Below are 115,343 nucleotides of genomic sequence, written 5' to 3'. Positions count from 1 at the left end.
ATCCCGTTCTCTAAAATTGAAATGGCGACCGATACATGTGTAAAATTGACGGCACTTATCTCAAACGCTGAACTCTCGTCCGGCTATTATGTGAACGAGATCGGCCTTTATGCGGTTGATGAATTACACCCGGCCGCCGCTCCGATCCTCTACTCGATCGCGGTCGCAATCGTGGCAGACTACTTACCGCCGTACAACGGGTTGACGCCTTCAACCATTACGCAGGAATACTTTGCGACCGTTGACAATGCTCTGGAAGTTACAATTCAGGCCAAGACCGGAGCCGTCGCTCTGGCCGAGGATCTCGAAGCTACAAACGAGGAGCTCGCGAGAGCCATGTCCGACAACGATCGCCTCTATGCCGGCAGAGACCTGACCGCTGTCTTTGCGCTGGAGATTGCGAAGTATTCAGACGCATGGGCGTGGATCAAGGCAAGGATCAAAGCTCACAATTTTACCGGTATTCATGTAGCTGACTATATTCCTATCACGATGAACGGCCAGACGGTGAAAATGCAGGTTGCCGGTATTGACACATATTACAGAACCACCGATCAGCAGCTCAGCCACCACGTTGATTTTATTAGTAAAGACTGCTTTAATCAGACGGTCAAATGGAATGAAGCCAATAACAACAACGGAAACGCTGCAAATAACTCACCGTACATGGTAAGCAACCTGCACACGTTCCTCACTACTACCCTTTACGGCTACCTTCCGGCAGCAGTCAAGGCCGTAATCAGCAACAAGCGCACCCTCATGGAATACAGATACAGCGCAAGCGGCGCACTCACTGACGGCACGAGCTGGGGCTGGCAGGATCTCGGTCCTCTCTGGGTGCCCCTCGAGTATGAAATCTTCGGCTCAACTATCTGGGGGACAAAAGGTTGGAGTCAGGGGCAGGGCGTACAGTACCCGATCTTTGCTAACAGCTTTTTGAACCGTATCAAGGGCGCCGGAAATGGCGGCGGCCGCTGCGACTGGTGGACCGCTTCTGTCAGGAGTGGCTACTCTGCTCGTTGCGTGGGCGTCGGCATCTACGGGGGCTCCGGCAACTGGGGCGCCAGCAACGAGCTTGGCGTCCCGGTCTGCTTCCGAATTGACGAGGCGTAAGCGCGGCATAATTTCAAAATCCGGCTACCTCGTGTAGCCGGGTAACTGGAGGCATAGAATGAGTAACGTATACACCAGAAACCGTAAAAAGACGCCGTTCGACGTCCTTGCGAACGCCGAGAAACTCCAAGATCTTGTAACGCTCTATGTTATGAATGAGAGGTATGTGCCTAAAAAGTGGCGCTTTATGATCGGTCAGGATCTTATCAAGAAAATTGACGAGCTGAACGACAACATAATCGCCGCGAACAGTATCTACGCCATGAGCGAGCAGGATCTCGCGAGCCGTAAGGCATACGCCCAAAAAGCGATCGCGAACGGCTACCAATTACAGAGAAAACTCTCCCGCCTTATCAGGTGCGTGCCTTCGGCCACGGCCGCAAGCCTCGAAGAAATCACGGGCTTATTGAACCAAGAGATCGACGATCTGAAAGGCTGGAGGAAAAACGACAAAATAAGAGCCAGATAATAAACTCGGGTTATTTGCTGAAAAGTGTCACGCGGCCGCTGCAACTGGTGGACCGCTTCTGTCAGGAGTGGCAACTCTACTAATTGCGTGAACGTCAACAACAACGGGAACTCCAACAACTGGAACGCCAGCAACGAGCTTTACGTCCCGGTCTGATTCCACCTATATGCCAGACAGAGTAGAAAAATCGAAATCAGTGCCAGAGTGGAAGGAAGGAGCAAATAACCCTCGCCGTCAAGGCGTAAATAAGAGCCCAGACGCTACCGGGTGGACGCTGCTTGCATGGCGCGGAGTTTGTGCGAGTCCTCCGCGTTTCATACCCGTTGTACTATGCGGCTAATTAAACGCATGACAGCCGTGCTGGGTAATAACAAAGGAATGAGCTAAATTGTGACAAGCGAAGAAAGACGAGAACAACGATACCAGAGACGGAAAGCTGCAAGGCTGAAAAAGAGGCAGGAAACAATCGGGAAATATGATGATTTTGAGCGCGTGGCCTCTCTGAACTCTCTGTATGAAGCAGCAAGGGAAGCCTCAAAGGGCGTCGACTGGAAAGCCAGCGTCCAGAGGTACAACTCTTTGCTGCTTTTTAATATATCCAAAACACGCGCCGAGCTGCTTACTGGGAAAGATATACGCCGCGGTTTTATCTGCTTTGATATATGCGAACGCGGCAAGCTGAGGCACATCAAAAGCGTGCATTTTTCCGAGAGAGTTGTGCAAAAATCATTTTGCACTAACATCATATACCCAACTTTCACCCGCTCCCTGATTTACGACAACGGGGCGAGTCAGCAAGGAAAAGGCACCCAGTTCGCGGCCAACAGACTGACAACTCACTTGCGGAGGCATTTCAGGAAATACGGACGCGAAGGCGGCATACTTCTGATTGACTTCTCGGACTACTTCGGGAATGTGGCGCATGAGCCGCTTTTTAAGATATACCGGCAGATCTTCACGGATCCACGCGTCATAGCGCTGGGAATGAGCTTTATTTCTGCCTTCGGCGATAAGGGCCTCGGGCTGGGAAGTGAAACGAGTCAGATCAATGCCGTAATGCTTCCGAACCGCGCGGACCATTACGCGAAGGAAATGCTCAGGATCCGAGGCTATGGCAGATACATGGACGACACCTATCTGCTACACCATAGCATTGCATACCTCGAGGAATGTCTCGAAAAGCTCCGGGCAATATACTCGGAATATGGCATAGTTATCAACGAGAAGAAAACAAAAATTGTAGACCTCAAACACGGCTTTACATTTTTGAAAACTCATTTTTATATCACAGAAACCGGCCGGATCATCAAAAAGCCGTGCCGCGACAGTATCACCAGAGAACGCCGAAAGCTGAAAAGGCAGGCGGCTCTCGTAGCTTCTGGCGTCCTGACTTTTGACGAGGTTCGACGTTCCTACGCCTCATGGCGTGGCAGCATGTCGCACCGGGACGCATACAGAACCGTGCAAAGCATGGACCGCCTATTTAATGGGCTGTTTATAGATCAATGGAAAGGAGGACCACAACCATGAGAACCAGAGAAGAAATGGAGGCAGAAATCAGGGGCTTACAGCAGTTACTCGCTGCGACAGATTATAAGGCCCTGAAACATGCCGACGGCGCCCTCACAGATGAGGAGTACGAGCCGACACGCACCCAGCGAGCTGAATATCGCAAGCAGATCAACGACCTGCAGGCAGCGATTGAGACGCTCGAGACCACCGAAGGGCAGGTGGTAGACAATGAGTAACCTCGAAATTATTGAAACGCAAAACGCAATAATTTCCAACATGGCCCAGATCAATGCCGAGCTGCACTCCAGACTCGAGCAATATGAGGCCGTGGCTCAGAACGAAAAAACCGCGCAACTGGAGGAAGCGACCGGCAACATGATCGGACGCCTGAAGGCCGCCGGCATTTTTGAGGAAGGAGGGATCCTATGACAGATCTGAGCATTTTCATCACGGTGGCCGGGCTCTGCCTCTCTGTCGCTACTTTCTATTTTGGGCGCCAGTCAGTAACCAAAGCAGACGGAAAAGCCGCCGGAGCTCTGGAAACGGACCTGCGCTACATCAAGGAAAGCGTCGGCCGTATTGAGGGCCAACTCAACAGAGACGTGCAACGACTGGAGGGCCGGATCGACGAGATCAGCAACCAGCTCGCCGGAATTAGCAACACCGCCGGCCGAGCCCATGAGTCAGCCAAAAGCGCGCACAACCGCATTGACGAGCACCTCGAACGCGAGCACAACATACAGACGGATCGGAGGCGATCAAATGCGGAAACCTAGAAAAGAATTTTCTAAGACCATATTACGAGCGGTAGCTGCTGCCACCGTCGTGATCGTGGTCTTTTCTTTTGCCCTCATGTGGAGAACCGGCGACACCTCGCCGCTCGCCTACATCATACCGGGAATATTTACCGAGCTTTCTGCTGCTACCGGTTTTTATTTTTGGAAGGCTAAGGCTGAGAATGAGATCAAGCTCGACACTATCAGGCGTCAAAAGGAGTTAGAACAATCTAAAAAGCAGAACACTGAGCCCGGAGAATATGATCCGGGCTCTAACTATGAAGGAGGTACACCATAATGACAGAAAAAGAATTAAGACAGAGCTACGTCAATGCAGCCGTTTCCTATCTGGGCTGCAAGGAAAGCAACGGCAGCCACAAGAAAATTATTGATCTTTACAATAGCCACAAGCCCCTCGCCAGAAACTACGCCGTAAAATATACGGACTCATGGTGCGCGACTTTTGTCTCAGCTATGGCTATTAAAACGGGACTTACTGACATTATCCCGACCGAGTGCGGCTGCGGCCAGATGATCCAGCTTTTCCAGAAGCTCGACGCATGGGAAGAAAATGACGCATACAGACCGAGCACCGGCGACGTTATTTTTTACGACTGGGACGACAACGGAGTCGGCGACGATACCGGCTGGCCTGAGCATGTCGGCATTGTAGTGAGCGTATCAGGCAACACGATCAAGATTATCGAGGGCAACAAGAGTGACTCGGTAAGCTATCGCGAACTCGCTGTAAACGGCCGCTATATTAGAGGCTACGGCGTGCCTAAGTACAGCAGCAAGGCAACCGGCGCCGGATCTGGATCTGGCAACGGCGGCGGCCTGAAATACTCAAAGGGCGATATTGTAAACTTTACCGGTTCCAAGCACTACACAAGCGCGAACGCCATCAGCGGTCCTTCCTGCAAGGCTGGAAAAGCAAAGGTAACAGACACCGCAGAGGGTACGAAGCACCCTTATCACCTGATTGCAGTCAATGGATCGGGATCGACCGTTTACGGCTGGGTAAATGCCTCAGACATTGCGGGAGCCTCTACTGCTGCCGCCTCTGGCTCTATTGCGGAGGGCAAAACAGTCAAGGTAAAGAGCTCGGCCGCAAAGTACGCAACCGGCCAGACGATCCCGAGCTGGGTGAAGTCCAGAAAATACACGGTACAGAAAATCGACGGAGATCGCGCCCTCTTGAAAGAGATCACAAGCTGGGTGAAAATCTCCGATCTTGAATTAGCATAAGGAGGGCAACGGAATGGATCAGGAAACTCTCAACACACTCATGTCAATGGTTATTTTGCCTCTGCTGCTGGCTCTCTCAGGCTTCGCGGTTGCATGGCTGAGAAAAAAGACGCAGGAAATCACGGCAAACATTAACGACGCAACTGTCCGCAAGTATGTGGATCTCGCAAGCGACGCCGTAACGAAAGCCGTACAGACAACCTTCCAGACCTACGTCGACGCATTAAAGGCGCAGGGTAAGTTCGACAAAGAGGCCCAGCTCACGGCATTGCAGAAAGCAAAAGACACCGCTACTGCTCTTATCACCGACGAAGCCAAGCGAGTGATCGCTGAGGCTTACGGAGATTTTGACAAGTGGCTCGCCTCTACGATCGAAACCCTCGTCAGGGAGGATAAGAGAACGGCGCCTGCTGCCGCTGAGGAAAAGCAGACACAGATCGCCACTACTGCTGCCACCGCTGCCGCTTCGGTAGCTGCCACGGTAGCCCAGACGGCAGTCGCTCAGGCTACTGCTGAGGTAAAGGCTGCCAAAGCCACGGAAACGGCCACAGAATAAGCCACAGGCGGCCAGAATTAACACAAAGACGCTCACCCGGTAATTTTATCGAGTGGGCGCCTTTTTTTGCGTTCTGGGGCATTTTAGACGCTGCTCCCTATTATTTTAATATCTTGTGCAAGATAGACAAAAGCTCCGGCAGAGGTTTGGTGAGTGTGTGTATTGTTATCTTGTGCACGATATAGTATTATAATATCAGAAACAAGGAAAACCGCAGAAAACAAGGAGGCAGCTCATGAAAGTCACAACGTACACAATCAACAAAGGAACCGCTTCTCAGTATTACGGACTGAAAAGCGTAAACGATAACCACGTTTTATACCATGCACCGAATAACTGGAAAACAAAGCGCGGAGCTATAAACTGGGCCAAGAAAAACGGCTACGAGGTAGAAGAATAGGAGGCAGGCTATGAGAGGAACCAGAAAAGCAAAAGAAACAGAGTACCGAATTTTTAAGGAGTTCAACACCAAAACAGATCGCGACCGCGTATATCTGACAGCCGGGCACAAGATCCGCGTCGATATATTCAAGGGCTACCTCTGGCAGGTTCCTGAGCTCCTTCGGTGTAAAAACTGGAGGATCGGCGACTCATGCGACAAAGGCGTCTGCAAAACGTACTACATCGACATATTGCCAGCGTAGCGGGTTGTTGTCGTGTGCATGATATGATAAAATTACTCTGAAGGAGGCGATACAGTGGCAAGAAAAGCGACAAAGACACCGGAGGAACTGGCAGCAGCCCACACCAAGTACAAGAACGCATGGCAGCGGGAAAACAAGGACCGGATCCCGATCACGGTGCCGATCGGAGACAAGGACCGGATCGCAGCATGGGCCAAGTCAAAAGGCTACCAGAGTACAAACTCATACATAACCGACCTCATATACAAAGATATGGGGGAAAGATAACACCCGCAGAAATGCGGGGCACTAATGAAGCCGAGGACGGTCCCAAGCCCGTGAAAATTCAGAGGGGTGCGCATAATGAACAGATCAAGCCCGGTCTGAGTGATAGCTGACAAGTTTTGCTGGTTTTTAATGTGAAAACCTTAAAACGAGACAAGAAGCAGCAGGCGCCGCAGCCAGTCCCGTGCAACCCGTAAACAATAGCCACGCGGCCGAGGAGGCCAGAGAGGAACGGTGATAGCTGCCGAGCTGAGCAGGCTCTATTTCTCGAGCCTTATCGAGAGACGACCGGGCATAACAAAAGCGCCAGAGCCTAAGCCCTGACGCTTTTATTTTTCACTATTTCCGCGTGAAGTTTACCACCACGGCGAACACTTTCTTGAAAAAGTACACCGGGTTCGGCTTCGCGCCATTGAGTGCCGGCAGCGGGACTTGAACCCGCACGTGGTTGCCCACAACAGATTTTGAGTCTGCCTCGTCTGCCATTCCGACACGCCGGCATTTATTCGGTTCCGTCGAACCGAACAAATGAAAGTTTATCATATTTTCTAATAGATTGCAAGTTTATTTTTCCGGGTCTTTCATATTTTTCAAAATGTCAAAGCAGTCAAATGTTGCAAAATAATCCTTCGGTGTCTCTGCACGACGGATAAGCTGTACGGAACCATCTTCCTTCAGAAGTAACTCAGCGGATTTTAATTTACCATTGTAGTTATAACCCATGGAATAACCATGTGCTCCGGTATCATGAATTACCAGATAATCGCCCATGTCAATCTTCGGCAGCATACGGTCCACGGCAAATTTATCATTGTTCTCACAAAGAGAACCGGTTACATCATATTTGTGGTCGCATACGCTGTTGTCCTTGCCCAGCACGGTAATGTGATGATATGCACCATACATTGCAGGGCGCATCAGGTTTACTGCACAGGCATCTACACCAATGTATTCCTTGTGTGTATGTTTCTCATGAATTGCCTGCGTCACAAGGCATCCATAAGGTGCTAACATAAAACGGCCCATCTCAGTATAGATAGCTACATCGCCCATACCTGCCGGAACTAAAATTTCATCATAAACCTTGTGTACGCCTTCGCCGATAACACGGATGTCGTTTGGTTCCTGGTCTGGTGTATAGTTCACACCAACTCCACCGGAAAGGTTGATAAAGCTGATATGGCAGCCTACTTCTTCTTTTAATTTAACAGCTACTTCAAAAAGCTGTTTTGCAAGCATCGGATAATACTCGTTGGTTACCGTATTACTTGCCAAAAATGCGTGGATACCAAAATTCTTTGCACCTTTTTCTTTTAAAATCTTAAAGCCTTCAAATAACTGCTCCGTTGTAAATCCGTATTTTGCATCTCCAGGATTATCCATGATACCGTTGCTCATTTTGAACACTCCGCCCGGATTGTATCTGCAGCTTATGGTCTCCGGAATCTTTCCGATTGTCTTCTCTAAGAAGTCGATATGGGTAAAGTCATCCAGGTTGATGATTGCGCCAATCTTGTCTGCAAATTTATATTCATATGCAGGAGTATCATTGGAAGAAAACATAATATGCTTTCCGTCAAAGCCCTGGGAATCAGCTAACATCAGCTCTGTCTGGGATGCACAGTCGCAGCCGCAGTCATACTCTTTTAAAATATCTAAGATAAATGGGTTCGGGGTTGCCTTTACAGCAAAATACTCACGGAATCCCGGATTCCATGCAAACGCCTCTTTTACTGCCTTTGCATTTTCACGGATGCCTTTTTCATCATAAAGGTGAAACGGTGTCGGATATGTTTTTACAATTTCTTCAATCTGTTCTTTTGTCACAAATGGTTCTTTCTTCATAATAGTTAGTCTCCTTCTCGCCTGCAGGCTTCCCGCCGCAGACCTCTTGCCTCAGCTAAGTAGTATTCTAAAATTCCCATTGTGACTTGTCAACCCGTCATTATCATTTTTATATTGTATCTTAAGACTTTTTCTCAATTATGATTCATTTCCCACATGATGTGGAAATGTCAGCGTCACTTTAAAGAAATCCCCATCGATAAGCAGCCCGAACGTTCCATTCATAAGTTCTGTCAGGCTCCGTGCGATAGATAATCCAAGTCCGCTTCCTTCCGTATTTCTTGAGCTGTCTCCCCGGACAAAGCGTTCCTGTAATTCCTCTCCGCTCATATGCAAAGGATTCTTAGAAACATTACGGAATATGATGGAAACATTTTTCTCATCCTGCTCCAGGTCAAGATATACTCTGGTTCCCGGCTGTGCATATTTATAAATATTGCTCAGCAGATTATCAAAAACTCTCCACAGATGTCTTCCATCTGCCAGAACAACAAGCTCTTCCTGCGGATGATGAATCACCAGTTCCAGATTCTTTTGTTCCAGCCGTTCTTCATATTCGCCTGCTGCCTGTGTCAGCAATACCTCCGGTACACATTTCTCCCAGTTCACCTTCAGCACTCCGGATGAAGCTTTGGATGCCTCAATCAGATCTTCAATCAATTTCTTCAGGCGGGCAGACTGTCGTGTCAGCACTTCTAAGTATTCCTGCACCTTCGGATTTTCCACATCCTCTTTGGTCAGCAAATCCACATAATTAATAATAGAAGTAAGCGGTGTTTTAATGTCATGGGATACATTGGTAATCAGCTCTGTTTTAAAATGCTCGCTCTTCATCCGCTCATCCAGTGCTGTCTGCATTCCGCTTCCAATCTGATTCAGATGCTCTGCATAATTTTTAAATTCTCCACGCATATGGCTGGTGTCCATCTGATAATCATAGTCACCCTCTGCAATCTTCTCACCACCCTGCTTCAACTGATTGAGATTTGCCAGTATGATGCAGAATATCAGGAAAAGTGCTGCCTTTTCTACCAGAAATACCAGGAAAATTCCCTCCCAGTTGTAACTGCCTTCCAGTATCAGAATACCGATAAATTCTATAAATATAATGCCCAGTGCAATCACTACACCTTTATAAATAAACGGCATATGCTTTTTAATATAAGACAATGCCTGTTTCAGCCATTTTACAAACCGGCATAACAGCGTGTTGCTCCACAGCGTCTTTGTCTTATGCCTTACTGAGCAGCTCATGAGCAATGCTAAAAGCAGGGTCGCTGTCAATACTGCCAGTATCACAATGGCAGCAAGGGAGCCTATATTCGTTCCGTAAAATCCCCATATGTTTCCAAAAAATCCTGCCACACCGGCTTCAACAATATAAAGCATCAGTCCATAAAGTTCCAATGGAATCTTATCGATAAAACTTTTCTGTATCCTGCCCTCTTCATCCTTCTTTCCGGCAGTCCGTACCAGCGTAACCAGTAAAATAACTGCTCCAATCGTACTTCCTGCAAGTACCGCAAAGATTGCATAGCGGACCTTATATGCAAAATCAATATATTTCATTTTAAAATACAAATCATCATGATAAGTCAAATCCCCCAGCGGGAAGAATGCCACTGCATAAATATCTCCTCTTGAAAGATTTGCATCCTGTTCTTCTACTTCCGTAAATATCTGCTCCGGACTGTTTAAAACATCTATGGAAATTCCCGGATAGCAATAACTGTCATAATTTCCCACGATTGCCATGTATTCCGGAATGACGCTTGCCAGATTTCCGTTTTCTATGGTACAGATTCGTTCCACGGAAGTATCTACACTCTTTTTAAATACATAAAAATTAAAGTTCGTCTCATCAGCCAGGCTGTATGCAAAAGACCGCGCATCCTCTATATCATAATTTACAAAGTCTGAAAAAATTTCTGCTGCCAGATAGGAGCCAATATGCTCCTGAAAGTCTGCCGCTGTTTCCTCCTGGCTGTTTCGATAGATCTGGCTGTCTATCGTTTCCAGCGTAAATACTGCAGATAAAAATGCAATTGAAGTCAGTAGAATAAATGCAATGACTGCAATTGCTCTTCTGATGCCTCTTTTTTTCTTTTTCATGGCGTGTTTCCTCTTTCCATCTTATAGCCCTGTCCCCACACCACTTTTAAATACCGTGGATTTGCAGGGTCATACTCTAATTTTTCCCGAAGATGGCGAATATGCACTGCCACTGTACTTTCTGAGCCAAACGGCGCATCTTTCCATACTTTGCGATAGATATCCTTTGGAGAAAATACAACTCCGGGCTGTTCCATAAACAGTTTCAAAATATCATACTCTGTAGGGGTAAGACTCACCGCATCTCCATCCAGCGTCACAACCTTGGCACTATCATCTAATTCAATGCCACCGATGGCAAGATTCTTCTTTGTCATGTTTCCACCTCCCAGCTGCATATAACGGCGCAGCTGGGATTTTACTCTTGCCTGAACCTCCACCGGATTAAATGGCTTGGTAATATAATCATCTGCTCCCACCATAAGTCCTAAAACCTTATCGTTGTCTTCACTTTTTGCAGTCAGGAAAATCACAGGGACATTGCTGTTCTCACGAATCTTCACCATGGTCTGGATGCCGTCCATTTCCGGCATCATAATATCCATGAGCACAAGATGTATCTCTGTTTTCTGCATCATTTCAATTGCTTCCCGACCGTTATAAGCCTCGTAAATTCCATAGCCATCCGATGCAAGATAGATTTTTAACGCGGACACGATATCCGGTTCATCATCACATATCAATATGTTATACATTTTCTTTTCCCCTTTCCAAGTACACCATTATTGTATCGAATGAACCTTTAAGAACCAAGGCACCAAGTCTTTAAGATTTCTTTAACATCACGCAAATACTGTCTGTATCAACACCATATAAAGCACGGTTCCCACACCGATGCTCAGTAAATTATTTCTTTTCCACACATGTAAAACGATAACTACGAAAACTGCAATAAATTCCGGCAGACCAAAGGGAAACTTCACTACATTTACTGCCTTTAAGCAATAAATAACAAGCATTCCCACAACTGCAGGCGGCAGCACTTTTCCAAGATATTTTACGATTTCCGGGATTTCTTTTTTCCCGCTGAATAATACAAACGGAATTGCCCTTGTTGTAAATACAACCAATCCACAAACCACAATAATTAATAATGACCGTTCCACACTAATCGGCATTTTCCGCTACCTCCTTTTCTTCCATCACCTTACGACCGGATAACAGAATTATCATAATACAAATCATGGATGGCAGAATGAAATTATCACTGCCAAAGATAAGCAGGCAGATAAGAGATGCTGCAATTCCGGTCAGCGCCGGCAAATGATTCCTGCTGGTCAGCCACTGCTCCACAAAAATTACGACAAACAATGCTGTCATGGCAAAATCAATACCCGTTGTGTCAAACGGAATCAGCGTTCCGGCAATGGCTCCGATGGCAGAACCAATAATCCAGTAAAGCTGGTCTAACAACGCAATGGAAAATAGGAATTTGTGCTCATCCACGCCCTCCGGCACTTTTGTAATAAAGAATAAGGAATAGGTCTCATCTGTCAGGGAAAAAATCATATATAATTTCTTTTTTCCCATATCACGGAATTTTTCTATTAAAGACAGTCCATAAAAGACATGCCGGATATTTACCATAAATTCTAAGAATATAATCTGCAGGAAACTGACTCCCGGTGCAAAGAAATTAACCGCCAGATACTGTCCGCTTCCGGCGTACACCAAGATACTCATCAGGATTGCCCAAAGAAAATTGTAGCCTTTTTCCTGATACATCACGCCAAATGCAATTCCTATAAAAAGATAACCTGTCAATACCGGTATCGTATACGGAAATGCTGCTTTCACTGCTTTGACATAGCCATTTTGTTTCATTCTGTAATCCTTCTTTCTAATTCGCCCTTTCTACATCAAACACAATAACTCTACAATATGAGACTTCAAAAAACAAGTTTTTTATGCTATACTAGAATAAATTGTAATTTTAATACACAGCCTGGAATTCGCATCTTAATGAGAAAGAAGAATTTCAGATTATGAAAGGAGTTCTATCCATGCAGATTGATCCGATTACCGCTGCGCTTGGAAGTACCGCTGCTTCCACAACCTCTGTAAACGGTGTAAATAATTTTGAATCCTATTTAAATAATGCAGGCAACAATTCCCTTGCATCTATCTTTCAAAAAGCCTCCGATACCTATGGTGTCTCTGTTTCTCTTCTGACCGCCATGGCAAAGCAGGAATCCAATTTTCAGGCAAATGCCACTTCCAAATCAGGAGCCATGGGCATCATGCAGCTAATGCCTTCCACTGCTTCTTATTTTGGCTGTACCGACCCTTATGACCCGGAACAGAATATTATGGCAGGTGCCAAATATATCAGCGAGCTTTTAAATAAATACAACGGAGATACCTCCCTTGCTCTTGCCGCCTACAATGCAGGCAGCGGCAACGTAGCAAAATACGGTGGAATTCCTCCATTTAAAGAAACCCAGAATTATGTAGCCAAGATTACCGGCTATATGCAGGAAGGTGTCACTCTTCCGGACGGAACAGCCGTTGCTGCAAGTGCAAACAGCAATGCTGCCTACAATGCAGGCACTGCAGATAATTCCCTTTCTGTTGACCAGTGGGATTCCCTTGAGCAGAATGCCCTGCAGGATATTCTTGACCGCTTCTTTAATTATGATGACTATTTACGGTTTTTGAATATGTTTATGAAATTTATGTAAGATGACTGTAAAAATGCAACCCGGATATTTGTTACTTCCTAAAAAGCATAGTTTTAGGGGCATTACAAATATCCGGGTTGTATTTTTTTGCGGATTTCTGGAGGAGCCGGGAATTCTGGCTTCGCTGACTCTCGTCAGGGTAAAAGGCTGGCATTTCTGCGGTTTTTTACCCAATTCAAAGATTCCTACAGCTCCTTCATCATTTCCTGTACTAACTTTGCACAATGCTCTGCTGCTTTCTTTTCAAAAGTTGGATAATCCTCCTGTGCAGAGCCATCTGCTTTATCTGAAATTGCACGAATGACTACATATGGGATGTTATTTAAAGTTGCTGCCTGCGCGATGGAAGCTCCCTCCATTTCCGTGCAGTCCGGATGAAATTCTGCAATCAATGCATCCTTTATCTCTTTGCTGGAAATAAACTGGTCTCCACTTACTACGCGGCCTCTGTTACATGAATATCCGGATTTACTTTTTTACATACCTCTACAGCAGTCTTACACAACTTTTCATCTGCCACAAAAGCAAGCTGCTCTAATCCCGGAATCTGTCCTTTTGCATAGCCTAATGGTGTCACATCCATGTCATGCTGAATAGCATCCTTAGATACTAAAATATCTCCGATATCCAATGCAGGATTCAAAGAGCCTGCTACACCGGTATTGATAATATGTGTTACATCATATAAATCTGCAAGAATCTGCACGCACATTGCTGCATTTACTTTTCCTACACCGCACTGTACCACTACTACCGGCATTCCTTTTAAATTACCCTCATGAAATTCCATGCCGGCTTTCTTTGTAATCTGGTCTGTATCCATATTTTTCTTTAATGTTGCTACTTCTAATTCCATAGCACCGATAATTCCGATTTTACTCATGTTTTCTTTCCTCTTTCTGCTAATTTCCTACTTATGCATTACGCAATACATTTTTCATATCTGCTTTAAAGCAAATTTTCCAAGTATCCTCTACGCCGGATAATTCAGGTGTGCATCATCAATATGATAGAGCACATTATTTAAATAGCGGTCTGCCAGATAGTTTGCCATACCAAGGTTCATATCAAGATAGTTGCCGCAGTCTTTTGGACTTGCGCCCGGTACCTCACCTTTAAAGTCACGGATGAACTCAAACATGCGAATCATCAGTGGCACGATATCTTTGGATGTATAGTCTCCCGCCAGCAATAAATAAAAGCCTGTCCGGCAGCCCATTGGTCCAAAATACACGGTCTTTCTGGCATACTCTGCGTCATTTCTTAAAAAGGTTGCACCAAGATGTTCTATGGTATGCACCTCTGCGGTATTCATAACCGGTTCATCATTTGGTGATGTCATTCTTAAATCAAAGGTTGTTACTGTACTGTCTCCTACTGCATCCTTTCTTGATACATAGACACCCGGCTGCAGTTTTATATGGTCGATTGTAAAGCTTGCTATTTTCTCCATGTGTTTCTTCCTTCTTTCTCTTTTTTCAGAGTAAATTTATCATGCATTTTCTTTTGTGTCAAATATTACAGCTGCAGTGTGCATCCCCGCGGAGCGTTTTTTACTTTACAGGAAAGCAATTTCCTGTAAAGTAAAAAAGTAAGATGCATACCCGATACCTGCTGTACGCATCTTACTCTTTATCTCCGCCATCCTTTATGCGGTAATATTTTTTCCGTTTTCCTGAATGCACTTTGCATACCAGTAATAGCTGTCTTTTGGGATTCGCTTAAAATCTCCGCTGCCATCATCATGTCTGTCCACATAAATGAGTCCGTAACGCTTCTTCATTTCGCCGGTTCCGGCACTGACAAGATCCATGGCTGACCAGATGGTATAGCCGAACAGGTCTACACCGTCCTCGATTGCCTCGCCCATTGCTGCGATATGGTCATTGAGATAGGAAATACGGTAATCATCGTGAATGCTTCCATCTGCATCGACTTCATCCGGTGCACCAAATCCATTTTCCACCACCATCATTGGAAGATGATAGCGGTCCCACAGCTCATTTAATGTATAGCGCAGTCCCTTCGGGTCTATCTGCCAGCCCCATTCACTAGCGGTCAGATACGGATTCTTGGCTCCCTCTAAAAGATTTCCATCGGTCTGCTCTGCTGCATCATCTATCGTGGCACAGTTTGTCATATAATAGCTGAAGGTATAGAAGTCCACACAGCCTGCTTTTAAAATTCCATCATCCTCCGGCTCCTTCTGAATCGTAATTTGATGTTCTTTAAAATAACGGTTCATATAGGACGGATAACTGCCGAACACGGCTACATCTCCGGCAAATTTATTTAATAGCCGGTCTTTGTGCTGGCACTCTAACATATCTTCCGGCCGGCAGGTCAGCGGATACTGCGTAATGTGTCCAATCATACAGCCCACTTTTATTTCCGGACTGATTTTCCTTGCTTCTATCACCGTTTTCGCTCCGGCAACAAACTGGTGATGTAATGCCTGGAATCTTACTTTTTCGTCTACGGTCATGGATTTAAGAGAAATGAATGCTTCCCCGCCGAGATATTTCCCATCAATCAGCCCCAGCGACTTATAAGCACCCATTGGCATTACGCCAAAGTTAATCTCGTTAAATAAAAGCCAGTAATGTACCTCTTCTTTAAAATAATTCATTACACAACAGGCATAACGAACAAAATCATCAATTACTTCCCGGTTTGCAAAACCGCCCCTTTCTTTTGCCAGATACCACGGCATTTCAAAGTGGCTTAATGTCACCACCGGCTCTATGCCAAAGGATTTGCACAGAGTAAAAATATTCTTATAAAAGGAAAGTCCTTCCTGATTTGGCTCCTCTTCGCATCCGGTTGGAAAAATTCTTGCCCAACTGATACTCATGCGATAACATTTGCAGCCCATCTCCGCCAAAAGGCGGATATCTTCCTCATAATGATGATAATGGTCTACCGCATCATGGCTCGGATAGAATGCTCCTTCTTCCATGGTACTGCGAAACATCCGTGGTCTTCCGATTCCGCCACCTTTTATATTGTCCTGTATGGTAAGTCCTTTTCCTCCTTCTAAATATCCTCCTTCGCACTGGTTCGCAGCAGTGGCCACGCCCCATAAGAAATTTTCTTTAAATTCCACTTACACTCCCCCTATCGCTCTATTTTCCTTCCGAGGAATTCACCCAGCCGCTCATCAGAATATATAAGATTTACAGTCTGATAAAAATGCTGATAGCCGTCTCCTGCAAAGGAATGGAATGGTGCATCCTTTTTATAATTCTCCTGCAGTTCCCATTCGAAACAGTCTATCAAATCTGTCAGATAATTTTTCTGAATCGGAATAATGTCATGTGCCGGATAAATTTTATAATCCTCTGTTACTTTTAATGCCAGCTCCTTCAAGCTGTGAAGTGTACTCCGGAAGGGAGCCTGCACATCATTTCCCTGAAAATGCCAGATGTTGTGTGCAGATATCTGGTCTCCGGAAAAGAGCCATTTTTTCTCCTCTTCCAGAAGCATAATATGTCCATAGCTATGTCCCGGCGTATGTAATACCGTAAATTCAATATCTCCCAGCGAAATCTTGTCTCCATGACAGAGAAAATGAGGTTTCGTCTTACTGCTGATTCTCCACTCTGGGAACTCTTCCGGTATCAGTTCTTTTGTCCAGGGCATTTTATTTACCCTGTAATCCATTGCTTTTTTACGCATCTCTGTAGTGTCATTCCAAAGAAGCTTTCCCCAGTCCAGCGGATGTATCCACACTTCATCAAACCATTTGCTTCCAAGACCATGATCCGGGTCACCGTGGCTTAACACCAGCATAACCGGCAAATCTGTAATTGTACGAACCAGTGGCATGATATTTTCATAGCCATAACCAATGTCAAAGAGCATTGCCTTATCACTTCCTATAACAAGATAACAATGCACACTCTCTGTCTCCGTAATCACATAAAGCTGATCCGATATTTTTTCCACTACATTCAGACTTTTTTCCATTAAGCTGCTTCCTCTCCATAAATGCTGTCATCAAATCCTAACACCCAGGTTGATACAAAGCTTACTACAATGGTAATTGCTGCTGCAGCAATTGCAAAATAGAAGTTACTCATCGTTCCATCCGGATTTAAGAAAATCGGCATTGTAAAGAAGGATGGAGCGCCGAAGCTGTATACTCTTACGCTGAAGATTGCGCAGAAGATTGCGTTTACGATACATGCAATCCAGGTAGCAATCAAAGGTTTCTTCATTCGTACACAGATTCCATAAAGGGTAGGCTCTGTAACTCCTGCCAGGAATGCTGTAATTGCACAGGAAGATGCCAGTGTACGAAGGTTTTTATTTTTAGTTTTTAACATACAAGCTAATGCTACACCGAACTGTGAGAAGTTCATTCCGATAAATGCAACGAATAACATATTATCATATCCAGCTGTTGCAAACATGGACATTACAAGCGGAATCAATGCAAGATGCATTCCGGTTAATACTAAAAGTGGTGCAAGACAGCCAACAATTAATACAGAAGACCAAGGTGCTACATTATTGATTGCGGTCAGTGCTTTGCATAAAAGGTCTCCACAATAGCTTCCGATTGGTCCGGTAATACATAACATAACTGGAATCATGATAATAACAGACAGTAACGGTTTAAATACAAATTTAACTGCTGCTGGAACAATTTTAACTACCAGCTTCTCTACATAGCTGAAGATCCAGATAGTTAAAATAATCGGAATTACGGTAGAGCTGTAATTTACTGTTTTCACCGGCAGTCCGAAAAGTGATACAAAGCTTCCCTGCTCCGTTAATCCAATCAATGTCGGACTAATCATAATTGCACCAAGGAAAACACTGGTCATAATATCACAGCCGAATTTCTTGGCAGAAGTATATGCCAGTAATACCGGCAGGAAATATAATGCTGCATTTCCAACCATGCTGATGATGGTATAGGTTGTGCCTTCTGTACTCAGTCCGCACTTGGTTAAAATAATCAGTAATGCTGAAATCAATCCACTACACATAATCAGTGGAATTGCCGGTCCTAAAATGGCAGAAAGCACATTGAGAATTTTTGATACAATTCCATTTTTCTCCGGTACTGCATCTGCTTTTTCAACCTTCTTGCCATCACCGCTGTTTTCAATCTTATGCTTTGCTACAATTGCAGCATAAGCGGATGCTACATCATTTCCAATGATAACCTGAACACCGCCAACACTTTCTACTACGCCCATGACATCCGGCAGCTTCTTGATTCCTTCCAGGTCTGCCTTAGACATATCTGCAAGCTGAAAACGAAGTCTTGTAGCACAGTGAAACAGCTTGGTAATATTTTGTTCTCCTCCCAGCCGGGTAATAATTTCATCTCCCAGCTTCTCATAATTTTTTCCCATAAAGATTCTCCTTTCATAAATGACCCGCATTTATTTTGTTAAGCTTATTATACCATGCTTTTATGTTTCAGGAAATTTATACTTTTGCGTCATTAATAGCGAAATCCTCTGCCTAGCTCTGTCCACCTAACAGCTCTTTTACATAGTCAAAGAATTCTATCATATCCCCTTCTCCGCCATAATGTGCTGCAATAACTTCTGTAATCTGCTTACCGCCATAAGCAAATGGCTTTTTAAGATAAATACGATAAATCTTATTTCTTCCATCCTGCTCATGGTCAATCATAGAAAGACGGCTGCTTCCGATGGTCTCCTCCGACACCTTCCGTTCCGGATATCCATAGCCGATTCTTTTCTTTAAATCTTCAAAGTCTGCCACTTCTTCTATCAGATACAGACTGTCCTTTGTGCCATATTTTTTCCGGAGCTTTTCTTCCGTTTCCTTCCAGTAGTTATTTTCAAGCTTATCAACATTTCTCCCCAGCCGCATAATCTGCTCATTGTCTGCAAAGAGGTCGAGATAAGTAAAGGAAGCATCCTTTAATACCAGCTCCTTTTCCGATGTAATCCGAAGCTGGTAATTCCGGCAATACCGCTCCTTTCTCTGTTCAAATAAATATTCCGGGATAACTGTTATCTCACTGATTCGCTCCCCTAAGAAGCCTTTTAATTTATTCTGTACATTATAAATGCTGCTGGCACTCTGGTCACTGATAAATAAAATATCCGGCTTTCTTCTGTTCCGTTCAATTGCAGATGCAAAATAAAGCACCAGATAGCCCATTTCCGCATCCGGAATCTCTGTATTTAAAACAGGACTTAAACAGGTTCTTAAAAGATGCATTTCCAGCGGATACCGCTTCGCCATTTCTTTGGTATGATTTCCGATATTATTACGACCGTTCTGAATCCGGAGTTCCATTCTTGACACATGGTCTGATAAAACCTCTAAAAGATCCCGCTCCACCTGCAATTTAAGTCCGGTTTCCTCCTGCACCCGCTGGATAAATACTTCTAATTTCTGCAGCATATCCAGTTGAATGTCCGTCTCCTTACAGACCATATTCAATTCCTTTAACCGTGCCTCTACATTCTGCATTTCCATTTCCTGAAAATGATATCCGCAGACTTTCTCTATCTCTTCCACCAGCTCCATTGCCAGTCTGCCCGGACGGTTGATGCCATCCTCTTCCTCTGTTACCGAAAATCCCATCTGGCTTCGCATCATGCATACTGCCAGATAACGTGCAAAATCATGATAGGCTTCTCCCGATACGATAAACTGGTTTCTGGTAAATACTTCTGCCAGAACAGCCTGTAACTTTTTCTGATTTTCTGCAAACTGCTCCATCTCTTCTTCCGAAAACAACATATGATAATCCTGTCTGCTCTGCATGGTCTTCATGCACATGATTCTCTTTACATTCTCCGATGCCTGAATCTTAAGTCCATATTGTCCGGATACCAAAAGATCTGCCCCCGGCGTGCGGCTTATAATCCGCTTTACCTGCGGCAGGTCAGAAGTTACAGATGACCGGGAAAGGAATAATCGCTCAGAAATCGTTCCAATACTGGTATACTCCTTTTCAAACAGCAGCAAAGTAATAATCTGCTTGGAATGCACATAGTTCTCCTGTCCGTAACTTTTCTGTTCCTGCTCTAATGCAATCTTATTTTTCAAAAGATACCCCAGCCGGTTATTAGACTGTATCAGAGGCTCTCCTGACTGTTTCTCATTGATTGCCTTAATATCCATCTGCAGTGTCCTGCTGCTCACCCCGATATTTTCCCGCAGAAGGGAACCACTCATCCAGCCATCTGCACTTTTTAAGACCGCTATAATCTTTAACTGTCTGTCTGTATACATTTCATCCTATCTCCTGATTTTCTTCCATTCTTCTATCAGCCGCTCCAGACTCCATGCAGCATTGGCAGGACTGGTGGACGGCAGCTTGCAGATTTCTGCCTTATCCTTACAGGAACAGTATTTCATAAATAATTCGTAGGCTTTTGCGCCATTTAGGAAAACAGCCTCGATGGGAGCCTCCGTTAACAGCCGTTCAATATCATTCGCCACAACATTTGTTATGCTGCTGTCTGAAGATCCTGCTATGTCGCAGGATGCAATAACATCCCAGATAGCAATATGATTTTCAAGAAGAAATGCCTTCTTTTCTTCTATCGTCTCTGGGACCTCACAGCCGCATACTGCCGCCGTTACTTTCCAGAAGCGGTTTCTCGGATGGCCGTAGTAAAACCGGTTCTCTCTCGACTTGACCGACGGGAACGTGCCTAAGATTAATACTCTGGATTTTTTATCGTATACCGGGGCAAAAGTATGCATAACATGTTCTGTCTCCATCTTGTTTTCTCCTTTATAAAATGCTACACTAAAAAAGTTGAATTACCTTTACTATAAAATAGAATGACAAAATAATCAATTTTAAAGGACGATAATCATTATGTATATTCAATTAAATGGTCAGATTCTCTATTATGAAAAATATGGCGAAGGGCAGCCTTTCCTGCTAGTGCATGGAAATGGCGAAACCCACGAAATTTTTGATGTACTGATTCCGGAGCTTGCCGAACATTATACCGTTTATGCCATCGATTCCAGAGGTCACGGTCTTTCTGCTTCTCCAAAAGAACTTCATTACATGGATATGGCAGACGACATGGCAGCTTTTATTGATGCCTTAGAATTAAAGGCCCCTCTCTTTTATGGCTTCAGTGACGGCGGTATCGTCGGACTTCTCTTAGCTTCGAAATACCCGGATAAGCTCTCCAAGCTTATGATCAGCGGTGCAAACCTGACGCCAAAGGACATCAAAGGAAGAGACTACCGCCGCATCCGCAGGGAATACAAAAAGAATCCGAATCCTTTTTCCACAATGATGCTCAATGAGCCAGATATCCAGCCGGTGGACTTACATAAAATCAAGATTCCAACCCTTGTCTTAGCCGGCGAAAAAGATTTAATCAAGAAAAAGGTTACAAAAAAGATTGCAGAAAATATTGAGCATGCCACTCTGGTTATTGTTCCGGGAGAAGGTCATGGAAGTTATATTGAACACAGTGATAAATTATATCCGCTTCTGTACTCTTTTTTAAACAAATAATCCATTGCAAACTCGAATTGCTGTGCTATAATAATTGCAGACTAAAATGAAAAAGGAGCTATTATGGAACATCTGATTATACCAAAAAATTATCAGTCTCAACTTAACCTGCATGATACACAGATTGCGATTAAAACAGTGAAAGATTTCTTCCAGAATCTGCTTTCCCTGCGTTTAAACCTTTCCCGTGTTTCAGCACCACTTTTCGTTGACCCTGATTCCGGATTAAATGATAACTTAAATGGTGTGGAGCGTCCGGTTACGTTCACCATCAAAGAACAGAATGAGCGTAAAGCAGAAGTTGTTCACTCTCTTGCTAAATGGAAACGTTATGCCTTAAAGCATTATGATTTCAAAGAGGGCGAAGGTCTTTACACCGATATGAATGCTATCCGCCGCGATGAAATCGCAGATAATATCCACTCTATCTTCGTAGACCAGTGGGACTGGGAAAAAGTCATTGCAAAGAAAGACCGCAGCATGGAAACTTTAAAAGATACTGTCCGTACTGTATACAAATGTCTTCGTAAAACAGAAAAATATATGGCTATCCAGTACGATTATATTGAAGAGATTCTTCCGCATGATATCTTCTTCATTACCACTCAGGAATTAGAGGATATGTTCCCTGAAAACACTCCAAAGGAGCGTGAATATTACATAACCAAGGCAAAGGGTGCTGTCTGCATCTTACAGATTGGTGATGTCTTAGAATCCGGCGAGCGTCATGACGGACGTGCCCCGGACTACGATGACTGGTCTTTAAATGCCGACATCTTAGTATACTATCCTGTCCTTGATATTGCACTGGAATTATCTTCCATGGGAATCCGTGTAGACAAGGTTGCACTGCTCTCACAGCTTGATAAAGCAGGCTGCCCGGAACGTGCTAAGCTTCCTTTCCAGAAAGCAATCATTGATGGCAAACTTCCATATACCATCGGTGGAGGAATCGGACAGTCCCGTATCTGTATGTTCTTCCTTCGTAAGGCCCATATCGGAGAAGTCCAGTCTTCTCTCTGGCCGGAAGACATGTGCAAGGCTGCAGCAGATGCAGGTATCCAGTTATTGTAAAACGAACTATGCGTAAATATTAAATCCCCGGTATCATATCTTTTTCGGATATGATACCGGGGATTTCTTATTTTGTAATTATATGCGTGCCCAACTCTACTCTGCACGGATTACATCATGCATATCATACATTCCGGCAGGTTTTCCCTTTAAGAACTTTGCTGCTTCTACAGCTCCTTTCCCAAAGATTGCCTTAGAATATGCCGTATGCTTAAATTCAATCACTTCATCAGTTCCTGCAAAGATTACTTCATGTTCACCAACAATGCTTCCTCCACGGACTGCCTGAATACCGATTTCTTTTGCATCTCTCTTCTTCCGCTCACTGCTCCTGTCTAATTTATAGGAATAGGTATTGTCCATAGCTTCGTTCATGGCATCTGCTAATGCAAGAGCAGTTCCACTCGGCGCATCCAGCTTCTGGTTATGATGTTTCTCTACGATTTCCACATCAAAGCCGGCAGGTGCAAGCTTCTTTATAGCAGTCTGCAATAAATCCATTAAGGTATTGATTCCAAGTGACATATTGGCAGATTTTAAAATTGCAGTCTCTTTGCTGGTCTCAGTAACTTTCGCCAGCTGGTCTTCGGATAAACCGGTGGTGCAAAGTACCAGCGGAAGCTTCTTCTCGCCACAGTAATTTAACAGTTCATCTACTGCCTTCGCATTTGAAAAATCAATCACAACATCTGCTGCAATCTGGCATTCCCGGATGGTCTTATATACCGGATAATCATTTTTCTTTTCATCATAGGTATCAATTCCGGCTACAATTTTCACATCTTCGTCCTGCGCAATCAGGCCGGTTATTACCTGACCCATTTTTCCATTACAGCCATGCATGATTACTTTTGTCATCTCTATCATCTCCAGTTTCTTATACTAATTTTAATCCATATGTACGCATTGCCTGAATCAGTCTCTCCTTATTGGCTGGCTCCATCTCGCAAAGCGGGGAACGAAGCGGTCCGACGTTCTTGCCCATAAGATTTAATGCTTCTTTTATCGGAATCGGGTTTACTTCACAGAATAATGCATCAATCAATGGAAGGGCTTCTCTCTGTAACTGATTTGCTGTTGCAAGGTCGCCTTTGAAGAAGCTTTCACACATATTATGCACTTTTGCCGGAGCAAGGTTTGCCCATACGGAAATTACTCCGATTCCGCCAATGGACATAAGTGGTACAACCAGTCCGTCTTCTCCGGAATATAAATCAAGCTTTCCATCGGTTAAGTACATGGTCTTAGATGCCTGTGCAAGGTTACCGGTTGCTTCTTTTAATCCAACAATATTTTCCTGGGTGCGGAATAATTCTGCAACTGTCTCCGGCAGAAGGTTACATCCGGTTCTTCCCGGTACATTATACATAATAATCGGAAGTCTTGTTTCCTGTGCAATCTTAGAATAATGTCCGATTAAACCTTTCTGTGTTGCCTTATTATAATATGGAGTTACGATAAGTGCTCCGTCTGCTCCTGCTTCTTCTGCTTCTTGGGTCAACTGGATTGCTGTCTCCGTTGAGTTAGAACCGGTTCCTGCTACTACTGGAACTCTGTGTTTTGCAAATTCTACTGCTGCACAGATTACTTTGTGATGTTCTTCCATGGATAAGGTAGAACTCTCTCCTGTTGTTCCTGCAATTACGATACAGTCTGTACCTTCAGAAATCTGTTCTTCAATTAATTCTGCTAATTTGTCATAGTTAACTTCTTCATTTGCTTTCATCGGGGTTACAATTGCAACTCCGGAACCTTTGTAAATAGACATGTTCTTTTTCCTCCACTTTATAAGTATCTTATTTATTGTATGAAGATATCGTTTGTTTTGCTTTTATTACCAGCATAAAAAGAATGTGCCTTGGCACATTCCCGCGCCTGCGGCGGTCGCTTGCGGCATCTACCTTATACGCCGCAGTACGCATCCTCGCGGAGCGTTTTTTACTTTACAGGAAAGCAATTTCCTGTAAAGTAAAAAACCGGCTCACAGGGAGCCGGTTGATATTCCACTTAAATTATTATGGATCATACCGATAGCGCCCCATCTTATTACAAGATGACAGTCATGAACTTCTTCAATCCATACCCAAGATTATTCTTTGCAGGAAAAATAACCTTTCGGCGTGTTCCCCTTTCCTTATGTCTTCTTCTATGTCTGCCATATCCGACCAAGTACTCTTGTCTCACGCAACCTCTACCTTCATATATTAAATTTCTTACCTCAATATAGCACCGCTGATACTATCTGTCAACGTCCTGTGCGGACATTTTACATTTTCTTCCTTATTTTTCCGCAGTAATCTTATAAATCTCGTCAGCATAGCTGCGAATGGATTCTTCTAATACCCTTCCGGTCATAATAATCTCTGTTTCATCCATCTTTGCTTTTAAAACAGCTTCTAATTCTTCCGAAGATATTACTCCTGCATCAATAAGGCCCAGAACTTCATCCAGAATCAGTACATTGCATTCACCGGTAACCAGCACTTTCTTGGCAAAATTCAGTCCGTTTTTCATATTGAGTTTCTCTTCTGCCTGTCTTTCTTCCGGCAGTTCATCATAATTCTCTTCTGATTTTTCAAAACGGAATACCTTGATTTCCGGCTCTAACTGCTTCATATAAGCAATCTGATCATCTGTTTTTCCTTTTAAAAACTGGATAATAATTACACTCTTATTCTCTCCGGCTGCCCGCAACGCATTGCCCAGTGCAGCATTGGTCTTTCCACGACCTGCACCATAATAAATCTGTACGAAACCCTTTTCCATGACAAACCTCCATGCCAATTCTTACAGGGACTCTTAATCCCAGATTTACTTACGATACCACAATTTCCAATAAAAAGCAATGTCTGTATGTTTCATGTTTTCTCAATTATTTTTTATTCCATATATTCAATTTTGCTCACGGATACTTCATAGGCGGTACGCTTCTCTACCTCATCCTCATTTAAGCGTTTGACATACTCCCTGCTCTGGATTCTGCCCCAGATCTGCACATGTACACCCACCTCAAATCTTGCGGCAAATCTTGCATTTCTTCCCCAGCAGATGCATGGGATATAGTCCGATTTCCCATAGGAACGGTTTACCGCCACCAGCAAGTCTGCAATCTCTCTTCCAAGAGGAGTCTTACGGTAAATCGGGTCTTTACAGATATAGCCATCAAGAAGAATCTGGTTGCTCTTCATCTCCTCTGTCTCTTCTTCAATAAACTCAATCTCCCGAACGAATACGGAGAGAACCAGCCGGTTCTTAAGTTCCTCATGTCTGTTATAGGAACGGAACTGTCCGGTCACATATACCTTCTGTCCTATGTAACTCTGCGAAGTGTCAATCAGACGCTCTGAAATCATCAATGGAATGTAGTCGGAAAAATTACTTAATCTGCTGACCGCTACCTCTACCATATAAAAGCCTTCCCCATACACTTCATGACTGTATTGGAAATCGGAAATAATCTCCCCTACAATGGATACCTGGTTGTTTTCTAAAATCTTATCTGCCATGAATTTTTTCTCCTTTATTTAGTGTGTTTTCGAACGGTTTTACAGTACCATTCCAACGGGATGAAACTCATCAAAATCTGTCGATAACCTTTTGGATATATTATGCATAAAGCCGCTTTTCCCTGCATATGCGCTGTGTCCTTAAACAAAGAATGTGCCTTGGCACATTCTCGCGCCTGCGGCGGTCGCTTGCGACATCTACCTTATACGCCGCAGTGCGCATCCTCGCGGAGCGTTTTACTTTACAGGAAAGCAATTTCCTGTAAAGTGAAGAAGAGGAAGTGGCTTACGCCTCTTCCTCTTCTTCTGTATCTTTTGCCCATCCGAAGGCATATTTTACTGCCTTCTTCCAGCCTTTTAATTTCTTCTGTCTCTCTTCTTCTTCCATCTGTGGATGGAATACCCGCTCTATCTGCTGGTTCTTTATCACATCTTCTTTGGTCTTCCAGTAGCCTACTGCAAGTCCTGCCAGATACGCCGCACCTTTTGCTGTTGTCTCTACACATGCCGGACGATTGACCGGCGCCTGTATCATGTCTGACTGGAACTGCATCAGGAAATTATTGGCACTGGCTCCGCCATCTACATTTAAGGAACGGATTTCAATTCCAGCATCCGCTTCCATGGCAGAGATAACTCCTTCCACCTGATAAGCAATAGATTCCAGAGTTGCCCGGATGATATGATTCTTGTTGGTTCCTCTGGTAATTCCTACAATTGTTCCTCTTGCATACTGATCCCAGTACGGAGCACCCAGTCCGGTAAATGCCGGAACCACATAACAGCCATGTGTTCCTTTTACTTTGGTCGCCATATACTCTGAATCCGATGCGGAGTCAATGAGACGCATACCATCACGCAGCCACTGGATTGCCGCACCTGCCACAAAGATAGAGCCTTCCAGTGCATAATTTACTTTGCCATCCAGCCCCCAGGCAATGGTGGTGACCAGTCCGTTTTCTGAAAATACCGGACGTTCTCCTGTATTCATCAACAGGAAACAGCCTGTACCATATGTATTCTTCGCTTCTCCTTCGGAAAAGCAGGTCTGTCCGAATAAAGCTGCCTGCTGGTCTCCTGCTGCACCGGCAATCGGTATCGCACTTCCAAAATATGCCGGGTCTGTATAACCATATACACAGCTTGACGGCATCGGCTTTGGCAGCATGCTCTCCGGAATATCAAGCTCTGCCAGAATATCTTTATCCCAGGTTAATGTGTTTATATTAAAAAGCATGGTTCTTGACGCATTGGAATAATCGGTTACATGTGCTTCCCCTTTCGTCAGTTTCCAGATCAGCCAGGTCTCTACCGTTCCAAAGAGCAGCTTTCCTTCTTCCGCTAATTTTCTTGCACCCTTCACATTATCTAAAATCCACTTAATTTTCGTTGCCGAAAAATAGGCATCAATAATCAATCCTGTTTTCTTACGATAGGAATCTTCCAACCCCTTTTTCTTTAACGCATCTGCAATATCAGCGGTCCGGCGGCACTGCCAGACTATCGCATTATAAATCGGTTCTCCGGTCTCTTTGTTCCATACAATTGCCGTCTCTCTCTGGTTGGTGATTCCAATGGCTGCAATATCTGCTGCCGTAGCACCAATCTTAGACATTGCCTCTACTGCTACCCCAAGCTGCGTCGACCATATCTCATTGGCATCATGTTCTACCCATCCTGGATTCGGAAACATCTGACGGAATTCTTTTTGTGCCATACTGCAGATTTCACCGGCTTCATTAAAGAGAATACACCGGTTGCTGGTGGTTCCGGCGTCTAACGCCATAATAAATTTTGACATAAAAATACCCTCCTGAAATTATATTTATACCCTTAGTACAATTATAATTTCCAGAAGGGTTTTTCGCAACTATTTTACACGAATCATCTGAAGAATATCAGCAAGTTTTGCTGCTTTCTCTTCATATGCTGCTTCTGTCATTTCTTCTGTTACAAATCCAAGTTCTCCGTTTACGCCTTCTGCTGCAACGAACTCAACTGCTCCGAATGCATTCTTTACTGCTGCTTCGTCTGCTTTGGTACGGACAAAGAAACGGTTGGTTACCATCTTATAATCTGCAAGCTCTAATTTCTCCGGTCTCCATTCCATTGGAAGGTTGGTGTCTTTGAATTTTGCAATTTCAACCATATCAGCCACAACAGCACTGGCGGTTGGAAGTTTTCCTGCTCCACTTCCGTAGAACATTGCATCTCCTAATACATTACCATGTACAAAAATTGCATTAAATACATCATTCACCGGATACAGTGGATGCTCCTGTGGAAGCATACATGGAGATACCATTGCACAATAGCTTTCTCCTACTTTACGGCTGGTTGCCAGTAATTTAATGGCTTTACCCATTGCTTTTGCATATTTGATATCTGTTGCACTGATTTTGGTAATTCCTTCCGTATGAATGTCATTGAAGTCTACCTGTTGTCCGCATACTAAAGAAGTTAAGATTGCAATCTTACGGCATGCATCAAAGCCTTCTACATCGGCAGTCGGATCTTTCTCTGCATATCCTTTATCCTGTGCATCCTTTAATACATCTGCAAATTCAGAACCCTCTACGCTCATCTTGGTAAGCATATAGTTGGTCGTTCCATTTAAAATACCGGTAATCTCTTCAATTACATCGGCAGTCAGGCAGGAATTTAACGGGCGGATAATCGGGATACCGCCTCCTACGCTGGCTTCAAACAGGAAATTCACATTTTTCTCTTTGGCAAGTGCAATCAGTTCTGCACCTTTCTCTGCTACTAATGCCTTATTTGAAGTTGTTACATGCTTTCCTGCCTCTAACATGGCACGGACAAAAGTATATGCTGGTTCTACACCGCCCATTGTCTCAACTACCATGCCAATTTCAGGGTCTTCTGCAATTACTTTGTAATCATGCACGATTTTATCCTGAATCGGGTCTCCCGGGAAATCCCGTAAATCCAAAACATATTTTACTTCGATTGCTTCGCCTGCACGTTTTGCAATGCTGTCATGATTAATGTTTAATACTTCTACTACTCCGGAACCAATTGTTCCATATCCCATTACTGCTGCTTTCATTGTTGTTTCACTCCCTGGCTAATATTTTCAGATAATGTATTCCATCCTGTCCTTCAATCTTATCTACCATCTGTGACAAATCTCCTGTCTCCGGCAGAATATCAATACTCAGTGTCAGGGATGCAATCCCGTTTACCGGTATAGACTGGTGGATAGTTAATATGTTGGCATGAAACTCTGCCACAATATTCAAAACGGTTGATAATAATCCCGGCGTATCATCCAGCTGGATTACCATCGTAATTGTTCTCCCCTTCGCATTGTCGTGAAATGGAAAAATATCATCTTTATACTTATAAAATGAACTCCGGCTGATATCTACCTGCTCGGCTGCTTCCTGTACAGATGTTACGCGTCCGGATTCTAAAAGACGTTTCGCTTCCACTACTTTCAGCAATACCTCCGGTACAGCCTTCTCTTTCAACACAAAATACTTCGTATTCTCTGCCATATTCCCCTCCGACTGTTTGTGGTACAAATACAACTGTTCTCACCAGAAAGATGATAGCACATATACACAGCCATTACAAGTAAATTTCTCTTTTTTATACAAAAGTACCCATATGGAACCTTTTTCGGATTCCATATGGGTAAATTGACGATTTTTATATTTGCTTTCCTTATCCGAAAGCTCTTAGAATTTACGGCTTCCGCCTCCGGTGCTTCGTCCTCCTGCTCCGGTATGTACTGTTGTTCTGCCTGAACTGCTTCCGCCTCCACCAGAAGATTCCCTCTGGATATGACGATGGGTTACTACCTGATTTACAAAGCGGTCAGTACGGTTTGTAAGATTTACATGGCTGTTCTTGTGGTAATCATATTTGTACTTATCAAAATGCAGGCGATATTTACCAATTGTGATTCCACAGAATGCACCACCGATACCTAATGCCACCAGTAAGGTAATCAGAATTTCAAACCAGGTCAGCGTATTTTTCTCGTAGTAATCATACTCCCCGGTTTCTTCATCGTAATTATACTGACCGGTTGGCACGCCCTGTCCATAATAATATTCTGCCTCATCAATCATTGCCTCCATGGCATCTGCATACTCTGCATCTCCCATATAATTGAAGCCTTCATCCAGAATACTTTCTACTCTTTCATCCGTATAATAACGGTTTGCTTCTCCAAAATGAACCACTGCGATTTCACGGTTATCCATGTCAATGACAAAAGCAACGCCATCCATGCCGGTGGCATACTGGTCAAAGGTATTCTCTCCATACTCCTGGGAAGTATACCCCTGCGCATCCTCTGTGGTAAATGCATAGATTTCCCAGCCGGTCTCACTGGAAAAATCGCCGATTTTTTCACTGATGGAATCTGCTTCACTCTGGGTAAAAAGCTCTGCGTCATCATAGACGAAGTCTGCCTTTGGCTCTGATGCCATAACAGGAACAACAAATAACATACTGCATAAAAGCAGTAACGGTACAATTATCTTTTTCTTTACCATATCAGCAGCCCTCCTAACAATCCAAGTACCAGCACTGCTGCTGATATGATTCCACTAACCAGAGTCAGCTTCTTATAATCTACCGGAAGTTCTCCACATACTTTTCCAGTCTGACCATTCATGGAATAGTAATACATCTTGCCATTATTGGCGCGATAGGTGATGGTCCAGATTGGAAGAAGCACATAATTCCAGTTCTCACTGCCATTAGAAAATCCGCAGTTATGTACCTTCACACCGTCATAGCCGGATACACTTTCCCGCAAGAGCCTGGTTGCATAATCCTTTGTCTCTCGTCTAGCTTCCTCTGCTACGCCTTCTTTTTCAATATCACGCTTCTCTGCCTGGAAGCCGGAAAGATACCCCATGGAGAAATCCTTCATCTTGTCAAACTGATATGGCAGTACACCCTCTACCAGCTCTTTGTTGGCTTTCTGTAACGCATTCAGCTCCAGATTGGAAAGAGATACATCTCCGCCACGTTCTACTTCATAGAATTTAGTCTCGGTATATTCTTCATCCCCGGAACGCCATACCCGGACACGGGTTGCCTCTGCCGAAAGATTACCATTCATCCTGGTATCATAAATCCAGAATGGGAAGTATACACCAGATAATTTATCAATTTGTTTCTTATTGAAAAATGCCTTTGGAACAAACTTTTTCCTGCCTACATATTCCATAAAACGTTTTTCTGCTTCTTTACGGTCAATTGCAAACGGAATTACCTTATTCGGCATATAGTTTCCAGATAATCTTCCGGAAAGCACTACCGGATTGTGGCAATAATAGCAGAAGGTTGCCGCCGTGGTTGCATCTGTTACAATCTGTGCGCCACAGCTTGGGCAGGTATAAATGACTGCTTCTTCCTCTGTCTTCTTCTCTTCCTGTGTTCCGTCTGTATTCTCAGAAGCCTGACTTCCATCCATGCTGCCGGCAGGCTTTTCCTTTTCCTCCGCCGGCTTCATGGCATCCAGTTCTTCCTGTGTAAATTTTGAACCACAATATTCGCATTTATATGCTCCGGAAGCAGGGTCAAAAATCAGTTCGCCATCACAATTCGGGCACTTAAAACTAATTACTGACATGCAATGCTCCTTCCTCCCTTATGGTCTCTGTTTTCCACAATTGCTGCAGAATTTTCCGGTATTTACTGTTCCACATTCGCAGGTCCAGTCTGCTGCCGGAGCCGGTTTTCCGCAGTTAGTACAGAATTTTCCGGTATTTACTGCTCCACACTCACAGGTCCAGTCTGACTTTACTGCCGGTGCAGGAGCCGGTTTTCCACAGTTACAGCAGAATTTTCCGGTATTTGTTGTTCCGCATTCACAGGTCCACTCATTGCCTGCCGGTGCTGCTGCCTGCTGTGCCGGAGCTGCCTGTTGAGCCGGTGCTGCCTGCTGCACGCCTGCTACTCCGCCTGCCATCTGTGCTCCATTATTCATCTGCTGGTTCTGCTGCATGCCTGCTGTCATCTGATTTAAGCTGTCCATGCTGCTGTTGAATGCATTCATTCCCATTCCAACACCCATAAATCCGGTCATTGCACCTGCTGCATTAGAACCTGCATCACGGATACCTTCCGTAATATTTCCAACAGCAATACCACGCATTACATTCGGGTCACTACCCATCATTGCACCTTTGTTGCGCAGATTGATAAGGTTAGTGGATTCCTCGTCGTAAGAGATACTTGCAATACCTACTGCCTGAATCTCCATACCACGCATCTGGTTCCATTCCTCATCAAGAGTTTCTGACATGTATTTGCTCAGCTCGCGTCCCTTGGATGATACATAGGAAATGCGGACACCATCTGCAGATAACTGGTTGATGGATGTCTGTAATGCTTCTAAGAATTCAGAGATATACTGTTCATTGATATCTGTGATTTCTACCCTGTCTTTGTTTCTTGGAATTGCTTCTGCATAGAAACGAATCGGGTCTACAATCTTAATGGAATAAGTTCCGTGTGCACGCAGGAACAATTCTGCATTGTAGAAATTATCAAAATAGTTAATCGGATTTCTTGTTCCGAATTTGATTCCCTTGATTTCCTGAAGGTTTATGAAGAATACCTTCTGTTTATCCGGTGTCTGACCACCAAACTTGATACGTGCGAAGGAATCTTTTAAAGTATCCTTTAACTGCCCGTTAAACAGGGATGGCAAAGAAGAATTATCTACTTTGTAATATCCCGGTTCTGCAGTATAGTCTACGATTTTTCCACCATCTACTAACATCATAAACTGATTATCATATACATGGATGATGGAACCATTAGATACGGTATCATCCGTTCCCTTTGTATTCTGTCCACGGCGAATCAACACACCTCTGGTAAAGACGGTCTGATCTCCCATATCATCCGGCTCGATTACCTCTAACCACTGATCTGCAAAACTTCCTCCAACTGCCTGTGCTACTGCTTTAATTAAACCCATAACAAACCTCCTGTTTTCTTATGTTATATATTTTCATTACACCTTTTGGTATGTAACTTCGTAAAAATGCTGCAGAGACCAAACCTGCATATTGATTGGTATTACTTCACTGCCACAGAACTCACAGTATTTCGCTCCAAGGGATGTAACTGGAGCACCGCAGTGCGGGCAGGTAAGTCCTACCCCTTTATCAGCACTGACTTTGCTCTCATCCTGGATATACATCAGTTCCATGTTGTACTTGGTCTGTTCTAACAAATCTTTTTTGCCGGAAATCAGTTTTCCGTCTTTTTCTTTATAGTGAATATGCTCCACTGCACTCTGTAGTGTAATAATGCATTTTCCCTTTTGTTTTTCATATCTGGCAATCTCAGTCTGATGAACACGGATACGTTCATATACCTCATTTACACCTGCTGTCTGATTCTGCTCAATTCTTGCTGCCACTTCTTCTTTAAGTGCTTCCGACAGGCTCTCTGCCCTTCCTATACTATGTGCGGAAATTGCCATCAATGACAATTTCAATGCATCTTCTGCCTTATTTTTAAACTGCACCCAGTTAAATTCCGGGAAATCCCGCTGTATCTGTGGTTCTAATAATCTTGTCATTCCGGATACGGAACATGGTGTGACAGACAGTTCCTCTTCCTGTTTCTTCCAGCCTTCCACTAAAGAATCTGTTCCAAAGAGATCCTGTGAGAATTTTCTTACTTTATTTTTCACATAGAAAACCACGCCTGCTATCACTCCCACAATGACAAGAATAATGACCAGTGGTATGATTACTTTTTCCATCTTACTCTCCCATCTTCTCCGGACAGCCCAGTGACAGCCACTTTAAATATCCATTAATGAAAATATCGATATCTCCATCTAATACTGCATCTGTATTTCCCGTCTCTACGCCGGTTCTGGTATCTTTTACCATAGTATACGGCTGCAATACGTAGGAGCGTATCTGATTTCCCCAGCCAATTTCTGTGACTTCGCCACGGATATCTGCTGCTTTATCTGCATTTTCCTGCTGTTTCAATAAATACAGCTTGGATTTTAACATCTGCATTGCCTTGTCTTTATTCATGTGCTGGGAACGCTCATTCTGGCAGGTTACTACAATTCCCGTCGGAAAATGGGTAATCCGGATTGCTGAAGATGTCTTATTGATATGCTGTCCACCGGCTCCGCTGGAACGGTAGGTATCAATCCTTATATCTTCATCCTTTACTTCAATATCAATGTCTTCTTCAATATCCGGCATCACATCACATGATACAAAGGAGGTCTGACGCTTTCCTGCCGCATTAAACGGTGAAATCCGCACCAGACGGTGTACGCCTTTTTCTGATTTCAGATAACCGTAAGCATTTTCTCCGTTTACCTGAAAGGTAATGGATTTGATTCCTGCTTCATCTCCATCTAAGGAATCCAGTACTTCAATGGCAAATCCTTTATCGGATGCCCATCTTGTATACATGCGGTATAGCATGGATGCCCAGTCACAGGATTCTGTTCCGCCTGCTCCTGCATGTAAGGATACAATTGCATTGTCTTTATCATATTCTCCGGATAACAGGGTTTTGATCCGAATCTTTTCAAACGCTTCTTCGTATTCCTTTATCTCTTCTTCGATTTCCGGAATCAGGGAAACATCATTCTCTTCATCTCCCATCGCAATCAGTGTTTCAATGTCGGAAAGTTTCTCTTCCAGCTGTGCACAGACTGCCACGTCATCCTTATAGCTTTTTAACTCTTTCATCTTCTGCTGGGACACTTCTGCATCATTCCAGAAATCTGGTGCTTCCATCTCCCGTTCCAATTCTTCGATTTTTTTTGACTTATCTGCTAAGTCAAAGTGAATCCCTCACTTCCTGCAGTGGAGCCTTATAGGTTCCCAATTTGTATCGGTATGCGTCCAATTCAACCACAGTATCACCAACTTTCTTATATTCTTATGATTTTCTGTATAACAAAGAATGTGCCTTGGCACATTCTCGCGCCTGCGCGGTCGCTTGCGACATCTACCTTATACGCCGCAGTGCGCATCCCCGCGGAGCGTTTTTTCTTTGCAGGAAAGCAATTTCCTGCAAAGTAAGAAAAACCACTATAAACATTATAGTGGTTTCCCGGCTTCGAATCAATTATATTTTCCTTAATATTGGTTGAAAAGTCTATTTTTCTGCTTTCCGTTTCATTTTTAAGAGCATTTCCTTATCCTCTTTGGTCACGCGATAGGATTCCCTGATTTTCTGTATCGTCTTATTGTAAGTCCAGTCATCCAGATGATTTGTCCTGAGATAGGAAAGTGTTTTATCCCGGAACTTCACAAAACACACGGACAAATTCCAGGCTACTGCCATTTTCACATAATAGGCATCCTGATGAATCTTATCCATCTCTTCTAAGACAAGGTCGATATAGTCTTCCGTAATAAAATGATCTAATAACATCACAACGCCAAACCGGATGAAAAATTCTTCATCACTGCGAAGATAAGGCAGTAAATATTCTAAAACTGCCTCCGGCTCTTTTCTGGCAATTTTTAAACTTGCACAGGTGCTGTCACATACCGACCAGTTCTTAATCTTTGGAAGAAAGGCATCAAGATACGGACGGATTCCTGCGAAATCACTTTTCACATAGCCTAAGGTCATTCCCTGTAACATGGTCTCTTCCATGGAATCATCCGATGCCTGTGAAAGGTAAGTCTGCCAGTCTCCTTTTGCTAATTCTTTTGCATAAGAACGAAGTAATGGCAGCCTTACTCCAAGCACATGTTTTTCCCCCGGAATCAATCCGGCGGAAAAGGTGCCAAAATCCGGTTCTGCCCATTCCATTAACTGCTGGCGAATCTTTTCATTTAATTCACTCATGATTTATCTCTGTTGTAATTTCTGTATTCTGTGCATTGTCATGCTCTTCCGCATCCTGATACATCCCCTTAAGTACGAGAATGGTAACTACCAAAAGAATTACTGCCACCACATAGCGAATGATAAGTTTTTTCTTCTCTTCGTTATTCATCTTCATTATTCTTCTCCGTTCAATACTTCAATGGCTTTTAATATCTGATTATCCTGCATCTCATCATAAGTACCCTCGGTATCTCCGGTGTACTCATATTCAATTTCAACATCCGGTGTAATTCCGGTTCCATGGATGTTATCACCGTTTGGTGTATAATATTTTGCTACCGTAAGCTTAATGGCACTGCCGTCCTTTAACTGCATGATATTCTGCACAATGCCTTTTCCAAAGGTTGTGGTTCCAATCAGTGTTCCATAATCAAAATCCCGGATGGCTCCTGCAAATATCTCGGATGCACTGGCGGAATTGCCATTGACTAATACTGCAATCGGCATATCAAGATAATGCTCTGCATCAGAAGTATAATCCTGACGGTTGCCATATTTATCTTCCGTATAAACAACAGTTCCTTCCGGAAGAATCATATCCAACATCTGCTGACAGGATACTACCATTCCGCCGCCATTATCACGTAAATCAATAACCAGCTTCTCCATACCCTGACCCTGTAAATCTGTAATTGCATCCGAAAACTGGGTTGGTGTATTCTCTGCAAATTCAGATACCTGTATATATCCGATATTGTTTTCTAACATTTTATAAGCTACTGTTGGAATATCTACTTTGGCACGGGACACATCAAATTCCAGATTTTCTGATTCCCCTTCTCTTTCAATTACCAGATGAACGGTGGTTCCCTCTTCGCCACGGATGTTGGTTACCAATTCCGACAAATCCATAGAAGTGGCTTCAATATCATCTACCTTGACTATCTTATCGCCTTCTTTTAATCCTGCTTCCTGTGCCGGAGAATTATCATAAATATGGGTAACGGATACTTCCATGGTATTCTTATCCTGGGTAAGTCCTGCTCCGATTCCATAATAATTTGCATGGGTAGATATCATGATATCTTCATATTCTTCCGGGGTATAATACTCACTATATGGGTCTCCGATCCCCTCAAACAAGCCTTTATACATTCCGTTAATCAAGTCTTCCTGATCCACATCTTCATAATAATCTGCATTAATCTGGTCTGCCAGATTATCAAGCTTATTGATGACATCCTTTGAAAGCAGATCACCATCTGATGCTGCTACCGTCTGGCTGCCTCCTGTTACGCCTTTTCCACCAATTACCACAGTACCACTGTAAATACCAATCAATAATACAATCAGCAATACCGCCATGACCGAAGCAGCACCGGTAATCGCACCACGCCAGTAAGTTCTTTTCTTTTCCTTTATTTCCTGCCTGATTGCTTCTGCTGAATTTGTCTCTTCCCTTATTTCGTCCATCTTTCTTCCTCTTTTACTATTTACTCAGATAATTCCATGGGCTTACATAGCTTCCATTTAAGGATACGCCAAAATGTAAATGATTTCCAGTAGATATACCGGTACTTCCTACCTGGGCTATCGTCTGTCCCGCCGTGACTTTATCACCGGTGGATACCAAAAGTGCCGAAGCATGCCCATATACTGTATATAGCCCGCTGCCGTGGCTGATCATTACATAGTTGCCCATTCCATTATTATAGCCTGCATAGGAAACCGTTCCATCTGCCGCCGCCACAATACTCGCACCATAGCTTGCCCCAATATCCAGTCCCTTATGATTAGAGGATGCTCCCTGGGTCGGAGATAATCGCGTTCCGTAATCACTGGTTACCCTGGTACTGCTCGGACACGGCCATACAAAAGCCCCGCCACTGTATACATCTCCAGGAGTCGTATCCGGAGTAGTTCCATTTTCCTCTGCTTCCTGTCTTCGTTTCTCTTCTTCCGCTTTTTTTCTGGCTTCCTCTGCCTGAATCTGCGCAATAATTTCATTCTGTGCATCAATCTCTGCCTGTACTGCATCTGCATCCGACTGTGCCACCGTAATGTCACTCTTTACCTTATCCAGTTCGTCTTCCTTGGCATCCATCAGAGCCTGCACGGTCTGCTGCTGGGATTCTACCTGTGCCTTTAATTCTTCCAGCTCTGTATATTCCTGTTCTAACTGTTCCTTGGCATCTGCCACGGTCTGTACACTGTCATTGTACTGCTGCAGCATATCTCTATCATATTCTGAAATCTGCCGGATATATTCTGCCTGATTCAAAAATTCTGCCATACTGCCGGATTGAAAAAATGCTTCCAGATATGACATTTTTCCACTATTTTCATACATGAACTGAATCCGTTTGCTCATAGTTTCTGCCTGGCTTGCCACATCCGCCTGTGCATCCTCTAATTCGCTTTGGGTGTCTGTAATCTCGGCACTCTTTTCCTCTAACTGTGCCTGTGTATTGGTAATTTCAAGAGAAATGCTTGTAAGCTGCTGATCTAATTCCTTTACCTTCGTCTGAATATCAGCCTTGGAATCTTTCAGTCCGTCAATGACACTTTGAGCATCCTCTAACTGCTTCTCTAAATTTTCTTTTTCCTTCTGTGCATCAGACAGGCTGCTGGCAGATATCTCCATCACCGGAGAAAGTAACATCACAGCTGTCAGTATTGCGGTTGTTACCTTTCTTCGTATCTTCATCTTATTCTCATCACCTTTTATATATTCAAAACAGGGTATCCCTGTGACTGCCCCAGTACACAGGCGATACCCTTTATCCTTATACTTTCAAATGCTTCTTAATAGTCAGCCGGCTGCCAACAAATCCAATTCCCACTCCCAACAGCAGTGAAATCGGAACCAGACTGTGAAACAGTTCTGCAACCGGAATAAAATTCATAATATTATCTAAAAAGCTGAATTTGTCCGCTACATATACTATAATCTTGCCATACATGAAGTAAAGCAGAATCAGTGGCAATGCAGAACCCAGAAGTCCAATCAGCACACCCTCTACTACAAATGGTGCCCGCACAAAAGAATCCGTAGCTCCAATCAGCTTCATAATCGCAATCTCTTCTCTTCGTACCGAGATGCCAACTGTAACGGTATTACTGATTAAGAAGATAGCAACCGCAAGCAGGATTAAGATAATGCCTCCGGAAACATACGCAATCAGTTTATTAAAATCAGACAATGTATTTGCCACCACTGCAGAATGATGCACTTCCCTTACGCCATCTAAGGACTCTAAATATGTAACCAGTGCATCCTGCATGGAAACATCTTTCATATAAATTTCATAACTGGCAGAATTAGCAAGTGGATTCTCCGCAAATCCCTCTGCTGCTTCTTCTGAGCCACCAAAATATGTCTCTTTACACCTTTCCCACGCTTCATCTGCGGAAATAAATTCATAGCTGGCAACTTCCACACGCTTACTAATTTTATTGCCAATCTCATCTATCTGTTCCTGTGAGATTCCTTCATTAAAGAAAACAGATACTGCAACGCCTTCCTCTGCCTCTTTTACCATTGACTGAAAGTTTTCTACAATTGAATAAAAAAGACCAAACAAAAAGATACAGGCACACATAGTCGCAATAGATGCTATTGAAAACATTTTGTTACGCCAGATATTCTTGATACCCTGTTTTATTGAATAGAAAAACGAACTAATCCTCATCGCTGCAATCACCTTTCTCGTCACTGATAATGACGCCTTTCTTCATTGTGATTACACGTTTCTTCATTGCCTTGACAATCTCAAGATTATGTGTAACAACGACTACTGTCGTTCCCTTCTGGTTAATCTCCTCTAAGAGCTTCATGATTTCCCATGCATTATGGTTATCGAGATTACCGGTCGGCTCATCTGCCAGAAGAATCTTCGGCTGATTTACCAGTGCTCTTGCAATGGCAACCCGCTGCTGTTCTCCACCGGACAACTGTTTTGGATAAGATTTATATTTTGCTGCCAGCCCTACCATAGATAACATGGTCGGTACACTGCTTCTTATGAGCCTTGCCGGAGTACCTATTACCTTCTGGGCAAATGCTACATTCTCATATACATTTCTGTCTTTCAACAGGCGGAAATCCTGAAACACAACACCTACATTACGACGATATTTCGGTATCTGCTTTCTCCGGATTGCATTTAAATTACGGTTGTTAATCGTAATAACCCCTTTGGTCGGCTCTAATTCTTTTAACAATAATTTAATCAGTGTTGACTTTCCGGAGCCGCTGTTTCCAACGATAAAGACAAATTCCCCTTCTTCTATATTAAGACTGATATCATTTAATGCCGGTATTCCTGCCGAATATGACTTGCTTACATGTTCAAGCTTAATCATGTGTTCCTCCTAAAACTACTGCTTAGTAATCCAATGTCTCCATATATTTCATGTATTTTACTACCATTAACGCAATTTTAAATGTAATGGCATCTTCAAATACCCGAAGGTCTAAGCCTGTGCTTTTCTGCAGTTTATCCAGACGGTATACCAGTGTATTTCTGTGTATGTATAACTGTCTGGATGTTTCTGAAACGTTCAGGCTGTTTTCAAAGAATTTATTGATGGTAGTAAGTGTTTCTTCATCAAAATCATCCGGAGATTTTCCATCGAAAATCTCTTTGATAAACATTTTGCAAAGTGGAATCGGGAGCTGATAAATCAGACGTCCAATTCCCAGTGCAGAATACGCAATAATATTCTTCTCTTCAAAGAATATCTTTCCTACATCCAATGCCATTCGGGCTTCTTTATAAGAACGGGATACTTCCTTAATCTCATTTACTACGGTACCATATGCGATATAAGCCTCGCAGTCTTCATCTGCCTTGAACAGATTTAAGATAACTTCTGCCGTTTTCTCCAAATCCTCATAGGTCTCATTTTCTGCAAGTTCTTTTACCACAATGATATTTTTCTCATCTACCGCTGTCACAAAATCCTTGGACTTGCCACCAAAGATACTGCGTACTTTTTCCAGTTCATTTCCGTCCTTTTCCCGGTTGGTTTCTACAACATATACCACGCGGCGTACTTCCGTCTCAATATGAAGCTTCTTCGCACGGTTATAAATATCTACTAAAAGAAGATTATCCAATAAAAGATTCTTAATAAAGTTGTCCTTATCAAACCGTTCCTTATATGCTACCAGAAGATTCTGAATCTGGAAACCGGCAATTTTTCCCACCATATACACATCATCACTGTCACCATTTGCCAGTAAAACATATTCTATCTGATGATCATCAAAAACTTTAAAGAACTGGCATCCCTGAATCACCTGACTGTCTGCCGGAGATTCTACAAATGCCAATGCAGGATTGATATAATTATCTGCATCGGGAAATGTGGTTGCCAATACTTTCCCCTCAGTATCGATAATGCACATATCCACTCTTGTAATCCCTTTCAAACCGTCAATTGTGTTTTGAAGTATCTGATTTGAAATCATACTTTTTTCTCCTTCTCTTATCAATATCGCCCCAGTTACTGGACAACTTTCACAAAAAATTCGCATCCTTTTGTGAAAGATAAAACTCTTTGAATCTTATTTTAATGCAAAACGTCAAAAAAATAAAGAGGAAATGTGAATATTTTTATGCTAATATTCCAAAAAACCTTCTCCCAGCACTTCCCGGGCATCCGTCACAATTACAAAAGCTTTCGCGTCAAGTTCCATTACTATCTCTTTTAACTCTACAATTTCCTTTTTCGGCACTGCACAAAAGAGTATGTCCTTCTCATTTCCGGAATACATTCCCTTTGCATGAATCGCCGTAACACCGCGGTTCATCCGGTGCATCAGTGCATCTGCCACTTCAGCGGCATCTTCCGTAATGATATACGCCGCCTTGGAATATTTGATACCTTCCATAATTGCATCCGATACTTCCGTTGTTATAAAAATTGCCACCACAGCATATAACGCCGGCTTTACTCCAAAGAAAAACATTCCGCTTAACACAATAATACCATCTAACACCAGCATAGTCTGTGCAATGGTATATTGTTTAAGAAAACGCTGTAATAAAGTGGCTACCATATCTGTCCCTCCAGTAGAGGACTTCGTCACCAGAACCAGACCGATTCCCGCTCCGGAGATGCATCCGCCATAAATAGCTGCCAGCATATAATCATCCTGGGCTATATTCCAGTGAGGCAGTACCAGAAGCCAGAAAGACAGCATTACCATTCCATATAATGCCCGCCACAAAAATTTCTTTCCCTTTCTTCTCCATGCGCATAAAAAACCGGAAGATTCAACGCCAGGTTCGTAAACCATAACGGAATTCTCCGGGAATCCATTTTACTGTCAGTTGTCTGATAAGAATTGCAACTCCGGTAAATCCACCAACAACCATTCCTACCGGGTCATAGATGGACTGAATTGCTATACCCATAAGGCAGGTTCCTGCTGTCATACACAAATAATCCACTATGGCCGGTCTTTTATATCCCAGACCCATAACCATCCGTTTCCTTTAATCTTTATTATATTTGTGTAATTTGCTCTGCAGTTTCTTCTTATAAATCAATCTGCCCGCTATCTGGGATATTCTGCTGATACGGGAACGCGGTGCATAATCACTGCTCAACCCATACCATATTTTAGCATCCAGTTTGCTTTTATTTTCTGTCAAAAACTGTTCCTGTAACGGAGACGGCAGAATGGAAAAAATAACATCTGCACTGGCACTGTTAATCTCATTTACCACACTTTCAAAGTCATTGGACTTTTCCTCAATCGCACAATGACCCGCCACCTCAATCTGTTCGTATTTTCCTACAAGGAAATGCTCCAGCTGTTCTTCCTGAGCAATGGTTTCTGCCAACAAAAAAACTCTCTTATGGTTACGGATAATCCGCTTGATGAATTCCCGGAAGAAATCATGATTAATGGTCTCACTGAGCCGCTGGCTGGAATGAACATCTGCCGCAATCAGAATCTCCTTCTCTCCGATTACCGCAAGATCCAGCTGTTCAATGCACGCCCGCACCGTTTCATCCTGTCCTGCCAGTTCTAACATCTTCATATCTATGGTCTCTATGGTATTCATTATCGTGTTATCCAGATAATTTTCCACCTGCATCATTGCTTCACGGACTGTATAATTATCTACTTCTATTCCCAGTATATCGATTTTCTTTAACATCTTACACCTGTCTTATTCTGTGCATTTCCATGCGCTTTTATGCAAGTAGTATAGCAAAAGCTCCAGTTTTTTTCAACCATTGTGCAAATTTTCTGTAATAATTTTCTCAGATTGCCTTTTTACACCTTTGTAAATAAACTGACATTTTCAGACAATTTTATATGATTTTTTCAATATTGCAATGTCAATAGATTTTGTGTATTTTTTTGAAAAGTTATCAACTTTATCATTTGTTCACAAAACATCCGTTCTTATTTTTTGCTATGTAAACCTATATTTTTCTCCTTTTTTCTGTGGATAATGTGTATAACTTGGTGTATAACTCCTTTTTTTCGATATTTCCACATTTTTCGATGTGGATAACTTTTGGGACTTTTTTATGATTTCCAGCACTTTTTTTTCGACGTTCTTTTCTTTTTTGTGCATATTGTATATTTTCAAAAAAGAAGTGCAAAATTGTCTGATTGCAATTTACACTTCTTTTCCGTCAAATGAATTTCTTTTCCACTTTTCAAAATAGTACCTCTTCCCCATATGTATATTTACATAATATCATATTCGTTCACATAACTATTTTGATTAGAAAATTGTATGAACAATTCCTTCTATTCTTTTTTTCAAAACTGCATCTGCGTCCAGGCTTCAGGCTCTGCAGACAGCTTCGATTTCTTCTAACTCTTCCGTGGTAAGTGCCGGTGCATCTACAATCTTTAAATTATCTAATATCTGCTGCGGACGGGATGCGCCAATCAGAACACTTGCTACCGTCTCATCCTTTAATATCCAGCTTAATGCCATCTGTGCCAGTGTCTGTCCACGGCGCTTTGCAATTTCATTCAGGCTCTTAATCTGCTGCATTCTTGTTTCCGTAAGGTCGGATGCATGAAGGAATCTGCCATCTCTTTTAATCCGGCTGTCCTCCGGAATTCCACCGATATACTTATCTGTCAGCATTCCCTGTGCAAGTGGAGAAAATGCGATCACACCTTTCCCCTTCTCTTTTGCAGCTTCTAGCAAGCCATTATTCTCTACCGTACGGTCAAAGATATTATAGCGGTTCTGGTTTATCACAAACGGACACTTTAAATCTTCCAAGATTTCAGCTGCCTGTTTCATATGCACGCCATCATAATTGGATATTCCTACATATAATGCTTTTCCGCTTCTTACAATCTGGTCTAATGCCAGCATGGTTTCTTCCAATGGCGTATCCGGATCCATTCTGTGATGATAAAAAATGTCCACGTATTCAAGTCCCATACGTTTTAAGCTCTGGTCTAAGCTCGCAATCAGATACTTCCTGCTGCCATGGTCCCCATAAGGTCCCGGCCACATATCATAACCTGCTTTCGTTGTAATCAATAATTCATCGCGGTAGGCACGCAATTCTTCCCGCATGATTCTGCCAAGATTACTCTCTGCACTGCCATATTCCGGGCCATAATTATTTGCCAGGTCAAACTGTGTGACTCCATGGTCAAATGCCGTAAAACACATCGCCTTCATGTTCTCATAATTATCATTGGTTCCAAAATTATGCCAGAAACCAAGGGACAACACAGGAAACAACAATCCGCTCTTTCCTACTCTTCTGTATTTCATGGTTTCATATCTTTGTTCTGATGCTGTATATTCCATCTGTGGTAACCTGCCTTTCCTTTCATTCTATAATAATGCGCCTCCGCCACTTTATTGGCTGATTTTATTATAATTGCAGTTTTTCCAGATAAAAATAGAATATCTTTTAATAACGTATCAAATTTTTATATCTGCTTTTTTCCAAATGTCTACCTGCAGTGTGCATCCTCGCGGAACGTTTTTTACTTTACAGGAAAGCAATTTCCTGTAAAGCAAAAAAAGGACTGTTGCAACCGCAACAGTCCCTGTTTATCCTTTTCAATATTATTTCATCCTTAATTTTACCATAAACTACAAGAAACACGCTTTGCGAGTTTCTCGAGTTATCGCGGCGCTCGCCAAATCTGCATGCAAGCATGCGATTTTTCTCGCTACTCGCGTAAATCAAATCCGGACATCCTAGAAAATACGTCTTACAGAAAGAACTGGCTTATAGTCAATCGGTGATGTAAATTTGATTCCTGATGACGGTGTGCTGGCATGTACGATTGTGTTGTTACCAACATAAATTGCAACATGTCCACTGTAGCATACGATATCGCCCGGCTGCATCTGGTCTGTACCAACTTCATATCCGCAGCCTCTCATTGCTCCTGAAGAATGTGGTAATGATACTCCAAACTGTGCATACACACTCATTACAAATCCGGAACAGTCTGCTCCGTTTGTTAAGCTTGTTCCACCTGCTACATATGGATTACCAACGAACTGGCTTGCGAAGTTTGCAACTGCTGCTCCATCAGATCCGGATGGTGCATTGTATGTAGATGTACCACCAGATGTACTGGAGGATGAGCTGCTGCTCTTAGAAGATTTTTCTGCTGCTTTCTTTGCTGCTTCTTCTGCTGCTTTTCTTTCAGCCTCTTCTTTTGCAAGTCTTGCGGCTTCTTCTTCTTTGGATTCTGCCTGAACGAATTCAGTAGATAATGTTACATAATCAGCGGATACATATCCCTCGCCCTCTTCGATGGAAACTTTTACCCATCCATCTACAGACTCATCTGTAACTGTCAAATCATCCAGTCCTGCAACCATTCCAAGTTTCTTAGAATCGGTAGAAGGCTCTGTTCTCACAAATAAAGTAACTGCATCTTCATTTACAGTTGCTACACGACGTCCGACGGAACGGGCCAGCTCTTCATTGCCGACTACTACATATTCACTCTTAACATAACCGGTAACGGTGCCAGAAGTAATCTGATACCATCCATCTACGGTCTGCTGGACGGTTGCTGCTGAATTATTATAAAGCTTACCAAGCACCTCACTGTCTTCTGATGCTTCGCTTCTGATATTTACATAGTTATCAACCTGTGCAATTGCCACATTTGCGAACGGATCTTCTTCTGCCGGCTGTGCCTCTTCTGCTGTATCCTGCTGTGCTGCATCCCCTTCTGTAACAACAGGTGTATCATTATTCTGTGCAGTTGCCACATTCGCCTTTGCTACAAGCTCACTGCTTGCCATATAATTGCTGAATGTCAAAGAAAAACCTGCTACTAATGTGTCATTGGAAGCCCCCACTTCCATTGCTGAAGTAACACCTGCGACTGGTGCTGCATATGTTGTTGCATTGCTTCCAGTGATTAATAATGCGCTTGCGAGTCCGCAGGCTGTTAATCTTAACGCTTTCTTATACATAAAAACCTCCAAACCTAACGATTTGTTACAAATTTATTACATTTATTACAGAGTCATTATAGCGCAGCTAACCTGTCATGTCAACCTAAAATTCCCGCTTTTTTTACAACATTCTTTCCTTTCTTTTACGAAATCATTCCATCACTTTCCATAGAAGCAATGGCATTGGCGCCATCTGCTACTGCCGTTACGACCTGGCGCAGCTGTTTGGTTCTGACATCCCCCACTGCATATATGCCAGGCACACTGCTCCTTCCATCCTCTCCGGCTTTGATATATCCTGTATCATCCAATGCCAGATGCGGTATTACTTTTACGGTATTCGGCACCATTCCCACAGCAACAAAAATGCCATTTACCGGAAGCATTTTTTCTTCCTGTGCCTTCTTATTTAATATTTTGATTTTCTCTACCATTCCTTCACCGCAGATTTCCTCTACTACGGTATCATATAAAATTTCAATTTTTTCATTTGTCTGCACCTGCTCCGCTAACACTTTTGCGCCACGGAAACTGTCTCTCCGGTGAATGAGGTATACTTTTTCACAACCTCTTGCCAAAAAGAGTGCATCCTCTAACGCGACATCACCACCGCCTGCCACCGCAACAGTCCGATTCCGGAAAAATGCTCCATCGCAGGTAGCACAATATGAAACTCCCATACCGGTAAGTCTTTCCTCCCCCGGTACCCCAAGCTTCCGGTAAGATGCTCCTGATGCAATGATTACTGCTTTTGCTTCGTACTGGTTCTGATTGGTTGTTACTAACTTCTTTTCCTGCTTATCCTCTACCGATACGACCTGTTCTTTTACAAAAGTCACGCCGCTCTTTTGGGCATGCTCCCGCATCTTCTGTGCCAGTTCAAATCCACCCACTCCTGGCAGTCCCGGATAGTTGTCCACTTCACTGGTATTGACAATCTGACCTCCGCTCATTGGCTTTTCTTCTATTATAAGTGTATCAAATTTTGCTCTTCCTGCATAAATTGCCGCCGACAGCCCTGCAGGGCCGCTTCCTATTATAATCACATCATACATGTTGTGGCTCCTCCATTTCTTCAGTAGGATAAGTATACCACCTTTTCCAAAATATATGAATGTTTCCTTGCTTTTTCTAATCTGCCATGCCATAATGAAAGTACATATCAAAGCAGAAAGGATGTGACTGATATGGATATTGCAGCATTAAACAATACTGCTTTAAGCGCACTCAACAGTGCCTCTACTCCAACCAGCGAAGCGATTGGAGTTGCAATGCTGAGTAACCAGCTGGATGTCAGTCAGAGTATGAGTGACAGCCTGATTCGTGCCATGGAATTGTCTGTAAATCCTGCTGTTGGCGGGAACTTTGATGTCTCCGTTTAAATCCACTGTATGGTTTTGCAAGACAATACATTGCAACGCAAAAGACCGGAACCTTTTTCTTCCTTCAGGGAGACTTTAAGATTTCCGGTCTTTTTCTATGTTTCCTTGTCCTATTTCATTGCGATTGCTTCGATTTCAAGCATAACGTCCTTTGGAAGACGTGCTACTTCTACACAGCTTCTTGCTGGGAAATCGGTGGTAAAGAATGTCTTATAAACCTCATTAATTGCTGCGAAATCATTCATCTCTTTGATGAACACCGTCGTCTTAACCACTTTGTCCATATTTGTGCCTGCTGCTTCTAAAAGATTGGAAAGATTGGTCAGTGCCTGTTTTGCCTGTGCTACCGAGCCTTCCGGAATCTCGCCGGTTGCCGGTACAACGGGAATAATACCAGAAGTATATACCATTCCATTTACTTCAATTGCCTGTGAATATGGTCCGATTGCTGCCGGTGCTTTTTCTGTTGCGATTACTTTCTTCATGTCTCGTTCCTTCTTTCTTTATTTAAATAATAACTATTCGCGGTGCTCGCCAAATCTGCATGCAAACATGCAGTTTTTCTGGCTGCTCGCGTAAATTAAATGTTTTTACGGATTGCATGCTCGCTGAGGGTTATCTTTCTCTCCTTATAGAGTCTGCCTATAGCGCGCTTGAATGCTGCCTTGCTGAGTCCGGTTTCCCTCATGATTACTTCCGGTGATGCCTTTTCTGTAAATGGCAGTACGCCGGCATAGGAATCTATCACTTCCATTACCTTCTGTGCATCGCTGTCCATCTGAAGGTAAGCTTTTTCCCGAAGGGTAATATCCAGCTTGCCATCCGGTTTTACATTGACTACCCTGGCAGCAATTACATCCCCTATCCGAAGATGGCTGCTGTCCTCATGCTTGGAAATCATTGCAGAATATTTATCATCCACCGCTGCAAAGGTTCCAAAATTATCACTGAATTCATAGATTCTTGCTTCTACTTCATCCCCTGCTTTATATGGAGAATCTTTGCTTAAAAGGTCATAAAGATTCTTCATGCTGGCGCAGAGTCTGCGGCTCTTATCAATGTATAAAGTTACCATGACTTCATCCCCGGCATTTACCTTGCGGGTCATCTCCTTATAGGGAAGGAATAAATCCTTTTCCAGTCCCCAGTCTAAAAATGCTCCTATTTTACCAACTTCCAATACCGGAAGCACTGCAAGCTGTCCCAGTACCAATTTCGGTTCATGGGTGGTTGCAATCAGGCGGTCTTTGGAATCCCGGTATAAAAAGATTTCTACTTTATCTCCGATGCAAAGTCCCTCCGGCACCTGTTTTGCCGGCAAAAGCACTCTGGTCTCATCCTCCGGATTTTCTGCCAGATACATTCCAAATTCAACTTTCTTTACTGCTGTCAGTTCCTGTTTTTCTCCAAGATTCATATTTTCCTGCTTTCTATTGTTCAAATTCTACAATGGCATATGGTTTCTGCTCTTCATCCGCCAGTGATACCAGATACATTTTATCATCTGCATATACAAATGGGAATACCTTGTCTCCTAATACTGCTGCTTTCCGGTATTCTGCCCGCATTTTATGGATATTAAAATTCTCAGGCAGATAATTCTTTGCCATGGCAATATACTGTTCATTATTTACATGATGATTGGTATCAATCTGCTCCGGGCGAATCTGAAAGCTTTCCTGTTCCTGCATTTTCTCCGGAAGTTTTATCTTTCTGTCCGCATAGTCCATTTTGAAAGGCTCTTCCATCTGATATTCTTCTAACATCTTATCAGAAATCCGTGCCGGTCTTTCCCTCTTTAAATCCATAAAAATCCACTGGGAATCCGCATAAGCACAGATTTTCCCCTCAGCATCCTCTATGGTAAAATTACGATAACCATAAAAACCTTTAAAGTTATATGGCCAGGTCTTTACTGTTATTTTTTCTCCAAGAACTGGCAGCCGTTCTACCACAATCTGCCAGGATGCCAAAAACCATGCCTGTGCATGCTCCTTCAAATAGTCCACGCCAATTCCAAGATCCTCTGACTGGAATATACAACAATCCTGCAGATAATTAGTCAATGCCTGAAATGTCATCTTCTGTCCGCTGTCTGTTTCACTATATCTTACTCTGCTTTTCATGGAATACATAGATGTGTCCTCCTTGTAAATGCCTGGCTATTAGAAAGAATGTGCCCTGGCACATTCTCGCGCCTGCGGCGGCCGCTTGCGGCATCTACCTTATACGTCGCAGTGCGCATCCTCGCGGATCGTTTTTACTTTGCGGGAAAGCAATTTCCTGTAAAGTAAAAAAACACCACGCTGCTGTGGTGTTTTCATGAGCAGGGCTACAAGGATTCGAACCTTGAAATGACGGAGTCAGAGTCCGTTGCCTTACCGTTTGGCGATAGCCCTTTGTTGTGTCAACAATGGGTATTCTACATGAAAACATTCCATTCGTCAAGCACTTTTTCGATTTTTTTTCGATTTTTTGCAAAAAGTTTTTACAGGTCATCAAAAAACCTTGATTGTACCGTTCAAATCTGCAAATTCAATGGTCTCTTCCCACATCAGCTTTGCCTTTCCACTGGTGGAATCCGTAAGTTTCTTTTCTAATTCCAGACACTGTTCTAACGGTACTGCTGCATCCAGTTCCACACCTTCTGCATATTCGGTATCCATAATCGTAACGCCCTGTTCTGCCAGAAGATACTGTATCTTGCCAAGTCCTGTATAATCCGTACTTATCTTAAGACGCTTTCCCGGTCTCTTTTCAATGATGGTACAATTCTTTAAACCCTCCTGTACAGCACCCTGATAAGCACGCACCAGTCCACCGGTTCCCAGAAGTGTTCCACCAAAATACCGGGTTACTACTACCACTACATCCCGGATGCCTTCCCGTAAAAGTACGTCTAACATCGGACGGCCTGCTGTGCCGGAAGGTTCTCCGTCATCCGAGCAACGGGTCAGCTCCTGATTTCTTCCTATTATAAATGCGGAGCAGTTATGTCTTGCATCCCAGTATTTTTTCTTCATAGTATTGATATATGCTACCGCTTCCTCTTCTGTGGTAACTGGTGCAATATTTGCAATAAACCGCGATTTTTTCTCTTCAAGCTCACCACTGCCGCCTTCATATATTACTTTTCCGTTTGAAACTTCTGACATATTGCATTGCTCCTGCCTCTTTTTTCGTTTCCTTATTGTAGCATGATTTCCATTTTTCCTGCAAGGAAACCTTAAGAATTTCTTATCAAACCTTGCGTTTTACTTTTTTCTTTATTATATGGTATCTTTTTGCTATAATAAGAAAATAATGTTATTAATCCAAAGGAGGCACATTATGAATTATGGAAAGAAGAGTACCGCCAGGAAGGAAAAAGAGCTCACTTCCAAAGGTACTATGGTCCGTAAGAAGTTTTCCGTAATTTTCTGCAAGACTCTACTGATCTGCTTTTTCTTAGTAGCTGTCGTCGGTATTTGTGCAGGAATCGGAATCTTCAAAGGAATCATTGATTCTGCACCAGATATAGATGATATTGATGCAAGTCCTACCGGACAGCTCTCTACCGTTCTTGACGATGAGGGTAATGAAATTGCCACTCTGGTTACTTCCGGTACAAATCGTGACCCGGTAACCATTGATAAGATGCCGATTAATCTTCAACATGCATTCGTAGCCATCGAAGATGAACGTTTTTACGATCACAACGGAATTGATATCAAAGGAATCATCCGTGCCGGCTTCAAAGGCATTGCATCCGGTTTTCATTTTAATCAGGGAGCCAGCACAATTACACAGCAGCTTCTGAAAAACAACGTTTTCACTGACTGGACAAGCGAAGACAGTATGGCTGACAAGTTTGAGCGTAAAATACAGGAACAGTATCTGGCTGTACAGCTTGAAAAAAGAGAATCCAAGAACTGGATTCTGGAAAATTACTTAAACACCATTAACCTTGGTCAGAATACCCTTGGTGTCCAGGCTGCATCCAAACGATATTTTAACAAAGATGTATCTGACTTAACACTTTCTGAGTGTGCAGTAATTGCAGCAATTACCAAGAGTCCGACAAAGTATAATCCGATTACTAACCCGGACAACAACGCATCCCGTCGTAAAGATGTCTTAGACAATATGTTAGACCAAGGTTATATTTCGCAGGAAGAACACGACGAAGCATTAGCAGATAATGTCTACGACCGTATTCAGATTGTAGATAACAGCACTTCTTCTACTGCAAATGTCAACTCCTACTTTGTGGATACCCTTACCGACCAAGTAATGGATGACTTAATCAATGAATTAGGTTATACCGAGACACAGGCTTTCAATGCACTCTATGGTGGTGGTCTTACCATTTACTCCACCCAGAATGCTAATCTCCAGCAGATTTGTGATGAGGAAGTCAATAACTTAGATAACTACAACGGTCAGGTGGAATATTCTTTCTCCTATCGTCTTTCCATCCAGAAAGCCGATGGTACACTGCAGAATTACAGTGAACAGACCATGCTCACCTACTATCGTGAAAAAACCGGTAATAACAGCTACAACATCAACTTCAGTTCCAAAGAAGATGCCCAGGCTGCCATTGACCAGTATAAAGCAGATATTATGGAAGAGGGAGATACCATCCCGGGCAGCGGCGAATCCGTTACCTTTACGATTCAGCCACAGGCTTCCCTTACGCTGATGGATCAGGCTACCGGTGAAGTGAAAGCATTAGTTGGTGGCCGTGGTGATAAAACCGCAAACAAAACCTTAAACCGGGCTTCTGATACCACCAGACAGCCGGGTTCCACCTTCAAGATTTTAGCTGCTTATGCACCTGCTCTTGACAGTGGTGGAATGACCTTAGCCTCTGTAGAAGATGATGCTCCTTATTCTTATACCAATGGACGTTCTCTTCGTAACTACGATGACCAGTATCGTGGATTTACTACTTTAAGAGAAGCAATCTGCCACTCCATCAATATTGTAACCGTTAAGACCCTCACTGATATCAGTACCGATTTAGGTTACAGTTACTTACAGAGCTTCGGATTTACCACCTTAGATGCTGAACACGATAATAATCAGGCTCTCTGCCTTGGAGGTATCTATAAAGGTGTTACCAACTTAGAATTAACTGCCGCCTATGCGACCGTTGCAAATGGCGGTACTTATACCAAACCAAGATTCTATACCAAGATTTTAGACCATGACGGAAATGTTTTAATTGACAATACTCCGCAGACCCATACTGTATTAAAGGACACCACTGCATGGCTCTTAACCAATGCCATGGAAGATGTTGTTACCTCCGGTACCGGTACAATCGTTAACTTCGGTTCTATGCCGATTGCCGGTAAAACAGGTACTACAACCTCTGACCGCGATGCTCTTTTCGTAGGATACACACCATATTATACCTGTGGTGTATGGGGCGGATATGATGATAACAGCGAACTTTCCAGCACCAGATATCCAAAGTTAATCTGGAAAGCAGTTATGTCCCGTGTCCATGAAAATCTGGAATATAAAGACTTTACTATGCCAAGCGGAATTACTTCTGCTGTCGTATGTAAGAAATCCGGAAAACTTGCCGTAGAAGGTTTATGTGACTGTGATCCGCGTGGCAGCATGGTTGAAACAGAATATTTTGCAACCGGCACAGTTCCAACAGAAGTATGTGACCATCATGTCAGCGCAACAATCTGTACTTCCTCCGGAATGCTTGCAAATGAATATTGTCCGAACGAAACAAGACAGACTGGTATCTATATCGTTGGCGGTTCTGAAGGTACGGATGATTCTCCATATCTTATGACAGATGAATTATCCAACAGCACCTGTAACGTACACACTTCAAGTTCCGTTACACAGCCTTCCACACCATCTACTAATACAACAGATACTTCTAATCCAACCAGTGGAAGTCTTACCGGTGGTGGGGATAATACTACACCAGATCATGGTAATACCGGAACCGGAAGCAGTACAAATACCGGTGGTGATACAGGAACCGGTGGTGGCACAGGAACCGGCGGCAGTACAGGAACCAGTGGTGGTGCAGGAACCGGCAGTGGCACAGGAACCGGCAGTGGCACAGGAACCGGTGGTGGTACAGGAACCGGCGGTGGAAGTTCCGGTATCGGCTCTGATGGAAACACTACGAATTAACCAAATCATTATTCTATAATCAGACACCTATAGAAGCTGCCAAAGGCAGCCTCTATTTTTCTATCTGATACCGGGCACAGACAACAACAAAAGCCCTGACATACGCCAGGACTTTCGTTGTTGATGTATATACTACTAAGGGGATTAGATAATTACTAACCTAATCACAATTAGATTAGTACATGATTAGTGAAGTTCTCTTGTTACAAAATCCGGGTAAGCTGACTCTAAGCCATGCTCAGTAGAATCCAGACCTTCTAACTCTTCTTCTTTTGATACTCTAAGACCAATTGTCTTCTTTAATACGATAAATACTATGCTCATGGTTACAATTACCCAGCCTGCGATACATACGACACCAAGTGCCTGAATTGCCAGATGATGAACTCCGCCACCATAGAAGAGGCCATCTGTATAATCAAAGAGACCTACCATCAATGTTCCAAAAAGACCACAGGCACCGTGTACGGATACAGCACCAACCGGATCATCTACTTTTAATTTGTCTTCTACAAAGTATACTGACATGGTACAAAGGATACCAGCTAAACCACCGATAATGAATGCTCCTACTGCATCAACATTTGCACATCCTGCTGTAATTGCTACCAGACCTGCCAGGGAACCATTTAAGGACATGGACACATCCGGTTTACCATTCTTAATCCAGGTATAAATCATTGCTGTAACAGTTGCTGCTGCCGGTGCAATGGTTGTTGTTGCAAAAATCTGTGAAAGCTGTAAGGTATCAGTTGCTGCTGCACCATTAAATCCATACCAGCCAAACCAGAGAATAAATACTCCCAACGCACCAATTAAAATGTTGTGACCCATAATAGGTCTTGATTTACCATCTTTGTCATATTTACCAATACGAGGTCCTAATAAAGCGGCTCCGATAAATGCGGTAATTCCACCTACCATATGAATACATGCAGAACCTGCGAAATCTGTAAATCCAAGGTCTGTAAGCCATGGAGTTCCGCCCCATACCCAGTGTGCTTCTACCGGATATACAATCAGGCTGATTACAAAACTGTAAATACAATATGTAATGAATTTGGTACGCTCTGCCATTGCTCCAGATACAATTGTTGCAGCTGTTGCACAGAATACCAGGTTAAATACGAAATTGGACCAGTCTGTTGTTCCAAAATTCTTCAATGGATTTAAACCCCATCCTACAAATTTTCCATCACCACAAAGAATATTATATCCTAATAAATAAAATGCAACGGTACCAATACAGAAGTCCATCAGGTTCTTCATTGTAATATTACCTGTATTTTTTGATCTGGTAAAACCAGCCTCTACCATTGCAAATCCACATTGCATAAAAAATACTAACGCTGCTCCCATCAGGAACCAAACACTCATATCCATAATCATTTCCTCCTTTACCAAAATAAATATTAAAGTAAAAAAAATAGAGATATCAAACAAGGCTCTCTCCTTGTCTGCTTATCTCCTTCGATAATATTTATTTGCGATATTCATTTTTCAATATCCACAAGACAGTTTCCTATCTGTGCCTTACTCCTCTTTGCATCTTTTATAATGCTTTGTCACCATGTTCACCGGTACGGATACGAACGGCATCTTCTACATCATACACAAAGATTTTACCATCACCAAAGTTACCGGTATTAATCTCATCTACTACCTTATCAATTAATCCTGGCGCAACTTCATCCGAAACAACAGTCTCTACTTTGATTTTCGGAAGTAATGTTACATTATAAGATGCTCCACGGTAATTCTTGATAATACCCTTCTGATTACCATATCCCATGCTATTTACAATGTTTAAACCATTGACTTCACTGCTTTCTAAGACTGCTTTCAAGTCTTCAAGCTTTTCCGGTTTAATAATAATTTCCAGCTTTTTCATATCATCTCGTCCTCCTTCTTATTATTGTTCACAATTTATTCACCTGGCATTCAAAGATGATTCACTTTATCAACACGCTTTTTTCAAATTAGGCTGATATAGTATAGTCATAAGCAAAAGAAAAACATAACTTTAAATATTCTTTTTCATAATCTGCCAGGTAACTTAAGTTGCCTGGCATCCTCCCTTTTATGCCTCTTTTTCCGTCTGTTCTAAGGAGAATGCCCTGCAATTAAAGTTCTTTTTTATACTTCGAAGATTAAATCTCCATAAGATGGCATTGGCCATATATCTTTGTCAACAAGCATCTCTAACTTGTCAACCGGAGCTCTTAATGCATCCATTGTTGTTTTTACAACATCTCTGTAATATACAGCCTGATCTCTTCCCTCTTCCATTGTTCCACCTTTTTCTGTTACTTCTTCCAGTTTTGCCAAAGCAATCTTGGTCTCAGATAAGAGGTCAGATACTTCTGTCAGTAATTCTGTCTGAACACTGATGTCTGCATCACATACAGATTTTACAGCTGCTGCAGAAGTTGCAAGCTCTGTTGTATATTTGATAACTGCCGGGATAATCTGTTTTCCTGCAATATCAATCATAGCTTTTGCTTCGATGTTAATCTCTTTTGCGTAAGTCTCATATTCGATTTCTACACGGGAATCCAGCTCCGCTTTGGTAAATACACCAAAACGCTCGAATAAAGAAACTGCTTTTTCTGTATTCAGTGCCGGGATTGCATCTACCATGGACTTGATGTTTGGAAGTCCACGACGCTCTGCTTCCTCTACCCATTCATCAGAATATCCGTTTCCGTTGAATACGATTCTCTGATGCTCAGTTGCATATTTCTTAATCAGATCATGTACTGCCATATCAAAATCGTCTGCTTTTTCCAGTTCATCACACGCCTCAGAAAATGCTTCTGCTACAATTGTATTCAATACAACGTTTGGCTGTGCGATGGAATCCTGGGAACCAACCATACGGAACTCGAATTTGTTTCCGGTAAATGCAAACGGTGAAGTTCTGTTACGGTCTGTTGCATCTTTCATGAAGTCAGGCAATGTCTTAACACCAGTCTCTAATTTAGAACCAGCTAAACTGTGTGTAGCTTCTCCGGTGCAGATAAGCTGTGATAATACATCCTGTAACTGTTCTCCAAGATAGATAGAAACGATTGCTGGCGGTGCCTCGTTTGCTCCTAATCTGTGGTCGTTTCCAACGTCTGCTGCAGATTCACGAAGCAGGTCTGCATGTTTATCTACTGCTTTTAAGATACAGGTAAGCACTAATAAGAACTGTACGTTCTCATGAGGTGTTTTGCCCGGCTCTAATAAGTTAATTCCATCATCTGTTGTGATAGACCAGTTGTTATGTTTTCCAGAACCATTGACACCTGCAAATGGCTTCTCATGAAGCAGACACTGTAAGCCATGACGGCCGGCAACCTTCTTTAAGGTTTCCATTACTAACTGGTTGTGGTCTACTGCTACGTTTGCTTCGGAGTAGATTGGAGCTAACTCATGCTGTGCAGGAGCAACTTCGTTATGCTGTGTCTTTGCAGATACACCAAGTTTCCATAATTCTTTATTTACATCTCTCATGTATGCTGCAATTCTCTCACGGATGATTCCGAAGTAATGGTCATCCATTTCCTGTCCTTTTGGAGGCATTGCTCCAAATAAGGTACGTCCGGTAAAGATTAAATCTTTTCTCTTTAAATATTTTTCTCTGTCTACGATGAAATATTCCTGCTCCGGTCCAACGGAAGGAGTTACTTTCTTAGATGTTGTATTTCCAAATAATCTTAAAAGCCGGAGAGACTGGGTATTAATTGCTTCCATGGAACGAAGTAACGGTGTCTTCTGGTCCAATGCTTCTCCTGTGTAGGAGCAGAAAGCGGTAGGAATACAAAGAGTTGCTCCTGCTGCATCCTGTCTTACGAATGCCGGCGAAGTACAATCCCATGCTGTATATCCTCTTGCCTCAAAGGTTGCTCTTAATCCACCGGATGGAAAAGAAGATGCGTCTGGCTCACCTTTGATTAATTCCTTACCGGAAAAGCTCATCAAAACTTTACCGTTTGGCATTGGTGCTGTAATAAAGGAATCATGTTTCTCAGCAGTTACTCCTGTTAATGGCTGGAACCAGTGTGTATAATGGGTAGCTCCTTTTTCGATTGCCCACTCTTTCATCTCATGTGCCACTACGTCTGCTGTCTCAAGGTCTAATTCTTTTCCCTCTTCGATTACTTCTCTTAACTTTTTGTAGGTCTTTTTCGGAAGACGTTCCTGCATTACTGCATCATTGAATACGTTCTCGCCGAAAATATCTGCTACATTGAAATATTCTGTCTCACTCATACTATACATCCTTTCTGCCTCTCACCATAAATCCCCTGAGAAATATGATTTTTATTTTCTGCAATCAATGTATGACTTCTCTCCTCCGGTAATTCCCCAGATATAGAAAAAAGGGCATTCCAATTCCTTTGGAACACCCTTGTTCGTCACGCACATTTCATCTGCTATATTTAAAATACATGAAACTTTCTAAAAAATCAAGTCAAAGTTTATATTTTTTTTATTTTTGATACATTCTACAAATTTGTGCAAAATAATATACATTTTTTGTCGATTTTATCAATCGCCGGTTTCGAAATCAGTTGCTGCCAGGCGGTACTGCATACCCATTCTCATCTGCAACTACTTTTTCCGTGCCCTCTTCTGTACTTTTTAATGTACGCATTCCGTGGTTTCCGGCACTTCAGGCAAGAAAGAATATGAAGAGTCTCTGAACTGAAATTATTCTTATCATAGGCTAAGGAAGAAAACCTCAATGCACAGTACTTCTTATCCTTAGTAAAGAAATATGCTGAATTTACAGAATTAAATGCTGAGATTATACGAGAATTCGATGACAAGATTATTATATTCAACGCAGAGAAAATGAATGGTCGCAGACAGCAGGAAATCCAAATTATCTACAACTGCATTGGTGCAGTTAATCTTCCTGCAAGCAAAAGAAAAAAATGGCATAGCCGGATTTCTCCGAAACTATGCCGATTTTTCAAAGGATAAAAATCCCTTACTTGCACCCTCTAATGGGCGGCCCTTATAAAAATCATTCTTATTCTGCTTTTCCAACAGAACCAAATAATTCCATTTTTTCTTTTACAGTAGCTTTGATTGCTTCTGCACCTGGAGCTAATAATTTACGTGGGTCAAATCCTTTGCCCTCTAAGTCCTTACCAGCTTCAATATATTTACGTGTAGCATCTGCGAAAGATAACTGACACTCTGTATTTACATTAATCTTAGATACGCCAAGAGAGATAGCTTTCTTAATCATATCTGCAGGAATTCCTGTACCACCGTGAAGTACTAATGGCATAGTTCCTGTCTTCTGCTGGATAGCATCCAGAGTTTCGAAAGAAAGTCCTTTCCAGTTTGCCGGATATTTTCCGTGGATATTACCGATACCTGCTGCAAGCATATCTACACCAAGATCAGCGATTGTCTTACACTCGTTAGGATCTGCGCACTCGCCCATTCCAACTACTCCGTCTTCTTCTCCACCGATGGAACCAACCTCACACTCGATAGAAAGTCCAAGCTGATGAGCTACATTTACAAGCTCTGTAGACTTAGCAAGGTTCTCTTCAAATGGATAATGAGAACCATCAAACATGATAGATGTAAATCCAGCTTTGATACATTTATAACATCCTTCATATGTTCCATGATCTAAGTGAAGTGCTACAGGAACTGTGATTCCAAGTTCTTCATCCATAGCTTTTACCATAGCTGCAACGGTCTTAAAACCTGTCATATATTTTCCTGCACCTTCAGATACACCAAGAATTACAGGGGATTTTAATTCTTCTGCAGTTAACAGTATTGATTTTGTCCACTCAAGGTTGTTGATATTGAACTGGCCTACTGCATAATGACCAGCTTTTGCTTTTTTTAACATTTCTGTTGCTGATACTAACATTTTGATTCCTCCATTGTTTTTTTCATTGTACCATGGCTTTTCCCAAAAATAAAGTTAAAAATATAACAATCATTTTACAGATGTTTCTTTATTCTTGACCATAATCTCCAAAGCCTGGTGCATATTTCTTATTTCCACTTCCTTATGGTCTCCCCCAAACTCACCATCTAAAGTCCATGGAATAATTTCTTCCGGATAAAACTTAATATTGCTGCTCTTAAATGAGTATACCAGGTCGGTATCATCCTTGCGGCTGGTTAATGCTGCAATAATCTCATTTAACTCCAGTGGATTCTTCGGTGCTTTAATCAGTGTCACCTCAAAAACACCGTCATCCAGGAGTACATTTTTACCTGTCAGGTTCTTAAATCCCCCCACAGAAATAGAATTGGTAATCATACCATAGATAAATTCGTCCTCTAATACCTCATCATCATATTCTACCCGCATCTTATAGACCGGAATGTCTAAAAGCTGTTTCATTCCTTCTAAAATATAAGCTGCGTGTCCTAATACATTCTTTAACTGCTGGCTGGTCTGATAAGATACTGCAGTAAACAGTCCAAATGCTGCCACATATACGAATGAATCTCCATTAAAATATCCTATATCTACCGGAAACCGTCTTCCCTTTACCGCTACATTTGCTGCCTTTAGCATGCTTTTAGGTATTCTTAAAGAATTGGCAAAGTCGTTGGTACTTCCTGCCGGAATATAGCCAAGCAGTGTCTTTTCTTCACTTTCCATCATTCCGCTGACTGCTTCATCCAAAGTACCGTCTCCACCACTACAGACAATCAGATCATAATTCTTCGCTTCTTCTCTGACATGGTTCTGCGCATCCCCTTTGCTCTGTGTCGGATATATGGTTACTTCATAATCTGCCTTTACCATAATGTCTACAATTTCTAACAGTTTATTCTTAATCAGTCCCTTGCCGGAATGTGGATTAAATATAAAAAGTAATTTCTTTTTCATTTTTTACATAACCTCTCTTTTCCTTCTAGCCCTCAGACAGGAACTGTTCCAATGTATCCAAGGCTTCCTTCTCGTCCTCACCCTCAGTAACAACTGTTACCATATCCTCATAATTCATTGCCAGTGACATCATACCCATAATGCTCTTCACATTTACTTTTTTATCTCCGGATTCAATATAAATACTGCTGGAAAAACGATTTGCAGTCTGAACAAGCAATGCAATGGGACTTGCTTCGACACCATTGACAAATTTAATGGTCACCTCTTTCTTCATCATATGTATTCCTCCTCATCCTTTTCATACTCTCATGTTTTCAGCAATTTCACTTATCTTTCTTAACCTGTGATTCACACCGGATTTTCCCACCGGTGGATTTAAGTATGCCCCCAGTTCCTTAAGAGGCGCTTCCGGGTGCTCCAAACGTACCTGTGCCATCTCGTAAAGATTATCCGGCAATTCCTGCAGTCGTCCCTTTTCCTGGATAAACTTAATATCTTCAATCTGCTTTACTGCAGCATTCACTGTCTTATTAATATTGGCAGTTTCACAATTTACCTGCCGGTTTACACTGTTACGCATCTCTTTCAAAATGCGTACATTTTCAAGGTTCATCAGTGCCACATGTGCTTCCATGATATTTAACATATCCACAATCTGTGCACCTTCTTTTAAGTATACCACATGGTGCTTCTTACGTTCCACCACTTTCGCATCCATGCCAAAGTCACTGATTACCGTCCTGAGCTGTTCTGCCTGTTGTGGCGTTGCACATACAATTTCAAAATGATAGGATTTATGCGGGTCACTCATGGAACCCGAAGCCAGAAATGCTCCTCTTACAAACGTCCTTCTACAGCAGGACTTCTGCAGCAACATTCCATTTACTGCCTGTCGGAACGGATGCAGTGAACCGTCCTCTTCCAAAAATTTAAGTGCCATTAATACCCTGCGCATGGCATCCTGTTCTTCTATATATAACACACCCGGATTCTGTTCAGATAACTCTGCACTGATGTCAAATGCCCGCTTCAAAAGCGTATAGCACTTTTTTGCCAATCCGGCATGTTCTGTTGCAATTTCCAATCTGGGATCTGCTCCCGTCAATATCATTCTTCCAGAAAAACTTATAATTGCTGCAAGTTCTGCTAACTGACAGTGTCTGCTTTTACTTATATGCTTCTCCAGTTCCGCCTTTACTTCTCCTGAAAAAGACATCTCATATCTCCATCTAATGCCGCATCGTATCCTTTTCAATGTCACGATGCTCTATCTTAATTCCAAACTGTTTCTGTTTCTCCAACCGTTTAAACAATTCATTGGCAAGGGTTACGGAACGATGCTTGCCTCCGGTACAGCCAATGGCAATTACCAGCTGGCTCTTTCCCTCTGTTATGTAATTCGGTATCAGGAATTTTATCATATCTTCTAATTTATCCAGAAATACGTGGGCTTCCTTATATTGCATCACAAAATCCTGAATCTCTTTATCATTACCATTCTTTGGGCGTAATCCTTCCACATAATACGGATTTGGCAGAAAACGTACATCAAACACCAGATCTGCATCTGCCGGAATTCCATACTTGAATCCAAAGGATAAAATTGTGATAAATAAATTCTTAAACTCCTGATTCTCTACAAATATTTTATTTAATTCTGTTTTTAATTCTCTGGTCAGAAGATGACTGGTATCTATAATGTAATTTGCCTGTTTCTTTAAGAATTCCAATCTTCTTCTTTCTTCTTCGATGCCTTTATCGACACGATCGCTTCCTGCCAGTGGATGACTTCTTCTGGTTTCTTTATAACGTTTTACCAGCACACCATCCTCTGCATCCAAAAACAGTACATCAAATTCTTTTCCTTCACCTCTCAGGTGGTCAAGAATATCCTGCAAATCTTCCAATGCCTGTCCGCTTCGGATATCCACACCCACCGCAACCTTCTGAAGCTCGGTATTTCTTAAATCTGCCAACTCTATAAACTTTTCAATCAGCGGAATCGGCAGATTATCGACACAATAAAATCCGATATCCTCCATCATCTTAAGTGCTGTACTCTTTCCCGCCCCGGACATTCCTGTCAGAATTACCAGTTTCATGAAAATTCTCCTAACCTTCTTACTTCCGGCTCCAGTCTTACCTGAAACTCCTGTTCTACTTTTTCCTGCACCCTGCGCATCAGCTCTTCCACTTCTGCTGCAGTTGCCTGCCCACGGTTTATAACAAAGCCACAATGTTTCTCGGATACCTGGGCATCTCCCACACGATAGCCTCTTAACCCGGCATCCATAATCAGCTTTCCGGCAAAATAGCCTTCCGGCCGCTTAAAGGTACTTCCTGCACTTGGGAATTCCAACGGCTGCTTCTCCTGCCGTTTCTGGCGGAGTTCCTGCATGACAGCTTCAATTTTCTCTTTTTCTCCGGATACTAATTTTAACGTTACACCCAGCACTACTTCCCCGGTCTCCATAACACGGCTGTGTCTGTAACTTAAGGAAATCTCTTCTACCGGAACTTCTACCACTTCACCATCTTTGGTCAAAAGATCCGCAGATACTAAAATATCCTTCATCTCTCCGCCATAAGCACCGGCGTTCATCACAACTGCGCCTCCGATGCTTCCCGGAATTCCTGCTGCAAATTCCATTCCGCCTAAGGATGCTTCCAGTGCCTTGTGCGCAACCTTCGACAGCAATGCTCCCGCTTCGGCATGAATCATATTTTCCTTTACTTCAATGTAAGAAGCATTTGCGCCAAATTCAATGACCACTCCGGGAATTCCCTTATCGCCCACCAGAAGATTGCTTCCGTTTCCAATAATCGTATACGGAATCTTCTTTGCTCTGCACAATGTGATGACATCCACTGCCTCTTTGATGGTCGGCATCAGAAAAATCTCTGCCATGCCCCCAATCCGGAATGTGGTATGACGGCTCATCGGCTCCTGCAAGCGTATTCTGCTTTCATCTACAATTGTCTTAATGGCTTCTATCCAGTCTTCTCTCACAATTTGCTTCTCCCATTTTTTATTTCTCTATGAAGCCAGAAATGCTACATAACCTTTATATGCTTCATATAAATCTGCTTTACTGATAATCTCCCATGGTGCATGCATATTTAAAACTGCCACACCACTGTCAATTACCTGCATTCCATAATTTGCCAGAATATACGCGATGGTTCCGCCGCCACCCTGGTCTACTTTACCTAATTCTGCAGTCTGATAAAATACATTACCATCGTCCATCACTGCACGCAACTTTCCAACATATTCTGCACTGGCATCATTAGAACCTGACTTTCCTCTGGAACCGGTATATTTATTAAATACCATTCCTTTTCCAAAATATGCTGCATTTTTCTTATCCATAACGGACGGATAATTGGGGTCAAATGCCGCACTGACATCAGAGGATAATACATGGGAATTCTGCAATGCACGACGCAGTGCAAGTTCTGTATACTGTCCTGCTGCTGCCATCACTTCTGCTGTCATATTTTCAAAAAATCTCGACTGCATCCCGGTTGCTCCCACGCTGCCGATTTCTTCTTTATCTACCAGGAGACATACACTGGTATATTCCGGTGTTTCATTTTTTGCCAGCATTGCCTCAAAGGATGGATACGCACAGACTCTGTCATCATGTCCGTACCCCATAATCATGCTCCGGTCAAGTCCATAATCTCTTGCTTCTCCGGCTGGTACCACTTCAATCTCTGCGGACAGGAAATCTTCTTCCTCAATTTCATATTCCTCTTTTAAGATTCCAAGGATATTTTCTTTTACCGTATCCTTGGCATTTTCTTTTTCTTCACCTGCAAGCGGAATACTTCCAATCAGAAGGTCTAAGTTTTCTCCTTCAATAACCTTTGCTGCTTTCTTTTCCATCTGCTCACCGGCAAGATGAATCAGTAAATCACTGACACCAAATACCGGATCTCCCGGCTTATCTCCAATATTTACCTCTACTACACTTCCGTCTTTCTTTGCCACTACACCATGCAATGCCAGCGGAAGTGTTACCCACTGGTATTTCTTCACACCACCATAATAATGGGTATCTAACATAGCAAGCCCGGTATCTTCATAGAATGGATTCTGTTTTAAATCCATTCTCGGAGAATCCACATGTGCGCCGAGAATCCGCATGCCCTCTTCCATTGGTTTCTTTCCTACAATGAACATAGCAAGTGCTTTTCCATTATTATCTGCATACACTCTTGCACCGGATTCCAGTTTTATTCCTTCTGCAATCACTTTCTTTATATCAAGATATCCTGCTGCCTCTGCCCGCTCTACAAAAGTGCGTACACATTCTCTTTCTGTCTTACATGCTGATATAAATTTACGATACTCTTCTGCAAATTCAAAAACTTTCTTCTTCTCTTCTTCACTGTAATGATTCCATGCTACTTCTCGTTCCATATGAATGAATCTCCTTTTACTCTTCTTCCTCGTCGTCCTTCTTGTTCAGATTTGCCTGTACACGACGATACAATTCCTGAGCTGCATTGTAACCCATCTTCTTCTGTCTGTGGTTAACGGCTGCAGCCTCGCAGATAACTGCCAGATTTCGGCCTGGACGGATTGGAAGGGAATGACATACTACTTTATTTCCAAGTAACTCTGTATATTCTTCCTCAAGACCAAGGCGGTCATACTCATTATCCTTCTTCCAGTCTTCCAGTTTAATTACAAGGTCGATATTCTGTTTCTCTTTTACACACTCAACACCGAACAAAGTCTTTACATCAATGATTCCGATACCTCTTAACTCAATGAAGTATCTGGTGATATCCGGTGATGTGCCGGTTAAGGTATGCTCATTAATTTTACGGATTTCTACCACATCATCTGTTACCAGACGATGTCCTCGCTTAATCAGTTCCAGTGCTGCTTCACTCTTACCGATTCCGCTTTCACCGGTAATCAGAAGTCCCTCACCGTAAACGTCTACCAGCACACCATGGATGGTAATACACGGAGCAAGCTCTTCACTCAAAAGATAAATCAGCTCCGCCATGAATTCTGATGTGCTTCTGCCTGTTCCGAATACCGGAACATTATTTTCCTTTGCCCTCTGTAAGAACAGGTCATCCGGCTGTAAATCCCTGCAGAAAATAACACATGGTATATCATATTTTAAGAACCGGCTGTAAATGCTGTCCTTTTCTGAATCATTCAAATGCTGCAGGTATGTATATTCTACCATACCGATAATCTGTACACGGGACTGCTCGAAATGTTCAAAATATCCGCTCAGCTGTAACGCCGGACGGTTTACATCCGCAAGTCTGATGCGGTGTCCCTTTAATTCCATATCCTCAATATATTTCTTTAACTGCAGTTTTTTTACAATTTTCTCAATTCCTACACCTTCCATGGAATGACTCCTTCCTTATCTTCACCCCTGTATTTTTATAATTCTTTACTGTTCTAATAATTTGAAACGTTCTACCAGTTCATCTAAAGAAGTTGCCTCTGCAGACAATTCTTCACTGGTTGCTGATGCTTCCTGGGATGCTGCAGAATTGGTCTGAATAACATCATCAATCTGTTTTACACCATCTTCAATTTCTTTTACTGACACTGCCTGGCGGTCAGATGCAATTCTGATATTAGCAACTTCTGTAATAATAGCATCCAGTTCTGTAATAACCTTATTTAATGATTCCGATGTCTGCTGTGTTACTTCGTTTCCATGTTCTACTTCTACCTGGTTTGTCTCCAGTAAATGCTTGGATGTCTCTGCAGATTCTGCACTGCTTTCAGCCAGCATACGAATCTGCTCCGCAACAACTGCAAATCCCTTTCCTGCTTCTCCGGCTCTTGCAGCCTCAATGGATGCATTCAGGGAAAGAAGGTTGGTCTGGCTTGCAATACCATCAATTTCAGTAATAACTCTTTCCAGCTCTTTGGATGTTGTCGAGATACGTTCCATTGCCTCCATAAGTTCCCGCATCTTGTTCTGGCTGACATTTGCTTCCATTCCTACGCTCTTTGCACGGTCATGTACAATATCTGTTGACTTGCTGTTTGCAACAACCTGTTCTGTAACCTTTGAAACATTCTCCACCAGATTATCTACTGCAATAGACTGGTCTGTTGCACCCTTTGCCAGATCCTGGGAGCTGATTGCAAGCTGTTCAGAACCGGCGGCTACCTGATTAGAAGATTCCTTAATCAGGCATAATGTACTGCTTACGTTCTGGATGGTGCTTACCAGTTCTTCCATCACCGTTTCAAATTCTCCCACATATGCTTCTTTGCATGAAGAACGTACGGTATAATTACCCTGTGCAAATTCTTTTAAAATATTCTGTAAATCGCCAACAATTTTCTGTAAAGTATCTTCCATATTACGGAACCGGTTTGCCAGTTCTCCGATTTCATCTTCAGACTGATAAGTTACTTTCTCATGCAATTCTCCATGGGAAAGATGCTCTGCTACATCTTCTAATTCCCGAATTGGTTTTACAATATAATAAATTAACCACTTGGATTCCCGGCCGGTTAAAGTAACACTTACTACTACGATTGTCAGCATAATCACAATGCAGATAACCAGAACCGGAATACGGAACGCATCCGGCACCACTGCCAGCAGAATCAATCCCAGACTGGCTAGTGCTACTGTTGCAAAATACAGCCTGAATATCATGTTAAATGCATCATTAACTTTTTTCTTGATACTTTTGTTTTTGAATTTTTCTTCTTTGGTCATAGTGATTCTCCTTTTTCTTTTTATTTTTCCTCTCCCCTGTGGAAAAAGCGGAATACTTCTTCCGCTGCTTTTTCGTTCATCGCTTCTGTCCCAGACAATTCTTCTATGGATGCACTGCGAATTGCGTCTAAGGACTGGAACCTTCGCATCAGCGCTTTTCTTCGTGCCGGACCGATTCCCGGAATATCATCCAGCACAGAATGTACCTGTTCCTTACTTCGTAAAGAACGATGATATTCTATGGCAAACCGATGTGCTTCATCCTGTATTCTTGTAATCAAATGAAATCCTTCACCGGAAGTGTCTATCGGTATCTCTATATTCTGATAATATAATCCTCTCGTCCTGTGATGATCATCTTTTACCATTCCACAGACCGGTATGGAAAGATGCAGTTCATCCAGCACCTGAAGAGCAATATTTACCTGACCTCTTCCACCATCCATCATAATCAAATCCGGGAATTTTGTAAATCCCCCATATTGGTCATCCAGCCCTTTTTTTGTAAAATTTTCCTTTCTTCCTGTCCATGGGTAAATCTGCGGGTCAGAACCTCATGCATGGATGCATAATCATCCGGTCCCGTGATAGTTCTTAACTTAAATTTCCGGTAATCACTGCGCTGTGGTTTCCCCTTTTCATAAACCACCATGGAACCTACCGTTTCAAATCCATTGATATTGGAAATATCATAGGCTTCCACGCGTTCTAACTTTTCTAAATCCAGCCAGGATGCAATTTCTTTCATTGCACCGATTGTCCTGCCTTCTTCACGCTTTAGTTTTTCCCTGTCCTGGGACAATACCAGTGCGGCATTTTTCTCTGCCAGCTCCACCAGTTTTTCCTTCATTCCTTTCTGCGGTACCCGGAGTACTACCTTCTGACCACGCTTCTTAGTCAGCCAGTCTTCAATAACTGCTGCATCCTCCACTGCATATTGCAGCATGATTTCCTTCGGGATATATGGTGTTCCGGAATAGAACTGCTTTAAAAATGTCGTCAGGATCTGTTCCTTACTGTCTTCATTGGCAATAGTTACATAAAAATGTTCTCTTCCTATAAGCCTTCCGCTCCGGATAAAGAATACCTGGACTACTGCATCCCGGTCATCGGCTGCAAGAGCTATTATATCTTTATCTTCTCCATCGGAACTGGTGATTTTCTGCTTCTGTGCCACCTGTTTTACACTGTTTAAAAGTTCCCGGTACTCAATTGCCCGCTCAAAATCCATATTTTCCGATGCCTGCATCATACGCTCTTCTAATTCTTTTAAAACCGGCTGATAATTGCCATTTAAGAAATCTACTGCCTGATTGATTTTCTCCCGGTACTCCTCTTTGGAAATATACCCCTGACAGGGTGCCTGACACTGATGAATATGGTAATTAAGGCACGGACGTTCTTTTCCAATATCTCTTGGCAATACCCGGTTGCAGGTTCTTAAATGATAAATTTTTTTCAACAAATCTATCGTATCTTTCACCGCACCGGCACTGGTATATGGACCAAAATATCTGGATTTGTCTTTTTTCAGCTGACGGCAAAAGAGAACCCTGGGGAATTCTTCCCCCAGAGTCACCTTTATATAGGGATAAGTCTTATCATCCCGGAGCATGGTATTATACTTCGGTCTGTACTCTTTTATTAAATTGCATTCCAATACCAGTGCTTCTAATTCCGAATCAGTGATAATATATTCAAACCGGGTAATCTTCTTTACCATCTGGTCTTTCTTGATTCCTTCGTCATGACACGCCTGAAAATACTGACGTACCCGGTTCCGAAGGCTTACTGCCTTACCTACATAGATAATGGCATCACTGGTATCATGCATGATATAGACCCCCGGCTGATCCGGAAGCTTCTTTAATTCTTCTTTAATATTAAACGTCATTCCCGTTCTCTTCTTTTTGGTCTTCTTCTTCCTTCTTTTCCTCATCCGGATCCGGCAGCCCTTTTAACTCACGGAATATCTTCATAAATTCTTTACCCGTAATGGTTTCATGTTCATATAAATAATCCGCAATATGGTCTAATACCTCGCGATTCTCTTCTAAGAGCTGATATGCCTCCTGATAGCAGTTATGAATCATGGTACGGACTTCTTCATCAATCTGTGCCGCTGTCTCATCGCCGCAATTCAAATGTGCTGCACCATCCAGATATGCATTATCTACAGAAGCCAAACTCATCATGCCAAATTTATCTGACATACCAAACTGTGTAATCATTGCCCTTGCAATCTTGGTCGCATTTTCAATATCATTTGCTGCTCCACTGGTTGCAGAATGGAATACCAGTTCCTCTGCTGCACGGCCTGCCATATAAGTCGTTATCTTGGCAATTAATTCATCCTTGGTCTCAAGAAATTTCTCTTCTTCCGGTGTCTGCAAGGTGTATCCCAATGCCCCCATGGTTCTTGGTACGATAGTAATTTTCTGTACCGGTTCTGTATTCTTCTGTAATGCAGTAACCATTGCATGACCTACTTCATGATAAGAAACAATCTTCTTCTCATGATTACTCATGGCACGGTCTTTCTTCTCTTTTCCACCAACTGCCACGATTTCAAAGGCTTCAAACAAATCACTCTGATTTACAAATTTACGGTTATGTTTTACTGCATTAATAGCAGCTTCATTAATCATATTTGCAAGATCGGATCCAACCAGTCCTGCACTTGCCAGAGCAATTGCTTCCAAATCTACGGATTCATCCATATGCACATCTTTGGAGTGTACCTTCAGCGTCTCAAGACGACCCTTCAAATCCGGTTTATCTACAATAATTCTACGGTCAAACCGTCCCGGGCGAAGCAACGCTTTATCCAGCACTTCCGGGCGGTTTGTTGCTGCCAGGACTAAAAGTCCCTTTGAAGTATCAAATCCATCCATCTCTGCCAGCAGCTGGTTTAAGGTCTGCTCGCGCTCGTCATTTCCACCGCCGAATCTGCTGTCACGGCTCTTACCGATGGCATCAATCTCATCAATAAATATGATACATGGTGCCTGTTTCTGGGCATCCTTAAACAAATCTCTTACCCTGGATGCACCGACACCTACAAACATCTCTACAAAGTCAGAACCAGCCAGTGAGAAGAACGGAACATTCGCTTCTCCGGCAACTGCCTTGGCAAGCAGAGTTTTACCGGTTCCAGGAGGTCCTACAAGCAATGCTCCCTTCGGAAGTTTTGCTCCAATTTCACGGTATTTTTTCGGATTATGCAGGAAATCTACCACTTCCTGTAAAGATTCTTTTGCTTCATCCTGTCCGGCAACATCCTTAAAGGTTACACCGGTTGTCTTTTCTACATATACTTTGGCATTGCTCTTGCCGACTCCCATCATTCCGCCGCCGGCCTTCTTCATGACTGCGCCAAAAATAATCCAGATAATAATTAAAGGCAATACAATACTTAAAATATTAAATACCCATGTCGATGTATTATTCGGAATATATCCGTCAATTTCTACATTGTGTTTATTTAAGAGATCTAATAAATTTTCATCTTTAATAAATCCGGTATAATAGGTCATCTTTACCAACGTCTTATCATCTGACTTTGGTGTGATATTATACTGGTTTGCACCTACTTCGACCTTTTCTACCTTGTCATCCTTTACCATCTGGACAAATTCCGTATAGGTAATCCGCTGGGAAGTCATATCTGCACTGCAACGGTTTAAAAGACTCATAAAGAACAGCGTCACAAGAGTAATGATAACAAATGCCAGTATCATCTGACCATTACCGCCCTTTTTATCGCCGTTCTGATTATTATTCCCATTATTCTGGTTATTATTTCCACCATTCTGATTATTATTTCCATTATTAAACAGGTTATCCATTGTATCCTCCGTATATGATTCTCGAAACTCTCCCAAAATATAGTTCTTATTATATGTAATCTGCCCGGATAAATCAATAATAACTCTGTTAAGTTTTCCTTTCTTTTCTAAATATTTTATAAATTTTTGTGGATTTATTTTTACTGTCGTTGTATAATAGACTAAGTTTGAGAAAAAATGAGACCGACGGCGCATTCACTGTCGGTCTATCTAAGTTTTAACCATATACACACATTTAAGGAGGAACTACCATGCCTGTAAAATACGTCTTTGTCACCGGTGGAGTTGTTTCCGGTCTCGGAAAAGGCATTACTGCTGCATCACTTGGCCGTCTGTTAAAAGCCAGAGGCTACAAGGTTACCATGCAGAAATTTGACCCGTATATCAATATTGACCCGGGTACCATGAACCCAATCCAGCACGGTGAAGTTTTCGTTACCGATGATGGAGCAGAAACCGACCTGGATTTAGGCCATTATGAACGTTTCATTGACGAAAGTCTTACCAAGAATTCTAACGTTACTACCGGAAAGGTTTACTGGTCTGTACTTCAGAAAGAACGCCGTGGAGACTTTGGTGGAGGTACTGTTCAGGTAATTCCACATATTACCAATGAAATCAAGAGCCGATTCTACCGTAACTTTACTTCCAATGATACACATATCGCCATCATTGAAGTCGGTGGTACTGTCGGAGATATCGAAAGCCAGCCTTTCTTAGAGTCCATCAGACAGTTCCAGCATGAAGTCGGACATGAAAATGCAATTCTGATTCATGTAACACTGATTCCTTATATCAAGGCATCCGGTGAATTAAAGACCAAACCGACACAGTCCAGCGTAAAGGAATTACAGGGAATGGGTATCCAGCCGGATATTATCGTATGCCGTTCCGAGCATCCTTTAGACCAGGGCTTAAAAGATAAAATTGCTTTGTTCTGTAATGTGCCAAATGACCATGTGCTGCAGAATCTGGACGTAGAATATCTCTACGAAGCGCCACTTGCCATGGAAAAAGAAAATCTGGCAAAGGTTGCCTGCGATTCTCTTCATCTTCCATGTCCGGAGCCGGATTTAAAAGACTGGACCGATATGGTTGAAGCATTACGCAATCCGATTCAGGAAGTAAATATCTCCTTAGTTGGAAAATATACACAGCTTCATGATGCTTATATCTCTGTTGTAGAAGCATTAAACATGGTGGAATTGCCGAGCGTGCAACCGTTAATTTAAACTGGGTAGATTCCGAATTATTAAATGATGAAAATGCAGAAGAAATTCTTGGTAATTCTGACGGAATTATTGTACCGGGTGGTTTCGGTGACCGTGGTGTAGAAGGAATGATTACTGCTGCAAAATATGCAAGAGAACATAAAATTCCATACCTTGGTCTCTGTCTTGGTATGCAGGTTGCTATCATTGAATATGCAAGACACGTCTGCAGACTCAATGACGCGCACAGCATCGAATTGGACCCGAATACCACACATCCTGTTATTGCTCTGATGCCGGATCAGGATGGCATTGAAGACATCGGTGGAACCTTACGTCTCGGTTCTTACCCATGTGTTCTGGATACTGATTCCCTTGCTTATCAGGTTTACGGAGAAGAAACCATTCATGAACGACATCGTCACAGATATGAAGTAAACAATGATTACCGTAATATCCTTACCGAAAACGGCATGAAGCTGTGTGGTCTTTCTCCAGACGGACGTATTGTAGAGATGGTTGAAATTCCTGGACATCCTTGGTTCGTAGCAACCCAGGCACATCCGGAATTAAAATCCAGACCAAACCGTCCACATCCTTTATTCAAAGGCTTTATTAAAGCAGCAACTGAAATCAGAAAGCAGAAATAGACTTTATTTTAAAAACAGCCTGTGATTTTCATGATACATCATGAAAATCACAGGCTGTTTCTGTTTTACAAATATAACCTAAAATCAAAGCAGTACTGCTTACTTTCTTTCTCCGTCTAAGAAACGCATCTCGCCCTCTTCCCCTTCTTCCGGTTTTGAAAAACCAATCATTCTGGCCTTTTCTCCATTTAAAAGACGCAGGCACTGTGGACAAAGTGTTCCAAAGGAAACCGGCTGTCCGCACCGGGAACAATAATTCGACATAATACCTGCTTTATCCTTTTCTTTATATTCAATTCTTCCCTCTTTAATCCACTGCTTTACCATCCGTACCGGAATATCAAAATACTCTGCCACCTGATATTCATTTACATCATTGTTTCGTACAAATTCCCTCACTTTATCAAAAAGAAGCAGTTCCTCACAGGCATAACAGTATTCCCTGTCTGACAAAGGCGGCAATGCCTTTCTGCACATCTTACAATACTTAACTTCTGTCTCCATTCTTCCCATCACCTGCTAACTGTATTTATTCTGTATCCTCTGAAGATATGTCACATATTTTTCTCTCATCTCTGCCGGCTCGATAATCTCAACCTTTTCTCCAAGGCCACAAAGCCAGCCGTAAAACTGTCCGCTGACTGCCACATGAAGTCTTGCTCTAAAATGCATATCATCTGCTTTTCTGACTTTTACTTCCTGCCCAAACCGGTCAATCACCACGCCAATCATATCATTTTCACAAAGCAGTGTCACCGTTTCTTCCTCACCGGCAAACATACCAAAAGTTTTCTTTGAATAAGATGCAATATCAAAGGTTTCAAACTGCTTAAGACCTCCCCGCTTCTTTCTGGTCAGTGAAATCTTAAGCATCTTATCCACGCGGAAATGCTTGATAATCTTATCTTCCTCATCATATGCTATAAGATAATAATTCTCATCATCCCAGGAAAGCACCAGCGGACTCACCTCGTAAAATGCTCCGTCCCGTCGAAGCTCCATTTCTTTTTCGATATTCCACGAAAAATACTGGAAACGGATTTTTACATCTCCGGAAATTCCGTTGTAAATCATATCAATGTTATAATAAATATTCTCATTAATGGTCTTATTCCGGTTGGTTACCACTACCTGACGCTGAAGCTGTTTTGCCTCATAGACGCTGACCAGCTTCTCCAACTTATGTATCAGCTCTCTTGATTTCTTCTGTGTAATGAACTTCGATGACTGCACCGCATCCACCAAAAGTTTCAATTCTGCCAGTTCAAAATCACGGCTTCCGATATAATATCCGCCTCGGTACTCCTGTTCCCTTAAAATATCCACGCCAAAGTCCTGCAGCATCTCCAAATCCCGATAAATACTTTTACGTTCTGCCGAAATACCTTTCTGATTCAGATATGCTATAATATCCCTCATCCTGACAGCATGCTTCTCATCCGTCTGTTCATACAGCAGTTCTAATATATATAATATTTTCAGTTTCTGATGCTCTGTTTTTCCCATAGTTCTAGTATAGCATAGGGCAAAACTTTGTGATACCTGTTTTTCAAATTTTCTGACATTTTCTCGTCACCCGCCTAAATTATGTTTTTCATTTTACTGTAAAAAAGGAATTGTCACCCATTCCAATTCATGTTATAATATGCATAAATAAAGATTGAATTACCAAGAGACGAGAGCAAGGTAAAGAAGAGCGAGAGCATCGCTTTTATTTATCTTGCTTTTTTTGTTGCCAGCAGAAAGGAGTTTTATATGTACGATATTGCAGTTATTGGTGCCGGAGTCACCGGCTGTGCCATTGCCAGAGAGTTATCCCGCTATCAGGCAGGCATCTGTGTCATTGAACGGGAAGAGGATGTCTGCTGTGGAACCTCCAAAGCCAACAGTGCCATTATCCACGCCGGATTTGACGCAAAACCGGGCACACTGAAAGCAAAGCTTAATGTAGAAGGAAATGCCATGATGGATACTCTCTCTAAGGATCTGGACATTCCTTTTGTACGAAACGGTTCTCTGGTGGTCTGCACCGATGAACAGGATGCCCGCGAATTGGAACGTCTTTTGGAACAGGGGAAAGGAAACGGGGTCAAAGACTTACGCATTCTTGACCGCGAAGCCTTACACACCATGGAACCAAATTTAGACGATCATGTCACAAGTGCTCTCTACGCGCCCACAGGTGGTATCGTCTGTCCGTTTCATATGACAATTGCCTTCGCAGAAAATGCCGTTGCAAATGGCGTTGAATTCTTTTTAAATACTGCTGTAACTTCTATCACCAGCCTAGAAGATGGATACCTGATTTCCACTGATAAGCAGGATATCACCGCAAAAACTGTTATCAACGCTGCCGGTGTATATGCAGATGTTTTTCACAATATGGTAAGCAGCAAAAAGCTTCACATTACCGCCCGGAAAGGTGAATACCAGCTTCTTGATAAATCTGCCGGAACTCATGTATCCCATACGATTTTCCAGCTACCGGGTAAAATGGGAAAAGGTGTCCTGGTTACTCCTACGGTTCACGGCAATCTTCTCGTTGGTCCGACCGCGGAGGATACCGATAACAAAGAAGGCAGCAATACCACCAGAGAAGGACTTGCTTCTCTTTCCGAAAAAGCCTCCCACAGCGTTAAGAATCTTCCGATGCGTCAGGTCATTACTTCTTTTGCAGGACTACGTGCCCATGAAGATAATGGCGACTTTATCATCGGCGAAGCAGCTGATGCTCCCGGCTTTTTTGATGCCGCTGGTATCGAATCTCCAGGACTTTCCTCTGCACCAGCCATTGGCGTCATGATGGCCAGGCTGGTGCAGGATAAGATGCATTTAACCGAAAAAGAAAATTTCATTGCCACCCGCAAAGGAATTTTACGACCAGAAGAGCTTTCCTTAGATGAAAGAAATGAACTGATTAAAAAGCAGCCTGCCTATGGAAACATTATCTGCCGCTGTGAAATGATTTCAGAAGGAGAAATTCTCGATGCTATTCACCGCCCGCTGGGTGCCCGCTCTTTAGATGCCATCAAGCGTCGTACCAGAGCAGGCATGGGACGCTGTCAGGCAGGCTTTTGTTCCCCGCGTACCATGGAAATTCTTTCCAGAGAAGTTCCTATGGAAATGACGGACATCAGCAAATGTGGTGGCTCTTCACAGTTTGTCTATGGATATAACAAAGAGATTCAGGAGGAAATGCCATGAAATCATATGATTTAGTAATCGTTGGCGGCGGTCCTGCAGGACTTGCAGCCGCTGTATCCGCAAAAGAAAATGGAATAAATGATATTCTCATTCTTGAACGTGACAAAGAGCTGGGCGGCATCTTAAACCAGTGCATCCACAACGGTTTTGGCCTTCATACCTTTAAGGAAGAGCTGACCGGGCCGGAATATGCTTTCCGCTTTATTGAAAAAGTACTCGCTCTTGGCATCTCTTACAAGTTAAACACTATGGTAATGGATATCTCCCATAAGAAAAAAATAACTGCCATGAACCGGAAAGATGGCATGTTTGAGATTCAGGCAAAAGCAATTATCCTTGCCATGGGCTGCAGGGAACGGAGCCGTGGTGCCCTTAATATTCCGGGCTATCGTCCGGCAGGTATCTACTCCGCCGGAACGGCACAGCGTCTTGTCAATATGGAAGGCTATATGCCGGGCAGAGAAGTCGTTATCTTAGGCTCCGGTGATATCGGTCTGATTATGGCACGCCGCATGACCTTAGAGGGTGCCAAAGTAAAAGTCGTAGCAGAACTGATGCCTTATTCCGGCGGTCTCAAGCGTAATATTGTTCAATGTCTGAATGACTTTGATATTCCGTTGAAATTAAGCCATACCGTTATTGATATTGAAGGAAAAGAACGTGTCACCGGTGTTACCATTGCAGAAGTCGGCTCCGATGGAAGGCCAATTGCCGGTACAGAAGAATATTATTCCTGCGATACGCTCCTCTTATCCTGTGGTCTGATTCCAGAAAATGAATTAAGCCGCAGTGCCGGTGTCACTTTAAATCCGGTCACCTCCGGTCCTGTTGTAAATGACAGCTTAGAAACCAGTATTTCCGGTGTTTTTGCCTGTGGAAATGTCCTGCATGTCCATGACCTGGTGGATTATGTTTCTGAAGAAGCCGGTATCGCCGGAGCGAATGCTGCACATTATATTTTATCCGGCAACACTGCTGATGCATGTAATACCAGCAGCCAGCATTCCGATGCATCCGTTTCCGAATGCAGCCAGCCATCTGTCGAAATTATTCCAACCGGTGGTGTCCGCTATACCGTTCCAAAATACATCCGGCCGGAGGCTATGGCAGACAAAGTTACTGTCCGGTTCCGCGTGGGACAAATTTATAAAAACTGCGGAATTGCCACTTACTTCGGCAAAGAACGTATCAGCTTCCGGAAACGTCCGGTTATGGCTCCGGGCGAGATGGAATCCGTTGTCCTTACCAAAGAACAGCTTACCAACTGCCCTGATTTAGAGCAGATTACCATTTGTATAGAGGAGGCGTAAGAGGATGGAAAAACGTGAATTAACCTGTATCGGCTGCCCTTTAGGCTGCTCTATTACCGTAACCATGGAAAATGCAGAAATTCTTGATGTTACCGGCAACACCTGCAAACGCGGCGATGCTTATGCCCGTAAGGAAGTTACCCATCCAACCAGAATCGTAACTTCTACCGTCCGGGTATCCGGTGGCACGATTCCGATGGTGTCCTGCAAAACTAAAGAGGATATCCCAAAAGAAAAGATTTTTGCAATTATCAATGCTCTCTGTGGCATCACTGTTCCTGCACCGGTCTCTATCGGAGATATTCTGGTTCAGGACGTTGCAGGCACCGGCGTGGATATTGTTGCCACAAAAAATGTTCCTGCAAAATTATAATCTCATTGTTATCAAATGATTCACATCATTCTGATAAATATTTATTCCAGGGGAATAACTGTTTTAGTGCGCCAGTATCTGATTGAGGGGTCAGATGCTGGCGTATCTATTTGTTTTTCTTTATGATTTTATAGTTTTCCTTTATCATTCGAATGACGGTATAATATTTATAAATACGAAAGTACAATGCGTAGAAAGGCGGTTTTACTATGCTTTCAAATTGTAAAGATGCTATGGATAATTCTCCGATTATTGCAGCCATCAAGGATATGGCAGGATTAGAAAAATGTCTCACCTGCGACAGCCAGGTTATTTTTATCCTGTTTGGAGACATCTGCAATATTGCAGATATTGTAGATAAGGTCAAAGCTGCAGGGAAAACGGCTATGGTACATATCGATTTAATCAATGGCCTGTCCGGAAAAGAGATTGCTGTGGATTTCATCCGTAAATACACCCACGCCGACGGAATTATCACTACAAAACCAGTCCTTATCAAACGAGCCAGGGAATTAGAGCTTTCCACGATTCTGCGATTCTTCGTCATTGATTCCATGGCTTATGACAGCATTGAAAAGCAGCTTCGTTCTGTAAAACCGGATTATATTGAAATCCTGCCGGCACTGATGCCTAAGGTTGTATCCCGCATATGCCGGCTTTCAAAAGTTCCGGTTATTACCGGCGGACTCATTTCCGATAAAGAAGATGTAGTTTCCATGCTGAATGCCGGAGCAGTCTGCATCTCATCTACGAATCCGGATGTGTGGTTTTTGTAATATGATTTTCAATTAATTTTATACAATTTCTATTTATAACGAATCAGGAGGTTTCCTATGACAGAATCAGAAAAAATGAAGCTGGGACTTTGGTATGATGCCAATTATGACCAGGAATTATCAGAAGAACGTGAGAAAGCCGAAGATTTATATTTCACTTTCAACCATACTGCACCAAAGGAAAAGGAGCTGCGGGAAGATATTCTTAAAAAACTGCTTCCAAAAATGGGGGAACGTGTTACCATTCTCTCCCCATTTTATACCGATTATGGTTATAACTGTAACATTGGCTCTGATTGCTTTATCAATCACAATGCCTATCTGATGGACTGTGCTCCAATCACTCTTGGCAGCCACTGTTTTATCGGTCCAAACTGCGGCATGTATACAGCCGTTCATGCTACCATCGCCGAAGAACGCAATCTTGGGCTGGAAAAGGCGCTTCCGATTACTATTGGCGATAACGTCTGGATGGGCGGTGATGTCACCATTCTTCCAGGTATCACCATTGGTGGAAATACCATTATCGGTGCCGGAAGCGTCGTCACAAAGGACATTCCTTCCAATGTCGTTGCCGCCGGCAATCCATGCCGTGTTCTCCGTCCAATTACAGAGGCCGACCGCATTGCAAAGAAATAATAGGGGGAGTAAAAAATGACACCAACCGATAATGAATTTTATGAAGCATACAAAAAGTCAGCCAGCTTTTGTGATGATCTGTATCAGAAAGAGCGGGAGAAAAACTATAAAAGTGGTATTAAATATTATATTGAAGATATGGAGCATACTCCCTTTTCAGTTGCAAGAATGATTCCCAACTGGAATTCTGATTTAAAAAAGCTGAAATATCTGCTCTATCTCAGAAATCAGCTCAGCCATGATATCAATACATCTCCTGGTTCGCTCGCTACCTCAGATGATACTCTGTGGATTCAGTCCTTTTATCAGCGATTATTAAACCAGAGTGACCCTCTTGCCCTAAAACATCAGTTGCTTTCTCCTAACAGAAATACTAATACTTCTGCTAATAGTGTCTCCACACCAAATCAGTCTATGCAACATAGAACGATGCCATATAACCCACTCTATGCCAATGAAGCTGATAGAGAACCACAAAACATGCATTTTCACTGGACATGGATTGTTATTGGGATTGTTATTGCATTCATTGTTCTATTTTTCATTTACCTTGGAGTTATAATTTAACTCCCTATTTCTGGTTGTATTAATTTCTGTCCAATCATTTCAAATCCCTTTTCATCTTCATTCATTTTACTACACCTACTTTCTTATTCTTCTTATCAACACGCCATTTGACAAAAGTGTGGAATCAATGTAGTGGCGGGCAAGCAGGATTTCTCCCTGCTGTTCCACTTCAACATCTTCTTCACAGCAGTTGATGATTACCTCCACATAACAATCCGGAAAATCCACTTTCCGGAACTGGATAACACGCTTGTACTTGGCATAATCATTTGGGAAATGGAAATTGCGGCTTTTTAAAAGAGGTTCCTGTCTGCGCAGATGAATCAATGTTGCAATAATTTTGCTGCGCTCAGCATATTTTCCAGCCTCAATATCCTTCCAAGGCATACAACGTCTGCAATCCGGATCATAGCTTCCCTCCATTGCAATTTCCGTTCCGTAATAAATGCAAGGACTGCCCGGCATTGCAAATAATACTGCAATCTGCGCAAAATACTCATCCAGATTTTTCACATCCGAGCGGAGCCGCTTTGTATCATGAGAATCCAGAAGATTGAAAAGCACATCATTGGTCTGCTGCATATAGCTTGTATAGCAGCGGTTAATCGTATACTCAAAATCCTCATTGGTCAGACTCTTATCAATCCAGAAATCCTTAATACTTTGTCCCAGTGGATAATTCATAACGGCATCAAATTCATCCCCGCGAAGCCACGGAAGTGCATTGTGCCAGATTTCTCCGAGGATATAAATATCCGGGTTAATTTCCTTCACTCTGGCATGCAGTTCCTTACAGAATCGATGAGATACCTCATTTGCCACATCCAGACGGATTCCGTCAATACCATAATGCTCCACCCAGTTTGCACAGATATCGACAAAATATTTTCTGACCTCCGGATTATTGGTATTGATTTTCGGCATTCCATCATAAAAGGCAAAGGTATAAATCTGTTTTTTCTTTGCAGCTTTTCCTTTCCGGTCAAATGGCCATTCATTTATCATAAACCAGTCATAATATTCTGATTCCGGTCCTTTTTCAAGGACATCCTGCCACAGTGCAAAATAATATCCGCAATGATTAAACACGCCATCTAACATTACACGGATGCCACGTTTATGTGCTTCTTCCACCAGATGAATCAATGTCTCTTCATCTCCGAACCGTGGGTCTATCTTTGTATAATCCGTCGTATCATACTTATGGTTGGATGGTGACTCATTGATTGGTGTCAGGTATAATCCATTGATTCCAAGATTCTGCAGGTAATCCAGCTTACTTGTGATTCCAGCCAGATCTCCGCCAAAGCATTCCTCATTTTTCACTCTGCCATGCTCACGCCACGGCACTACATCCTCCGGGTCAATGGAATGGTCGCCGTTACAGAAACGGTCCGGGAAAATCTGATACCACACGGTATCGTTTACCCATGCAGGTGTACGCGGCACATCGCACGGATTCATCCACGGAAATACAAAACACTGGCGGCTTCTGCCTTCCAGATGCATCTGCTCATCACTGACAAATCCATCCTCAAAATAGAACCAGCTTTCATTTTCTGTCTGTAACTTAAAATAATATTTCAGACGTTTATACTCCGGTCGGACGGTTGTTGTCCACCAAATCTGATTTTTCAGACGCTTCTTATAAATGATTGCCTCTTCCGTTCCATCCCAATGCTCTCCGCCACCTAAGATACCAGCAGCAAATGGGTCTCCTGATATGATGGATACCGATTGCACATCATATCCCGTCTTAATATTAATAATTAACTCATCTTCATTCAACGGATAACAATAATTGTCACTCGCCTGATGATAAACTGCATTAAAATCCATTTGTTTCCTCTTTCTCTTTGCGATGTATTTGTCTTTAAATTATAACATATTTCTTTTCATTTCTCTTTATCATTTTTTTCAAATACAGGTATAATAGTTACAAAGATTCAGAAAGGCGGTTATATTATGCTTTCCAACTGTAGAGACGCTATGAATAATTCACCGATTATTGCGGCAATTAAAGATATGACAGGATTAGAAAAATGTCTGACCTGTGACAGCCAGGTTATTTTTATTCTGTTTGGAGATATCTGCAATATTTCAGATATTGTAGACAAAGTGAAATCTGCCGGAAAAACCGCTATGGTACACATTGATTTAATTAACGGTCTTTCCGGGAAAGAGATTGCCGTGGATTTCATTCAGAAATTTACCCGGGCTGACGGTATTATCACTACCAAACCAGCCCTTATTAAACGAGCCAGGGAATTAGAACTTTCCACGATTCTGCGTTTCTTTGTCATCGATTCCATGGCTTACAGCAGCATCGAAAAGCAGCTTCGCTCTGTTAAACCGGATTACATCGAAATCCTGCCGGCACTGATGCCTAAGGTTGTATCCTGTATATGCCGGAGCTGTCTGCATCTCTTCTACCAATCCGGATGTGTGGTTTCTGTAAACTCCAACTGAAACCGGAGATTTATTCTTTCTATATTGAATTAGTTCGCTTCCAATACTTTTTTATTCTATATATGCGCAAAGATGTTGACTATTCAACTTTTAACTGTTATGCTTTTATATGTTGAGTATGCAACATCTTTTTTTTGCAAATAACGGAAATTTATACCTTTTTCCCGTAGCTTTATGGAGGCAGCTATGATTGAACGATTTGAAACCTTTACCACCAATATTGCATCGCTTTACAAAAACATTGTAAAAATAAAGAAATATGAGATGAACAAAATTGGTCTTAAGGGCACTCATGTTACATGCATGAATTTTCTAAACAATTCTCCGGAAGGTCTTACTGCCGCTGAAATCTGTGTTCTCGCCAAAGAAAACAAGGCTGGTATTTCCAGGGCGCTTGCCGACCTCCTAGAACAGGGGTTGGTAGAATATGTCAACGCAGAAGATACGTCCGACAAGCGGAAATACCGCGCCAAGGTCATCCTGACACCCAAAGGGATTGCTTATGCCCAAAAAGTAAATGCCGCAATCAACAATGCGGTATCTTTTGGCGGCTCAGATCTTTCCGATGAAACCCGGGCTGTCTTTTATTCTGCATTAAAAACAATTTCCGCAAACTTAGAACAATATTGTGATGAATTAGAAAGGAATGATGATCATGAATAAATGTAAAGCTGCATATTGCAGAATTTTTCAGAAATGTTTTAAAATTGCAATCCCTTTTTTGCCTTACAGACATCCGGAAGTTTTTTACAGCACTTCCAAACTGACCGGGCTTTTTGAAGAAAAAGGCATTGATACTATATTAATCATTACAGATGCCGGTATCCGCAAATTTGGTCTTTTAGACCGGATGCTTATGCATTTTGACCACCATAACATCCATTATTTTATCTATGATAAGACGGTCGCTAATCCAACTACAACAAATGTAGAAGAAGCAAGAGTGCTTTATCTTGAAAAACATTGTGATGCTATCATTGGTTTTGGTGGTGGCTCCAGTATCGACTGTGCCAAGGCCGTCGGTGCAAGAATTGCAAAGCCTAAGCAGTCTTTATCCAAAATGAAAGGTATCTTAAAAGTGCATAAAAAACTGCCTTTATTGGTTGCGATTCCGACAACTGCAGGAACCGGAAGCGAAACCACCCTCGCTGCTGTTATCACAGATGCCCAGACAAGACATAAATATGCCATCAATGATTTTCCTTTAATTCCTGCATATGCTGTATTAGACCCGAAAGTAACCATTAGCCTTCCGCCATCTCTTACCGCCACCACCGGTATGGATGCCTTAACCCACGCCGTAGAAGCTTATATTGGCGGTTCTACTACAAGGCATACCAGAAAATATGCTAAAAAAGCAACTAAATTAATTTTTGACAATATCTACAAAGCATATGACGACGGTCAGAATATAGAAGCAAGAAAAGAAATGTTGAAAGCCTCTTTCTTTGCCGGATGTGCTTTTACCAAATCCTATGTCGGCTATGTCCATGCCGTAGCCCACTCCCTTGGCGGCAAATATAATATTCCACACGGACTTGCCAATGCGACAATACTTCCGATGGTATTAGAAGATTATGGTTCTACCATTTGCAAAAAGCTTTACCAACTTGCTGTTTATGCAGGTATTGCTGACGAATCCGATGATTATGAAGTAGCTGCTGATAAATTTATCTCTGCCATCAAAGACATGAAAAAATATTTCCAGATTGGTGATACTTTTTCCGAGATTCAAAAAGAAGATATTCCGGAGCTTTCCAGATATGCCGATAAAGAAGCAAACCCGCTTTATCCGGTTCCAGTTCTGATGAATGCAAAAGAGCTCGAAAAATACTATTATATGCTTATGCCAGAGGAGGAAAAATAATGACTGAAGCTGAAATAACAGAACTTGTTTCTACGCAGCGCAATTATTTTAAAACCGGTGAAACATTATCCGTTGCTTACCGGATTGCCGCTTTAAAAAAGCTGAAAAATACTATTTCAAACCATGAAAATGAAATTTTAGCAGCGCTTAAGGCTGACCTTGGAAAATCAGCCCACGAAAGCTATATGTGCGAAGCCGGACTGGCTTTAAGCGAACTTACCTATATGATAAAGCACACCAGAAAATTTGCCAGTGAAAAAACCGTTCATACGCCCCTTGCACAATTTCATTCCAGAAGCTACAAAAAACCGTCTCCATATGGTGTTGTACTGATTATGAGCCCCTGGAATTATCCTTTCCTGTTAACCATTGACCCATTAATCGATGCAATTGCCGCAGGAAATACTGTCATTTTAAAGCCAAGCGCCTACTCGCCTAACACAAGTGCCATCATCACATCTCTGATAAAAGAATGTTTTGAAGAGAAATATGTAGCAGTTGTAACCGGTGGCCGGGCAGAAAATACGGCTCTTTTGCAGTCGCACTTTGACTATATATTCTTTACCGGAAGTCAGGCGGTCGGCAAAACTGTCTTAGAGCATGCAGCTTCCCACCTTACTCCGGTAACACTTGAGCTTGGTGGAAAAAGTCCCTGCATCGTTGCAGCAGATGCCAACCTGAAATTAGCTGCCAGACGAATCGTATTCGGGAAATATCTCAACTGCGGCCAGACCTGTGTGGCACCGGATTATGTATATTGCGATGAGCAGATCAAAGATGCTTTGCTCTTAGAAATAAAAAAAGAAATCATCCGGCAATATGGGGAATCTCCTCTTGAGAATTCCGATTATGGCAAAATCATCAACGAAAAGCATTTTCATCGCATCAATGGGCTGATTGATTCTTCAAAAGTAATTTATGGCGGTAATTCCAACAAAGAAACATTACAGATTGAGCCAACCGTCATGGATCATGTCACTTTTGAAGATGCCGTCATGTCAGAAGAAATCTTCGGTCCGGTTATGCCTGTATTAACTTTTTCACGCATGAGCGAAGCTACCGACAAAATTAATTCCATGGCTCATCCTCTTGCTCTCTATATCTTTACTTCAAGCAAAAAGACTGCAGATGAAGTCATTTCCCATACTGGTTTCGGTGGTGGCTGTATCAACGATACCATTATCCATCTTGCCACAACAGAAATGGGCTTTGGCGGCTTCGGCGAAAGTGGCATGGGCTCTTATCATGGCAAAACCGGATTTGATACCTTTTCCCATTATAAAAGCATCGTTGATAAAAAAACCTGGATTGATCTGCCTATGAGATACCAGCCATATACTTCTCTTCATGACAGGCTTATCCGGTTTTTTCTGAAATAACAGGAAGATATTCCGGGTATTTTCCAGAGAACTTGTCTAATGGCTGAATGCACTCTCTATTCCCTGAATGCTCGGGCTATCGGCTAAGCGCTGGGCTATTTGCCTGAATGCTCGGGCTATTGGTCTAATGCCCGGGCTATTGGCTGGCAGGGAGCTTTAAAAGCGCCCTGCTTGTTTATATATCTATTGTAAATATCTGTCTATCATCTCTTCTATAATTTTAAAATCCAGCACATTCTGTTGAGTTTCAAATGTAAGTATCAAATTTTCACCCGGATATATTCCGTTCTTTTCATAAGATTCAATCTTTCTTATTGCTGCTCTTGCATATTCAGGGTTATCCATCATGCCCTCATGTTCCCAATAAATTTCTTTTCGCTTTTTTCTGGAAAAGAATGTAAAATCCGGATAAACAATCCCATATCCTTTTAAATATAATGGTTTTTCATATCTATATAAGATTTCTTTTCTATAAAAGAAGTCTGCCAGCATTTTTTCTGTTTTTGATCTCACACGTTCCCCTTTTTCCGTAATAATAACCGGCACTCCCTCCTGAAATTCTTTTCCCTTGTATTCTCTCCTATACCATTCCATTTCCAATTGCTCCTCTGTTGGTTCCACCGGAATCACGAATGCTTTTCGGGCAGGATGCTCCTTCTTATATACTTCTTCAATTTCATTATCATGATATGTCCCAACCAGCGATTTCATTTGTTGCAGCCGTTTTTCTGCTATTCTCAATACTTTTTCATCATATGATTTTTGAGCTAATTTTCTCACTAAATCCATCTCGGATTTTTGAAGAAATTTTTGGCATTTCATATCATTCTCTTTTTTCACATGATAAAACTGAGTATAATTATGAGATTTTGATACCCTGAGCGTTCCCTCTGGCATATCTGCCAATTCTTTTCTCAGCTTTCCAGCAATCTTCTCCAATCTCAAGTATTCCTCTATCAATAATTTTCTTAACCCCTTCATGCATTTCCTCCACTTCTTATTAATTGCAATAAATAACTCTACTTTTCCATTCTATTACAGTTGTTTTTTCTCCCCTCTCATTTTCAGCTGTAACTAAATCACCCCTTCTGCAGCTTTTTCTCCGGCTCTCCCAAATTCAGCTGTAACTTTTCACCCTTTTCTACATCTTTTTTCCAGAAATGTTCATTTTGTGCTGTAACTGTGCCATCTTTTCTACAGCCTTTTTCTCGAATCTCTCATCCTGTGCTGTAACTGTGCCATCTTTTCTACAGCTTTTTCCCTGAATTTCTCATTCTGCGCTGTAACTATGTCTTCTCCTCTACAGCTTTTTTCTCGAATCTCTCATTTTCGGCTGTAACTATATCTTCCCGTCTACAGCTCTTTCCCTGAATCTCTCATCCTGTGCTGTAACTATGTCTTCTCCTCTACAGCTCTTTCCCTGAATCTCTCATCCTGTGCTGTAACTATGCCTTCTTTTCTACAGCACTTTTCTCGAATCTCTCATTTTGTGCTGCAATAGTCGCCAGTAGCAGCTTGTAAATGTAATCATATTCTGATTATGATAATGCTTATCATTAAATTGTAACGATAATCTGAAATTATATAATCTTAATTTCTGTTAAAATAATGCTATTTATAAGACTATTTCTATATATTGGAAAATGTGTACCCGACCTGGTACTTAGATAAAAATCCCGGAAGCCCAAAGCTTCCGGGAATATTGTTTGAATGTTTTGAATATAATTCGGAAACGACTAACGTTTGCTGAACTGTGGAGCACGACGTGCAGCTTTGAGACCGTATTTCTTTCTTTCTTTCATACGTGGGTCTCTTGTTAAGAATCCGTTAGATTTCAGAACTGGTCTGTAATCTGCATCAACGGTAAGTAATGCTCTTGCAATACCATGACGGATTGCTCCAGCCTGTCCTGTATATCCGCCACCTTTTACGTTTACTAATACGTCAAACTTGTCGACTGTCTCAGTAACTGTTAATGGCTGACGAACGATAACTTTTAAAGTCTCTAATCCGAAATATTCATCGATATCTCTTTTATTTACTGTAATCTTACCTGTTCCTGGTACTAAATATACTCTGGCAACAGAGGATTTTCTTCTTCCTGTTCCGTAATACTTTGTATTAGCCAATGTTTTTTACCTCCTATTAAAATGTTAAAGCTTCTGGTTTCTGAGCTTCATGCTTGTGGTCTGGTCCTGCGTATACAAATAATTTAGTATACATTTCTCTTCCTAAAGGTCCCTTTGGAAGCATTCCCTTAACAGCGAACTCAATAACTCTTTCTGGATGCTTTGCTAACATTTCCTTTAATGTAGTCTCTTTCATACCGCCTACATAATCGGAATGATGGTAATAAATCTTCTGGTCTAATTTCTTACCTGTTACTTTAATCTTCTCTGCATTTACAACGATTACATAATCACCTGTATCGATATGTGGTGTAAATGTTGGTTTATTCTTTCCTCTTAATACTTTAGCAACTTCTGATGCTAAACGTCCTAATGTCTTTCCATCAGCGTCTACTACATACCATTTTCTCTCAATGGTTGCTGGACTAGCCATAAAAGTTTTCATTGGTTTACCTCCTTGAAATTATAAGGAACATATACATTCTGCGTAATGTCCGGACGCAGTCCGCTTTGCGTTCCACACTATTGTTTCTATAGTTGAAATGTCGCTCCGGGGCTTTGGATTGACATTCTTGTACTATGTCAGACTTAGATATTATAGTACACGACCCCTCGTGTGTCAAGTAAATTCTATACAAATATTTACCACAACATTCGCCATATACCATTTATCTAATTATCATAAATATTCGATTCCAATCATCGTTAATCCCTGCGCCGGTGCCGTTGGTCCTGCAGTACTTCTTTCCTTTGCCGCAAGAATTGTTTTTATCTCTTCCGGCTCTATCATTCCCATGCCTGCCTGAAGCAGGGTTCCGGCAATAATCCGGACCATATTATAAAGAAATCCATTTCCGGTAACACGGATTGTAATGATATCCTCCTGCCTGCTTACCGTCAGCTCATAAATGGTACGAACCGTTGTTTCAACCACTGCCGCTGTAGCACAGAAGCTTTTAAAATCATGTTCTCCCCTTAAATATTCTGCCGCCTGCTGCATCTTCTCTAAATCCAGCTTGCGGTAACAGAAATATGTGTTATTCCGATACATCGGAAGCGGAAACTCCCGGTTTAAAATCCGGTATTCATAGGTTTTCCGGCTGTCACAGTGTCTCGGATGAAAATCAGCTGGTACTTCCTCTGATTTCTGCACTACGATGTCCTCCGGAAGCCGCTGGTTCAGGGCATAAGAAATCTTTTCCGCCGGAATGCGGCTTTTTGTATCAAATACTGCAACATTCCCCATAGAATGTACGCCTGCATCCGTCCGGGATGCTCCGGTCACAACAATCTTTTCCCCTAAGAGACTGCTTAAAGTGCGGTTTAATACGCCCTCTATCGTCTCTCCGTTGGGCTGCACCTGCCAGCCGTGATAATTTGTGCCATCATAGGCTACAATTAATTTCACCCGTTTCAATCGGTTTGGGGCTGATGGAGCTTTCTGTTCTTCTACCTCTTCTATGTTCACAACCGGATTTGTCTCTGTACTCATAGTGGAAATGCTCCCGGAAGTACTCCGGCTGCCATACCGGACAATACATTCGTCCAGAGGATACGAAGTCCGATAACCGCTGCAAGATATACCAGTAAAGTCAGATATGCCATGCGGTCACGTTTCTGATAATGAAGCGGTTTCATCTTGGTTCTGCCTTCCCCGCCACGATAACAGCGGGCTTCCATTGCCATTGCCAGATCATTAGCACGGCGGAATGCAGATACAAATAATGGCACCAGAAGCGGAACCATGTTTCTGGCTTTCTGAATCAGATTTCCATGTTCAAAATCTGCTCCTCTTGCCATCTGTGCTTTCATGATTTTATCTGTTTCTTCAATCAGAATCGGGATAAATCGAAGTGCAATTGACATCATCATTGCAATTTCATGCACCGGTACTTTTATATATTTCAATGGAGATAACGCTTTTTCCAGACCATCTGTCAACTCGTTTGGTGTTGTGGTAAGTGTCATCAGCGAGGTTCCGATAATTAAGAAAATCAGACGAACCATCATGACAACAGCATTTTTCAATCCCTCATAAGTAATGGTAAAAATCCAGAAGGAAACCAGCTTTGTTCCCGGTGTCAAAAACAAATTAAATACCGCTGCAAATAACATAATCAGTACAATGGTTTTCAATCCTTTAACCATATAGGAAAATGGCACCTTTGACAGCTTAATTAATACTACCAGAAAGATTGCTGCCAGTATAAATGCCGGAAGTCCCTTAAATACAAACAGGGAAATAATATAAATCAGTGTTCCAAATAATTTTACCCTCGGATCCAGCTTATGAATAACGGAATCTGCCGGATAATATTGTCCTAATGTAATATCTCTTAACATACTGTTCCATCCTGTCTCTTTGTTATTATACGCAGGATTTCATCCCGTGCCTCGTCTACTGTAGTTGCATCTGTGCTTACCGGGAAGCCTTCTTCCTTCAATTCATGCATCAGATAAGTTACCTGTGGTGCCGCAAGTCCGATTGCTTCCAGTTCTTTATAGTGGCGGAATACTTTCTTTGGAACATCATCAAACATCACCTGTCCCTGATTCATTACAATAATTCTTCCCACATATTTAGCCACATCTTCCATGCTGTGTGAAACAAGAATGATGGTAATTCCACGTTCTTTATGCATTGCTGCAAGCAAATCTAAGATTTCATCACGACCCTTCGGGTCAAGTCCCGCTGTCGGTTCATCTAAAATCAGCACCTCCGGCCGCATGGCAAGCACCCCTGCGATTGCAACACGTCTTTTTTGTCCACCGGACAAATCAAAGGGTGACTGATAATATAATTCTTCCGGAAGTCCTACGCTCCGTAATGCTTCAAATGCCCGAAGTCCTGCCTCTTCCTTGGTTAGTCCCTGGTTCTTTGGTCCAAAGGATACATCATCAAAAATGGTAGTTTCAAAAAGCTGATGCTCCGGATACTGAAAGACAAGTCCCACTTTACTACGCAGGGCTTTCATATCAAAGTCCTCTTCGTAAATATCCTGTCCATTATAATAAATGCCGCCACTGGTAGCTTTTACCAGTCCGTTCAAATGCTGAATCAGGGTGGATTTACCGGAACCGGTATGCCCGATGATACCGATAAATTCGCCATCTTCTATTTTCAGATTAACATCCTTTAAGGCATGTATCTCATAGGCAGTGCCTGAGCTGTAAACATAATTTAATTCATTTATTAGGATTGACATAGCTTTTCCAACGCCTCCGTCAGTTCTTCTCTGGTCAAGATTCCATCCGGTATATCCAGTCCCGCTTTCTTAAGTTCATATGCCAAAAGCGTAATCTGCGGTACATCCAGACGATATTCCTTCAACCGTTCCACCTGGGAAAAGATGCTGCGCGGTGTTCCCTGCATCACAACTTTTCCTGCATCCATAACATAAACATGGTCAGCATCAACTACTTCTTCCATATAATGTGTAATCAGAATGATGGTAACACCTTTTTTCCGGTTCAGTTCATGGACAGCCTCTAATACTTCTTTTCTTCCAACCGGGTCTAACATAGCTGTCGGCTCGTCCAGAACAATACACTCCGGCTGCATTGCCATAACTCCGGCAATTGCCACACGCTGCTTCTGTCCGCCAGATAATTTATTTGGGGAATGCTCTCTGTATTTTAACATGCCGACCGCTTTTAAACTTTCTTCCACGCGCTGCCAGATTTCATCTGTCGGCACGCCTATATTTTCCGGTCCAAATCCGACATCCTCTTCTACCACGCTTGCAATAATCTGGTTGTCCGGATTCTGGAATACCATTCCGGCACGCTGTCTGATATCCCAGATATTTTTCTCATCTGTGGTATCAAATCCATCTACCCAGAGGCTTCCCTCTGTGGGCTCTAAAATTGCATTGATATGCTTGGCAAGGGTAGATTTTCCAGAACCGTTGTGTCCTAATACTGCGATAAAGTCACCCTTTTTTACATCAAGGCTTACTTTATCAAGGGCAGTCTGGATAGACTCCACATTGCCTTCTTCATCACGTCTTATATATTCATGTACCAAATCTTTTGCTTTGATGATGCCCATAATTTACCTTTCTACCAATGTAATCTGTGCAGTTCACCCGCCAGCCGCATATGGTCAAAATTGTTCTGGCGCAGTGCTTCATATAATACGATTGCTGCTGAATTGGATAAATTTAAGGAACGGGTATCTCCGATCATAGGAATCCGGATACACTCATCCGGATGCTGTATCAGAATTTCTTCCGGAATACCCGCACTTTCCTTTCCAAACATAATATAACAGTCCGGCTCATAATTTACTTCCGTATAAACATGGCGCCCCTTGGTGGTTGCCATATAAATCTTTGCACCCGGATTCTTCTCTAAGAAGTCCTCATAATTGACATATCTTGTCACATCCAGCTGGTCCCAGTAATCCATTCCTGCCCGCTTGATTGCTTTCTCCGTCAGATGGAAGCCCAGCGGCTCAATCAGATGCAGTCTGGTTCCGGTTGCTACACAGGTTCTTCCGATATTTCCGGTATTATAGGGAATCTCCGGCTCATAAAGTACAATATTAAGCTTCGCCATTGTTCCCGCCTCGCAATCCTGTTATGTAACGCTCCATACGGTCTAATGCCTCTTTCAGATTATCCAGGGAATAAGCATAGGAAATACGGATAAATCCTTCTCCGCAGTCACCAAATGCAGTTCCCGGAACAACCGCTACCTTCTCTGTCTTTAAGAGATTGGTGGCAAATTCTTCAGAAGTCATGCCAAATTCTTTGATACATGGAAAACAGTAAAAGGCTCCATATGGTTCAAAACACTCCAAGCCCATTTCTTCAAAACGGTGCATCAGATATCTTCTTCTGCCATTATATTCTTCCCGCATTCTCTGGACATCTTCATCTCCTGCCCGGAGTGCATCTACTGCCGCATACTGGGAAGTTGTCGGTGCACACATGATGGCATACTGATGAATCTTTAACATCTGGTCTAAGATGATTCTCGGTCCGCAGGCATAACCCAGACGCCATCCAGTCATTGCATGGGATTTGGAAAATCCATTAATGACAATGGTTCTCTCTTTCATGCCTGGAAGGGATGCGATAGAAATATGCTTCTCGGTATAAGTCAGTGCAGAATAAATCTCGTCACTGATGACAAAGAGATCATGCTTCTTTACTACCTCTGCCACTGCTTCTAAATCTTTCTTCTCCATGATTGCTCCGGTAGGATTATTCGGGAAAGGCATAACAAGAAGCTTGGTCTTTGGCGTAATTGCCGCTTCTAATTCTTCTGCAGTCAGACGGAAATCGTTTTCTGCCTTAAGATTAATCGGCACCGGCACACCATTGGCAAGCACGGCACATGGCAGATAAGATACATAACTTGGCATCGGGATTAATACTTCATCGCCCGGGTCAAGCATGGCACGCATGGCAATATCAATTGCCTCGCTTCCGCCTACGGTTACTACGATTTCATGCTGATAATCATACTGCAAGTCATAATTACGGAATAAGTATTTTGCAATTTCTATTTTTAATTCTTTTAATCCGGCATTGGAAGTATAGAAGGTACGTCCCTTCTCTAAGGAATAAATTCCCTCATCCCGGATATGCCATGGAGTATCAAAATCCGGCTCGCCTACTCCTAAGGAAATAGCATCTTCCATCTCATTTACAATATCAAAAAATTTCCGGATTCCAGATGGCTGTATCGTTACGATTGTTTTTGATAATGGATTTCTCATGGTATCATCTGTATCCTTTCATCTTTTGATTTTGCTGCCATAATGGTTCCGTGGTCTTTGTATTTCTTTAAGATAAAGTTGGTCTGTGTGCTTAATACAGAATCCAGTGCAGAAAGCTTCTCAGATACGAACTGGGATACTTCACGCAGGCTCTTTCCCTCGATGGTCACCAAAAGGTCAAAGCTTCCTGAAATCAGATATACAGAATTTACTTCCGGATAATTATAAATACGCTCTGCTACTTTATCAAATCCCATACCACGCTGCGGAGTAACCCGTACTTCAATTAATGCGGATACTTTTTCTACGCCGGCTTTATCCCAGTTAATCAAGGTATGATAGCCACAGATGATATTTTCTTTCTCCATTGCTTCTAATTCATTCATAACGGCTGCTTCTTCTACGCCTAATACAACAGCCAGCTCTTTTAAATCGATTCTGCTATTCTTCTCTATAAAGGTTAAAATCTTCTCTCTCATGCTTCAATTCCTCCAATTGATTTCTGATTTACTACTGAATTACTTTATATAATTCATCCGTCTTCGGTGGTTCTAAAAATCTGCGTTCGTCCTCATTCATAAGCACGCGGTCATTTCCCGCAGTTGCTTTTCCGATTACCGTTGCTTCAATACCATTTTCCTTTAATCTTCTGATCAGCTCATTTCCATCAGCTGCTGCCATCAGCATACAGCCGCTGGATATCAGTTCATAGGGATTGATATGGAAAAACTCACAGACTTCTACTGTCTCCTGCCGAAGCGGAATCTTCTTTAAGTCGATTTCCAGTCCGACGCCGGATGCTTCTGCCATCTCCCAGAGTGCTCCAAATATTCCGCCCTCTGTTACATCATGCATTGCTCCCACGCCAGACTTCACGGCGGTGGCGGCCTCCGGCATTACAGATAAATACCGGTCAAGTGCCTGTGCCTGTTCTACAAAATGCCTGGAAAAATGAGTACAGAGTTCTTCTTCCTTTTCATGGGCAATAATAGCTGTTCCCTCTAAGCCAATCCACTTAGTGGCAATGATGTCCATGCCCGGTTTTGCTCCTCCGGTAGAAATGAGTCCGTTCTTCTTTACCTTCCCTACACCGCATACAGTAACCAGTGGCTGATTTACCACCCTGGTAATCTCGGTATGTCCGCCCATAATCTGAACGGACACCGCCGCGGCAGCCTCTTCCAGCTCCTGCATCAGTTGTTTCAAAAGACTTTCTTCCGTGTGCTCCGGCAGCAATATGGTTAACATAACTCCAATTGGTTCTGCTCCGGCACTTGCCAGGTCATTAGTAGTAATGAGAATTGCCAGCTTTCCGATTTCATGGATTGTTCCTGTAATCGGATCCGTAGACATTACAAACATCTCATCCGGGGCAAGGGTAAGGGCAGCACAGTCTTCTCCCACGCCTGCACCTAACACAACTTCCTTTCTCTTCGTATGCAATTGTCTGATTACGGAGCGTTTTAATACGCTTTCCGGCACTTTTCCTATCTTCATAGATTCTTCTTCCCATTTTTACAGCATAAGGCTGTCTCATAGCCGAGGCAGCCTTTCTTGCTTCTTATTTACGCGGATGGCGATAAAAATCGCATGCCTGCATCATCTTTCACCGTTTTACTGGGTGGTTGCAGCTCCATCTCCGGTTCCTGTATCCGGTGTCGTCGGTGTTGTTGGTGTTGTTGGTGTTGTTGGTGTAGTCGGTGTCGTCGGTGTTGTTGGTGCGGCAGGTGCATCAGCCGGTGGCTCTACTCCACCGGAAGCCGCCTGTTGCTGCTGCTGCGCTGCAGCTTCTGCCGCTCTTGCTGCTACCGCATCTGAGCACCAGGTTGCTGCTGCAGAACGGATAACTGCTTCATCCTGCGTTGCAATCGCTGCATTCATTGCTCCAATTGCCTCTTCATTATCAGAGCCCATACCAACAGAAATAATTCTAGGTGTTGCTTTATATTTACTGGTATTAAATACCTCTCTGCTTTCTTCTACGCCATCTACGGTAACAATCTTCCAGAGTTTTGCCGATTTACCGATGTGTGCTTTCTGAACGGTTACAGTTCCAATCGGGTCTTCGGTAGTCTGCACCTGAATAGTCGGCTCTTCTTCACTGACCGTTTCACTGACAAAGCTTACCTGACGGTCAGCCGGTCTTGTCTCCTGACCAAATACGTTGAAATATACAATACCGCCACTGCAGTATCCTTCAATATAAATCGGAGCCTCCTGATTATTCTTAAATTTCAAATCCTTTAAATTGCTGGCAATCGCTGCATCCATAGATGGCTGTACATATGTTACCAGCATGGAATGTGCATAACGCTCGGTAATATCCAGTTCTGCACGGATAACCGCATTATAAAGCGTTGTGGAAACCTGACATACCCCACCACCATAAGATTCTACGGTTGTACCATTCTCATATGCGCCTGCCAGTTCATATCCACCGGAAGCGTCCAGTGGTGCAATAGCTTCATACACAGAAAATTCCTCTCCCGGGTAAAGTACGGTTCCATCGATTTTACTTACTGCATTTTTTACATTTGCCACACGACCGGCAGAAGAATCACTGAAGTCGGTAGAGAAAGAGCCCAGTAAATCCTTTACCTTTGAAAGTTCTTCTGCAGTTCCTTCCGGCTCTACCACATTTGCTACCAGACTGATGGCTGCGTCTCCGCCCTTCCATTCTTCAGTAAAATATTTCTGTAAACTTTCTACAGAAGCATCCTCATCTACTTCGATACCTTCCTGGCCGTCGATGATTTTAAATTCACCATCCTCACGTGTAAGACCATTGTTGACCGCTTCCTGATTCAGCTCTTTGGCATGATTTTCCAGAAAACTTTTTGTGGTGTCTGTATCTACGGTATATATAATATCAAATACTTTATTTTCCTTTTCCAGATCTTTCTTCGCTTTGTAACGCTCCAGAAGATTTCCCGTACGGGTATAATTCATTGCTTCTTTTACGATATCCTTATTGCTCCAGCTCAATCCCAGATCAGAAGGGCTTGCCTTTACACTGTTTTCTGCAGCGGACAGTTCAAAGGTCGCATCCTCATAAGCAGATACTGCTGCTTCTACAGCTGCCTCTGCATCTGATTCACTCATTCCGCCTACAGACACATCCCCGATATATACGTTCTGTGGAATCACTTCTGCATTTTCATCCGCTTTCACAATTGCGGTTGCTGATACACCCGCTGTTACTGCAAGTACCAGTCCCAGAATCGGAAGCACTAATTTTATTTTTTTCATATTCTTCCTCTCAATCTCTTAAACCCTCAAGACATTTTAAAGCTTTTTATTCACCAGATTACACTGTGAAAGTTTTGCTAACACTCATTTTATCATATAACTTTGCATTTTCAAGCGTCATAACTACTAATATATTTGACAGAAATACGCGATTTCTGTATATTATGACATGATGAATGCATAAAAAATTCTATGAAAAAATAGTGATGCAAAGGGATAATACCATTGCTGCAACGAGAATAATTGCGATAAATCCTGCGAAATATTTTTTCCCTTTTGAATTTTTAAAATTAATCATTTCATTCACCTCATATTTATTTTTATACTACTATACTTTCGAAAGGAGCAAACTATGTTTCCTATCATACTCATATGCTTTATCATTTTTGTTGTTTTTCTAAACTCCAGAAAGCGTCAGATTACCAAACAGGAACAGGAAATTACCGAGCAGTTCTGGGCCCGTGAAAATAAAGCCAACGCCACCCGCCGCCGCAGTCTTGACAACCTTCCTTATATTACTATTCCGGAAGAACTGCTGACTCCCCCGGCACAGGCATCTGAAGATGTCCTCACCCTTTATGAAACACTTCGTCAGCTGTCTGCTAAAAAAATCGTTAATCTGAATGGCAAAACCAATACCGATTTAAAATTAGCTTACGGTGCCGCCAGCCTTGCAGCTCTGACCGAGTTTGATGAAAATTATAATACTTTAATCTGTACCATTGCAAAACTTGGCAAACTGCTCTGCGACCAGTCTGAAGAAAAAGCCGCCATCGATATTCTGCTCTTTGGCATCCGCTGCGGCAGCGATATTACAGATAATTATACGTTGTTAGTTCCTCTTTTAAAAGAAACAAACGACTGCAGTTCACTGACCGAAGTATATCAGAAGCTTGCCACACTGCCGGAAGGCTCCAGAAAACGTATCAAAGAAAAACTTTCCTAATCTTTCGGGCATCTTCCATACTGTGAAATCAACTTATCCATAAGACGCGATGCTTCGCTTCTGGTCAGTTGTTCCCAGACAATGTCAAGTTCTATTTTATGATAATCCGCCAGTTCCTTCAAGTGAATTTTTTGAATTTTCGTTGCGGGAGTCTGGCGTTTTGTTTTATAAATCAAATCTTTCGGTTCAAATACTTCTGGATTTGTTTCTCCATATGTCTTTTGTAAATACTGATAAAGTTCATGGGTTGCCAGTGCATCATAGATTGCCCGGTGCTCCCGCTCCCGCTCGATATCAAGGTAATCGCAGAGACATTCCAAAGACTTTTTTTCCGGACGCAGCATACATTTGCGTGCTGCTTTCAACGTATCTACTGCTTTTTTTTCAAACGGCACTTTCTCATTGACTGCCTGCTGCTTTAAGAAGCTATAGTCAAATATGATATTGTGTCCCACCAGAATATCATCTCCGATAAATTCTGCTGTCTTATGAAATGCTGCTGCCGGACTTAAGCCTTCCTTTACCATCTCATCGGTAATTCCGGTAAGTTCTGTTATCTCCTGCGTAATTTTCCTGCCGGGATTCACAAAAATGTCCATGGTATCCGTCACTTCGCTATTTCTTATTTTTGCCGCTCCCACCTCAAGGATGGCATCATTTTTCGGATGAAGTCCCGTCATTTCAAGGTCAATTACTGTATAATCCTGTGGTATCATTTCCGCTTATCCTCTGCTTTGCACAAATCCTGTAAGAAACATTCGCTGCACTTTGGTCCTCTTGCAAAACAGATATTTCTTCCGAATGTTATAATCTGGATGTTATATAAAATCCAGTGATCCTTCGGTAATACTTTCATCAGATCATATTCTACTTTTACCGGATCATCCTCTTTTGTAAATCCAAGGCGTTTGGAAATACGTTTTACATGGGTATCTACTACGATACTTGGGTCATGGTAAATATTTCCCCGGATGACATTTGCAGTCTTTCGTCCAACTCCTGCAAGGGAAGTAAGTTCTTCCAATGTAGACGGAACTTCTCCATGATATTCCTGAACCAGCGTCCTCGCACAGGATATGATATTCTTCGCCTTATTGTGATAAAATCCGGTGGAACGGATGTCCTCCTCTAATTCCGCCAGATCTGCATTGGCAAATTTCTCCAAGGTGTCATATTTTTTAAACAATGTTTCTGTCACAATATTTACCCTGGCATCGGTACACTGCGCACTTAAGATTACTGCTATCAGAAGCTGCCAAGGTGTCTCGTGATTCAGATAACAGATGTATTCGGTACCATAGGTTTCATCTAATCTTTTTAATATTTCTGCCGTCCTTTTTGTCACTTTGTCTCTCCCTCCCACTGAATTATCGTAACTTCCGCCTGATTCGTCAGAGGATTTCTGTTTTCATAATCAAATTTCAGATAGTATGGTTCGCATTTTCTGCCAAATGCATCTTCTTCGAAGCTATAGTCAAAGCACTCGATATGTGCAAGGCTTCCCTTCGGGCAATATGCTCTTGTCACATCTTTCCACTGCGCATAATCCTTTGCCCATTTCGGACGGCTCTTGGCATTTTCCCTACTGTAAATATCATAAGTTGCCGCCTGATAGAACACTTCCATGTCAGCCACCCCAAGGCTTTCTACATATTCTAAGAGAATCTCGCTTCGCCGCATTCTGGTATGGCTCATGGCAAGGTAGCCATGTTCCTCATAGAAATGTCCCAGATTTTCAAACATACGATAAGCACTTTCGTGTATCGTCTCTAGCAGCCGGATGCTCACCGGAAACTGTGTGCTGTTATAATATACCTCAAGCATTTCTTCCGCCAGCTTTATGTTACAGATATCTTCATAGGAAAGCCACTTCGTCCGAAGCACCTCATAAGGTGGTTTTGCCCGGTATACTGCCTCATACTCTTCTGCATGTTCATACATATAAGAGCCTTTTAAAACCTTTAAGAAACCAAGCTGCAGCTGCTCCGGTTTCCATTCATAAATATCATCAAAGGAATGGGTAAATGTTTCATAATCTTCAAAAGGCAGTCCTGCGATTAAATCCAGGTGCTGATGAATGTTTCCTGCCTTCTGGACTTTTTTCATCATCTGGTGCACATCTTTTAAATCCATATGGCGGTGGATTTCCCGGATTGTTTCATCATGGGTGGACTGTACCCCGATTTCCAACTGTATCAGGCCCGGACGCATCTTTGCAATTAAGTCTGCTTCCTCATCCGTCAGCAAATCCGCTGCAATTTCAAAATGAAAATTCGTGATTCCATTATCATGTTCTAAAATATACTGCCAGATTGCCATGGCATGCTTTTTGTCACAATTAAAAGTACGGTCAACAAATTTAACCTGTTTTACCTTCTGGTCTAAGAAAAACTGTAACTCTCTTTTTACGATTTCCACATCCCGGAACCGAAGTATCTTCTCTACCGAGGACAGGCAATAGCTGCAACGGAACGGACAGCCCCTGCTGGATTCATAATAGATAATCCGGTGGGAAAAATCCTCCGACAAATCATAGCAGAAGGGAATCGTATTCATATCAAGAATTTCCTGTGGCACATGAATCTGCACATTTCCAGCTTCATCAAAAAGGGCTATGCCCTTCATCTCCTCCAAACTGCCTTCTTCCTTCACATAATACCTGCAAAGCTCCGAGAAAGTTTTCTCCCCTTCGCCGATTATGACACCGGTAATAAACGGATGCTCTTTTAAGAACGCCTCCACTTCATAGGAAACCTCCGGGCCTCCTACCCAGATTGGAACCTTGGGACAAAGTTTATGAAATTCCTCTGCCACTTCTAAAATAATGGAAATGTTCCAGATATAGCAGGAAAAGCAGATTACATCCGGCTTTTTCAGATAAATCTCCCTTAAAATATATTCTGTCCGGTTATTAATGGTGTATTCTGCCAGTACTATATTTTCTTTTAATTCTCTGGCATATGCCCGCAGGCTGTAAACCGCAAGATTCGAATGAATATACTTTGCATTTACTGCCGTGAGTAATATTTTCTTCATGATTTCTTCCTCTTTTATTTCTATTCTGGGAAATTCATATTGGCAACATATCGTTCCTCAAAGTCCGCCTGTTCTGCAAGATTGATTGATTCACATTTTCTTATCATTTCTTCCGTGCGGCTCCTGTTTTCTTCCGAACTTCCATAGGCGATACAGCCCTGCAGAGATGTATTTCCGACTGCTTTTGTACACTTCTCTAATTCCGCCGGAAGCAGTCCAATGCCTGCTGCTATATGCACATCCAGATATACCCCAAAGCCTCCTGCCAAATATACTTTTTTTATCTCTCCCATGGAAATGCCTGCCTGCTCTAACAGTAATTCGATTCCGCTGTGAATTGCCGCTTTGGCAAGCTGCACCTCTCTGATATCCTGCTGGGTAAAAGTAATCTGTCTTCCATCCTTCATCCGTGCCAGCGGAAACCCTTCTTCCCTGTATTTTTCCTTCATCTGACCGGATGCATCTATGATATGATTTTCATAAAGTCCTGCCACCAGCTCTAACACGCCGGTTCCACAGATTCCCGTTGCCGGTGCGTTTCCAATCGTTCCGATAATTGCCCGCTCTCCAATGACACGCACCTTGCTGATTGCTCCGGTCACACTGGCAACACCGCATGAAATATTGCCACCTTCTAACGCCGGTCCTGCCGGTGCCGAGGTGGCAATCATCTTATCCTCTAATGCCAGCACCATTTCTCCATTCGTTCCCAAATCCAAAAGCAGGGATGGCTTTTCTTCTCCATCCATTCCGCACGCCAGCATGCCAGCTGCAATATCTGCACCCACAAATGCTGAAATTCCAGGCAGTAACGTCACCGGCATATCCGAAAGACTGTCCTTTCGTTCTGCGAGACTGACCGGAGTAAACGGCGCCTTACCAAGTCCCTCACAGGAATCTCCCATATAAAGATGTTCCATAGTGGTATTTCCTGCGATATAAATATGCTCCATTACAATATCTTTCTGTTTCTTCTGTATCTCTTCTGACAGGCTAAAAATATCCTGCCGGATTAATGTCTTTAATTTTTCACCCGCTCCAGCTACAGATGCCTTAATTCTGCTTAATACATCCTGTCCAAATATACGCTGGCTGTTGCCGCAGCCTGCTGTAGCAAGCACCGCTCCCGTCTCCTTATCTACCAGCGCCGCTGCTATGGTAGTCGTTCCAATATCCACTGCAAGAAATGCTTTCCTCGTTTGTCGTTTTGCTTCCCGTGCCCTGTCTTCTGTTATATTTATTTTTTCTACTCCTGCAATCTGGGTTAATTCTTCTCTTCCTTCTTCCCAGCCAAAGGCGGAAATTATAATATCTTCTTCCGGTTTCGGATAGCGTTTACAGGAATTCACCCATGCACCGTCTATCTCTACTTTACATTTCCCACAGGTGCCGTTTCCACCACATGCCATAGGAACCTTATAATCTTTCCGAAGCAGTGCCTGTGCGATGCTTTCTCCCGGCTGCATAATAATGTCCTGATGTAGTTGTCCAATTCGAAGTTTCAGCATTGTGGTCACTGCCTCCTTTCCTTGTGGCTATTATACCCCCCGCCCTTGCTACTTAACAAGGGGAAAATACAAATACCGCCGGCAGCTGTGCTCCCAACGCAGCTGCGGCGGTATTTTCACGCCCTTATATTTATAATATAAACCTTATTATTACATCTACTCCGCCAACCAGAAGAAGAATTCCTCCAATCAGATATACCTTTGTCTTCTGTTCATAGCCGAAATGATATCCAACATAAGCACCACCGACTACACAGACAACAGTAAGTATGATTCCAACCAGTATTAATGACAGTAGCTTGTTCCCAGAAAGCCAAATGCTGCACCGGTCAGGAATGTATAAAATGATGTTACAGCACAAATCCGTACGAATTTATGTACGCCAAGGTTCTCTTCCCGGCGTTCATCAATCCGGTCATTCTTCCAGGCTTTAATCAAAAGCCGGATTCCCAGACACAGGAATACTGCCACTGAGATCACTTCACCTAATATAACCTGTGATTCTTTAATATCATATTTACACAGGAGGTCGGCTCCAAGATTTCCAAGATATAAAACAATTACCTGCCATACGGATACCAGTAATGTCACCAGCACAAGCTGTTTGGTACGAATCCTAGCTAACATTGCTCCCTGACATTCTACTGAAGCAAATACATCCATGGAAAGTCCGCATACAATTATTAATGTTTCTATCCAGTTCATCTTCCGTCCTCCTTTCTCTTAAAATTATTATACTTAATCCTCTGCCTTAATGGAAGCAGTTTCCCAAATAAATTTTACATTTCCTTTGACACCATCTGCTGTCCTGGTAAATGTGTTATATTCATTTCCGGCATCCAGTACTGCATCTACTTTATCCAAGAGTTCTTTCAAATCTCCGTTGTAAGCATCCGCAAGTTTCTCAATTGCCTGCTCATCAAACTGTGCCATTCCATCTGCCAGTGTCTCAGAGCCATCCTCTAACTGGTCTACACCATTTATCAGAAGGTCTGTTGCACTCTTTAAAGAAGTCATTCCTGCATTCAGTTTGTCATTATTTGCAACTAAGGTATTTGCTCCGTCTGCCAGCTGTTTTGCACCATTGGTCAAATCTGTAATTCCCTGTGAAAGTGCGCCATTTACAGAGCTGTCTAATGTATTAACACCTGCTACAATTCCATCGTCACCATTCAGGCCTGCATCTAAGGATGCTGCTCCAGTCTTTAAGGTTGCAAGCTGTGTATCATCAAACTGTGCAAGTCCTGCCTGTACCTGAGCCAGTGCCTGTGCACCACCTGTAGTTCCAAGCTTGGTTGCAACTGCTGAAATATTCTGTAACTGGGCTGCATAAGCTGTGCTTAAGCTATTGAAATCAACCGCACTGCCTGCCTGGGTAGTTACTGCTAAAAGTGTTGCATTGGTTGTATCATCCAGCACATAAATATTAGCATCTGCATTAACCGCCTGTAATCCGCCACCGGTTGCTGCTACTACCTGTGAATAGGCACCGTTTAATGTAGTTCCCGGGGTCTGTAACTGCTGTAATACTGCAAGGTAATTTACTGCTGCCTTAGTATAATCATTCAAAGCGGAAGCAAATGCTGCCTGTGCGTCCGCTGAAGATGCATAAGCATCCATTCCTGCAAGACTGCCATTTACAGTAGATTTCAAGGTTCCGATTCCATCTACCAGCTGGGCAACTCCACCATTAATCTGTGTTGCACCGGCTCCTGCCTGCTGCACACCAGTCTTTAATGCAGATACACCACTTGTCAGTGCCGGAGCACTTTCTGCAAGCTTTGCAATGCCGGAGTTTAAGGTATTTGCACCATCTGCTACTGCAGATGCACCAGAAGTATAATCTTTCACACCAGACTGTGCTGTTCCAACACCAGCTTTAAATTCTCCAAGACTGCTCTGTAATGTTTTCAGTCCGTCGGATAACTCGCTGCTGCCATCTACCAACTGGTCAGATGCGTCAGTCATCTCATCTATTGTATCGGATAATACAGATAAGTCAATATCTCCATTTACATTCATTTCAGAAAGAAGGTTGCTGGATGCCATGGATACTGTCATGTCCAGTGAGAAATCTTCTACATCTGCAGTTACTTCTACATAATCCGGGAACTGGACATCATCACCAAGGTCAGCATCATCAATACCAAGGCTTTCTTTTAAACCTGGCATTGTGATTCCTACCACAATATTGTTTTTTCCATCAGAAATTACTTTTCCATTGGTAACTTCTACATTCGTGAAGTTATCATTTAATACCATTCCGGTTACAACAGAGAACGGAACATAGACATCTGTGGATTTGCCATCGATAGTCTTTGTTGTCTTCTCATTATTGGTAAATTCAAAACGCATGGTAACTTTTCCGCTCTTTCCGGCTAAATCCTTTGGAGCAATTTCTTTTCCATCCAGATAGTAAGTAATTTTCTGGGTAATCGGAGCTTCTTTATCCGTAGTACCCTGATAGAAGATATCATTTCCCTGTGCATCCCAGGTTACTTTATCTCCATCCTGTTTGAAGGTCTCATCGCCTTTTACATTCTTGATATCCTTTAAATCAGATGCGTCCTCCAAAGTATCTGCATTCTCTTTATTCTTTAACCAGTCGCTTACGATGGTTTTATTTACGGTACCATCTGCATCTGCAATCATATATACTGTTTCATCTTTTCCGGTTTCTTCTGTTTCCTTATCAGAATTCAGAAGATTTCCCAGCTGGTCTTTTAATTCAGACTTGGTTTCTTCTGCGTCTGCATCTTCTGTGTCTGTTTCCTCTGTAGAAGTTTCTTTTTCCGTAGTCTCTTCTGATACACTTTCTGTAGATGGCTTTGCTGCATTTACCTGCCATACGCCATAACTGGTTCCAAGCATTGCCACCATCAGCACGCCTGCGATTACACGAATCGCATATTTATTTTTGAATTTATTCTTTAATTCTGAAAATTTCATTGTTATGTCCTCCTTCTTAATCTATACCGTTTTGTTCTTGTTGCGGAAACCAGCACTGGTTACGCAGATTACTTTATCAAATATCATAAACAATGAAGGTAGTACAAAGATTACAACCAACATACTAATCAGTGCACCTCTTGCCATCAATGTACATAAGGAACTAATCATATCGATATCAGAATAAAGTCCTACACCAAAGGTTGCTGCAAAGAAACTTAATGCGGATACGATAATGGACTGGATGGAGCTCTGCAAGGCACTTGTAATTGCTTCCTTCTTCCCGGCTCCCTTATATCTTGCTTTCTTATATTTATTGGTCATCAGGATTGCATAGTCAACCGTTGCACCCAGCTGAATGGTTCCGATTACGATGGATGCGATAAACGGAAGCTGTGTACCGGTGTATGCCGGAATACCCATGTTGATAAAGATTGCAAAGTAAATTGCAGCTACCAGGATAATCGGCAGTGATATAGATTTAAATACAACTGCGATGATTACGAAAATTGCTCCGATAGATACTGCACTTACGACTTTGAAGTCATGGTCTGTCGTGGTAATCAGATCCTGCGTACATGGTGCTTCACCAATTAACATGCCATTTTCATCATAGTTCTTAATAATGCCGCTGATGGCATCACACTGTGCATTTACTTCATCTGATGCTACTTTATACTCGGAAGTAATCAGCAGCAGTTCATAATTTTCATTTTCCAGCTCGCCACGGATAGAATCCGGGATGACATCTCTTGGAATTGCCGGTCCGACGATTGCATCCAGACCAAGTGTTGCCTTTACACCATCCACATCATCGATTTCATCAATCATCTTCGATATGGTCTTTGGCTCTAAGCTGCTGTCTACTAAAACAATGTGGGTAGCACCCATATCAAAATTTTCTTCCAGCTTGTTATTTGCCGCAATACTTTCCAGTGAATCCGGCAATGTACCGGCCAGATCATAATATACGTTCGTATTGTTATAACCCCAGATTGCAGGTCCTAAGATTACCAGGAATAAAATAATAAATATGTAATAATGGCTGGTAATCCAGTTTGCGATATTTCCAAGGTCCGGTAAGATAACACGATGCTTCGTTTTCTCAATCGCCTTATCAAATACCAGAATCAGGGATGGAAGGATGGTTACGCAGGCGATTACACCGAAGATAACGCCCTTAGCCATTACCACACCAAGGTCAAGTCCCAAGGTAAAACTCATGAAGCATAATGCAATAAATCCGGCTACTGTAGTAATGGAACTTCCGACTACAGAAGTAATGGTATTTGAAATTGCATGTGCCATGGCACGATTCTTATCTCCCGGAAACCGTTCCTGATTCTCCTGATAACTGTGCCACAGAAAAATGGAGTAGTCCATGGTAACACCAAGCTGTAAGACTGCCGCCAACGCCTGCGTTACATAGGAAATTTCCCCTTTTATTACGTTACTTCCCAGATTATATACAATTGCCATTCCGATACTTAATAAGAAGAACAGTGGAATAATTGCGGAATCCATGGTCAGGGAAAGTACCAGAACAGATAACAGTACTGCAATCAATACATAAAACGGAACCTCTTTGTTGGTCAGATCCTTAATGTCTGTTACAACTGCTGACATACCACTTAAGTAACACTGTTTTGTTGTGATTCCACGAATCTCTTCAATGGCATCCATTGTCTCATCTGCTGACATGGAAGTATCAAACAAAACCGCCATCAGCGTGCTGTCCGATTCATCATTGTTGAATATGTCATAAATTTCATCCGGCAATACGTCCATTGGTACGGATAAGTCTGCCAGTGAATCATACCATATAACAGATTTAACATGGTCTACATCTGCAATCTGTTCCCGAAGGGTGGAGATATCTTTATCTTCCATACCTTCAATGACACATAGGGAAAATGCTCCTGTACCGAACTCATCTACCAGAATATCCTGTCCTTTCATGGACTCTAATTCATCTGGCAGATAGGAAAGGATATCATAGTTAACCCTTGTGTTAAAGTAACCAAATGCTGCTGGAATCAGTAAAGCAAAACTGATAATAAGTATCAGGACTCTATGCTTTACGACGCCCTTTCCAAATTTAATCATCTCTTTACCATCTCTTTCTTTTTCATGTTTTTCTAGGTAAGAGTATAAAAAAAAGACTGCATCCGAACATATGCAATCTTTTTTGGCTGTATCAATCCAATATACAAATTGTTGAATCTGTAACAGTTGCTATACATATCTGCCAATTTGTATATTAATTATCGCCTATAATATCTGCGATAGAATTGCGGATCATATAATTATAAATATCCGACATCTCTTTTGCAGGCATAGACATTCCACTTTTTATCCAGGTAATTACCAGAAAACATAAGGACTGGGCATGATACCGGGCAATCCGCTCTTTTGTAAGCCATGGCGACGGAATCTTCTTATCCAGATTCTTCTCTTCCAATACTTCTATCAGTGTTCCCGTAATGCATTCCTTTACAATATCTTCAAAAGAGTTCTGTCCCTCTAAGCGGCTTGCTTTGGTATAGAAATCTTTTTCTTTTTCAATACCAGCAAATATAATAATTAACGCCTGATCAATCATTCCATTCTGAATCAACGGCTTTACCGGCTCTAATAATTCAGTCCGGATAATCCACTCTAACAGTTCATACTTATCCTGAAAATGATTATAAAAGGTCGGACGGATAACTCCCGCTTTATCAGTTATCTCCTTGATTGTAATCTTTTCTATAGGTTGCTTGATTGTCAGCTCTTTTAGGCTCTCCGCAAGCAGTGTATCGATTGCGTTCCTTCCCTGATTCGTCATAACTTCCTCTCATCTTCCTATCAAACAGCCGTCTAAACGACCAGTCGCACTATGGTGATACTTCTTGCTTCCTTATCATTCTTAAGGTCTATGATTTCTCCTGTATCACAGACTTTTACAATCGGGCGAAGCACAAATCCCTGATAATTATGCTTTACTACTGCCATTCTGCCATCAGAAAGCTCCACTTCACAGCCTGCCGGATAGACAGCCACCCAGCGTAAAAATACTTCCACCAGCTTCGGATCAAACTCCGAACCGTTCATTGCCATTATATATTCAATGACATCTGCCGGTGGCATCGGATCACGGTATGGCCGTTTTGAAATCATGGCATCATACACATCTGCCAGTTTGATAATTCTTCCATAAATACTGATTTCATCACCGGATTTTCGCATCGGATAACCTTCGCCATTATAGCATTCATGATGTTCTAATACACCAAGATATACTTCCGGTGCGAAATCAAAATTATCCCTCAGGAACTCATATCCTAACTTCGGATGCTGTAATACGATTCTTCTTTCATCCTCGGTCAGTGCACGACGTGCATTTAATATATCTATCTCTAAGAATTTCTTTCCGATATCATGAAGTAATGCAGCGGTAGTAAGAATGCGGAGCTCATACTCATCCATTCCATAATGTGCTCCGATTACTGCGGATAAAATTCCCACATTTACAGAATGAAAATAAGTATAATCATCATAATTCTTAAGGCTCATCATGTTATACATTACTTCTTCATTTTCCAGAAGACTGTCCACCACCTGCATGACAGCTTCCCGGATCTGCCATTCCTGTTCACTGACATCTTCCTCTTCCATGCGGTCAACAAACAGATGATGTACTATTTCCAGGCTCTTTGAGTGAATAGACGGCTTAATTACTTCGGCAATCTCTATTTCTTCGGAAAACTTATCATCAATATAAAGACCCGGATAACCCATCTTATCCAGATTCTCTATCTGTTCCTGATTCAAAATCTGATGTCTGCCTAAAAGCATGACTCCCTGACCGTCTAATATGTCCTGAGCCAGTGCCATTCCGGCTTCCACCTTTTTTATTGGTAGATAACGCATCTAAATTGCTCCTCTTTGTCTTTTGTTACCCCACACGCCTATTCTATAACATTTTATCTGCGATTACAACTTTTTTACTCATCAAATTCTACCGTCACAAAAAAGCCCTTCGGTGTTTCCTTTACGTCCACTACCGTCCCTTCGGTAGACTTCAGACGTTCCCGGAAGGTATAATTTGCTGACATTGCAAATGCATTTCCAAGTGTATAGTAATAGGAAGTCGGCAGCTTACTCTCTGTCACCGGTAACACATCCCCTACTTCCAGTAACCCAGTTCTCTCCATTTTAAACTCCATCTGCCGCATTGATAATACGCCTCCTGATTATGCTTCTAAATTATTCATTTTCTTCTGAATCTTCTTCTACTGCTTCTACATCAATGGCTTCTGCCGCCTGTTTTGCCGCTTTGACAGCACCTGCCACACGATATACTACAAACAAATCACTCAGTCCGTCATAAATCAGTGCAATTCCTACGATTACCATAGCAATCTGTACCATCTCGATGGCTTTCCAGATTAACAATACGCCGAATGCGAAATTAAGAATTGTAATCAAAAGCAGGATTCCCCATGCTGTGTCACCATTCTGCTTTGCTTCGATAGTCATCCGTAAGTCTTCCAGACCATGCATCAGCAATACGACTCCGATTACTACCGGGAATATCTTTGCAAAGTTCAATGGCTGTACCAGAATCCATACCCCCAAAATAACCAGTGCAATTCCGGTTGCCAGTCCCAGCCTGCTTTCCAGTTTATTTCTCATATAAGAAATAATATGTCCGATTCCCATCACGCATAAAATAGCTGCTAAAATATAGCAAAGTACCTTTGTTACCTGTGTCGGCCATATCATAAGAATAACTCCCAGTGTCACACAAAGAATAGCGGATAATATAACATCTGCTTTGATTCTCTTTAATGTTTCCTTCATAATAAATACGCTCCTTCCACTTGTTTTTTTATTTCATTTCTTTCCTTTATTTTGCAGTAATATCTGCATAGCTGCTCCGGTTACTGCTGCCAAGTCTGCCGGAGACAACGCCATGGATGTGCCGATTCTTCCGCCACTGATATAGATTTTATCAAACTGTTCCATACTTTTATCTAAAATGGTCGGGAACTGTTTCTTCATTCCAAGGGGGCTGCAGCCGCCTCTTACATAACCGGTAATCTTTGTAATATCTTTTACATGAATCATTTCTACGGATTTCTCGCCGGCCGCTCTTGCTGCCGCCTTTAAATCCACCTCTTCTGCAATCTGTACCACAAAGACATAATATGCCTTGCTTTTTCCCTGCATGACCAGTGTCTTATACGTCTGCTCCACCGGTGCTCCGGTAAGCTCTGCCGTATGCAGTCCGTCAATAAATTCATCACATTCATAATTTAAGATTTCATATGCCACTTTATGCCGGTCTAAAATCCGCATGGCATTAGTCTTTACTTCTTTCCCCATTGTTTTATGCTCCTTTTGGGTTCTTTACTTTTTTGAAAGTCTCTGTTTTAACAACTACAGCTTCCGTATCGGAAACTTTTTGCATGTTACTCATCCGCTCCATTCACATAGGTTTCTAAAAAAGAATGTTTTACCCCATCTTTCTTATAAGCGATAATGGTACTTAAATTTACATTTTCCACACTGCGGAAGATATTATTTTCCACATATGGATTCACTTCTTTTAATCTGGCAATCAGCTGTTTGATTTCCATCCGTTTTGATACGGTACGTCCATCCGGGTCACAGGTGGTACAGGTATCGGTAAAATGGCAGGCACACTGAATAAAATGCAAATCGTTATAATCTCTCCAGTGCTTAATGTCATCCTCCCGGATCAAATACATTGGACGAATCAGTTCCATTCCTTCAAAATTCGTGCTGTGAAGCTTCGGCATCATGGTCTGTACCTGTGCACCATAGAGCATTCCCATTAAAATAGTCTCAATGACATCATCATAATGATGTCCCAGTGCAATCTTATTACAGCCTAATTCCTTTGCCTTACTATATAAATAACCGCGGCGCATTCTCGCACACAGATAGCACGGAGAATTTTCAATCTCATATACCGCATCAAAAATCTGTGTTTCAAATACCGTAATCGGAATCTGCATCAGCTCTGCATTCCGTTCAATCACTTTACGGTTCATCTCACTGTATCCCGGATCCATCACTAAGAATACCAGTTCAAATTGGAATTTATTATGCCGCTGCAATTCCTGAAAGAGCTTTGCCATCAGCATGGAGTCTTTACCACCGGAAATACATACTGCCACTTTGTCTCCCGGCTGCAACAGTTCGTATTCATTGATTGCTTTTGCGAATTTACTAAAGATTGCTTTATGAAATTTCTTGCGGATGCTCTTCTCAATTTCCTGACAGCGTTCCTCTTTCTCTGATGTTTTCTTCTGGAAACTGTCCAGCAGATATGCGCCATAGCCGCCCTCTAAGCTGACTGCATCAAAACCTTCTTCCCTTAGTCTTTCCGCTGCTCCGATACTGTTGATTCCTTTGGCACAAAATAGTATCAGACGCTTGTCTGCCGATAGTTCCTCTTTTCTCAAAAGAATCTCCTGCTCCGGCAGATTGACTGCTCCCCTGATACTTCCATAGCGGAAGGCATCCTCATTTCTGATATCGATTAACTGGTATTCCCCAGTCTTATATTCTTTTAATTGTGCCAGATTAATCTCAGTATCTGCCATGCTTCCGCTCCTTACTTTCAATTTTTCTCTTATTTTATACTAGGCGTTTTCTTTTATCAATACCTTCTGTTTCCATTTTCCGCTCCGCCACCGTAAAATCATTCCCACTGCCCGGACACATTCATCCATTGCCATACCGATATATGCTCCACAAACCAGCAATCCAAGATGAATTCCGAAGAAATAAGTTCCCCCCACCGCACACAGGTACATGAATATCGCAGCAATTACTGTAGTAAATGCTGCATCGCCGCTGGTCTTTAAAGCATTTCCGTATACCAGATTAGTCACCCGTCCAATTTCAAGGACAATATCGATTGCCAGCAGCTTTCCAACCAGAGATACCATCTGTGGGTCATCCGTAAACATCCGTATCAGCCAGTGGGACGATAATGCAAAGATGCTCTCCAGTATCGTCGCAACAATTACGCCTACAACTGCTGCTTTTCTGGTTCCTTTATCACAGGCTTCATAATCCTGTGCACCTATCCGCCAGCCGACCATAATTGCATTTGCCTGGGCTAACGCTGCACCTACGCAGTAAGAAAAATTTGTAATCTGCATGGCATAGGAACGGGCTGTTACGTTCATTCCATTGGCATCCATCTGATTTAAGAAACGGATAATCAAAGTCATTGCCACATTATATAGTGCTGTTTCCAAGGCAGAAGGCAGTCCGATCTTGACAATCTGTCCGAATACCACACGGTTCTTAAGCCTCTCCTTCTTCTCCTTCGCATGAATATAATAATGTCCGAAGCAGATTACCAGGCCAAGATTCAATACCCTTGAAATTACTGTTGCTGCAGCAACTCCTGCTACTCCATAGTGGAACCCAAAAAGGAATACTGCATTTAAGATAAAATTTAAAATGTTGGCAGATACCGTTGCCACAAGAGGCTGTCTGGTATATCCAAACGCTCTTAAGTAGCTGGAGAAAATCGGAATCAGTGCGTTTAAAATGCATCCGCCTCCCACAATCCTAAGATATGTTTTTGCATACTCCATCAGAGAATCTGCCACACCAACCGCTGATAATATCATTCCTGACTGGAAGAACAAAAATACCGCAAGAATTGCTCCTACAATGGCGTTAAATAACATGCCAAGCTGTCTTGCCTGATATGCAATCCCCTCTTTTCCGGCACCGATATACTGCGTCATAACCGCAATCATTCCGGCTGAAATAACAGAAAACATAATGATAAAAATACCTATATAGGTATTGGCTGTTCCAACAGCACCGACTGCTGCATCTCCCACAGATGAAAGCATCAGTGTATCCACCATGCCGGAAAGCATATAACATAATGTTTCCAGGCAGATTGGTACAAACAATTGTCCAAGAGTTTTCTTTTGTTCCACGTTTTGTCCTCTTTCTTTTCTTTCAATAGTTCTTTACATTTTATAATTTATCTTTTTGAATGGCGTCTGTGTAGTCTGCCAAGACGGGATACTACTAACAGCCCCGATAAGCATCCCTGCTTTGGCAGACTACACAAACGTTTATCTAAATAGCAAATACTAAATAGCAAGCTGCAAATAATAATAAAATCAATAGCTATGCGCAATTACAAGAAAATCCTGCGGACGCAAATGTAACAAACTTACATTTATTTTTGGTCTGCAGGATTTTATTTTACTGCGCTATCTGACTTTTATGCTACCGGCTGTTCAGACTGTTTATCATTCATTACCAGCTTCAGCAGAATCGGGGTAATCAATGTTGTCACGATTACTACCAGTACGATTGGTGCGAAGAATCTATCATCTAACATGCCGCACTGATATCCCTTCTGGGCAACAATTAACGCAACCTCACCACGGGAAATCATTCCGACACCAATCTGTAATGCTTCTTTATTTGTATAGCGGCAGAACTTTGCGCCCAGTCCGCATCCAACCACCTTGGTCAGTAAAGCAATAACTAAAAGGATAATGGTAAATCCTATCATAGAACCTGTCATTCCGTCTAAAGAGGTCTTAATACCGATACTTGCGAAGAATACCGGTGAGAAGAATAAGTAAGACGGGAAGTTGATTCTGTCTTTTACATATTCACCATTCTTCATGCTGCAAAGCATCAGTCCTGCAAAATATGCCCCTGTAATATCTGCAATGCCGAAGAATTTTTCCGATACATAGGATAACAGGAAGCAGAATGCCAGTGCAAATACAGTAACACGTCTTTTCTGACCTTCGCTTTCAATTAATGGTTTGCATTTTGATACCAGGAAGAATAAGATTCCGATTACAATAAAGTAAAGAACGATCTTAACCATAACAGTAACCGGATTTACGCTGGTATCCTTTAAGCTCGTTACAATGGTAAGTACAATAATTCCAAGAATATCGTCAATAACAGCTGCGCCAAGAATGGTTGTTCCGACTCTTCCCTTTAAACGTCCCAGTTCACGCAATGTTTCTACTGTAATACTCACAGATGTTGCTGTCAGCACAACCCCGATAAAGACAGATTTCAATACCTCCTGATAATCTGCAAAATCTGTATGGAAATATAATGCATACCCTAAAAATCCACCAATCAGTGGAACAATAACTCCGATTAAAGCAACGATAAAGGATGCCAATGCATTTGCCTTGATTTCTTTCAGATCAGTCTCCAGTCCTGCGGAGAACATCAGGAAAATAACTCCGATTTCAGCTGTAATTTCAAGGTATACTCCGTTGGTTCCATCCAGTGTGATAAGTTTTAATACAGATGGTCCTAAAATAATACCGGCTGCCAGTGCTCCTACTACTGCCGGCATATGCACTTTTCGTGAGAAAAGTCCTAATACTTTTGTTGAAATTAAAATAATTGCTAAAAAAAGCAGAAATTCATAAGATTCCATAATATGACCTCTTTCCTTTCTTCTCTTGTTTTTTCTTTTTACATTCTCCTAAACCCGGAACTATGTTAACTCTTTTTGTTGGTAATAGCAATATATTTTTTCTTTTTTTTGTTACTTAATATTTATATATTTTCCAGATTTTTTTGTTACTTTTTCACAATTAAAAAATCAGTCCTTCTTTTTAGCATGAAAAAAACAGCCCTTCCGGACTGTTTTTTCGAGGAGTTTAGTTATGTTTTTTCTTTTTTTTGTTACTTAATATTTATATATTTTCCAGATTTTTTTGTTACTTTTTCACAATTAAAAAATCAGTCCTTCTTTTTAGCATGAAAAAAACAGCCCTT

General features: G+C 42.3%; 111 protein-coding genes, 2 tRNA genes, 4 pseudogenes and 1 riboswitch (1 of these 118 running past the window's edge). Of the genes and pseudogenes, 30 read left to right on the top strand and 87 right to left on the bottom strand.

Annotation, left to right across the window (positions count from 1 at the left end; translation table 11 throughout):
* From DW059_RS00570 to DW059_RS00520, 12 genes are all read left to right on the top strand, one after another.
* On the top strand, window positions 1-1,113 hold the 3' portion of the coding sequence (locus DW059_RS00570) for a DUF6273 domain-containing protein (protein ID WP_117696788.1). 183 nt of this gene lie to the left of the window's left edge; only the last 1,113 of its 1,296 coding nucleotides appear in the window; the start codon falls outside the window, past its left edge; the stop codon is at window positions 1,111-1,113.
* Window positions 1,114-1,171: 58 nt separating this feature from the next.
* A complete protein-coding gene (locus DW059_RS00565) occupies window positions 1,172-1,582 on the top strand; it encodes a hypothetical protein (RefSeq protein ID WP_024725535.1) in 411 nt (136 codons plus the stop codon).
* A 390-nt stretch (window positions 1,583-1,972) separates the two neighbouring features.
* Complete coding sequence (locus tag DW059_RS00560; RefSeq protein ID WP_117696786.1) at window positions 1,973-3,112, top strand: RNA-directed DNA polymerase; 1,140 nt, start codon at window positions 1,973-1,975, stop codon at window positions 3,110-3,112.
* Window positions 3,109-3,330, top strand: coding sequence for a hypothetical protein (locus tag DW059_RS00555; protein ID WP_024725533.1), 222 nt, complete (start codon window positions 3,109-3,111; stop codon window positions 3,328-3,330). The genes DW059_RS00560 and DW059_RS00555 overlap by 4 nt, the downstream gene beginning before the upstream one ends.
* Window positions 3,323-3,523, top strand: a complete 201-nt coding sequence (locus tag DW059_RS00550; protein WP_024725532.1) for a hypothetical protein — start codon at window positions 3,323-3,325, stop codon at window positions 3,521-3,523. Before DW059_RS00555 ends, DW059_RS00550 begins: the two co-directional genes overlap by 8 nt.
* The gene (locus DW059_RS00545; RefSeq protein WP_006855491.1) at window positions 3,520-3,870 is read left to right on the top strand and encodes a hypothetical protein; all 351 of its coding nucleotides are present in this window, start codon (window positions 3,520-3,522) and stop codon (window positions 3,868-3,870) included. The genes DW059_RS00550 and DW059_RS00545 overlap by 4 nt, the downstream gene beginning before the upstream one ends.
* Window positions 3,857-4,168 carry a hypothetical protein gene (locus DW059_RS00540; RefSeq protein WP_024725531.1) on the top strand — a complete coding sequence of 104 codons (312 nt, stop codon included), beginning with the start codon at window positions 3,857-3,859 and terminating at the stop codon, window positions 4,166-4,168. The genes DW059_RS00545 and DW059_RS00540 overlap by 14 nt, the downstream gene beginning before the upstream one ends.
* Complete coding sequence (locus DW059_RS00535; protein WP_117696783.1) at window positions 4,168-5,118, top strand: CHAP domain-containing protein; 951 nt, start codon at window positions 4,168-4,170, stop codon at window positions 5,116-5,118. The genes DW059_RS00540 and DW059_RS00535 overlap by 1 nt, the downstream gene beginning before the upstream one ends.
* 13 nt (window positions 5,119-5,131) lie before the next feature.
* Complete coding sequence (locus tag DW059_RS00530; protein ID WP_117696780.1) at window positions 5,132-5,674, top strand: hypothetical protein; 543 nt, start codon at window positions 5,132-5,134, stop codon at window positions 5,672-5,674.
* A 235-nt stretch (window positions 5,675-5,909) separates the two neighbouring features.
* Entirely contained in the window at window positions 5,910-6,074 is a 165-nt protein-coding gene (locus tag DW059_RS15850) for a hypothetical protein (RefSeq protein ID WP_158551919.1), read from the top strand.
* Window positions 6,075-6,084: 10 nt separating this feature from the next.
* Entirely contained in the window at window positions 6,085-6,318 is a 234-nt protein-coding gene (locus DW059_RS00525) for a hypothetical protein (protein ID WP_117696777.1), read from the top strand.
* A gap of 54 nt (window positions 6,319-6,372) precedes the next feature.
* Window positions 6,373-6,585, top strand: a complete 213-nt coding sequence (locus tag DW059_RS00520) for a hypothetical protein (protein WP_242986038.1) — start codon at window positions 6,373-6,375, stop codon at window positions 6,583-6,585.
* Window positions 6,586-6,999: 414 nt separating this feature from the next.
* Here the strand turns inward: DW059_RS00520 and DW059_RS00515 are convergent.
* The 6 genes from DW059_RS00515 to DW059_RS00490 form a co-directional block, all read right to left on the bottom strand.
* A tRNA-Leu gene (locus DW059_RS00515) sits at window positions 7,000-7,082 on the bottom strand.
* A 64-nt stretch (window positions 7,083-7,146) separates the two neighbouring features.
* The gene (locus DW059_RS00510) at window positions 7,147-8,427 is read right to left on the bottom strand and encodes a diaminopimelate decarboxylase (RefSeq protein WP_117696774.1); all 1,281 of its coding nucleotides are present in this window, start codon (window positions 8,425-8,427) and stop codon (window positions 7,147-7,149) included.
* Window positions 8,428-8,565: 138 nt separating this feature from the next.
* Window positions 8,566-10,539: a sensor histidine kinase gene (locus DW059_RS00505; protein ID WP_117696772.1), complete on the bottom strand. Its 1,974-nt coding sequence runs from the start codon at window positions 10,537-10,539 to the stop codon at window positions 8,566-8,568.
* Complete coding sequence (locus DW059_RS00500; protein ID WP_022242694.1) at window positions 10,536-11,234, bottom strand: response regulator transcription factor; 699 nt, start codon at window positions 11,232-11,234, stop codon at window positions 10,536-10,538. The genes DW059_RS00505 and DW059_RS00500 overlap by 4 nt, the downstream gene beginning before the upstream one ends.
* A gap of 87 nt (window positions 11,235-11,321) precedes the next feature.
* Window positions 11,322-11,657, bottom strand: a complete 336-nt coding sequence (locus tag DW059_RS00495) for a branched-chain amino acid transporter permease (RefSeq protein WP_022242693.1) — start codon at window positions 11,655-11,657, stop codon at window positions 11,322-11,324.
* Window positions 11,647-12,363, bottom strand: a complete 717-nt coding sequence (locus DW059_RS00490; protein WP_022242692.1) for an AzlC family ABC transporter permease — start codon at window positions 12,361-12,363, stop codon at window positions 11,647-11,649. Before DW059_RS00490 ends, DW059_RS00495 begins: the two co-directional genes overlap by 11 nt.
* A gap of 161 nt (window positions 12,364-12,524) precedes the next feature.
* On the opposite strand from DW059_RS00490, the gene DW059_RS00485 reads away from it, so the two are divergent.
* Window positions 12,525-13,220 (top strand): lytic transglycosylase domain-containing protein, encoded by a 696-nt coding sequence (locus DW059_RS00485; RefSeq protein WP_117696769.1) that lies wholly within the window; start codon window positions 12,525-12,527, stop codon window positions 13,218-13,220.
* A gap of 185 nt (window positions 13,221-13,405) precedes the next feature.
* On the opposite strand, the pseudogene DW059_RS17465 reads toward DW059_RS00485, so the two are convergent.
* The 7 genes and pseudogenes from DW059_RS17465 to DW059_RS00450 form a co-directional block, all read right to left on the bottom strand.
* Window positions 13,406-14,103 (bottom strand): annotated as a pseudogene (locus DW059_RS17465) (5'-methylthioadenosine/adenosylhomocysteine nucleosidase).
* Between the two features lie 90 nt (window positions 14,104-14,193).
* Entirely contained in the window at window positions 14,194-14,673 is a 480-nt protein-coding gene (locus tag DW059_RS00475) for an S-ribosylhomocysteine lyase (RefSeq protein ID WP_117696767.1), read from the bottom strand.
* 195 nt (window positions 14,674-14,868) lie between these two features.
* Complete coding sequence (locus DW059_RS00470) at window positions 14,869-16,326, bottom strand: glycoside hydrolase family 1 protein (RefSeq protein WP_117696764.1); 1,458 nt, start codon at window positions 16,324-16,326, stop codon at window positions 14,869-14,871.
* Window positions 16,327-16,337: 11 nt separating this feature from the next.
* On the bottom strand, window positions 16,338-17,189 hold the full coding sequence (locus DW059_RS00465; RefSeq protein ID WP_117696761.1) for an MBL fold metallo-hydrolase: 852 nt from the start codon (window positions 17,187-17,189) through the stop codon (window positions 16,338-16,340).
* Window positions 17,189-18,589: a PTS transporter subunit EIIC gene (locus tag DW059_RS00460; protein WP_158551916.1), complete on the bottom strand. Its 1,401-nt coding sequence runs from the start codon at window positions 18,587-18,589 to the stop codon at window positions 17,189-17,191. Before DW059_RS00460 ends, DW059_RS00465 begins: the two co-directional genes overlap by 1 nt.
* 112 nt (window positions 18,590-18,701) lie before the next feature.
* The gene (locus DW059_RS00455) at window positions 18,702-20,456 is read right to left on the bottom strand and encodes a BglG family transcription antiterminator (protein ID WP_117696755.1); all 1,755 of its coding nucleotides are present in this window, start codon (window positions 20,454-20,456) and stop codon (window positions 18,702-18,704) included.
* Between the two features lie 6 nt (window positions 20,457-20,462).
* The gene (locus tag DW059_RS00450) at window positions 20,463-20,951 is read right to left on the bottom strand and encodes a DNA-deoxyinosine glycosylase (protein ID WP_117696752.1); all 489 of its coding nucleotides are present in this window, start codon (window positions 20,949-20,951) and stop codon (window positions 20,463-20,465) included.
* A 100-nt stretch (window positions 20,952-21,051) separates the two neighbouring features.
* Here DW059_RS00450 and DW059_RS00445 point away from each other — a divergent pair, with 100 nt between their 5' ends.
* Both DW059_RS00445 and asnA read left to right on the top strand, forming a co-directional pair.
* Window positions 21,052-21,711: an alpha/beta fold hydrolase gene (locus DW059_RS00445; RefSeq protein WP_117696748.1), complete on the top strand. Its 660-nt coding sequence runs from the start codon at window positions 21,052-21,054 to the stop codon at window positions 21,709-21,711.
* 63 nt (window positions 21,712-21,774) lie between these two features.
* On the top strand, window positions 21,775-22,785 hold the full coding sequence (gene asnA / locus DW059_RS00440; RefSeq protein WP_117696745.1) for an aspartate--ammonia ligase: 1,011 nt from the start codon (window positions 21,775-21,777) through the stop codon (window positions 22,783-22,785).
* A gap of 96 nt (window positions 22,786-22,881) precedes the next feature.
* Here the strand turns inward: asnA and dapB are convergent, their stop codons facing one another.
* The 25 genes from dapB to trxB all read right to left on the bottom strand — a co-directional run bounded on the left by dapB (window position 22,882) and on the right by trxB (window position 47,703).
* The gene (gene dapB, locus DW059_RS00435) at window positions 22,882-23,643 is read right to left on the bottom strand and encodes a 4-hydroxy-tetrahydrodipicolinate reductase (protein WP_022242681.1); all 762 of its coding nucleotides are present in this window, start codon (window positions 23,641-23,643) and stop codon (window positions 22,882-22,884) included.
* 19 nt (window positions 23,644-23,662) lie between these two features.
* Complete coding sequence (gene dapA / locus DW059_RS00430; RefSeq protein ID WP_117696742.1) at window positions 23,663-24,553, bottom strand: 4-hydroxy-tetrahydrodipicolinate synthase; 891 nt, start codon at window positions 24,551-24,553, stop codon at window positions 23,663-23,665.
* Between the two features lie 255 nt (window positions 24,554-24,808).
* A riboswitch (Lysine riboswitch) is annotated at window positions 24,809-24,987 on the bottom strand.
* A gap of 78 nt (window positions 24,988-25,065) precedes the next feature.
* On the bottom strand, window positions 25,066-25,551 hold the full coding sequence (locus DW059_RS00425; RefSeq protein WP_117696739.1) for a cob(I)yrinic acid a,c-diamide adenosyltransferase: 486 nt from the start codon (window positions 25,549-25,551) through the stop codon (window positions 25,066-25,068).
* 113 nt (window positions 25,552-25,664) lie between these two features.
* Entirely contained in the window at window positions 25,665-26,291 is a 627-nt protein-coding gene (locus DW059_RS00420) for a single-stranded DNA-binding protein (protein ID WP_022242678.1), read from the bottom strand.
* A 286-nt stretch (window positions 26,292-26,577) separates the two neighbouring features.
* Window positions 26,578-28,092, bottom strand: coding sequence for a glycerol kinase GlpK (gene glpK, locus DW059_RS00415; protein ID WP_117696736.1), 1,515 nt, complete (start codon window positions 28,090-28,092; stop codon window positions 26,578-26,580).
* Between the two features lie 69 nt (window positions 28,093-28,161).
* Complete coding sequence (locus tag DW059_RS00410) at window positions 28,162-29,361, bottom strand: homoserine dehydrogenase (RefSeq protein ID WP_117696733.1); 1,200 nt, start codon at window positions 29,359-29,361, stop codon at window positions 28,162-28,164.
* Window positions 29,362-29,368: 7 nt separating this feature from the next.
* Window positions 29,369-29,812 carry an ACT domain-containing protein gene (locus DW059_RS00405; protein WP_022243550.1) on the bottom strand — a complete coding sequence of 148 codons (444 nt, stop codon included), beginning with the start codon at window positions 29,810-29,812 and terminating at the stop codon, window positions 29,369-29,371.
* 183 nt (window positions 29,813-29,995) lie between these two features.
* On the bottom strand, window positions 29,996-30,820 hold the full coding sequence (locus DW059_RS00400; RefSeq protein WP_117696730.1) for a TPM domain-containing protein: 825 nt from the start codon (window positions 30,818-30,820) through the stop codon (window positions 29,996-29,998).
* A complete protein-coding gene (locus tag DW059_RS00395) occupies window positions 30,814-31,908 on the bottom strand; it encodes a TFIIB-type zinc ribbon-containing protein (protein WP_117696727.1) in 1,095 nt (364 codons plus the stop codon). The genes DW059_RS00400 and DW059_RS00395 overlap by 7 nt, the downstream gene beginning before the upstream one ends.
* Window positions 31,909-31,926: 18 nt before the next feature.
* Window positions 31,927-33,264, bottom strand: coding sequence for an SPFH domain-containing protein (locus DW059_RS00390; protein ID WP_117696725.1), 1,338 nt, complete (start codon window positions 33,262-33,264; stop codon window positions 31,927-31,929).
* Between the two features lie 36 nt (window positions 33,265-33,300).
* Window positions 33,301-34,059 carry a TIM44-like domain-containing protein gene (locus tag DW059_RS00385; protein ID WP_117696722.1) on the bottom strand — a complete coding sequence of 253 codons (759 nt, stop codon included), beginning with the start codon at window positions 34,057-34,059 and terminating at the stop codon, window positions 33,301-33,303.
* A gap of 1 nt (window position 34,060) precedes the next feature.
* Window positions 34,061-35,189, bottom strand: a protein-coding gene (gene prfB, locus DW059_RS00380; protein WP_117696719.1) for a peptide chain release factor 2 whose coding sequence is annotated in 2 segments (ribosomal slippage) — window positions 34,061-35,113 and window positions 35,115-35,189 — 1,128 coding nt in all. Because the reading frame shifts where the segments join, the coding sequence is not laid out codon by codon here.
* 243 nt (window positions 35,190-35,432) lie between these two features.
* The gene (locus tag DW059_RS00375; RefSeq protein ID WP_117696716.1) at window positions 35,433-36,134 is read right to left on the bottom strand and encodes a DNA alkylation repair protein; all 702 of its coding nucleotides are present in this window, start codon (window positions 36,132-36,134) and stop codon (window positions 35,433-35,435) included.
* Entirely contained in the window at window positions 36,127-36,291 is a 165-nt protein-coding gene (locus DW059_RS15845; RefSeq protein ID WP_022243557.1) for a hypothetical protein, read from the bottom strand. The genes DW059_RS00375 and DW059_RS15845 overlap by 8 nt, the downstream gene beginning before the upstream one ends.
* On the bottom strand, window positions 36,291-37,589 hold the full coding sequence (locus tag DW059_RS00370) for a S41 family peptidase (protein ID WP_117696713.1): 1,299 nt from the start codon (window positions 37,587-37,589) through the stop codon (window positions 36,291-36,293). The genes DW059_RS15845 and DW059_RS00370 overlap by 1 nt, the downstream gene beginning before the upstream one ends.
* Window positions 37,590-37,605: 16 nt before the next feature.
* Complete coding sequence (locus DW059_RS00365) at window positions 37,606-38,823, bottom strand: murein hydrolase activator EnvC family protein (RefSeq protein WP_117696709.1); 1,218 nt, start codon at window positions 38,821-38,823, stop codon at window positions 37,606-37,608.
* Window positions 38,824-38,902: 79 nt separating this feature from the next.
* Entirely contained in the window at window positions 38,903-39,808 is a 906-nt protein-coding gene (gene ftsX, locus DW059_RS00360; RefSeq protein WP_117696706.1) for a permease-like cell division protein FtsX, read from the bottom strand.
* Window positions 39,798-40,481, bottom strand: coding sequence for a cell division ATP-binding protein FtsE (gene ftsE, locus DW059_RS00355; protein WP_022243561.1), 684 nt, complete (start codon window positions 40,479-40,481; stop codon window positions 39,798-39,800). The genes ftsX and ftsE overlap by 11 nt, the downstream gene beginning before the upstream one ends.
* Before the next feature lie 22 nt (window positions 40,482-40,503).
* Window positions 40,504-41,592, bottom strand: a complete 1,089-nt coding sequence (locus tag DW059_RS00350) for a PucR family transcriptional regulator (RefSeq protein ID WP_117696702.1) — start codon at window positions 41,590-41,592, stop codon at window positions 40,504-40,506.
* A 150-nt stretch (window positions 41,593-41,742) separates the two neighbouring features.
* Complete coding sequence (locus DW059_RS00345; protein ID WP_330408189.1) at window positions 41,743-42,423, bottom strand: YitT family protein; 681 nt, start codon at window positions 42,421-42,423, stop codon at window positions 41,743-41,745.
* Window positions 42,401-42,541 (bottom strand): hypothetical protein, encoded by a 141-nt coding sequence (locus DW059_RS16805; protein ID WP_334294159.1) that lies wholly within the window; start codon window positions 42,539-42,541, stop codon window positions 42,401-42,403. Before DW059_RS16805 ends, DW059_RS00345 begins: the two co-directional genes overlap by 23 nt.
* 81 nt (window positions 42,542-42,622) lie before the next feature.
* Entirely contained in the window at window positions 42,623-43,294 is a 672-nt protein-coding gene (locus tag DW059_RS00340) for a WecB/TagA/CpsF family glycosyltransferase (RefSeq protein ID WP_117696699.1), read from the bottom strand.
* Window positions 43,295-43,936: 642 nt separating this feature from the next.
* Complete coding sequence (locus DW059_RS00335; RefSeq protein WP_117696696.1) at window positions 43,937-44,932, bottom strand: aldo/keto reductase; 996 nt, start codon at window positions 44,930-44,932, stop codon at window positions 43,937-43,939.
* Between the two features lie 399 nt (window positions 44,933-45,331).
* Window positions 45,332-46,573 carry a C40 family peptidase gene (locus DW059_RS00330; RefSeq protein WP_117696693.1) on the bottom strand — a complete coding sequence of 414 codons (1,242 nt, stop codon included), beginning with the start codon at window positions 46,571-46,573 and terminating at the stop codon, window positions 45,332-45,334.
* Window positions 46,574-46,698: 125 nt separating this feature from the next.
* Window positions 46,699-47,703: a thioredoxin-disulfide reductase gene (trxB, locus tag DW059_RS00325; RefSeq protein ID WP_117696690.1), complete on the bottom strand. Its 1,005-nt coding sequence runs from the start codon at window positions 47,701-47,703 to the stop codon at window positions 46,699-46,701.
* A gap of 39 nt (window positions 47,704-47,742) precedes the next feature.
* On the opposite strand from trxB, the gene DW059_RS00320 reads away from it, so the two are divergent.
* A complete protein-coding gene (locus DW059_RS00320) occupies window positions 47,743-47,937 on the top strand; it encodes a YjfB family protein (protein ID WP_022243568.1) in 195 nt (64 codons plus the stop codon).
* A 110-nt stretch (window positions 47,938-48,047) separates the two neighbouring features.
* Here the strand turns inward: DW059_RS00320 and DW059_RS00315 are convergent, their stop codons facing one another.
* The 5 genes from DW059_RS00315 to DW059_RS00295 form a co-directional block, all read right to left on the bottom strand.
* Entirely contained in the window at window positions 48,048-48,422 is a 375-nt protein-coding gene (locus DW059_RS00315; RefSeq protein WP_022243569.1) for a RidA family protein, read from the bottom strand.
* 95 nt (window positions 48,423-48,517) lie between these two features.
* Window positions 48,518-49,354, bottom strand: coding sequence for a CvfB family protein (locus DW059_RS00310; protein WP_117696686.1), 837 nt, complete (start codon window positions 49,352-49,354; stop codon window positions 48,518-48,520).
* A gap of 13 nt (window positions 49,355-49,367) precedes the next feature.
* Entirely contained in the window at window positions 49,368-50,072 is a 705-nt protein-coding gene (locus tag DW059_RS00305; RefSeq protein ID WP_117696684.1) for an acyl-[acyl-carrier-protein] thioesterase, read from the bottom strand.
* A 192-nt stretch (window positions 50,073-50,264) separates the two neighbouring features.
* A tRNA-Gln gene (locus DW059_RS00300) sits at window positions 50,265-50,336 on the bottom strand.
* 99 nt (window positions 50,337-50,435) lie between these two features.
* Window positions 50,436-51,092, bottom strand: a complete 657-nt coding sequence (locus DW059_RS00295) for a YigZ family protein (protein WP_117696681.1) — start codon at window positions 51,090-51,092, stop codon at window positions 50,436-50,438.
* 175 nt (window positions 51,093-51,267) lie between these two features.
* Between DW059_RS00295 and DW059_RS00290 the strand changes: the two genes are divergently transcribed.
* The gene (locus DW059_RS00290) at window positions 51,268-54,090 is read left to right on the top strand and encodes a transglycosylase domain-containing protein (protein WP_117696678.1); all 2,823 of its coding nucleotides are present in this window, start codon (window positions 51,268-51,270) and stop codon (window positions 54,088-54,090) included.
* Between the two features lie 186 nt (window positions 54,091-54,276).
* On the opposite strand, the gene DW059_RS00285 is transcribed toward DW059_RS00290, so the two are convergent.
* The 3 genes from DW059_RS00285 to DW059_RS00275 all read right to left on the bottom strand — a co-directional run bounded on the left by DW059_RS00285 (window position 54,277) and on the right by DW059_RS00275 (window position 58,347).
* Entirely contained in the window at window positions 54,277-55,473 is a 1,197-nt protein-coding gene (locus DW059_RS00285; protein ID WP_117696955.1) for an ammonium transporter, read from the bottom strand.
* A 169-nt stretch (window positions 55,474-55,642) separates the two neighbouring features.
* Complete coding sequence (locus tag DW059_RS00280; protein ID WP_022243575.1) at window positions 55,643-55,981, bottom strand: P-II family nitrogen regulator; 339 nt, start codon at window positions 55,979-55,981, stop codon at window positions 55,643-55,645.
* 245 nt (window positions 55,982-56,226) lie between these two features.
* Window positions 56,227-58,347, bottom strand: a complete 2,121-nt coding sequence (locus tag DW059_RS00275; protein WP_117696675.1) for a glutamine synthetase III family protein — start codon at window positions 58,345-58,347, stop codon at window positions 56,227-56,229.
* A gap of 471 nt (window positions 58,348-58,818) precedes the next feature.
* Between DW059_RS00275 and DW059_RS17760 the strand changes: the two are divergent.
* A pseudogene (locus DW059_RS17760) lies at window positions 58,819-59,064 on the top strand (DUF4368 domain-containing protein); the annotation flags it as partial.
* Window positions 59,065-59,113: 49 nt separating this feature from the next.
* On the opposite strand, the gene fba reads toward DW059_RS17760, so the two are convergent.
* From fba to ftsH, 11 genes and pseudogenes are all read right to left on the bottom strand, one after another.
* Window positions 59,114-59,980 carry a class II fructose-1,6-bisphosphate aldolase gene (gene fba, locus DW059_RS00265; protein WP_022243577.1) on the bottom strand — a complete coding sequence of 289 codons (867 nt, stop codon included), beginning with the start codon at window positions 59,978-59,980 and terminating at the stop codon, window positions 59,114-59,116.
* A 69-nt stretch (window positions 59,981-60,049) separates the two neighbouring features.
* Window positions 60,050-60,958, bottom strand: a complete 909-nt coding sequence (locus tag DW059_RS00260; protein WP_117696671.1) for a diacylglycerol/lipid kinase family protein — start codon at window positions 60,956-60,958, stop codon at window positions 60,050-60,052.
* 25 nt (window positions 60,959-60,983) lie between these two features.
* Window positions 60,984-61,238 (bottom strand): HPr family phosphocarrier protein, encoded by a 255-nt coding sequence (locus DW059_RS00255; protein ID WP_022243579.1) that lies wholly within the window; start codon window positions 61,236-61,238, stop codon window positions 60,984-60,986.
* Between the two features lie 21 nt (window positions 61,239-61,259).
* Window positions 61,260-62,177: a DNA-binding protein WhiA gene (whiA, locus tag DW059_RS00250; protein WP_022243580.1), complete on the bottom strand. Its 918-nt coding sequence runs from the start codon at window positions 62,175-62,177 to the stop codon at window positions 61,260-61,262.
* Between the two features lie 13 nt (window positions 62,178-62,190).
* Complete coding sequence (gene rapZ, locus DW059_RS00245; RefSeq protein WP_117696668.1) at window positions 62,191-63,063, bottom strand: RNase adapter RapZ; 873 nt, start codon at window positions 63,061-63,063, stop codon at window positions 62,191-62,193.
* Window positions 63,060-63,971, bottom strand: coding sequence for a UDP-N-acetylmuramate dehydrogenase (gene murB / locus DW059_RS00240; protein ID WP_117696665.1), 912 nt, complete (start codon window positions 63,969-63,971; stop codon window positions 63,060-63,062). Before murB ends, rapZ begins: the two co-directional genes overlap by 4 nt.
* 27 nt (window positions 63,972-63,998) lie before the next feature.
* Window positions 63,999-65,390 (bottom strand): aminopeptidase, encoded by a 1,392-nt coding sequence (locus DW059_RS00235; RefSeq protein WP_117696662.1) that lies wholly within the window; start codon window positions 65,388-65,390, stop codon window positions 63,999-64,001.
* 16 nt (window positions 65,391-65,406) lie between these two features.
* Window positions 65,407-66,348 (bottom strand): HPr(Ser) kinase/phosphatase, encoded by a 942-nt coding sequence (gene hprK, locus DW059_RS00230; protein WP_022243584.1) that lies wholly within the window; start codon window positions 66,346-66,348, stop codon window positions 65,407-65,409.
* A 45-nt stretch (window positions 66,349-66,393) separates the two neighbouring features.
* Complete coding sequence (locus tag DW059_RS00225; protein WP_117696659.1) at window positions 66,394-67,689, bottom strand: methyl-accepting chemotaxis protein; 1,296 nt, start codon at window positions 67,687-67,689, stop codon at window positions 66,394-66,396.
* 20 nt (window positions 67,690-67,709) lie between these two features.
* Window positions 67,710-69,583, bottom strand: a pseudogene (gene uvrC, locus DW059_RS00220) (excinuclease ABC subunit UvrC).
* Window positions 69,573-71,537, bottom strand: a complete 1,965-nt coding sequence (gene ftsH / locus DW059_RS00215) for an ATP-dependent zinc metalloprotease FtsH (RefSeq protein ID WP_117696656.1) — start codon at window positions 71,535-71,537, stop codon at window positions 69,573-69,575. The pseudogene uvrC and the gene ftsH overlap by 11 nt, the downstream one beginning before the upstream one ends.
* A gap of 251 nt (window positions 71,538-71,788) precedes the next feature.
* Here ftsH and DW059_RS17460 point away from each other — a divergent pair.
* Window positions 71,789-73,398 (top strand): annotated as a pseudogene (locus DW059_RS17460) (CTP synthase).
* A 99-nt stretch (window positions 73,399-73,497) separates the two neighbouring features.
* Here DW059_RS17460 and DW059_RS00205 read toward each other — a convergent pair.
* Window positions 73,498-73,902 (bottom strand): hypothetical protein, encoded by a 405-nt coding sequence (locus DW059_RS00205; protein WP_022243589.1) that lies wholly within the window; start codon window positions 73,900-73,902, stop codon window positions 73,498-73,500.
* 15 nt (window positions 73,903-73,917) lie between these two features.
* On the bottom strand, window positions 73,918-74,904 hold the full coding sequence (locus tag DW059_RS00200) for a helix-turn-helix transcriptional regulator (protein ID WP_117696653.1): 987 nt from the start codon (window positions 74,902-74,904) through the stop codon (window positions 73,918-73,920).
* A gap of 249 nt (window positions 74,905-75,153) precedes the next feature.
* On the opposite strand from DW059_RS00200, the gene DW059_RS00195 reads away from it, so the two are divergent.
* The 6 genes from DW059_RS00195 to DW059_RS00170 all read left to right on the top strand — a co-directional run bounded on the left by DW059_RS00195 (window position 75,154) and on the right by DW059_RS00170 (window position 80,267).
* Window positions 75,154-76,602: an NAD(P)/FAD-dependent oxidoreductase gene (locus tag DW059_RS00195; RefSeq protein ID WP_117696650.1), complete on the top strand. Its 1,449-nt coding sequence runs from the start codon at window positions 75,154-75,156 to the stop codon at window positions 76,600-76,602.
* Window positions 76,599-77,912, top strand: a complete 1,314-nt coding sequence (locus DW059_RS00190) for an NAD(P)/FAD-dependent oxidoreductase (protein ID WP_117696647.1) — start codon at window positions 76,599-76,601, stop codon at window positions 77,910-77,912. The genes DW059_RS00195 and DW059_RS00190 overlap by 4 nt, the downstream gene beginning before the upstream one ends.
* Before the next feature lie 4 nt (window positions 77,913-77,916).
* Window positions 77,917-78,285 (top strand): DUF1667 domain-containing protein, encoded by a 369-nt coding sequence (locus tag DW059_RS00185; protein ID WP_117696644.1) that lies wholly within the window; start codon window positions 77,917-77,919, stop codon window positions 78,283-78,285.
* 209 nt (window positions 78,286-78,494) lie between these two features.
* Window positions 78,495-79,061: a glycerol-3-phosphate responsive antiterminator gene (locus tag DW059_RS00180; protein WP_117696642.1), complete on the top strand. Its 567-nt coding sequence runs from the start codon at window positions 78,495-78,497 to the stop codon at window positions 79,059-79,061.
* Window positions 79,062-79,118: 57 nt separating this feature from the next.
* Window positions 79,119-79,700, top strand: a complete 582-nt coding sequence (locus tag DW059_RS00175; RefSeq protein ID WP_117696640.1) for a sugar O-acetyltransferase — start codon at window positions 79,119-79,121, stop codon at window positions 79,698-79,700.
* A gap of 15 nt (window positions 79,701-79,715) precedes the next feature.
* Window positions 79,716-80,267, top strand: a complete 552-nt coding sequence (locus tag DW059_RS00170; RefSeq protein WP_117696637.1) for a DUF6548 family protein — start codon at window positions 79,716-79,718, stop codon at window positions 80,265-80,267.
* A gap of 75 nt (window positions 80,268-80,342) precedes the next feature.
* Here DW059_RS00170 and DW059_RS00165 read toward each other — a convergent pair whose 3' ends face one another.
* Entirely contained in the window at window positions 80,343-82,106 is a 1,764-nt protein-coding gene (locus DW059_RS00165; RefSeq protein ID WP_117696634.1) for a glycoside hydrolase family 13 protein, read from the bottom strand.
* 126 nt (window positions 82,107-82,232) lie between these two features.
* On the opposite strand from DW059_RS00165, the gene DW059_RS00160 reads away from it, so the two are divergent.
* From DW059_RS00160 to DW059_RS00145, 4 genes are all read left to right on the top strand, one after another.
* The gene (locus DW059_RS00160) at window positions 82,233-82,736 is read left to right on the top strand and encodes a glycerol-3-phosphate responsive antiterminator (RefSeq protein ID WP_330408185.1); all 504 of its coding nucleotides are present in this window, start codon (window positions 82,233-82,235) and stop codon (window positions 82,734-82,736) included.
* 186 nt (window positions 82,737-82,922) lie between these two features.
* A complete protein-coding gene (locus tag DW059_RS00155; protein ID WP_158551913.1) occupies window positions 82,923-83,399 on the top strand; it encodes a MarR family winged helix-turn-helix transcriptional regulator in 477 nt (158 codons plus the stop codon).
* Entirely contained in the window at window positions 83,392-84,603 is a 1,212-nt protein-coding gene (locus DW059_RS00150; protein ID WP_117696629.1) for an iron-containing alcohol dehydrogenase, read from the top strand. The genes DW059_RS00155 and DW059_RS00150 overlap by 8 nt, the downstream gene beginning before the upstream one ends.
* On the top strand, window positions 84,603-85,982 hold the full coding sequence (locus DW059_RS00145) for an aldehyde dehydrogenase (protein WP_117696626.1): 1,380 nt from the start codon (window positions 84,603-84,605) through the stop codon (window positions 85,980-85,982). Before DW059_RS00150 ends, DW059_RS00145 begins: the two co-directional genes overlap by 1 nt.
* A 183-nt stretch (window positions 85,983-86,165) precedes the next feature.
* Here DW059_RS00145 and DW059_RS00140 read toward each other — a convergent pair whose 3' ends face one another.
* The 12 genes from DW059_RS00140 to DW059_RS00085 all read right to left on the bottom strand — a co-directional run bounded on the left by DW059_RS00140 (window position 86,166) and on the right by DW059_RS00085 (window position 97,088).
* The gene (locus DW059_RS00140) at window positions 86,166-86,963 is read right to left on the bottom strand and encodes a hypothetical protein (protein ID WP_022243602.1); all 798 of its coding nucleotides are present in this window, start codon (window positions 86,961-86,963) and stop codon (window positions 86,166-86,168) included.
* Between the two features lie 755 nt (window positions 86,964-87,718).
* Entirely contained in the window at window positions 87,719-88,111 is a 393-nt protein-coding gene (gene rpsI / locus DW059_RS00135; protein WP_117696623.1) for a 30S ribosomal protein S9, read from the bottom strand.
* Between the two features lie 16 nt (window positions 88,112-88,127).
* Window positions 88,128-88,556 carry a 50S ribosomal protein L13 gene (gene rplM, locus DW059_RS00130; protein WP_022242744.1) on the bottom strand — a complete coding sequence of 143 codons (429 nt, stop codon included), beginning with the start codon at window positions 88,554-88,556 and terminating at the stop codon, window positions 88,128-88,130.
* A 234-nt stretch (window positions 88,557-88,790) separates the two neighbouring features.
* Complete coding sequence (gene truA / locus DW059_RS00125) at window positions 88,791-89,528, bottom strand: tRNA pseudouridine(38-40) synthase TruA (RefSeq protein ID WP_117696953.1); 738 nt, start codon at window positions 89,526-89,528, stop codon at window positions 88,791-88,793.
* Between the two features lie 71 nt (window positions 89,529-89,599).
* Window positions 89,600-90,454 carry an energy-coupling factor transporter transmembrane component T family protein gene (locus tag DW059_RS00120; RefSeq protein ID WP_117696621.1) on the bottom strand — a complete coding sequence of 285 codons (855 nt, stop codon included), beginning with the start codon at window positions 90,452-90,454 and terminating at the stop codon, window positions 89,600-89,602.
* A complete protein-coding gene (locus DW059_RS00115; protein WP_117696618.1) occupies window positions 90,448-91,317 on the bottom strand; it encodes an energy-coupling factor transporter ATPase in 870 nt (289 codons plus the stop codon). The genes DW059_RS00120 and DW059_RS00115 overlap by 7 nt, the downstream gene beginning before the upstream one ends.
* Complete coding sequence (locus tag DW059_RS00110) at window positions 91,305-92,162, bottom strand: energy-coupling factor transporter ATPase (protein ID WP_117696615.1); 858 nt, start codon at window positions 92,160-92,162, stop codon at window positions 91,305-91,307. The genes DW059_RS00115 and DW059_RS00110 overlap by 13 nt, the downstream gene beginning before the upstream one ends.
* 11 nt (window positions 92,163-92,173) lie before the next feature.
* Window positions 92,174-92,671 (bottom strand): tRNA (cytidine(34)-2'-O)-methyltransferase, encoded by a 498-nt coding sequence (locus DW059_RS00105; RefSeq protein ID WP_022242739.1) that lies wholly within the window; start codon window positions 92,669-92,671, stop codon window positions 92,174-92,176.
* Window positions 92,658-93,839 carry an aminotransferase class I/II-fold pyridoxal phosphate-dependent enzyme gene (locus DW059_RS00100; RefSeq protein ID WP_022242738.1) on the bottom strand — a complete coding sequence of 394 codons (1,182 nt, stop codon included), beginning with the start codon at window positions 93,837-93,839 and terminating at the stop codon, window positions 92,658-92,660. Before DW059_RS00100 ends, DW059_RS00105 begins: the two co-directional genes overlap by 14 nt.
* Window positions 93,836-94,318, bottom strand: a complete 483-nt coding sequence (locus DW059_RS00095; RefSeq protein WP_117696612.1) for an Lrp/AsnC family transcriptional regulator — start codon at window positions 94,316-94,318, stop codon at window positions 93,836-93,838. The genes DW059_RS00100 and DW059_RS00095 overlap by 4 nt, the downstream gene beginning before the upstream one ends.
* 31 nt (window positions 94,319-94,349) lie before the next feature.
* Complete coding sequence (locus tag DW059_RS00090) at window positions 94,350-95,336, bottom strand: AIR synthase family protein (RefSeq protein ID WP_117696609.1); 987 nt, start codon at window positions 95,334-95,336, stop codon at window positions 94,350-94,352.
* 117 nt (window positions 95,337-95,453) lie between these two features.
* Complete coding sequence (locus DW059_RS00085) at window positions 95,454-97,088, bottom strand: VanW family protein (protein WP_117696605.1); 1,635 nt, start codon at window positions 97,086-97,088, stop codon at window positions 95,454-95,456.
* Between the two features lie 352 nt (window positions 97,089-97,440).
* On the opposite strand from DW059_RS00085, the gene DW059_RS00080 reads away from it, so the two are divergent.
* Window positions 97,441-98,034 carry a hypothetical protein gene (locus DW059_RS00080; RefSeq protein ID WP_117696602.1) on the top strand — a complete coding sequence of 198 codons (594 nt, stop codon included), beginning with the start codon at window positions 97,441-97,443 and terminating at the stop codon, window positions 98,032-98,034.
* On the opposite strand, the gene DW059_RS00075 is transcribed toward DW059_RS00080, so the two are convergent.
* The 15 genes from DW059_RS00075 to DW059_RS00005 all read right to left on the bottom strand — a co-directional run bounded on the left by DW059_RS00075 (window position 98,031) and on the right by DW059_RS00005 (window position 114,999).
* Window positions 98,031-98,750 carry a 3'-5' exonuclease gene (locus DW059_RS00075; RefSeq protein WP_117696599.1) on the bottom strand — a complete coding sequence of 240 codons (720 nt, stop codon included), beginning with the start codon at window positions 98,748-98,750 and terminating at the stop codon, window positions 98,031-98,033. The genes DW059_RS00080 and DW059_RS00075 overlap by 4 nt on opposite strands.
* Window positions 98,747-99,379 (bottom strand): endonuclease III, encoded by a 633-nt coding sequence (nth, locus tag DW059_RS00070; protein ID WP_117696597.1) that lies wholly within the window; start codon window positions 99,377-99,379, stop codon window positions 98,747-98,749. The genes DW059_RS00075 and nth overlap by 4 nt, the downstream gene beginning before the upstream one ends.
* Window positions 99,376-101,070, bottom strand: coding sequence for a B12-binding domain-containing radical SAM protein (locus DW059_RS00065; RefSeq protein WP_117696594.1), 1,695 nt, complete (start codon window positions 101,068-101,070; stop codon window positions 99,376-99,378). Before DW059_RS00065 ends, nth begins: the two co-directional genes overlap by 4 nt.
* A gap of 20 nt (window positions 101,071-101,090) precedes the next feature.
* Entirely contained in the window at window positions 101,091-102,578 is a 1,488-nt protein-coding gene (locus DW059_RS00060; protein ID WP_117696591.1) for an ASKHA domain-containing protein, read from the bottom strand.
* 285 nt (window positions 102,579-102,863) lie between these two features.
* Window positions 102,864-103,283: a manganese efflux pump gene (locus DW059_RS00055; protein ID WP_117696588.1), complete on the bottom strand. Its 420-nt coding sequence runs from the start codon at window positions 103,281-103,283 to the stop codon at window positions 102,864-102,866.
* A 33-nt stretch (window positions 103,284-103,316) separates the two neighbouring features.
* Window positions 103,317-105,527, bottom strand: a complete 2,211-nt coding sequence (locus DW059_RS00050) for a hypothetical protein (RefSeq protein ID WP_117696586.1) — start codon at window positions 105,525-105,527, stop codon at window positions 103,317-103,319.
* A gap of 21 nt (window positions 105,528-105,548) precedes the next feature.
* A complete protein-coding gene (locus tag DW059_RS00045; protein WP_117696583.1) occupies window positions 105,549-107,633 on the bottom strand; it encodes an efflux RND transporter permease subunit in 2,085 nt (694 codons plus the stop codon).
* A 154-nt stretch (window positions 107,634-107,787) separates the two neighbouring features.
* On the bottom strand, window positions 107,788-108,354 hold the full coding sequence (locus tag DW059_RS00040; RefSeq protein WP_022242980.1) for a TetR/AcrR family transcriptional regulator C-terminal domain-containing protein: 567 nt from the start codon (window positions 108,352-108,354) through the stop codon (window positions 107,788-107,790).
* Window positions 108,355-108,386: 32 nt separating this feature from the next.
* Window positions 108,387-109,439: an HD-GYP domain-containing protein gene (locus tag DW059_RS00035; protein WP_117696580.1), complete on the bottom strand. Its 1,053-nt coding sequence runs from the start codon at window positions 109,437-109,439 to the stop codon at window positions 108,387-108,389.
* A gap of 74 nt (window positions 109,440-109,513) precedes the next feature.
* Window positions 109,514-109,744, bottom strand: coding sequence for a hypothetical protein (locus DW059_RS00030; protein ID WP_022242978.1), 231 nt, complete (start codon window positions 109,742-109,744; stop codon window positions 109,514-109,516).
* 31 nt (window positions 109,745-109,775) lie between these two features.
* The gene (locus DW059_RS00025) at window positions 109,776-110,372 is read right to left on the bottom strand and encodes an HdeD family acid-resistance protein (protein ID WP_117696577.1); all 597 of its coding nucleotides are present in this window, start codon (window positions 110,370-110,372) and stop codon (window positions 109,776-109,778) included.
* Window positions 110,373-110,405: 33 nt separating this feature from the next.
* Window positions 110,406-110,897, bottom strand: a complete 492-nt coding sequence (ybaK, locus tag DW059_RS00020; RefSeq protein ID WP_117696575.1) for a Cys-tRNA(Pro) deacylase — start codon at window positions 110,895-110,897, stop codon at window positions 110,406-110,408.
* Between the two features lie 86 nt (window positions 110,898-110,983).
* Entirely contained in the window at window positions 110,984-112,144 is a 1,161-nt protein-coding gene (locus tag DW059_RS00015) for an ATP-binding protein (protein WP_117696573.1), read from the bottom strand.
* 39 nt (window positions 112,145-112,183) lie between these two features.
* Window positions 112,184-113,509, bottom strand: a complete 1,326-nt coding sequence (locus tag DW059_RS00010; protein WP_117696570.1) for an MATE family efflux transporter — start codon at window positions 113,507-113,509, stop codon at window positions 112,184-112,186.
* A 293-nt stretch (window positions 113,510-113,802) separates the two neighbouring features.
* The gene (locus DW059_RS00005) at window positions 113,803-114,999 is read right to left on the bottom strand and encodes a cation:proton antiporter (RefSeq protein WP_117696568.1); all 1,197 of its coding nucleotides are present in this window, start codon (window positions 114,997-114,999) and stop codon (window positions 113,803-113,805) included.
* Between the last annotated feature and the right edge of the window lie 344 nt (window positions 115,000-115,343).

The sequence above is a fragment of the Roseburia sp. AF42-8 genome (genome assembly GCF_003435965.1).
GTDB classification, from domain to species: domain Bacteria; phylum Bacillota; class Clostridia; order Lachnospirales; family Lachnospiraceae; genus Roseburia_C; species Roseburia_C amylophila.
This window is presented reverse-complemented; position numbering and strand designations above follow the sequence as displayed.

What these genes read in the sequence shown, in the direction of transcription:
- DW059_RS00565 (WP_024725535.1), top strand. Translation starts at nt 1,172, where the DNA reads ATGAGTAACGTATACACCAGAAACCGTAAAAAGACGCCGTTCGACGTC.
- DW059_RS00555 (WP_024725533.1), top strand. Translation starts at nt 3,109, where the DNA reads ATGAGAACCAGAGAAGAAATGGAGGCAGAAATCAGGGGCTTACAGCAG.
- DW059_RS00550 (WP_024725532.1), top strand. Translation starts at nt 3,323, where the DNA reads ATGAGTAACCTCGAAATTATTGAAACGCAAAACGCAATAATTTCCAAC.
- DW059_RS00545 (WP_006855491.1), top strand. Translation starts at nt 3,520, where the DNA reads ATGACAGATCTGAGCATTTTCATCACGGTGGCCGGGCTCTGCCTCTCT.
- DW059_RS00540 (WP_024725531.1), top strand. Translation starts at nt 3,857, where the DNA reads ATGCGGAAACCTAGAAAAGAATTTTCTAAGACCATATTACGAGCGGTA.
- DW059_RS00535 (WP_117696783.1), top strand. Translation starts at nt 4,168, where the DNA reads ATGACAGAAAAAGAATTAAGACAGAGCTACGTCAATGCAGCCGTTTCC.
- DW059_RS00530 (WP_117696780.1), top strand. Translation starts at nt 5,132, where the DNA reads ATGGATCAGGAAACTCTCAACACACTCATGTCAATGGTTATTTTGCCT.
- DW059_RS15850 (WP_158551919.1), top strand. Translation starts at nt 5,910, where the DNA reads ATGAAAGTCACAACGTACACAATCAACAAAGGAACCGCTTCTCAGTAT.
- DW059_RS00525 (WP_117696777.1), top strand. Translation starts at nt 6,085, where the DNA reads ATGAGAGGAACCAGAAAAGCAAAAGAAACAGAGTACCGAATTTTTAAG.
- DW059_RS00510 (WP_117696774.1), bottom strand. Translation starts at nt 8,427, where the DNA reads ATGAAGAAAGAACCATTTGTGACAAAAGAACAGATTGAAGAAATTGTA.
- DW059_RS00505 (WP_117696772.1), bottom strand. Translation starts at nt 10,539, where the DNA reads ATGAAAAAGAAAAAAAGAGGCATCAGAAGAGCAATTGCAGTCATTGCA.
- DW059_RS00500 (WP_022242694.1), bottom strand. Translation starts at nt 11,234, where the DNA reads ATGTATAACATATTGATATGTGATGATGAACCGGATATCGTGTCCGCG.
- DW059_RS00495 (WP_022242693.1), bottom strand. Translation starts at nt 11,657, where the DNA reads ATGCCGATTAGTGTGGAACGGTCATTATTAATTATTGTGGTTTGTGGA.
- DW059_RS00490 (WP_022242692.1), bottom strand. Translation starts at nt 12,363, where the DNA reads ATGAAACAAAATGGCTATGTCAAAGCAGTGAAAGCAGCATTTCCGTAT.
- DW059_RS00485 (WP_117696769.1), top strand. Translation starts at nt 12,525, where the DNA reads ATGAAAGGAGTTCTATCCATGCAGATTGATCCGATTACCGCTGCGCTT.
- DW059_RS00475 (WP_117696767.1), bottom strand. Translation starts at nt 14,673, where the DNA reads ATGGAGAAAATAGCAAGCTTTACAATCGACCATATAAAACTGCAGCCG.
- DW059_RS00465 (WP_117696761.1), bottom strand. Translation starts at nt 17,189, where the DNA reads ATGGAAAAAAGTCTGAATGTAGTGGAAAAAATATCGGATCAGCTTTAT.
- DW059_RS00460 (WP_158551916.1), bottom strand. Translation starts at nt 18,589, where the DNA reads ATGGGAAAAAATTATGAGAAGCTGGGAGATGAAATTATTACCCGGCTG.
- DW059_RS00455 (WP_117696755.1), bottom strand. Translation starts at nt 20,456, where the DNA reads ATGTATACAGACAGACAGTTAAAGATTATAGCGGTCTTAAAAAGTGCA.
- DW059_RS00450 (WP_117696752.1), bottom strand. Translation starts at nt 20,951, where the DNA reads ATGGAGACAGAACATGTTATGCATACTTTTGCCCCGGTATACGATAAA.
- DW059_RS00445 (WP_117696748.1), top strand. Translation starts at nt 21,052, where the DNA reads ATGTATATTCAATTAAATGGTCAGATTCTCTATTATGAAAAATATGGC.
- asnA (WP_117696745.1), top strand. Translation starts at nt 21,775, where the DNA reads ATGGAACATCTGATTATACCAAAAAATTATCAGTCTCAACTTAACCTG.
- dapB (WP_022242681.1), bottom strand. Translation starts at nt 23,643, where the DNA reads ATGACAAAAGTAATCATGCATGGCTGTAATGGAAAAATGGGTCAGGTA.
- dapA (WP_117696742.1), bottom strand. Translation starts at nt 24,553, where the DNA reads ATGTCTATTTACAAAGGTTCCGGAGTTGCAATTGTAACCCCGATGAAA.
- DW059_RS00425 (WP_117696739.1), bottom strand. Translation starts at nt 25,551, where the DNA reads ATGGAAAAGGGTTTCGTACAGATTTATTATGGTGCAGGTCGTGGAAAG.
- DW059_RS00420 (WP_022242678.1), bottom strand. Translation starts at nt 26,291, where the DNA reads ATGGCAGATAAGATTTTAGAAAACAACCAGGTATCCATTGTAGGGGAG.
- glpK (WP_117696736.1), bottom strand. Translation starts at nt 28,092, where the DNA reads ATGTCAAAATTTATTATGGCGTTAGACGCCGGAACCACCAGCAACCGG.
- DW059_RS00410 (WP_117696733.1), bottom strand. Translation starts at nt 29,361, where the DNA reads ATGAAAGCAGCAGTAATGGGATATGGAACAATTGGTTCCGGAGTAGTA.
- DW059_RS00405 (WP_022243550.1), bottom strand. Translation starts at nt 29,812, where the DNA reads ATGGCAGAGAATACGAAGTATTTTGTGTTGAAAGAGAAGGCTGTACCG.
- DW059_RS00400 (WP_117696730.1), bottom strand. Translation starts at nt 30,820, where the DNA reads ATGGTAAAGAAAAAGATAATTGTACCGTTACTGCTTTTATGCAGTATG.
- DW059_RS00395 (WP_117696727.1), bottom strand. Translation starts at nt 31,908, where the DNA reads ATGTCAGTAATTAGTTTTAAGTGCCCGAATTGTGATGGCGAACTGATT.
- DW059_RS00390 (WP_117696725.1), bottom strand. Translation starts at nt 33,264, where the DNA reads ATGGGTTTAATTAAAGCAGTAGCACAGGCAGTTGGAGGAAGTTTTGCA.
- DW059_RS00385 (WP_117696722.1), bottom strand. Translation starts at nt 34,059, where the DNA reads ATGGAAAAAGTAATCATACCACTGGTCATTATTCTTGTCATTGTGGGA.
- DW059_RS00375 (WP_117696716.1), bottom strand. Translation starts at nt 36,134, where the DNA reads ATGAGTGAATTAAATGAAAAGATTCGCCAGCAGTTAATGGAATGGGCA.
- DW059_RS15845 (WP_022243557.1), bottom strand. Translation starts at nt 36,291, where the DNA reads ATGAAGATGAATAACGAAGAGAAGAAAAAACTTATCATTCGCTATGTG.
- DW059_RS00370 (WP_117696713.1), bottom strand. Translation starts at nt 37,589, where the DNA reads ATGGACGAAATAAGGGAAGAGACAAATTCAGCAGAAGCAATCAGGCAG.
- DW059_RS00365 (WP_117696709.1), bottom strand. Translation starts at nt 38,823, where the DNA reads ATGAAGATACGAAGAAAGGTAACAACCGCAATACTGACAGCTGTGATG.
- ftsX (WP_117696706.1), bottom strand. Translation starts at nt 39,808, where the DNA reads ATGAGGATTAGTTCGTTTTTCTATTCAATAAAACAGGGTATCAAGAAT.
- ftsE (WP_022243561.1), bottom strand. Translation starts at nt 40,481, where the DNA reads ATGATTAAGCTTGAACATGTAAGCAAGTCATATTCGGCAGGAATACCG.
- DW059_RS00350 (WP_117696702.1), bottom strand. Translation starts at nt 41,592, where the DNA reads ATGATTTCAAATCAGATACTTCAAAACACAATTGACGGTTTGAAAGGG.
- DW059_RS00345 (WP_330408189.1), bottom strand. Translation starts at nt 42,423, where the DNA reads ATGGTTTACGAACCTGGCGTTGAATCTTCCGGTTTTTTATGCGCATGG.
- DW059_RS16805 (WP_334294159.1), bottom strand. Translation starts at nt 42,541, where the DNA reads ATGGGTATAGCAATTCAGTCCATCTATGACCCGGTAGGAATGGTTGTT.
- DW059_RS00340 (WP_117696699.1), bottom strand. Translation starts at nt 43,294, where the DNA reads ATGTTAAAGAAAATCGATATACTGGGAATAGAAGTAGATAATTATACA.
- DW059_RS00335 (WP_117696696.1), bottom strand. Translation starts at nt 44,932, where the DNA reads ATGGAATATACAGCATCAGAACAAAGATATGAAACCATGAAATACAGA.
- DW059_RS00330 (WP_117696693.1), bottom strand. Translation starts at nt 46,573, where the DNA reads ATGTATAAGAAAGCGTTAAGATTAACAGCCTGCGGACTCGCAAGCGCA.
- trxB (WP_117696690.1), bottom strand. Translation starts at nt 47,703, where the DNA reads ATGGCATGGCAGATTAGAAAAAGCAAGGAAACATTCATATATTTTGGA.
- DW059_RS00320 (WP_022243568.1), top strand. Translation starts at nt 47,743, where the DNA reads ATGGATATTGCAGCATTAAACAATACTGCTTTAAGCGCACTCAACAGT.
- DW059_RS00315 (WP_022243569.1), bottom strand. Translation starts at nt 48,422, where the DNA reads ATGAAGAAAGTAATCGCAACAGAAAAAGCACCGGCAGCAATCGGACCA.
- DW059_RS00310 (WP_117696686.1), bottom strand. Translation starts at nt 49,354, where the DNA reads ATGAATCTTGGAGAAAAACAGGAACTGACAGCAGTAAAGAAAGTTGAA.
- DW059_RS00305 (WP_117696684.1), bottom strand. Translation starts at nt 50,072, where the DNA reads ATGTATTCCATGAAAAGCAGAGTAAGATATAGTGAAACAGACAGCGGA.
- DW059_RS00295 (WP_117696681.1), bottom strand. Translation starts at nt 51,092, where the DNA reads ATGTCAGAAGTTTCAAACGGAAAAGTAATATATGAAGGCGGCAGTGGT.
- DW059_RS00290 (WP_117696678.1), top strand. Translation starts at nt 51,268, where the DNA reads ATGAATTATGGAAAGAAGAGTACCGCCAGGAAGGAAAAAGAGCTCACT.
- DW059_RS00285 (WP_117696955.1), bottom strand. Translation starts at nt 55,473, where the DNA reads ATGGATATGAGTGTTTGGTTCCTGATGGGAGCAGCGTTAGTATTTTTT.
- DW059_RS00280 (WP_022243575.1), bottom strand. Translation starts at nt 55,981, where the DNA reads ATGAAAAAGCTGGAAATTATTATTAAACCGGAAAAGCTTGAAGACTTG.
- DW059_RS00275 (WP_117696675.1), bottom strand. Translation starts at nt 58,347, where the DNA reads ATGAGTGAGACAGAATATTTCAATGTAGCAGATATTTTCGGCGAGAAC.
- fba (WP_022243577.1), bottom strand. Translation starts at nt 59,980, where the DNA reads ATGTTAGTATCAGCAACAGAAATGTTAAAAAAAGCAAAAGCTGGTCAT.
- DW059_RS00260 (WP_117696671.1), bottom strand. Translation starts at nt 60,958, where the DNA reads ATGAAAAAGAAATTACTTTTTATATTTAATCCACATTCCGGCAAGGGA.
- DW059_RS00255 (WP_022243579.1), bottom strand. Translation starts at nt 61,238, where the DNA reads ATGATGAAGAAAGAGGTGACCATTAAATTTGTCAATGGTGTCGAAGCA.
- whiA (WP_022243580.1), bottom strand. Translation starts at nt 62,177, where the DNA reads ATGTCTTTTTCAGGAGAAGTAAAGGCGGAACTGGAGAAGCATATAAGT.
- rapZ (WP_117696668.1), bottom strand. Translation starts at nt 63,063, where the DNA reads ATGAAACTGGTAATTCTGACAGGAATGTCCGGGGCGGGAAAGAGTACA.
- DW059_RS00235 (WP_117696662.1), bottom strand. Translation starts at nt 65,390, where the DNA reads ATGGAACGAGAAGTAGCATGGAATCATTACAGTGAAGAAGAGAAGAAG.
- hprK (WP_022243584.1), bottom strand. Translation starts at nt 66,348, where the DNA reads ATGGAAGGTGTAGGAATTGAGAAAATTGTAAAAAAACTGCAGTTAAAG.
- DW059_RS00225 (WP_117696659.1), bottom strand. Translation starts at nt 67,689, where the DNA reads ATGACCAAAGAAGAAAAATTCAAAAACAAAAGTATCAAGAAAAAAGTT.
- ftsH (WP_117696656.1), bottom strand. Translation starts at nt 71,537, where the DNA reads ATGGATAACCTGTTTAATAATGGAAATAATAATCAGAATGGTGGAAAT.
- DW059_RS00205 (WP_022243589.1), bottom strand. Translation starts at nt 73,902, where the DNA reads ATGGAGACAGAAGTTAAGTATTGTAAGATGTGCAGAAAGGCATTGCCG.
- DW059_RS00200 (WP_117696653.1), bottom strand. Translation starts at nt 74,904, where the DNA reads ATGGGAAAAACAGAGCATCAGAAACTGAAAATATTATATATATTAGAA.
- DW059_RS00195 (WP_117696650.1), top strand. Translation starts at nt 75,154, where the DNA reads ATGTACGATATTGCAGTTATTGGTGCCGGAGTCACCGGCTGTGCCATT.
- DW059_RS00190 (WP_117696647.1), top strand. Translation starts at nt 76,599, where the DNA reads ATGAAATCATATGATTTAGTAATCGTTGGCGGCGGTCCTGCAGGACTT.
- DW059_RS00185 (WP_117696644.1), top strand. Translation starts at nt 77,917, where the DNA reads ATGGAAAAACGTGAATTAACCTGTATCGGCTGCCCTTTAGGCTGCTCT.
- DW059_RS00180 (WP_117696642.1), top strand. Translation starts at nt 78,495, where the DNA reads ATGCTTTCAAATTGTAAAGATGCTATGGATAATTCTCCGATTATTGCA.
- DW059_RS00175 (WP_117696640.1), top strand. Translation starts at nt 79,119, where the DNA reads ATGACAGAATCAGAAAAAATGAAGCTGGGACTTTGGTATGATGCCAAT.
- DW059_RS00170 (WP_117696637.1), top strand. Translation starts at nt 79,716, where the DNA reads ATGACACCAACCGATAATGAATTTTATGAAGCATACAAAAAGTCAGCC.
- DW059_RS00165 (WP_117696634.1), bottom strand. Translation starts at nt 82,106, where the DNA reads ATGGATTTTAATGCAGTTTATCATCAGGCGAGTGACAATTATTGTTAT.
- DW059_RS00160 (WP_330408185.1), top strand. Translation starts at nt 82,233, where the DNA reads ATGCTTTCCAACTGTAGAGACGCTATGAATAATTCACCGATTATTGCG.
- DW059_RS00155 (WP_158551913.1), top strand. Translation starts at nt 82,923, where the DNA reads ATGATTGAACGATTTGAAACCTTTACCACCAATATTGCATCGCTTTAC.
- DW059_RS00150 (WP_117696629.1), top strand. Translation starts at nt 83,392, where the DNA reads ATGAATAAATGTAAAGCTGCATATTGCAGAATTTTTCAGAAATGTTTT.
- DW059_RS00145 (WP_117696626.1), top strand. Translation starts at nt 84,603, where the DNA reads ATGACTGAAGCTGAAATAACAGAACTTGTTTCTACGCAGCGCAATTAT.
- DW059_RS00140 (WP_022243602.1), bottom strand. Translation starts at nt 86,963, where the DNA reads ATGAAGGGGTTAAGAAAATTATTGATAGAGGAATACTTGAGATTGGAG.
- rplM (WP_022242744.1), bottom strand. Translation starts at nt 88,556, where the DNA reads ATGAAAACTTTTATGGCTAGTCCAGCAACCATTGAGAGAAAATGGTAT.
- DW059_RS00120 (WP_117696621.1), bottom strand. Translation starts at nt 90,454, where the DNA reads ATGTTAAGAGATATTACATTAGGACAATATTATCCGGCAGATTCCGTT.
- DW059_RS00115 (WP_117696618.1), bottom strand. Translation starts at nt 91,317, where the DNA reads ATGTCAATCCTAATAAATGAATTAAATTATGTTTACAGCTCAGGCACT.
- DW059_RS00110 (WP_117696615.1), bottom strand. Translation starts at nt 92,162, where the DNA reads ATGGGCATCATCAAAGCAAAAGATTTGGTACATGAATATATAAGACGT.
- DW059_RS00105 (WP_022242739.1), bottom strand. Translation starts at nt 92,671, where the DNA reads ATGGCGAAGCTTAATATTGTACTTTATGAGCCGGAGATTCCCTATAAT.
- DW059_RS00100 (WP_022242738.1), bottom strand. Translation starts at nt 93,839, where the DNA reads ATGAGAAATCCATTATCAAAAACAATCGTAACGATACAGCCATCTGGA.
- DW059_RS00095 (WP_117696612.1), bottom strand. Translation starts at nt 94,318, where the DNA reads ATGAGAGAGAAGATTTTAACCTTTATAGAGAAGAATAGCAGAATCGAT.
- DW059_RS00090 (WP_117696609.1), bottom strand. Translation starts at nt 95,336, where the DNA reads ATGAAGATAGGAAAAGTGCCGGAAAGCGTATTAAAACGCTCCGTAATC.
- DW059_RS00085 (WP_117696605.1), bottom strand. Translation starts at nt 97,088, where the DNA reads ATGAAAAAAATAAAATTAGTGCTTCCGATTCTGGGACTGGTACTTGCA.
- DW059_RS00080 (WP_117696602.1), top strand. Translation starts at nt 97,441, where the DNA reads ATGTTTCCTATCATACTCATATGCTTTATCATTTTTGTTGTTTTTCTA.
- DW059_RS00075 (WP_117696599.1), bottom strand. Translation starts at nt 98,750, where the DNA reads ATGATACCACAGGATTATACAGTAATTGACCTTGAAATGACGGGACTT.
- DW059_RS00065 (WP_117696594.1), bottom strand. Translation starts at nt 101,070, where the DNA reads ATGAAGAAAATATTACTCACGGCAGTAAATGCAAAGTATATTCATTCG.
- DW059_RS00060 (WP_117696591.1), bottom strand. Translation starts at nt 102,578, where the DNA reads ATGCTGAAACTTCGAATTGGACAACTACATCAGGACATTATTATGCAG.
- DW059_RS00055 (WP_117696588.1), bottom strand. Translation starts at nt 103,283, where the DNA reads ATGAACTGGATAGAAACATTAATAATTGTATGCGGACTTTCCATGGAT.
- DW059_RS00050 (WP_117696586.1), bottom strand. Translation starts at nt 105,527, where the DNA reads ATGAAATTTTCAGAATTAAAGAATAAATTCAAAAATAAATATGCGATT.
- DW059_RS00045 (WP_117696583.1), bottom strand. Translation starts at nt 107,633, where the DNA reads ATGATTAAATTTGGAAAGGGCGTCGTAAAGCATAGAGTCCTGATACTT.
- DW059_RS00040 (WP_022242980.1), bottom strand. Translation starts at nt 108,354, where the DNA reads ATGACGAATCAGGGAAGGAACGCAATCGATACACTGCTTGCGGAGAGC.
- DW059_RS00035 (WP_117696580.1), bottom strand. Translation starts at nt 109,439, where the DNA reads ATGCGTTATCTACCAATAAAAAAGGTGGAAGCCGGAATGGCACTGGCT.
- DW059_RS00030 (WP_022242978.1), bottom strand. Translation starts at nt 109,744, where the DNA reads ATGCGGCAGATGGAGTTTAAAATGGAGAGAACTGGGTTACTGGAAGTA.
- DW059_RS00025 (WP_117696577.1), bottom strand. Translation starts at nt 110,372, where the DNA reads ATGAAGGAAACATTAAAGAGAATCAAAGCAGATGTTATATTATCCGCT.
- ybaK (WP_117696575.1), bottom strand. Translation starts at nt 110,897, where the DNA reads ATGGGGAAAGAAGTAAAGACTAATGCCATGCGGATTTTAGACCGGCAT.
- DW059_RS00015 (WP_117696573.1), bottom strand. Translation starts at nt 112,144, where the DNA reads ATGGCAGATACTGAGATTAATCTGGCACAATTAAAAGAATATAAGACT.
- DW059_RS00005 (WP_117696568.1), bottom strand. Translation starts at nt 114,999, where the DNA reads ATGGAATCTTATGAATTTCTGCTTTTTTTAGCAATTATTTTAATTTCA.